General features: G+C 71.4%; 81 protein-coding genes and 1 pseudogene (1 of these 82 cut by a window edge). 33 read left to right on the plus strand and 49 right to left on the minus strand.

What is annotated here, in order from left to right; translation table 11 throughout:
- The 4 genes from H566_RS0113115 to H566_RS0113130 all read right to left on the minus strand — a co-directional run.
- Positions 1 to 517 carry the 5' end (the start) of an ABC transporter substrate-binding protein gene (locus H566_RS0113115; protein WP_245591350.1) on the minus strand. The gene continues 710 nt to the left of window position 1, outside the view, so 517 of the gene's 1227 nt are visible here — the first part of the coding sequence; the start codon lies at positions 515 to 517; the stop codon falls past the left edge of the window.
- Between the two features lie 43 nt (positions 518 to 560).
- Complete coding sequence (locus H566_RS0113120; RefSeq protein WP_028311802.1) at positions 561 to 1502, minus strand: 3-carboxyethylcatechol 2,3-dioxygenase; 942 nt, start codon at positions 1500 to 1502, stop codon at positions 561 to 563.
- Positions 1499 to 3205 (minus strand): bifunctional 3-(3-hydroxy-phenyl)propionate/3-hydroxycinnamic acid hydroxylase, encoded by a 1707-nt coding sequence (locus H566_RS24940; protein WP_084545062.1) that lies wholly within the window; start codon positions 3203 to 3205, stop codon positions 1499 to 1501. The genes H566_RS0113120 and H566_RS24940 overlap by 4 nt, the downstream gene beginning before the upstream one ends.
- Positions 3206 to 3384: 179 nt before the next feature.
- On the minus strand, positions 3385 to 4281 hold the full coding sequence (locus H566_RS0113130) for an alpha/beta fold hydrolase (RefSeq protein ID WP_028311803.1): 897 nt from the start codon (positions 4279 to 4281) through the stop codon (positions 3385 to 3387).
- Positions 4282 to 4403: 122 nt separating this feature from the next.
- Here H566_RS0113130 and H566_RS0113135 point away from each other — a divergent pair, with 122 nt between their 5' ends.
- Both H566_RS0113135 and H566_RS24945 read left to right on the plus strand, forming a co-directional pair.
- Positions 4404 to 5201: a DNA-binding transcriptional regulator gene (locus H566_RS0113135; protein WP_028311804.1), complete on the plus strand. Its 798-nt coding sequence runs from the start codon at positions 4404 to 4406 to the stop codon at positions 5199 to 5201.
- Between the two features lie 282 nt (positions 5202 to 5483).
- Positions 5484 to 7151 carry a hypothetical protein gene (locus H566_RS24945; protein ID WP_051378714.1) on the plus strand — a complete coding sequence of 556 codons (1668 nt, stop codon included), beginning with the start codon at positions 5484 to 5486 and terminating at the stop codon, positions 7149 to 7151.
- A gap of 40 nt (positions 7152 to 7191) precedes the next feature.
- Here the strand turns inward: H566_RS24945 and H566_RS0113145 are convergent, their stop codons facing one another.
- Positions 7192 to 8100, minus strand: coding sequence for a shikimate kinase (locus tag H566_RS0113145; protein WP_028311805.1), 909 nt, complete (start codon positions 8098 to 8100; stop codon positions 7192 to 7194).
- A 95-nt stretch (positions 8101 to 8195) separates the two neighbouring features.
- On the opposite strand from H566_RS0113145, the gene H566_RS0113150 reads away from it, so the two are divergent.
- The 7 genes from H566_RS0113150 (at position 8196) to H566_RS30015 (ending at position 18388) form a co-directional block, all read left to right on the plus strand.
- Positions 8196 to 9344 (plus strand): ABC transporter substrate-binding protein, encoded by a 1149-nt coding sequence (locus H566_RS0113150; protein ID WP_028311806.1) that lies wholly within the window; start codon positions 8196 to 8198, stop codon positions 9342 to 9344.
- A gap of 1 nt (position 9345) precedes the next feature.
- A complete protein-coding gene (locus H566_RS24950; protein WP_051378715.1) occupies positions 9346 to 11220 on the plus strand; it encodes a feruloyl-CoA synthase in 1875 nt (624 codons plus the stop codon).
- A gap of 50 nt (positions 11221 to 11270) precedes the next feature.
- Positions 11271 to 12296: a 3-hydroxyacyl-CoA dehydrogenase NAD-binding domain-containing protein gene (locus tag H566_RS24955; RefSeq protein WP_084545091.1), complete on the plus strand. Its 1026-nt coding sequence runs from the start codon at positions 11271 to 11273 to the stop codon at positions 12294 to 12296.
- Between the two features lie 53 nt (positions 12297 to 12349).
- Positions 12350 to 13288: a beta-keto acid cleavage family enzyme gene (locus H566_RS0113165; RefSeq protein ID WP_028311807.1), complete on the plus strand. Its 939-nt coding sequence runs from the start codon at positions 12350 to 12352 to the stop codon at positions 13286 to 13288.
- 5 nt (positions 13289 to 13293) lie between these two features.
- Positions 13294 to 14103, plus strand: a complete 810-nt coding sequence (locus H566_RS0113170) for a crotonase/enoyl-CoA hydratase family protein (protein WP_156924419.1) — start codon at positions 13294 to 13296, stop codon at positions 14101 to 14103.
- Between the two features lie 156 nt (positions 14104 to 14259).
- Positions 14260 to 17094 carry a hypothetical protein gene (locus H566_RS29650; RefSeq protein WP_051378716.1) on the plus strand — a complete coding sequence of 945 codons (2835 nt, stop codon included), beginning with the start codon at positions 14260 to 14262 and terminating at the stop codon, positions 17092 to 17094.
- 7 nt (positions 17095 to 17101) lie between these two features.
- The gene (locus H566_RS30015) at positions 17102 to 18388 is read left to right on the plus strand and encodes a hypothetical protein (RefSeq protein WP_028311809.1); all 1287 of its coding nucleotides are present in this window, start codon (positions 17102 to 17104) and stop codon (positions 18386 to 18388) included.
- Positions 18389 to 18416: 28 nt separating this feature from the next.
- On the opposite strand, the pseudogene H566_RS30020 reads toward H566_RS30015, so the two are convergent.
- Positions 18417 to 18584 (minus strand): annotated as a pseudogene (locus H566_RS30020) (IS5-like element ISDge16 family transposase); the annotation flags it as partial.
- A 3-nt stretch (positions 18585 to 18587) separates the two neighbouring features.
- On the opposite strand from H566_RS30020, the gene H566_RS30025 reads away from it, so the two are divergent.
- Genes H566_RS30025 through H566_RS0113190 form a run of 3 tightly spaced genes read left to right on the plus strand, consistent with a single transcriptional unit; the run spans position 18588 to position 22341 of the window.
- On the plus strand, positions 18588 to 18764 hold the full coding sequence (locus H566_RS30025) for a hypothetical protein (protein ID WP_169732521.1): 177 nt from the start codon (positions 18588 to 18590) through the stop codon (positions 18762 to 18764).
- A 37-nt stretch (positions 18765 to 18801) separates the two neighbouring features.
- Positions 18802 to 20943 carry a T6SS effector phospholipase Tle3 domain-containing protein gene (locus tag H566_RS24965; RefSeq protein ID WP_051378717.1) on the plus strand — a complete coding sequence of 714 codons (2142 nt, stop codon included), beginning with the start codon at positions 18802 to 18804 and terminating at the stop codon, positions 20941 to 20943.
- A gap of 6 nt (positions 20944 to 20949) precedes the next feature.
- The gene (locus H566_RS0113190) at positions 20950 to 22341 is read left to right on the plus strand and encodes a DUF2875 family protein (RefSeq protein WP_156924420.1); all 1392 of its coding nucleotides are present in this window, start codon (positions 20950 to 20952) and stop codon (positions 22339 to 22341) included.
- Between the two features lie 218 nt (positions 22342 to 22559).
- Here the strand turns inward: H566_RS0113190 and H566_RS24970 are convergent, their stop codons facing one another.
- The 6 genes from H566_RS24970 to H566_RS24980 all read right to left on the minus strand — a co-directional run bounded on the left by H566_RS24970 (position 22560) and on the right by H566_RS24980 (position 32600).
- On the minus strand, positions 22560 to 23417 hold the full coding sequence (locus H566_RS24970; RefSeq protein WP_051378718.1) for a 2,3-dihydro-2,3-dihydroxybenzoate dehydrogenase: 858 nt from the start codon (positions 23415 to 23417) through the stop codon (positions 22560 to 22562).
- 69 nt (positions 23418 to 23486) lie between these two features.
- A complete protein-coding gene (locus tag H566_RS0113200; protein WP_028311811.1) occupies positions 23487 to 24329 on the minus strand; it encodes a siderophore-interacting protein in 843 nt (280 codons plus the stop codon).
- A complete protein-coding gene (locus H566_RS0113205; protein ID WP_034411546.1) occupies positions 24330 to 28469 on the minus strand; it encodes a non-ribosomal peptide synthetase in 4140 nt (1379 codons plus the stop codon). It lies immediately after the preceding gene.
- Positions 28466 to 29386 (minus strand): isochorismatase, encoded by a 921-nt coding sequence (locus H566_RS0113210; RefSeq protein WP_028311813.1) that lies wholly within the window; start codon positions 29384 to 29386, stop codon positions 28466 to 28468. The genes H566_RS0113205 and H566_RS0113210 overlap by 4 nt, the downstream gene beginning before the upstream one ends.
- Positions 29387 to 29559: 173 nt before the next feature.
- A complete protein-coding gene (locus H566_RS24975; protein ID WP_084545065.1) occupies positions 29560 to 31395 on the minus strand; it encodes a (2,3-dihydroxybenzoyl)adenylate synthase in 1836 nt (611 codons plus the stop codon).
- Positions 31392 to 32600, minus strand: a complete 1209-nt coding sequence (locus H566_RS24980; protein WP_051378719.1) for an isochorismate synthase — start codon at positions 32598 to 32600, stop codon at positions 31392 to 31394. Before H566_RS24980 ends, H566_RS24975 begins: the two co-directional genes overlap by 4 nt.
- Positions 32601 to 32890: 290 nt before the next feature.
- On the opposite strand from H566_RS24980, the gene H566_RS0113225 reads away from it, so the two are divergent.
- A complete protein-coding gene (locus tag H566_RS0113225) occupies positions 32891 to 34849 on the plus strand; it encodes a TonB-dependent receptor domain-containing protein (protein WP_028311814.1) in 1959 nt (652 codons plus the stop codon).
- A 22-nt stretch (positions 34850 to 34871) separates the two neighbouring features.
- Entirely contained in the window at positions 34872 to 36074 is a 1203-nt protein-coding gene (locus H566_RS0113230) for an MFS transporter (RefSeq protein WP_028311815.1), read from the plus strand.
- 216 nt (positions 36075 to 36290) lie between these two features.
- Here H566_RS0113230 and H566_RS30490 read toward each other — a convergent pair whose 3' ends face one another.
- Positions 36291 to 36446, minus strand: a complete 156-nt coding sequence (locus tag H566_RS30490; protein ID WP_211238086.1) for a hypothetical protein — start codon at positions 36444 to 36446, stop codon at positions 36291 to 36293.
- Between the two features lie 75 nt (positions 36447 to 36521).
- Here H566_RS30490 and H566_RS0113240 point away from each other — a divergent pair, with 75 nt between their 5' ends.
- Positions 36522 to 36701: a type 2 periplasmic-binding domain-containing protein gene (locus H566_RS0113240; RefSeq protein WP_028311817.1), complete on the plus strand. Its 180-nt coding sequence runs from the start codon at positions 36522 to 36524 to the stop codon at positions 36699 to 36701.
- Positions 36702 to 36723: 22 nt separating this feature from the next.
- On the opposite strand, the gene H566_RS24985 is transcribed toward H566_RS0113240, so the two are convergent.
- The 3 genes from H566_RS24985 to H566_RS29060 all read right to left on the minus strand — a co-directional run bounded on the left by H566_RS24985 (position 36724) and on the right by H566_RS29060 (position 39027).
- Positions 36724 to 38112: an APC family permease gene (locus H566_RS24985; RefSeq protein ID WP_034411763.1), complete on the minus strand. Its 1389-nt coding sequence runs from the start codon at positions 38110 to 38112 to the stop codon at positions 36724 to 36726.
- A gap of 123 nt (positions 38113 to 38235) precedes the next feature.
- Positions 38236 to 38700 (minus strand): c-type cytochrome, encoded by a 465-nt coding sequence (locus tag H566_RS0113250; RefSeq protein WP_028311818.1) that lies wholly within the window; start codon positions 38698 to 38700, stop codon positions 38236 to 38238.
- 84 nt (positions 38701 to 38784) lie between these two features.
- Positions 38785 to 39027: a hypothetical protein gene (locus tag H566_RS29060; RefSeq protein ID WP_156924422.1), complete on the minus strand. Its 243-nt coding sequence runs from the start codon at positions 39025 to 39027 to the stop codon at positions 38785 to 38787.
- Between the two features lie 168 nt (positions 39028 to 39195).
- Here H566_RS29060 and H566_RS24990 point away from each other — a divergent pair, with 168 nt between their 5' ends.
- A complete protein-coding gene (locus tag H566_RS24990; RefSeq protein ID WP_051378721.1) occupies positions 39196 to 40236 on the plus strand; it encodes a helix-turn-helix domain-containing protein in 1041 nt (346 codons plus the stop codon).
- 271 nt (positions 40237 to 40507) lie between these two features.
- Positions 40508 to 41326 (plus strand): hypothetical protein, encoded by an 819-nt coding sequence (locus H566_RS0113265; RefSeq protein WP_156924423.1) that lies wholly within the window; start codon positions 40508 to 40510, stop codon positions 41324 to 41326.
- Between the two features lie 31 nt (positions 41327 to 41357).
- Here the strand turns inward: H566_RS0113265 and H566_RS0113270 are convergent, their stop codons facing one another.
- The 18 genes from H566_RS0113270 to dctP form a co-directional block, all read right to left on the minus strand.
- On the minus strand, positions 41358 to 42287 hold the full coding sequence (locus H566_RS0113270) for a WD40/YVTN/BNR-like repeat-containing protein (RefSeq protein WP_084545092.1): 930 nt from the start codon (positions 42285 to 42287) through the stop codon (positions 41358 to 41360).
- A gap of 192 nt (positions 42288 to 42479) precedes the next feature.
- Complete coding sequence (locus H566_RS0113275; protein WP_028311821.1) at positions 42480 to 44843, minus strand: efflux RND transporter permease subunit; 2364 nt, start codon at positions 44841 to 44843, stop codon at positions 42480 to 42482.
- A gap of 4 nt (positions 44844 to 44847) precedes the next feature.
- Positions 44848 to 46590 carry a DUF1302 domain-containing protein gene (locus H566_RS24995; protein ID WP_084545093.1) on the minus strand — a complete coding sequence of 581 codons (1743 nt, stop codon included), beginning with the start codon at positions 46588 to 46590 and terminating at the stop codon, positions 44848 to 44850.
- Positions 46591 to 46619: 29 nt separating this feature from the next.
- Positions 46620 to 48005 (minus strand): DUF1329 domain-containing protein, encoded by a 1386-nt coding sequence (locus H566_RS0113285; protein ID WP_028311822.1) that lies wholly within the window; start codon positions 48003 to 48005, stop codon positions 46620 to 46622.
- Positions 48006 to 48134: 129 nt separating this feature from the next.
- The gene (locus H566_RS0113290) at positions 48135 to 48587 is read right to left on the minus strand and encodes a c-type cytochrome (RefSeq protein WP_051378722.1); all 453 of its coding nucleotides are present in this window, start codon (positions 48585 to 48587) and stop codon (positions 48135 to 48137) included.
- Positions 48588 to 48589: 2 nt separating this feature from the next.
- On the minus strand, positions 48590 to 49117 hold the full coding sequence (locus H566_RS0113295) for a methylamine dehydrogenase light chain (protein ID WP_028311824.1): 528 nt from the start codon (positions 49115 to 49117) through the stop codon (positions 48590 to 48592).
- A 66-nt stretch (positions 49118 to 49183) separates the two neighbouring features.
- A complete protein-coding gene (gene mauD, locus H566_RS0113300; RefSeq protein WP_028311825.1) occupies positions 49184 to 49777 on the minus strand; it encodes a methylamine dehydrogenase accessory protein MauD in 594 nt (197 codons plus the stop codon).
- Complete coding sequence (locus H566_RS0113305; protein ID WP_034411548.1) at positions 49774 to 50328, minus strand: MauE/DoxX family redox-associated membrane protein; 555 nt, start codon at positions 50326 to 50328, stop codon at positions 49774 to 49776. Before H566_RS0113305 ends, mauD begins: the two co-directional genes overlap by 4 nt.
- Positions 50328 to 51509 carry an amine dehydrogenase large subunit gene (locus tag H566_RS25000; protein ID WP_051378723.1) on the minus strand — a complete coding sequence of 394 codons (1182 nt, stop codon included), beginning with the start codon at positions 51507 to 51509 and terminating at the stop codon, positions 50328 to 50330. Before H566_RS25000 ends, H566_RS0113305 begins: the two co-directional genes overlap by 1 nt.
- A gap of 73 nt (positions 51510 to 51582) precedes the next feature.
- Entirely contained in the window at positions 51583 to 52569 is a 987-nt protein-coding gene (locus tag H566_RS0113315; RefSeq protein ID WP_028311826.1) for an ACP S-malonyltransferase, read from the minus strand.
- Positions 52566 to 53585, minus strand: coding sequence for a triphosphoribosyl-dephospho-CoA synthase MdcB (mdcB, locus tag H566_RS25005; protein WP_084545068.1), 1020 nt, complete (start codon positions 53583 to 53585; stop codon positions 52566 to 52568). Before mdcB ends, H566_RS0113315 begins: the two co-directional genes overlap by 4 nt.
- Positions 53563 to 54330, minus strand: coding sequence for a malonate decarboxylase holo-[acyl-carrier-protein] synthase (mdcG, locus tag H566_RS25010; RefSeq protein ID WP_051378724.1), 768 nt, complete (start codon positions 54328 to 54330; stop codon positions 53563 to 53565). The genes mdcB and mdcG overlap by 23 nt, the downstream gene beginning before the upstream one ends.
- A complete protein-coding gene (locus H566_RS30495) occupies positions 54327 to 56168 on the minus strand; it encodes a biotin-independent malonate decarboxylase subunit beta (RefSeq protein WP_084545069.1) in 1842 nt (613 codons plus the stop codon). Before H566_RS30495 ends, mdcG begins: the two co-directional genes overlap by 4 nt.
- On the minus strand, positions 56165 to 56464 hold the full coding sequence (mdcC, locus tag H566_RS0113335) for a malonate decarboxylase acyl carrier protein (RefSeq protein WP_034411775.1): 300 nt from the start codon (positions 56462 to 56464) through the stop codon (positions 56165 to 56167). Before mdcC ends, H566_RS30495 begins: the two co-directional genes overlap by 4 nt.
- A 101-nt stretch (positions 56465 to 56565) precedes the next feature.
- Positions 56566 to 58230, minus strand: a complete 1665-nt coding sequence (gene mdcA, locus H566_RS0113340) for a malonate decarboxylase subunit alpha (protein WP_028311828.1) — start codon at positions 58228 to 58230, stop codon at positions 56566 to 56568.
- A gap of 1 nt (position 58231) precedes the next feature.
- Positions 58232 to 59590, minus strand: a complete 1359-nt coding sequence (locus H566_RS0113345) for a TRAP transporter large permease (protein WP_028311829.1) — start codon at positions 59588 to 59590, stop codon at positions 58232 to 58234.
- On the minus strand, positions 59587 to 60144 hold the full coding sequence (locus tag H566_RS0113350; protein WP_028311830.1) for a TRAP transporter small permease: 558 nt from the start codon (positions 60142 to 60144) through the stop codon (positions 59587 to 59589). Before H566_RS0113350 ends, H566_RS0113345 begins: the two co-directional genes overlap by 4 nt.
- On the minus strand, positions 60141 to 61160 hold the full coding sequence (gene dctP, locus H566_RS0113355; RefSeq protein ID WP_028311831.1) for a TRAP transporter substrate-binding protein DctP: 1020 nt from the start codon (positions 61158 to 61160) through the stop codon (positions 60141 to 60143). The genes H566_RS0113350 and dctP overlap by 4 nt, the downstream gene beginning before the upstream one ends.
- Positions 61161 to 61361: 201 nt before the next feature.
- Between dctP and H566_RS0113360 the strand changes: the two genes are divergently transcribed.
- Together H566_RS0113360 and H566_RS0113365 are read left to right on the plus strand one after the other, a co-directional pair.
- A complete protein-coding gene (locus H566_RS0113360) occupies positions 61362 to 62057 on the plus strand; it encodes a GntR family transcriptional regulator (protein ID WP_028311832.1) in 696 nt (231 codons plus the stop codon).
- Between the two features lie 55 nt (positions 62058 to 62112).
- Complete coding sequence (locus tag H566_RS0113365) at positions 62113 to 62361, plus strand: hypothetical protein (RefSeq protein WP_028311833.1); 249 nt, start codon at positions 62113 to 62115, stop codon at positions 62359 to 62361.
- Positions 62362 to 62388: 27 nt separating this feature from the next.
- Here H566_RS0113365 and H566_RS0113370 read toward each other — a convergent pair whose 3' ends face one another.
- A complete protein-coding gene (locus tag H566_RS0113370) occupies positions 62389 to 63360 on the minus strand; it encodes an aliphatic sulfonate ABC transporter substrate-binding protein (protein WP_028311834.1) in 972 nt (323 codons plus the stop codon).
- 364 nt (positions 63361 to 63724) lie between these two features.
- Here H566_RS0113370 and H566_RS25020 point away from each other — a divergent pair, with 364 nt between their 5' ends.
- From H566_RS25020 to H566_RS25040, 8 genes are all read left to right on the plus strand, one after another.
- Positions 63725 to 65149 (plus strand): LLM class flavin-dependent oxidoreductase, encoded by a 1425-nt coding sequence (locus H566_RS25020; RefSeq protein WP_084545070.1) that lies wholly within the window; start codon positions 63725 to 63727, stop codon positions 65147 to 65149.
- A complete protein-coding gene (locus H566_RS0113380) occupies positions 65146 to 67692 on the plus strand; it encodes a TonB-dependent receptor plug domain-containing protein (RefSeq protein WP_028311835.1) in 2547 nt (848 codons plus the stop codon). Before H566_RS25020 ends, H566_RS0113380 begins: the two co-directional genes overlap by 4 nt.
- A gap of 98 nt (positions 67693 to 67790) precedes the next feature.
- Entirely contained in the window at positions 67791 to 68630 is an 840-nt protein-coding gene (locus H566_RS0113385) for a TauD/TfdA dioxygenase family protein (protein ID WP_028311836.1), read from the plus strand.
- Between the two features lie 50 nt (positions 68631 to 68680).
- Positions 68681 to 69358 carry a peroxiredoxin-like family protein gene (locus H566_RS0113390; protein WP_034411550.1) on the plus strand — a complete coding sequence of 226 codons (678 nt, stop codon included), beginning with the start codon at positions 68681 to 68683 and terminating at the stop codon, positions 69356 to 69358.
- A gap of 68 nt (positions 69359 to 69426) precedes the next feature.
- The gene (locus H566_RS25025; protein WP_051378725.1) at positions 69427 to 70074 is read left to right on the plus strand and encodes a hypothetical protein; all 648 of its coding nucleotides are present in this window, start codon (positions 69427 to 69429) and stop codon (positions 70072 to 70074) included.
- A 357-nt stretch (positions 70075 to 70431) separates the two neighbouring features.
- Positions 70432 to 70971, plus strand: coding sequence for a GNAT family N-acetyltransferase (locus tag H566_RS25030; protein WP_245591352.1), 540 nt, complete (start codon positions 70432 to 70434; stop codon positions 70969 to 70971).
- Between the two features lie 112 nt (positions 70972 to 71083).
- On the plus strand, positions 71084 to 71509 hold the full coding sequence (locus H566_RS25035) for a GNAT family N-acetyltransferase (protein WP_156924424.1): 426 nt from the start codon (positions 71084 to 71086) through the stop codon (positions 71507 to 71509).
- A gap of 191 nt (positions 71510 to 71700) precedes the next feature.
- Positions 71701 to 72645 carry a LysR family transcriptional regulator gene (locus tag H566_RS25040; RefSeq protein ID WP_034411552.1) on the plus strand — a complete coding sequence of 315 codons (945 nt, stop codon included), beginning with the start codon at positions 71701 to 71703 and terminating at the stop codon, positions 72643 to 72645.
- 15 nt (positions 72646 to 72660) lie between these two features.
- Here the strand turns inward: H566_RS25040 and H566_RS0113415 are convergent, their stop codons facing one another.
- The 3 genes from H566_RS0113415 to betC are packed head-to-tail and all read right to left on the minus strand — an operon-like array spanning position 72661 to position 77581.
- Entirely contained in the window at positions 72661 to 73734 is a 1074-nt protein-coding gene (locus H566_RS0113415; protein WP_084545071.1) for a glycine betaine ABC transporter substrate-binding protein, read from the minus strand.
- Between the two features lie 20 nt (positions 73735 to 73754).
- Entirely contained in the window at positions 73755 to 76028 is a 2274-nt protein-coding gene (locus tag H566_RS0113420) for a TonB-dependent receptor (RefSeq protein ID WP_084545072.1), read from the minus strand.
- A 17-nt stretch (positions 76029 to 76045) separates the two neighbouring features.
- The gene (gene betC / locus H566_RS0113425; RefSeq protein WP_028311840.1) at positions 76046 to 77581 is read right to left on the minus strand and encodes a choline-sulfatase; all 1536 of its coding nucleotides are present in this window, start codon (positions 77579 to 77581) and stop codon (positions 76046 to 76048) included.
- 468 nt (positions 77582 to 78049) lie between these two features.
- Between betC and H566_RS30050 the strand changes: the two genes are divergently transcribed.
- Together H566_RS30050 and H566_RS0113435 are read left to right on the plus strand one after the other, a co-directional pair.
- Positions 78050 to 78439: a hypothetical protein gene (locus tag H566_RS30050; RefSeq protein WP_028311841.1), complete on the plus strand. Its 390-nt coding sequence runs from the start codon at positions 78050 to 78052 to the stop codon at positions 78437 to 78439.
- Positions 78415 to 79893 carry an SH3 domain-containing protein gene (locus H566_RS0113435; protein ID WP_245591357.1) on the plus strand — a complete coding sequence of 493 codons (1479 nt, stop codon included), beginning with the start codon at positions 78415 to 78417 and terminating at the stop codon, positions 79891 to 79893. The genes H566_RS30050 and H566_RS0113435 overlap by 25 nt, the downstream gene beginning before the upstream one ends.
- A gap of 23 nt (positions 79894 to 79916) precedes the next feature.
- Here the strand turns inward: H566_RS0113435 and H566_RS0113440 are convergent, their stop codons facing one another.
- The 7 genes from H566_RS0113440 to H566_RS0113470 form a co-directional block, all read right to left on the minus strand.
- Entirely contained in the window at positions 79917 to 81233 is a 1317-nt protein-coding gene (locus H566_RS0113440) for an NtaA/DmoA family FMN-dependent monooxygenase (protein ID WP_211238087.1), read from the minus strand.
- A gap of 11 nt (positions 81234 to 81244) precedes the next feature.
- The gene (locus tag H566_RS0113445) at positions 81245 to 82600 is read right to left on the minus strand and encodes an LLM class flavin-dependent oxidoreductase (protein ID WP_028311844.1); all 1356 of its coding nucleotides are present in this window, start codon (positions 82598 to 82600) and stop codon (positions 81245 to 81247) included.
- A gap of 243 nt (positions 82601 to 82843) precedes the next feature.
- Complete coding sequence (locus H566_RS0113450; RefSeq protein WP_028311845.1) at positions 82844 to 83359, minus strand: DUF2059 domain-containing protein; 516 nt, start codon at positions 83357 to 83359, stop codon at positions 82844 to 82846.
- Between the two features lie 160 nt (positions 83360 to 83519).
- A complete protein-coding gene (locus H566_RS0113455) occupies positions 83520 to 83891 on the minus strand; it encodes a 4Fe-4S dicluster domain-containing protein (protein ID WP_028311846.1) in 372 nt (123 codons plus the stop codon).
- Between the two features lie 8 nt (positions 83892 to 83899).
- Positions 83900 to 85639, minus strand: a complete 1740-nt coding sequence (locus H566_RS0113460) for an FAD-binding protein (protein WP_051378727.1) — start codon at positions 85637 to 85639, stop codon at positions 83900 to 83902.
- 10 nt (positions 85640 to 85649) lie between these two features.
- Positions 85650 to 87470 carry a rhodanese homology domain-containing protein gene (locus H566_RS0113465; protein WP_084545074.1) on the minus strand — a complete coding sequence of 607 codons (1821 nt, stop codon included), beginning with the start codon at positions 87468 to 87470 and terminating at the stop codon, positions 85650 to 85652.
- Entirely contained in the window at positions 87467 to 88066 is a 600-nt protein-coding gene (locus H566_RS0113470) for a cysteine dioxygenase family protein (RefSeq protein ID WP_028311849.1), read from the minus strand. The genes H566_RS0113465 and H566_RS0113470 overlap by 4 nt, the downstream gene beginning before the upstream one ends.
- A gap of 122 nt (positions 88067 to 88188) precedes the next feature.
- Here H566_RS0113470 and H566_RS0113475 point away from each other — a divergent pair, with 122 nt between their 5' ends.
- On the plus strand, positions 88189 to 89118 hold the full coding sequence (locus tag H566_RS0113475; RefSeq protein ID WP_028311850.1) for a LysR family transcriptional regulator: 930 nt from the start codon (positions 88189 to 88191) through the stop codon (positions 89116 to 89118).
- Positions 89119 to 89185: 67 nt separating this feature from the next.
- Here the strand turns inward: H566_RS0113475 and H566_RS0113480 are convergent, their stop codons facing one another.
- Together H566_RS0113480 and H566_RS0113485 are read right to left on the minus strand one after the other, a co-directional pair.
- The gene (locus tag H566_RS0113480) at positions 89186 to 90265 is read right to left on the minus strand and encodes an ABC transporter substrate-binding protein (RefSeq protein WP_034411557.1); all 1080 of its coding nucleotides are present in this window, start codon (positions 90263 to 90265) and stop codon (positions 89186 to 89188) included.
- A complete protein-coding gene (locus tag H566_RS0113485; RefSeq protein ID WP_028311852.1) occupies positions 90265 to 91215 on the minus strand; it encodes an ABC transporter substrate-binding protein in 951 nt (316 codons plus the stop codon). The genes H566_RS0113480 and H566_RS0113485 overlap by 1 nt, the downstream gene beginning before the upstream one ends.
- Positions 91216 to 91504: 289 nt before the next feature.
- On the opposite strand from H566_RS0113485, the gene H566_RS0113490 reads away from it, so the two are divergent.
- The 3 genes from H566_RS0113490 to H566_RS0113500 all read left to right on the plus strand — a co-directional run bounded on the left by H566_RS0113490 (position 91505) and on the right by H566_RS0113500 (position 94715).
- Entirely contained in the window at positions 91505 to 92104 is a 600-nt protein-coding gene (locus tag H566_RS0113490; protein WP_028311853.1) for a tripartite tricarboxylate transporter TctB family protein, read from the plus strand.
- On the plus strand, positions 92101 to 93603 hold the full coding sequence (locus tag H566_RS0113495) for a tripartite tricarboxylate transporter permease (protein WP_028311854.1): 1503 nt from the start codon (positions 92101 to 92103) through the stop codon (positions 93601 to 93603). Before H566_RS0113490 ends, H566_RS0113495 begins: the two co-directional genes overlap by 4 nt.
- A 131-nt stretch (positions 93604 to 93734) precedes the next feature.
- Complete coding sequence (locus tag H566_RS0113500) at positions 93735 to 94715, plus strand: Bug family tripartite tricarboxylate transporter substrate binding protein (protein WP_028311855.1); 981 nt, start codon at positions 93735 to 93737, stop codon at positions 94713 to 94715.
- A gap of 46 nt (positions 94716 to 94761) precedes the next feature.
- On the opposite strand, the gene H566_RS28370 is transcribed toward H566_RS0113500, so the two are convergent.
- Both H566_RS28370 and H566_RS27520 read right to left on the minus strand, forming a co-directional pair.
- Positions 94762 to 96138: a type VI lipase adapter Tla3 domain-containing protein gene (locus H566_RS28370; protein WP_084545075.1), complete on the minus strand. Its 1377-nt coding sequence runs from the start codon at positions 96136 to 96138 to the stop codon at positions 94762 to 94764.
- A partial coding sequence (locus H566_RS27520; RefSeq protein ID WP_156924427.1) for an effector protein Tle3 domain-containing protein occupies positions 96135 to 96636 on the minus strand: 502 nt, incomplete at its 5' end. The genes H566_RS28370 and H566_RS27520, both read right to left, overlap by 4 nt.

Raw genomic sequence — 96636 nt, forward strand, 5'->3', positions numbered from 1 at the left:
CGATGCGGCGGACCATGAGGTCGGCGCCCGGCTCGGCGCGGAAGACGTAGCGGCGCTTGTCGCCCGACACGTCGATCGGCGCGACCGACACCAGCGGCACCTTCTCCTGGTTCGCGACGTCGGCGATCGCGTTGCCGTTGCTGATGAGGTTGGGGCCGAGCACCGCGTCGACCTTGTGCTCGCCGATGAGCTTGCGGACGTCGGTGACGGCGGCGGTCGGGTCGGTCGCGTCGTCGAGCAGGATGAAGTTGAGCTTCTCGCCGCCGAGGGTCGCGGGCATGAGGCTCACGGCCTTGCGCGTCTCGGCGCCGAGCGAGGCGGCGGGGCCGGTGAGCGAGGCCACCACGCCGATGTTGATGTCGGCGAAGGCGGGCGCGGCGGCGAGCACTGCGGCCAGCGCGAGCGCGGCGCGGGCACGGCCCATCGGTGCGCTGCGGCCGGCGGATGCGTCGGCGCGATCGGCTGCAAGGGCTTGCAGCGCCGGTCGCCCGGCTGGCGGGGTTGCGCGTGGGTTCATGAATCGTCTCCTCGGGGTTGCGCCTGTCTGTTTGTGCGTGATGTCAGGGCGCGCTCGTGAGCGCGCCGAAGCCGGCCACCCATTCGGGGATGGCGCGGTAGTAGCGGCTGGCCAGCTCGCCGCGTCCGCCCGCGAGGGCGTCGAAGGCCGCGGCGGCCGCGACCCAGGTCTTCACCTCGTGAGCCGAGGCGCCACCGTCGGCGGTGATGTCGTCGTTGCGGTAGGCGTCGAGCGCGGGCCAGTCGCGGGTCTCGATGTGGCGCATGAAGCGCCGGTCCCAGTCGGGGTTGAGCGCGCGCAGCTCGTTCGAGCCGGCGGCGAAGGCGCGCGCGGCGTCGATGGTTCGCTGCTGGCGCGCGGCGCGCGCCTCGGGCGTCGGGTTGCGGCCGGCGATGATCCGTTCGGCCACCTCGGGCGCGGCCGTTCGCAGCTGCGGCACCGGCGGGTTGTGCGACAGCCCGCCCGAGCCCACGACGAGCACGCGCCGCTCCACGCCGCGCAGGAAGCGCCCGACCGCCGCGCCGAATTCGCGCGCGCGTTTGAAGTCCACCAGCGGCGGCGCGACCGAGTTGATGAACAGCGGCAGCACCGGATGGCGCGCGAGGCCGCCGGTCAGCTCCTCCAGCGGCTGGGCGAAGCCGTGATCGACCTGCATGCGCCACGACACCGCGAGGTCGATGCCGTTGGCCACGACCGCCGCCGCGCAGTCCTCGGCCAGCGCGCGCGGGATGTCGAGCGGGCCGGGCGAGGTCGAGTAGTCGCCGACCGAGGTGGCCGCGACGCCGATGCAGAACTGCGGCATCAGGTCGAGGAAGAAGCCGTTGTAGTGGTCGGGCGCGAACAGCACGATCAGCTCGGGCGCGAAGCGCTCGACCTCGGCGCGCAGCATCGCGACCGTGCCGGCCACCTCGGCCACGACGGCCGGCAGCGGATCGACATGCCCCTTGAGCGGCGTGTGCGACAGGCAGACGAGCCTTTGCCTCACCGCGCCGCTCCCGCGAGTTCGGGCGCGGCGACGGCCGCCGGGCGCGCCTCGCCGCGTGCCTGGGCACCGGCAGCGAAGCCCTCGCCGGTACGCAGCCCGGCCGCGCGCGCCACCGCCGCGAGCGTCTCGTTGATGCGCACCGGATGGCAGATCGCCGCGACGAAGCGGTCGGGCCGCAGCACCACCACGGCGCCCGGATGGCTGCCGAACCATTCCTTGAGCCGGCCCTGCTCGTCGCCCACCACGAGCGCCTCGGCGCTGATGTCCACCTCGCGCTGGAGCTGGGGCATCGGCTTGACCGTCACGAGCCGCGCGTCGAGCGTCGCGAGAATGTCGCGGCTGCGCGCGTCGAGCCAGCGCGCCGGGTCCACGCCCCAGGACAGCAGCGCGAAACCCTTGCCGAGCGCGTCGTCGAGCAGGAGCGAGCTGCCGTCGCGCAGCGTCACGCGCGGCTGGATGAACATGCGGCCCACCGGCGAGGCCGGGCGCGGCTCGGTCTCGGGCACGACCAGCCCGCGCTCGTAGCGCGGCATCGGCTTGTAGCGCATCTCCAGGAAGTAGCGCCGCGCCGCCGGGAACCAGTTGAGCACCCGCACCGCCACATCGCGCAGCCCGGCCACGAGCGGATTGCGCGGCGAGAAGATGCGGCCCGCCGTGACCGACAGGTCGATCATCGCCTTGGCGTGCGGCGGGCGTTCGTCCTGGTAGGTGTCGAGCAGGCGGTCGTCGGCGCGGCCGTTCACGACCCAGGCGAGCTTCCACGCGAGGTTGGTCGCGTCGCGCATGCCGGTGTTGTAACCCTGGCCCTGCCAGACCGGCATGATGTGCGCGGCATCGCCCGCGAGCAGCACGCGGCCCACCTTCCAGCGGTCGGCGATGCGCGCGTTGTGCGTGTAGACGCGCTTGCGGATGTAGTCGAGCGATTCGGCATCGACGCCGGCCGGCAGCACCTTGCGCATGAGTTCGGCCATGCGCTCGGGCCGGGTGATCTCCTCCTCGGTCTCGCCCTCGAAGATCATGAATTCGAAGCGCCGCACCGCGTCGGGCAGGGCGACGCTCACATAGGGCCGCGCCGGGTCGCAGTGCATGTAGATGTTGGGCACGCCGAGCGGATCGTTGCGGATGTCCACCACGAGCCATTTCGACTTGTCGGTGATGCCGCCGAACTCGACGCCGAGCGCGCCGCGCACCGCGCTGCGGCCGCCGTCGCTGCCGACGAGATAGCGGCAGCGCAGCGTGGTCTGCTTGCCGTCGCGCTTGAGGCGCACCGTGACGCCGCGCGGGTCCTGCTCGAAGCCTTCCAGCTCGGTGCCGAGCTTCACGCTCACCGCCGGAAAGCGCGCGAGGCCGGCGAGCAGCTCGCGGTCCACCGCCGGCTGGTTGAAGGCATTGCGGCGCGACCAGCCGAACTCGTCGGTGCGCGGCTCGATCGACGCGAAGCAATAGCCGCCGCGCGTCACGAAGCGCATCCAGTGATTGGGCGTGATGTGCGGCAGCACCGCGCCGGCGAGGCCGATGCCCTGGATCGTGCGCAGGCATTCGTCGTCCATGCCGACGCCGCGCGGATAGTCGATGAGTTCCTCGCCGCGCTCGACGAGCAGCGTGCGCACGTCATGCAGGCCGAGGGTGTTGGCGATGGTCAGGCCCACCGGCCCGGCGCCGACGACGATGACGTCGGCATCGAACTGCTCGTCGGGTGTCATGTGCTTCTCCTCCGTGGTCCGGCGCGTCGGGGCGAGCGCGGGCCTCCGCGCGCCGGATGTCGTTGATCGGTGATGGGTTGCCCGCGCGGGGGCGGGCGGGAGTGGCGATGCGCGCCGTGGGCGGTCGGCTTTTCAGGGCCGTCCGTCGCGTTGCCGATGCACGGCCGGCGCGCCGGGCGTCAGTTCACGCGCTCGGCCTCGGGCGGCGTGCCGCCGTTGAGGAATCGCAGATGGATGCGGTTGAAGGTGTCGGCATCCTCGAACTGCGGCCAGTGGCCGCAGCCGTCCATGACGGTGAACAGCGCGCCGGGGATCATCGTGGCCATGCGACGGCCCTCGGACACGTCGGCCGTCGGGTCGTGCGAGGTCCAGAGCACGAGGGTCGGCGCCTGGATGCGCCCGTAGTCGTCGGCGTAGAGCATGTTGCGGCGGCGCACCTCCAGCTCCTGCAGGATCATGTTGTGCGGCATCGCCTCCTTCATGCCGGGCTGGGCGTAGATCGCCTGGCGCGTCGCGATGAGGTCGTCGAACACCTTGCTCTTGTCGGCCATCAGCCATTCGAGCCGCGCCTTGATGAAGTCCCAGCTCGGATCGCTCGCGGCCTGGAGCGACAGCGTCTTGAGCCGTTCCATCACCTTCGGGTCGGCCTGCGAGCCGCCGGCGGTGTTGAGCACGAGGCGATCGACGCGGTCGGGATGGTCGATGGCCATGCGCGCCGCGACCCAGCCGCCGAGCGATTCGCCCGAGAAGTGGGCGCGGTCGATCTTGGCCGCGTCCATGAAGCGCAGCAGATGGTCGATGTAGCGCGCAATCTCCAGCGGCTCGCGCGACTTGTCGCTCCAGCCGTGGCCGATCATGTCGATGGCCCAGGCAGAGAAGCATTCGCCATGCGACTTCAGATTGCGCACATAGGCCTCGGCATGGCCGCCCACGCCGTGCAGCAGGATCAGCGGCTTCGCGTCGGTATTGCCGCTGTGCAGATAGCGCGTCGAGATGCCGCCGGCATCGATCCAGCCCTGGCTGAAACTCGTGCCGCGAAGCTCCGCCCAGAGGCTCTTGAAAGCGTTTGCGCCCATGTCGTCTCCGACCTCGTGTTGTTGGAATGGAGGCGATTCTAGGAAGAGCCCGAGTGACGGTCCGGGGAATCTCGTCTAGCGTCCGCTCCTTGCACAGCATTGATTTGCAAGGAGTTTCTGGCGTGTTTCTCGACGACAAGCAGGACTACGCAACGGTACGAGGGTTAGTCCGGGGGCTCGACCTGCTGCGGGCGCTCAACACCTTCGAGGGCGGGCGCTGCACCCTCGCCGACCTCGTGCGCGAGACCGGCCTGCATCGCACGACGGTGCGCCGGCTGCTCGAAACCCTCATCGCCGAGAACTACGTGCGGCGCAGCGAATCCGACGGCCGCTACGCGCTCGCGCTGCGCGTGCGTTCGCTCAGCGAAGGCTTCACCGATGACGACTGGATCTCGGGCGTCGCGGCGCCGGCGCTGGCCGAGCTGCTGTCGGCCGTGCTGTGGCCGTCGGACGTGTGCACGCCCCAGGGCGGGCGCATGGTGATCCGCGAATCGACGCACCGTTTCAGCCGGCTGTCCTTCCATCGCGCGATGGTCGGGCAGTCGATGCCGATGCTCACGACGGCGGCGGGGCGCGCCTACTTGGCGCACTGCCCGGAAGACATGCTCGCGAGCCTGCTCGACTTCATGGCCGAGCAGGACGACAGCCAGGCGCGGCTCGCGCGCGACCGGCGCTACGTGGCGCGGCTGCTCGAACTCACGCGCGAGCGCGGCTACGCCGCCAACGACGCCGAATGGGACGAGCAGCGCAAGATCGGCGCGATCGCACTGCCGGTGCGCCACGGCGGCCAGGTGCTCGGCGCGGTGAACGTGGTCTTCCTCGCGCGCGCCTTCGATACGGCCGAGGCGGCGCGGCGCTTTCTGCCCGCGCTCGCGAAGGCGGCGGCGCGCATCGAGGAGCAGCTCGCGGAGCGCGGCTGAAGGCGGCGGGCGGCGCTCGGCCCCTGCCGGTCTCGCGCGCGGCGCCGTTGCTCCTCGCGACTTGCATCGTCGGTCACGCCCGTCACGGGCGTCGCGCAGGCTGACCGGGCGATAGGCGGCGCGGAAGCGGGCGGTGAGCGGCGTCCGCGACCTTCGGCCCGATCGCATGCGAGCAAGGGCGTGACGTCGATCACATTTTCGAAGGTGCGGCTTTGACCAGGCATCGACAAGCCCCTTGTGGTGATCGCTATACCGGCCCGCGTCTTCAACCGACTGCGACCCATGCGCCACTTCTCCCGTCCCTCCGGCAACACCCGCGCCCTGCGCCTCATCCTCCCGGCCTTCGTCGCCATCTCCGCGCCTGTCTCGGCCCAGGTCGGTCCCGCGCTGGCGCCCGACCAGCTGCTCGGCCTCTACCCCGCCCCGCGCTTCAGTCCGCTCGCGGCGGATTGCACCGACTGCCTCGCCACGCCACAGGCGCGCTTCTACTTCAAGGGGGATCTGAGCGTCTCGCCCACGCGCGACGCGGTGGGCTTCGATCCCGCGCGCCGCGCCTTCGACGACCTCGCGCGCTGGGCGGGCGAGCGCGGCGGCCAGCCCGAAGGCCGCCTGCCGAGCCTCGTGTGGACCGGCTCGCCCGAGATCGCGCGCGGCACGCTGGCCGACGCCGCCACGCGGCTCGACCTCGGTGGCGGGCAATCGCTGGCCTTCGACCATGTGGCGAAGATCAGCACCAACCTGTCGTTCTACGACGCATCGAGCGCCGCCTTCTTCGACCGGCGCGCCGTCATCGCGCGCGGCCAGACCGCCGACGGCCGTTTCGTCGCGCGCACGCTCTGGCCGGCCGACCACGGCCTGCAAGCGCTTGCGCCGCCGCAGCCGCTGCGGCCCGGCGAGACGCTGGAATCGCTCGTGCGCGCGGGCCAGGGTGATGCGCGCGCGAGCTACTCGACGCGCGTGCTGTGGCAGCGCGATCCGGCCGCGCTCGATGTCGCGGGCAAGCCGGTGCTGGCCTTCATCCTTAACGGCGCCCAGGGCGATGACGACGAGGCGCACGGCGGGCATTTCGCGGTGGCGACCGGGCGGGTTGGGCCCGGCGGCGAGATGAACCAGTGGCTGGTCAACAACTTCTACAACCTCGGCTCGGTGAGCGAGAAGGGGATCATCGCCTCGACCGTGCCGCTCGACGCCTATCTCGGCGAGCTGAACAGCGGCCAGTCGTGGTATCGGCCGTCGTCCATCCTCGTCGCGGTGCTGCGCGATCCGCGCGTGCCCGGGCTGTATCAGGAGGGCATCGGCCGCGTGTTCCAGCACTTCTACCGCCAGGACTTCCCGTACCGCCACGCGACCGCCAACTGCACCGGCCTGAACGTGGAAACCCTGCGCACGCTGGGCTGGCGGCTGCCGAAGCTCGGCGCCGAAAGCCGGCTCAAGGCCGCGATCGCGCTGCCCTACGTGGCGATCCGCGACGGCTCGCTGCAGAACGGCAAGAGCGCCTACGACTACCTGTCGGCCGAGCGTACCGACCTCTATCCGCTGGTCGGCTTCACGAGCCTCGGTGATGACCTGCTCGGGCGCATCACGCGCGGCGGCGCGGCGGGCAGCGGCCTGGAGGCGCAGCTGGCGCAGGACATCGAGGCGGTCATCCTCGTGCAGGTGCCGCAGTTCCCGTCGTCGCGCGCGGTCGGACAGGCGCCGGTCGGGTCGATGGAGGAGTACCTCGCGCGCGCGCCGGCCAACAAGGCCGACTGGAAGATCGTGCCGGTGGCTCCGCGCCCCTTCCCGGCGGAGCTGCGCGACGCGGCGGCGCCGGCCGCCGAGGGCACTCCGGCCGACACGGCGGTGCTCGCCGAGGGCGCGATGTTCGCGGGGCTCGGCGGCCTGGGCCTGTTCGGGCTGGGGCGTGCGTTCGTCCGCCGACGCGCGGCGCGCGGCCGGCCGGCGGCCTGAAGAAGCCGGCCCCGGCCCGGGGCCGGCGGCTCGGCGGCCGTCACTTCGTCAGCCGCGCCGCGATCTCGCGTGCCACGGCCTCGGGCGATAGTCCGGTGGTATCGACGCACAGGTTGGCCATGCGGTAGAGGTCTTCGCGCGCGGTCAGGGTGCGGTTGATGTTGTTCAGCGCCTCGCGGCGCAGGCGCTGGTTGGCGATGCGCGCGTCGTTCTGCCCCGCGACCCGCGCGAAATGCGCTTCGGGCGCGGCCTTGAGCCAGACCGTCGTGCAATGGCGCAGCAGCAGCTCGTAGGTCGGGCGTTCGGCGACGATGCCCCCGGCGGTCGCGAGCACGAGCGAACGGTGCTGGGCCAGCACGCGCTCCAGGCAACGCCGCTCGAACTGCCGGAAGCCGGTCTGGCCGTACAAGGTGAAGATCTCGTGCACCTTCAGTCCGGCCTCGCGCTCGATCTCGCGGTTCAGTTCCACCACCGGCAGGTCGAGCCGCTTGGCCAGCAGCGCGCTGACCGTGGACTTGCCCGCGCCGCGCAGCCCCACGAGCGCGATGCGCCGGTCGCCGGCCTCGGGCGCCGTGGCGAATTCCTCGACCAGCCAATGCCGGATCGTGCCGAGCCGTTGCGCGGGCTGACGATGCAGGAACTCGTTGATGAGCGCGATCTCGTCGCCCGCGCGGTCGTCGGCCACCACCTCGGCGAGCGGACAGTTGAGCGCCTGCGCGAGCTTGTCGAGCAGCAGCACCGAGACGTTGCCTTCGCCGCCCTCGATGCGCGCGATGTGCGGCAGCGAGACGCCCGATTGCTCGGCGAGCTGGCGTCGCGTCATGCCGCGCTCGGCGCGCAGCTTGCGCAGGCGCCGCGCGAGGCGGGCGAGCAGCGGCTCGTCGTCGTCGTGGCCGAGCACGCGCGTGGCGGCCGGCGCGTCGGGCAATGCGGAGTTACGCGAACCCATATCAGATCTGATATCCAGCTTTTACAAAGCTCTCTTTTAGCATCGTCTCACTGACCGGCGACAGACCGGGACCACCCACCATTCGGGAGTGAGACATGAAGGCGAGCATCAAGAAGGCCGCGCTGCTGGTCGCGGCCGCCCTGGCCGGCGCGACGGCCCATGCCGAGGTGCGCATCGGCGTGACGCTGTCGGCCACGGGGCCGGCGGCGGCGCTGGGCATCCCCCAGCGCAACATGGCGGCGCTGCTGCCCGCGAGCATCGGCGGCGAGAAGGTCGAGCTGACGGTGTTCGACGACGCGACCGATCCGAGCGCGGCCAACCGCAATGCGCGCCGCCTCGCCACCGAGAACAAGGTGGACGTGATCATCGGCTCGTCCAACGTGCCGGGCTGCGCCGCGATCGCGGAGGTCGCGGCCGAACTCAAGCTCGCGCAGGTGGCGATGTGCCCGGTCGAGGTGCCGCCGGCGTCGGCGCCCTGGGTGTTCCGCGCGCCGCAGAGCAACGGCCTCATGGCCTCGGCCCTCGTCGCGCACATGAAGCAGAACGGCGTGAAGACGCTCGGCTTCATCGGCTATGCCGACGCCTATGGCGAAGGCTGGCTGCGCGACCTGCGCCGGCTGCTGGAAGGCACGGGCATCAGCCTCGTCGCGGTCGAGCGCTATGCGCGCACCGACACCGCCGTGACGGCCCAGGCGCTCAAGCTCGCGTCGGCGGCGCCCGACGCCATCCTCATCGTCGGCTCGGGCGCGCCGGCCGCGCTGCCGCACACGACGCTGGTCGAGCGCGGCTACAAGGGCCGGCTGTACCAGACCCATGCCGCCGCCAATGCCGACTTCCTGCGCGTGGGCGGCAAGGCGATCGAGGGCGCGATCCTGCCGGTCGGGCCGGTGGTGGTGGCCTCGCAGTTGCCGGCCGAGCATCCGCTGCGCAAGCCGGGCATCGACCTCGCGAAGCGCTATGAAGAGAAGTACGGCCAGGGCAGCTTCAACCCCTTTGCCGCCTACCTGAACGATGCCTTCCTGCTCGTGCAGCAGGCGGTGCCGGTGGCGCTCAAGACCGCGAAGCCGGGCACGCCCGAGTTCCGCGTGGCGCTGCGCGATGCGCTCGAAGGGCTGCGCAATGTCGAGGCCACGAACGGCGTGTTCAGCATGAGCGCCGCCGACCATTCCGGCCTTGATGAACGCGCCCGCGTCCTCGTCAAGGTCGAGGCCGGCGCCTTCCGCCTGCTGCCGGGGAGCTACTGACATGCGCGCCCCCGACCCCGTGCGCCTCGTCGAGCGCGACCCGGCGACGATGTTCGCCACGCCCGATGTCATCGTCCATCGCCGGCCCGATGGCGGGTTGATTCTCGAATCGGGCATGGACCTGCCCGAGTCCGCGCCCAGCCTCGGCGAGCGGCTTGAGCACTGGGCGCGCGTCACGCCCGAGGCGGTCTTTCTCGCCGAGCGCGCCGACGGCGGCGGCTGGCGCGAAGTGAGCTATGCCGACGCGCTGCGCCAGGTGCGCGCGATCGCCGGCTGGCTGCTGGCGCGCGGCGCGAGCGCCGACCGCCCGGTGGTCGTGCTGTCGGACAACAGCGTCGACCATGCGCTGATGATGTTCGCGGCGATGCATGTAGGCGTGCCGGTGGCGTCGATCTCGTCGGCCTATTCGCTGCTGTCGAAGGACCACGCCAAGCTGCGCCAGCAGATCGCGCTGGTGGCGCCGGGCGTCATCTACGCGAGTGACAGCGAACGCTATGGCGCGGCGCTCGCCTCGATTGCCGACCTGCATGATGCAAGCCTTGTCACCAGCGCGCGGGTGCCGGCGGGCGCCGTCGCCTTTGCCGAGCTGACAGCGTTTGCATCCGGGCCGGAGGTGGACGCGGCTTTCTCCCTCGTCGGGCCGGACACGGTGGCCAAGCTGCTGTTCACCTCGGGCTCGACGTCGATCCCGAAGGCGGTCGTGAACACCCAGCGCATGCTCTGCACGAGCCAGGCGGCGCGGCTGCGGCACTGGCCCTTCCTGCAACGCACGCCGCCGGTGGTGGCCGACTGGCTGCCGTGGAGCCATACCTTCGGCGGCAACCACAACTTCAACCTCGTGCTGTGCAACGGCGGGACGATGGTGGTGGACGCCGGCCGCCCCGCGCCGGGCCTGTTCGAGACCACGCTCGCCAACCTGCGCGAGGTGCGGCCGACGGTGTACTTCAACGTGCCGCGCGGCTTCGACATGCTGGTCGCCGCGCTCCAGCAGGATGACGAGCTGCGCTGCGCCTTCTTCTCGCGGTTGCAGGTCATCTTCTACGCGGCGGCGGCGCTGCCCCAGCACCTGTGGGCGGCGCTCGATGAGCTCGCGCACCGCACCGTGGGCTGCGCGGTGCCGATCGTGTCGGGCTGGGGCTCGACCGAGACCTCGCCGCTGTCGGCCGACGCGCATTTCGTGGCCGAGCGCGCGGGCGTGATCGGTCTGCCGGTGCCGGGCACCTCGCTGCGCCTCGTGCCGGTGGCCGACAAGTACGAGATCCGCGTCAAGGGGCCGAACGTGATGCCCGGCTATCTGCGCAATCCGGCGCTCACGGCCGAGGCCTTCGACGAGGAGGGCTACTACCGCATCGGCGACACGGTGCGCTTCGCCGATCCGGCGCGGCCCGAGCGCGGCCTGACCTTCGAGGGCCGGCTGGCCGAGGACTTCAAGCTCGCGACCGGCACCTGGGTACGCGTCGGCACGCTGAGGCTCGCGGCGATCGACGCGCTCAAGCCGGTGGCGCAGGACGTGATCGTCGCCGGCCATGACCGCGACGAGATCGGGCTGCTCGTGGTGCCGAACGTCGCGGCCTCCCGGCGCCTCGCCACCGGGCTGCCCGCCGACGCGCCGCTCGACGATGTGCTCGCGCATCCGGCGCTGCGCGCGCTCGTGGCCGACGGGCTCGCGCGCATGCGGGCGGCGGGCGGCGGCAGCTCGTCCTTCGCGACGCGCGCCCTGCTGCTCGCCGAGCCGCTGTCGATCGACGCGGGCGAGATCACCGACAAGGCCTACATCAACCAGCGCCGCACGCTGGAGACGCGCGCGGCCGAGGTCGAGCGGCTGTATGCCGAGACGGCGGACGCGGGCGTGATCGCGCTGGAGGTGGTGGCATGACGGCGCATGCAAACCCGTCGGCCCGGGGCGACGGCATGCCGCCCGCGCGCATGCCGGTGCCGGCGGAACTCCGCATCCGCCGCGTCGCGGTGGTGGGCACCGGCGTGATCGGCGCGAGTTGGGTCGCGGCCTTTCTGGCGGCCGGGCTCGACGTGGTGGCGACCGATCCGGCGCCCGGCGCCGAGGCGCGGCTGACCGAGGCGGTCGAGCGCCACTGGCCGGTGCTGACCGAGCTGGGCCTCGCGTCCGGTGCCTCCTGCAAACGCTTGCGCTTCACCGCCGACCTCGCCGAGGCGCTCGCCGACGCCGACTTCGTGCAGGAGAACGGCCCCGAGCGCGAGGACTTCAAGATCGACTTCTTCGCGCGCATGGACGCGCTCGCGCCGCCGCGCGCCATCCTCGCGTCGAGCTCGTCGGGCCTGCTCGTGAGCCGCATGCAATCGGCCTGCGCGCGGCCGGGCCGGGTGCTGCTCGGCCATCCCTTCAATCCGCCGCACCTGATCCCGCTGGTGGAAGTGATCGGCGGCGAGCGCACCGACGCCGCGAGCATCGACCGCGCGATGGCCTTCTACGCGGCGATCGGCAAGCGGCCGATCCGCATCCGCAAGGAAGTGAAGGGCCATGTGGCCAACCGGCTCCAGGCCGCGCTCTGGCGCGAGGCCTTCCATCTCGCGGCCGAGGGCGTCGCGAGCGTGGAGGACATCGACACCGCCATCGCCCACGGCCCCGGCCTGCGCTGGGCGCTGCTCGGCCCCTTCATGGCGCTGGACCTGTCGGGCGGCGAGGGCGGCATGGCCCATCTGCTCGACCACCTCGGCGGGCCGATCGAGCAATGGTGGCTCGACCTCGGCGCGCCGCGCATGACGCCCGAGGTGAAGGCCGCCGTCATCGCCGGCACCGCCGCCGCCCGGCATGCGCCGCGCGCCGACATCGAGGCCGCGCGCGACCGGCTGCTGATCGGGCTGCTCCAGGCCAAGGCGCGGCTCGGCGAGCCGAACGCGCCGGCCGGCGGCACCGGCACCGGCGCAGCCACCGCCGCGCCGGCCGGCCTTGCAAGCCCTTGCACGCCCGCCTGACCCAACCCCCTCCATCCCGACCACAGGTCCGCCAACCGGACCGGGAGCCATCCATGAGCATGAGCAACAAGGTCATCGTCACGATCGCGCCGACCGGCGGCATGGCGAGCAAGGCCCAGAACCCCCACCTGCCGACCCAGCCCGAGGAGATCGCGCGCGACGTGTACGACTGCTGGAACGCCGGCGCCAGCGTCGTCGCCGTGCATGCGCGCCGGCCCGACGACCTCGCCACCTGCAACGCCGACATCTACCGCGACATCAACCGCCGCATCCGCGACCGCTGCGACATCGTCATCAACAACTCGACCGGCGGCGGCGTCAACGGCGACATGGTGCGCAAGGCCGACAACGGCTACTGGGAAATCCTCTGGGAGGAGCGCATCAAGGGCATGGATGCCGGCGCCGAGATGTGCACCCTCGACGCCACCACCATCAACGCGAGCTTCGAGGGCCGCGAGCTGCTCATGAACACGCCGCCCTCGCGCTGCCGCGAACTCGCGCTCGGCATGAAGCAGCGCGGCATCAAGCCCGAGTGGGAGGTGTTCAGCCCCACGCACATCCTCCAGGACGTCACCTCGCTGATCGAGGCCGGCTTCGACGAGCCGCCCTATTTCATCAACCTCGTGCTCAACGTGCATCGCGGCTTCCAGAACGCCATGCCTTACAGCCCGCGCGTGCTCCAGATGATGGTGGACTGCCTGCCCAAGGGCTCGATCTTCTGCGTGAGCGGCATCGGCCCGGCTCAGCTGCCGGCGGCCGCCAACGCGCTGCTGCTCGGCGGCCATGTGCGCACCGGCCTGGAGGACAACCTCTACTACCGCCAGGGCGAGCTGGCGACCAACCAGCAGCTCACCGAGCGCGTCGTGCGCCTCGTGCGCGAGCTGGGCTTCGAGCCCGCCACGCCGGCCGAGGCGCGCCAGATCATGGGTCTGCCGCGCACGGACGCCTCGGTACTGCCCGACTTCGCGCCGGGCGCGATGGTGGAGGCATGACGGCCATGAACGACCGCAGCCACCTCATCCCCGCCGTGTACGACGGCCTCGACCTGCTCGGCATCGACGCCGGCGGCCCGGTCGCGCAACTGCGCCTGCGCCGCCCGGCCAAGCGCAATGCGATCAACGACGCGCTCATCGCCCAGATCCACACCTTCTTCGTGAACCTGCCCGAGCATGTGCGCGCGGTGGTGCTGAGCGGCGAGGGCGAGCATTTCTGCGCCGGCCTCGACCTCGGCGATCTCGACGGCGACGCCGGCGCGGCGGCGGCGATCGCGCGTTCGCGTGCCTGGCATGCCGCCTTCGACGCGATCCAGTACGGCCCGGTGCCCGTCATCGCGGTGCTGCATGGCGCCGTGATCGGCGGTGGCCTGGAGCTGGCCGCTGCCTGCCATGTGCGCGTGGCCGAGACCTCGGCCTGGTACGCGCTGCCCGAGGGCCAGCGCGGCATCTTCGTCGGCGGCGGCGGCTCGGTGCGGCTGTCGCGCCTCATCGGCATCGCGCGCATGACCGACATGATGCTGACCGGCCGCACGCTCGACGCGGAGGAAGGCGCCCGCGTCGGGCTGTCGCAGTACCTGGTGCCGGCGGGCGAGGGGCTGGCCGAGGCCGGCCGGATCGCGGCGCGCGTCGCCGCCAACGCGCCGATGTCGAACTTCGCGGTCCTGCAGGCGCTGCCGCGCATCGCCGAGCTGCCCGCGACCGGCGGACTGCTGATGGAGGCGCTGATGTCGTCGATCACCCAGGGCGAGCCCGAGGCAAGGCGCCGCGTGCGCGACTTCCTCGACGGGCGGGTGGGCAAGGTGAGCCGCTAGCCCGTGCGCGCGCCGCCCCGTCTCGCGCGATGACGGCCTGTAACCGTCGCGCGCGCCCGCGTCAGCCGCGCGGATGATGCCGCCCAGCGGCGCAACGCCGCCCGGCAGCGGCGCGGCCCCGGCGGCCCGGCGGGCCGAACCGCGCGGAGGCCAGTCATGTTCGATCTGCTCAAGGACATCGGGAAGTACCAGGGCATCCCGCCCTACGCGAGCGAGCACTACGGCGTGTACCAGCCGCTGCTCGGCTGGCAGTCGAGCCTCACGCGCAAGTGGATCCAGCGCGCCGACGTCAAGGCCGACCCGCGCCTGCGCCGCATCCTCGATGCCAACCTCGTGCCCGGCGTGGACAGCGTCAACTACAGCGCGGCGGGGGCGGGCGGTGGCTTCACCTGGCCCGATGCCTACACGGCGGCGCCGGGCGACCCGGCCCGCCTCCAGCGCGAGTGGCGCGTGCTCGTCGCGCGCGAGATGAACAGCCAGGTGCTGCTCGTCGCCGCCGACGCCGTCAAGCAATGGGTCGTCGCGCACGACGGCAAGCTGCCCGAGCCGGCCGAATGGAAGACGGTGTTCGGCGCCGAGGCGATCAAGCTCTTTCTCGGCCAGGCCAACCGGCGCCTGACCGACATCTTCATGGCCCAGCACCATGCGACGCCGACGATCCAGAACGATCTGGTCAAGGCCAGCGTGCTGGAGGCGATGAAGTACGAATCGCAGGTGGCCGGGATGATCGCGGCCTTCGCCAACGGCACCGACGGCCTCGACCCGGCCAAGCTCGCGGGCCTTTTCATCGTGCTCGCGCCGCCCTCGCTCGACGACCTGCTGCGCGCGCCCGATCCGCTCGCAAGCATCGATCCGCGCAACACGGCGGGCGCGCTGTCGCCGGTGGGCTTCGTGCACCTGTTCCGCCAGTACTTCTTCGACCTCGGCAACTTCATCGGCGAGCCGGTCGAGCACATCTGGCTCGCGCCGGGCACGACCATCGAGCTGGTGGAGGTGAGCACGCGCAAGGTGCTGATCGAGCAGACGCTCGAATCCCTCACCGAGACCTCGCAGCGCTCGGAGCGCAGCGCGCTCGTCAAGGACGAGATCAGCGACGCGGTCAAGGACAGCAACCAGAGCAGCACCAAGCTCGGCGTGTCGCAGACCAGCACCGTCAACCTCTACGTCTACCAGGGCACGGTGTCGGCCAACTTCGGCGTCGAATCGACGCGCAACACCGCGCGCGAGACCGCGCACAAGCAGAACCGCGAGCAGTCGGAGAAGCTCGCGAGCGACATCAAGCAGAGCTTCAAGTCGGTGTTCCGCACCGTGACCGAGACCACCGACACCACGAGCCGGCGCCACGTCATCACCAACCCCGGCGACAAGCTCATCAACTACGAGCTGCGCCGCAAGATGCGCCGCGTCGGCGTGCAGGTGCAGGACATCGGCACGCGGCTGTGCTGGCAGGTGTTCATCGACGATCCGGGCGCGACGCTGGGCCTCGCCGAACTCGTGCATCTGGTGGACTCGCCCGCGCTCGACAACCTCAAGGAGCCCGAGAAGATGCCGGCGCCCGTCGCGCTGACCGAGAAGGTCATCGTGCCGCTGCCCTTCCTGCCCATCCTCGACTACACGAACAACAACGCGCACTACGAGTACGCCTACGTCGATCCGCCGGGCGCGCGCTACGCGGGCAAGGCGCTGAGCAAGATCATGGGCGTCGAGGACGAGGACGACCGCGACGACCAGACCATCATGGGCCCCTTCCTGTTCGCCAAGATGCCGGCCCAGACCGGCTATGAACTCGACGAGGTGCGGCTGCTCGGCGTTCAGGGCAACAAGATCGCCGACCTGCGCGACAAGCGCGTGGTCGATCGCGTGCAGGGCAGCTACGAGCTGACGATGCAGCGCGTGCATTTCGGCGGCGAGAACGTCATCAACCTGGAGATGGAACTCGTCTACCGGCCGACCGACGCCGAGCGCGCGCGCATCGACGCGGCCAATGCCAAGGCCCAGGAGAAGTACGACGCCGACAAGCGCCGCCTGCTGCGCGAGAGCTACATGGAGCAGGTGCGCAAGCGCATCAAGGACGCCAACGCGATCGGCGCGCGCCCGTCCTGGGACCTGCGCGAGGAGGAGCGCACGGTGGTCTACCGCAAGCTCATCGAGCGGCTCATGGTCGACAGCTGGAAGCTGCCCGATACCGAGCAGAACCGGCGCCTGAGCCATGTGCGCTCGGAGATCGTGCGCTCGATCTTCGACGTGGACTCGATGCTGTACTTCGTCGCGCCCGAGTGGTGGATGCCGCGCCGGCGCAGCGGCAAGCTCGACCTGACGATCGAGCAGATGGGCCAGCCGGTGTCGCTCGCCGATGACGACGTGGTGCGCTGGGGCGGCGAACGCCGGCCCGACAACTACCGCATCACCGAGGACTCGGCGCCGGCCAAGCTCGGCAGCTCGCTCGGCTGGCTGCTCCAGCTCGACGGCGACAACCTGCGCAACGCCTTCCTCAACGCGCCCTGGGTCAAGGCCGTCATCCCGATCCGGCCGGGGCGCGAGCGCGCCGCGCTCAACTGGCTGCGCGACGGCATCGAGACCGCCGAGAACGACGGCTGGGACACGCCCTACATCGGCACCGAGGCCGAGTTCGCGGGCAAGACGCTGGGCGAGGTGCTCGAAATCGTGGCCGAGCGGCTGGAAGTGCAGAACGCCGACATCGCCAGCGTGCTCGCGAGCGACAGCGTGTTCGAGCACGGCTTCGATCCGCTCGCCGGCGGCTTCGACGCGGGCGTGGCCGCGAACGAGGTGTTCAGCCAGTGGATCTCGGTGCTGCCGACCGACCAGATCGTCGCGATGGAGTACGTGCCGCAGGACCTCACGGCCACCGCGCGTCCCGCGCCGGCTCCTGCTCCGACGCCGGCCCCGACCCCAACGCCGACGCCGACGCCAGCTCCGGCGCCGCGCCCCGCGCCCACTCCCGGCCCGACGCCGGCCCCGCCGCCGGCCTGAGCCACGCATGGACCCGCAGCGCCAGCGGCTCGCGGGGCGTCCGCGCAGCCTGTCGTCCGACGCGCATTTCACCGAGGACCGCTCGACCACGGCCGTCACGCGCACGGTCGACGTGGTGGACCTCGACGCGCACGGCAATCCGGTCAGGCCCGCGAGCGTGAGGCCGACGGGCTTTGCGGGCTTCACGCTGCGGCATGTGCTCGCGAGCATCACGGTGCCCAACCCGCTGCCGCATGCCTGCCGGCTGCCGGGCAAGGGCGCGCCGCCCGACCCGGCGGTCGCGGGCTGGCAGCACAACGTCAACTACACCTGCTTCTTCAATGCCCGCGCCCGGACGCTGGTGCCGGGCGCGGCGGCGCCGCGCCTCCAGGTGCGGCTGCTGTTCGGCACCGGCACCGAGTTCTCGCGCCATGGCGTGTGCAGCGCGGTCGAGGGCGCGGCCGATCCGGTGCTGCTCATCGTGATCCTCGGCATCGAGCCGACGCACGAGATCGAGTTCTTCAACCCGGCGCGGCCGGCCGACCGCCTGAAGCGCATGGCGAACAACCGCTGGGGCGTCGGCATCACGACCGCGTCCATCGAGCGCGCGATCACGACGCGCTACGGCCGGCTCGCGAGCTATGACGTGACGGTGGCGGCCGCCTTCAGCACCGGCTATCTCGGCCTGCAGGACTCGATCGGCAAGCGGCTGTTCGCCATCGACGCGCTCACGCGCGTGGTGCTGTACGACTGCCTGTACGGCACGCTGCGGCCGGCACTCGACCAGGTGCGCGCGCTGCGCGGCACGGCGGTGGGCATCGTGGCCTATGTCGTGACCGGCGGCGGCAACAGCTTCCGCAAGGGCATGCCCGAGACCTTCGCCAACCTCGCGCTCGGCGGCATCGCGGGCTGGCACTACATCAACCTCATGGGCAATCCGGCCTATCACGCGGTCGCGTCGGCGCGCGTCGTGGCCGAGGGGCGGGCGGCGCCGGGGCGCATCCTCGATCCGCTCGACGCGACCTACGCGGCGGCGCATGACGCGCTGGTCGCGCGCATGCCGGCGCGGCACAGCTTCATGAGCGACGCGCGCGTCGTCACGAAGCTGCGCGGCGGCACGCCGGCGGGCGCGACCGCGCTCGCCAGCTTCGCCGCCGACAAGACCAACGCGGCCGCGATCCGCGCCTTCTTCGCCCGGGTCGGCAGCACGCGTCATTGCATCTCGCGCGCGCAGCTGCTCGGCTGGGTGCCGGCCGACGGCGAGGAATGGCATGACCTGCTGCTGGTCGAGTTCGCCTGGGAGATGCTGGGCTAGGGTCTGTCTGCCGGAATCGAATCGACCCCATGAGGATGGAAGCGACGAGGACACTGGCCATGAAGTTGTGGCCGTGCTTGTCGAAGCGAGTCGCGACGGCGCGGAAGTCCTTGACGCGATTGAAGCAACGCTCGACGACGTTGCGGCCCTTGTAGGCCCCGGAGTCCAAGGCCGGCGGGCGCCCGCCGCGTCGGCCTCCATGGATCGCATCAAGGACTTCCAGCATGTGCGCCACGTCGGCGCGCGTGCTGTTTCCCTTCGCGACAGCGCCACCGGGCGGATGCCGAACGCGGCGAGCGGCCGATGTGCCGATTTCGTCAAATTTGTGGCGGACGCGAACGGCCTGACGGCAGGGCGCGACGTTTGCCGGCGTTGACCATGACGCCCTTCCCCATTGCCTCGTCCGCGCCCCGATGCCCACCCTCAGTTTCGAACCCGGCCCGCCAGTGATCGCCCGGGGCCAGTACCCCAGCCTCGCCTCCAAGAGCACCGTCGACCTCTACGCCGACATCCCGCTGCCCGGCGTGGTGATCTTCGTCCACGGCGTCAATTCCACCGGCGAATGGTTTGATGCCGCCGAACGCGGCCTGTGCGCCGGCCTCAATGAACGAACGCTGCGACGCCCGGAGGATTTGCGCTGTCCGGTGGAGAAGACGGAACTCATTCCCTGCAGCTACACGCCGGAACTCACACCCAACGGCTTTCGATCGAAAGACCTGAGCGGCTCAACCTTCCTCCCCACCACCGGCCACTACTCCCCCGTCATCCGCTTCCGCTGGGGCTTTCGTGCATCACAGAAGGAACTCGCGGCCTTCGGCGGCAACGTTTTCCTCGACGAATACCAGTCCTGGGGCGGCGGCCCCTTCGCCAACGGCTGCACCGCCCTGCCCGACCTCTGGGATGCCGGCCTCAACGACCGCGTCTTCCTCTGGTACCAGGCCAACGCGCTGAATCCGACCGACCGCCCGGTCTACGCCTGCCCGCATCGCGGCTACTTCGCCCATGCGGCATGGCGGCTGGCCGCGCTGATCGACCACCTCCGCCAACGCAATGAAGCGCGCGGCCACGGCCCCGACGTGCCGGTCACCATCGTCTGCCACAGCCAGGGCAACATGCTCAGCATCGCCTCGGCCTTCATCGGCCAGGAGCGCTTCGGCGGCAAGGGCGTGGCCGATACCTATGTGCTGTGCAATCCGCCCTACAGCCTCAAGCCAAGCAACTTCATGGAGAACCTGACCCAGTCCGACCAGGGCGGGCGAGTCACGGGCGAAGCCCGGCGCGAGGCCTTCCGGGCCTTCCTGTCGATCGTCGAGGCGCGCGGTGCGCGCTGCCAGGCTGACGCTGCGGTCAACAAGCGCACTGCCAACAGCAAGCCCACGGATGAATCGCCGATCGGCTTTTGCCGCGCCAGCGAACGCGCGAATGACCGCATCAACCAGGGCCGCGTCTTCCTGTACTGCAATCCGCATGACCAGGTGATCTCGGCCAGCACGGTGCAGGGCATTGGCTGGCGCGGGCTTGATCAGCGCGAGATCGACGGCCTTGGTGGCCCGTCCAACTTCCATCAGCGCGTCTGGGCCGACGGGCTGGCCGTGGGGCAACGCGGCCTGACCAGCTATCCGATGTGGCCAGCGGGTGGCTGCAAGACGTTCTGGTCCCCGCCCTCGCCGCAGGCGCGCTACTCGATCGAGCGTGATCTGGACGATCCACGCGCCAGCGTCTGGGGCAAGCTCGGCTCGCTGCTGCTGGCACCGCTGCTGATTCCGGCCACCACGTTGGCGCGGATGGTCGGGCTGAGCGCCATCAACGCCGAGCCGGAACGCAACCGTCGCCTGCCGATCACCGCCCCGCCCATCAGCGATGAAGGCGTGCTGCCCAAGGCCCTGCGCATGCACGCCGGGCAGGTCCTGGCCGGGCCGTTTGACGAAGGCAGCGAATCGGCCGAGGACAACCTTGCGACGCACAGCGCGATCGACGACCCGGACGACGTCTACAACCGCGCCCGCGGCACGCTCGGCCTCAAGGCTCAGGGCGATGCCGACAGCGAGGCGCAATTGCGCTACGAGCATCACGCCCGGGTGCGCATGGATGCGCGCGCCTCGCGCGAAGACACGCTGCGCGATGAAGCCGAGGAAGTGCGTGCCGATGGCCACCTGAGCGAGCGCTTCAGGCAATGGTCGGACGCGCGCCGTGCCGAGTATCTGGTGAGCGGGCGCAACCAGAACGCGACCGACCATTCGACGATCCTCACCAACCCGATGCATGCGCAGGCGGTGCTGGCCTATGACATCGCGCTGGGCTATGCGCGGTTCACCGAGTCGGACTGGATGGAATTCCGGCAGATGGCGGATTGGCGCTGGGTGGGGGCCGCAGAGACGTGGGAGCCAGCGAAAGAGTACGCCGCTTACTTCAAGAAGGGTCAGTTCTACAAGCAACCGCTCTATGAGCATCCGGACTACCAGCCCAACGTGCCGGCAACCCTGGGCATCGATTCACGCCGGGAATCCGCGATGCGCCCCCCGCGCCCGACCCAGCCCTATGACAGCTATCCCTGAGCCGACATGCGCCGCCGACATCTGCTCCTGACCTTGCCCGCACTGCTTGCAAGCGCATGCACGACCGTGGCTCCCTCCGAATCGACACCTGCCCAGACCATGCCTTCCGACTCTCCGCCTCGCTACATCGCCAATGTCATGGCCGTGCAATGGGTCAGCCCCTTGAGCTTCCAGGACTATGGTGCCGACTGGAATCTTCTGCGCCATCTCGGCATGGCAACGCCCAATGCCAATGACGATGGCCACCCCGAGCGATGGCCACTGGGGACCCCGGTGGTACCCATCGCCACCACCTACCGTTCTTCCAAGCGCTACATCTCGATTGAACAGGACATCGACACTGCAATCACTCCTTTTGGTCGAGAGTTGATCTTCAGCCCGAGCAGCTTCTACTCGCTCGGCACCCGCTATCACCGCTTCACCTTCATCGACCAGCAGAGCTTTCTCGCAACCTCGCCCAGGCTGCTCGGCGAGCCGCTCAATGACCAGTACTGGCATCGCTTCCGCATCGGTCCGACCGACACGCCGGCCAACGAAGCCCTCACCGCCGCCGACATGGCCCGCGAGCCCGTCGCCATTCCGGTCTCGATCGAACGGCTGGTCAATGAAGTCATCTCATCGACAACAGACGGCTGGGACGAGTACTTCAACCCCGAGCACCTCCAGCCCAGCACCACCATCGATTTCGGGGGACGCGCCGCCGGCTTCTACTCCCTCGCCCGCGCTCAGCAGTACATCGCCAGCCACCCGCAGAAGCCCGCCTGGCTCATCGGCCAGGACATGGTCGACTTCCCCACCTCGGCCCAGCCGACCGAAAACTGCACCGTCCTCATCCTCGCCTCGCCCGACCTCAAGCATCCCGTCCCGCGCAAGCCGCTCGCACGGCTGTACCGGCCGTTCCGGGTGAAGCTGGAATCGTCCAACGGCCGGCCGCCGGGCGTTCGGGCGCGCGTCGATGCGCTGCGCGAGGCGATGCGGCAGGCCATGACCGATGGCGAGGTCGACTTCGCCGACATCGGCAAGGTCTTCCATGACGCCGGGCTCAACTCCGACCAGGCCAGCCGCTCCATCGGCGCGCTCGGTCAGGCGCTCACCGAGATGGGGCTCGAAGGCAGCGAGTTCGCTGAGCGCACCTACAACGTCGACACCTGGCTGCGCGACGCGGGCTCGGCCGCGGCCGGGATGAATTTCGCCTTCGCGATCGCCTACTCACACTGGGCCAACAAGCCCGCGCTGGTGGTCGCGACGCGCGAGGACGACGAGGTGTTCGCCGTGCTGGTGCGGCCACCCGAAGGCCACCAGACGCCCGAGCCCGTCACCGAATGGCCGCGGGCGCGCAGCGGCGGGCTCGCCTACTGGCCGTGGTGGGGCCGGCTCGACCGGAAGAAGCCGCGATGAAGCGTCCTGGCCAGACCACGCATTGACACAGCGCCAGGGCGTCAACCACTCAGGCGCCGCAGCTCACGAGCTCGGCAAGGCGCTGACCCGAGGCGTCAATTGCGTGGCAGCAGCGGGGCGCGCCTGTCACTTCCACCCTTGTGGGGATCGATTCGGTTCCGTCAGACAGACCTTAGGCGCGGCCGCTCCGGCTCCGGCGCCGGCGCCGCCGGCGGCCGTCAGGCGTCGAGCGTCGCGCCGCCGTCGGCGCGCAGGTCGTGCAGCGTGATGTGGCGCGCGCGGTCCGAGGCGAGGAAGCAGGCGACCTCGGCGATGTCCTCCGGCTCGGCGATGCGGCCGAGCGGGATACCGAGCCGGAAGCTGGCCGCGTCGCCACCGAGGATGGCGTCGCGTGCGCCGGGATGGGTCCAGAGCTGGCGTTGCATCGCGGTGTCGGTCGAGCCGGGCGAGACGAGGTTGCAGCGCACGCCGAGCGGCGCGAGTTCGAGCCCGAGGCAGCGCAGGTACTGGCTGGCGGCGGCCTTCGATGCGCCGTAGGCCGCCATCTGCGCGCGCGGCACGCCGGCGGCGTTGGAGCCGACCGCGACGATCGCGCCGCGCCGGCGCGCGGCCAGGCGCGGCGCGACCGCGCGGCACAGCCGCATCAGGCCGCCCGCGTTGATGTCGAGCGAGCTTTCCCAGGCGTCGTCGTCGATGTCGATGGCGCGCGCGAGATGGAGCACGCCGGCGGCGTTGATGACGATGTCGAGCGGGCCGAGCCGGGCCTCGGCCGTCTCGACCGCCTGCTCGACGGCGGCGCGGTCGCGCAGGTCGGCGCCGAGCGCGAGATGGCGCGACGGGGTGGCGTCGGGCGCGGCGGCGTGCAGGCCGGTCGCGTCGAGGCCGGCGGCGGTCGCGGCGACCGCCTCGGCCTGGCGGTCGAGCAGCGCGACGCGGGCGCCGCGCGCGGCGAGCAGGCGGGCGATGGCGGCGCCGATGCCCTGGGCGGCGCCGGTGACGAGGGCGACGCGGCCGGCGAATTCGGCGCCGTCGTGGCGGGCGCGGTCGGGGGAGGCGAGCGGATCGGGGGCGTTCATGCAAGCGCTTTCATGGTCTGGGGGCGAGGCCGGCCTCGGGGCGGGCGGTCGGGGAAGTCGCGGACGTGTTCAGGCGAGCGGCGTGGCGTCGAGTTCGTCCATCACGCGGTGGCGCTCGGCGTGGTAGCCCTCCTCGTCGGCGTCGGACTTCCAGTAGGGCACGGCATAGAGCCGCTCGCGCGCCACGCCGGCGGCGAGGGCGCGCCGACGCAGGGCGACGACCTCGGCATGCTCGCCGGCGAGCGTGGCCGACAGCGTCGCGCCGGGCGGGCGCGGCAGGCCGTCCCAGGCGTCGAGCAGGCCGGCGAAGCCGTCGGCGCCGGGGCGCCCGCGCACGATCCAGCGCAGGTCGAGCGCGCCGCGCTGGGGCAGGACGCGGCAGTCGGCGGGATCATCGACGGCGATGACGGCATGGCCGCGCGCGCCGGCCGGCAGCTGGCGCAGCACGGCGGCGATGAGGGCGGCGGCGCTCAGGTCGCCGAACAGCAGGTGGAAGCCGGCGTCGGCCGCGAAGCGCGGCGGGCCGCCCGGGCCGGCGATGCCGACCTCGTCGCCGGGGCGGGCGCGGGCGGCCCAGTCGGCGGCGGGGCCGGGCGCGGCGTGCAGCACGAAGTCGATGTCCAGTTCGCCGGGCACCGGGTCGTGGCGCGCGACGGTGTAGGTGCGCACGACGGGCTTGCGCGCGGCCGATGGCCAGACGAGGCCGTCGGGGCCGGGGCGCGGCAGCTCGGGGCGGAGCTGGCCGGGGCGCGGCAGCAGCAGCTTGAGATGGGCGCCGTCGCAGCCGGGCGGGAAGCCGGCCAGCGCCGGGCCGCCGAGCGTGATGCGGCGCAGACCGGGCGTGACCGTGACGGCGCGGCGCACGACGAGCAGGCGCGGTCCGGGCGGCGCGGGGCGTTCGTCGGGAGGCATTCAGCTTTCCTTGCGGGTGGGGGCGGTTGACGCGAGCCGGCGCGCGAGTTCGGCGCCGATGCGGTCGAGCGCGGCCGGCGCGGCGAGGCCGGAATGGGTCGCGTCGATGTCGATGACCTCGATCGCGCCGGTGACATGGGGCCGCCAGCTCGCGGGTTCGGGCGCGTCGGCGGGACGGCGGGCGGCGCGGAAGAACAGCAGCGGCCCGTCGAAGACGGCCGGCGTGCTGGCGCGGAAGGCGCGCATCGTGTGCAGCGCGGTGTCGGCGAGGCGGTCGATGAGGGCGGCGTCGCAGCCGGCCAGCGGGCTGCCGGGGCGGGCCAGCAGGGCGCGCATCGCGGCGGGTGGCAGCGGCTCGCCGGCGGCGTCGAGCGGGCTGTCGCCGGTGATGTCGAGCAGGGCTTCGAGCGCGTCGGCGGCGCTCGGCTCGGGCCGGTGGGTCCAGGCGGTGGCGGGATAGGCGTCCATGAGCGCGAGCAGCTCGACCGCCTCGCCGGCGGCGCGCAGGCGGGCGGCGATCTCGTGGGCGAGCGCGCCGCCGCTCGACCAGCCGAGCAGCCGGTAGGGGCCATGTGGCTGGACGCCGCGTAGCCGGGCCAGATGGTCGGCGGCCATCGCGGCGAAGTCGGCGGGCGGCTCGGCGCTCAGGCCGCGCGCCTGGAGGCCGTGCAGCGCGAGCGCGGGCAGGTGGCGGGCGAGCCCGAGGTAGCACCAGCTCAGGCCCTCGGCCGGATGGAGGCAGAACAGGGCTGGCGCCGCGCCGTGCTGGAGCGTGAACAGCGGAGCGAAGGCGGCGGTCGGGGCGGCCCCGGCGTCGGCAGGGACGCGGTTCGCCGCGCCGCCGCTGGCGATCCCGGCGCCGGCCGGGGCGTCGGCCCCGGCCTCGATCCCGGCGTCGATCCCGGCGTCGTTCCCGGCGTGCCGGCCGGCCCCGGCGTCGAGCACGGCCGCGAGATCGGCCGCGCGCGGATGGCGGAACAGCAGCGACATCGGCAGCTCGCGCCCGAGCCGCTGGCCGAGCCGGCTCGTGACCTGGATCGCCTGGAGCGACTTGCCGCCGAGGGCGAAGAAATCGTCGTCGGCGCCGAGGCCGTCGAGGCCGAGCACCTCGCGCCAGGTGGCGAGCAGGGCATCGAGGACGCTGCCGGCCACCGGCGCCGCCGCGTCGGCGCGCGCGTCGGCCGCCGCCGCGTCCGGCGCGGCCGTGACCGCCGGCAGACGCGCGAGCAGCGCCTTGCGGTCGATCTTGCCGTTGGCGTTGCGCGGCAGTTCGGCGACGGCGAAGAAGGCGTCGGGCACGGCGGGCGCGGGCAGCCGTCGGGCCAGCCGCGCGCGCCAGCCGGCCGAGGTAGCCGGTGCCAGCGCGGCGGGCGCGGACGCCGTCGGCGGACGCTCGGGCACGACGAAGGCGACCAGCCGGCGCAGGCCGCCCGCGAGCGGCTGGGCAGCGACGGCGGCGCCGATCACGCCGTCGCAGCCGAGCAGCACCGACTCGACCTCGGCCGGGTCGATGCGGTGGCCGCTGAGCTTGATCTCGTCGTCGATGCGGCCAAGGTAGACGAGCTGGTCGCCGTCGAGCCGCACGCGGTCGCCGGTGCGGTAGGCGCGCGGCGCACCGGGCAGCGCCGGCAGACGCACGAAGCGGGCGGCGTCGCGCGCCGGCCGCTCGAAGTAGCCGTTGGCGAGCATCGGGCCGAGCACGCAAAGCTCGCCCTCGGCGCCGGCCATGACCGGATGCAGCCAGGCATCGACGACGACCATCGACAGCCCGGCGAGCGGCTGGCCGATCGGCAGGGCGGCGGGCGTGGTGCCGTCGTCGGCCGGCGCGCCGAGTTCGGCGGTGGTGCAGATCACGGTGGTCTCGGTCGGGCCGTAACTGTTGACGAGCCTCGGGCCGGTCGGCGCGGCGGCGCGCCAGCGCGCGACGCGGTCGGCCAGCACGGCCTCGCCGCCGATGATGACCAGCCGCAGCGCGGGCGGCAGGCGGCAGTCGTCGCCGAGGCGCCAGGCCAGCTCGTGCCAGAACGCGGTCGGCAGGTCGAGCACGCTGATGGCGAGCCGGCCGCAGGCGGCGAGAAAGCCGCCGAGGCTGTCGAGCATGGCGTCGTCGCGCAGCACGAGCGTCGCGCCGTGCGCGAGGCTCAGATGGATCTCCTCGACGCTGGCGTCGAAATGCAGCGGCGCGAACTGGAGCACGCGGTCGCGCGCGTCGATGCCGTAGCGCCACCCGGCCGCCGCGACGAAGTGCGCGAGCGCGCCGCGCCCGATCACCACGCCGTTCGGCCGGCCGGTGCTGCCCGAGGTGTGGATGACATAGGCCGGCGCGTCGGGCGGCACCGGGCGCGGCGGCAGAGGGCGGGCGCCGGCCGTGGCGGCGCCGGCGTCCTCGTGGACGACGATCCACGGCCAGTCGCCCGCGAGCGTGGCCGTCGCGGGCCGCACCAGCACGCGCGCCGGACGCACGTCGTCGAGCACGTCGGCGATGCGCGCGCGCGGGCCGGCGGGGTCGAGCGGCACGTAGGCGGCGCCGGTCCAGAGCGTGGCGAGCATGGCGACGACGGCTTCGGGCGCGCGCGGCAGCAGCAGCGCGACGCGGTCGCCGGGGCCGATGCCGTGGCTGGCGAGTTCGCCTGCAAGCCTTTGCACCGCGCGTTCGAGCGCGGCGTAGTCGAGCCGGCGGCCGTCGGTCGTCTCGATGGCGGTCGCGGCGGGCGTGGCGGCGACGCGGGCGCGGAAGGCGTCGAGCACGTCGGCGGCGGCGCCGGGCGGCGGGCCGCCATCGAGCCGGGCCGGCGCGGCCGGCAGCGCCCGCGCGCAGGGCAGCGTGGCGGCGAGCCGCCCGGCCACCTCGGCCGGCGTGGCGCCGGGCGCGAGCGCGAAGGCGTCGAGCATGGCCACGAGCCCGTCGGCGATGCGCGCAAGCATCGCGGCGTCGTAGGCGAGCGGATTGGCCTCGGCGTCGATGCCGAGGCCGTCCGGGCCGGGCGCGAACACGATCGACAGGTCGTCCACCGGCCCGGCGGCGATCGGCCGGCGCGTCGCGCGCAGCGGGCCGACGCGGTCGAGCCGGTCGAAGGCGAGCAGGTTGACGACGGGCGCGAACAGGCGCCGGCCGGGCGCGGCGCGGCCGAGGTCGTGGCGCAGCTTCTCGTAGCGGTAGCGCGCATGCGGCCGGCCGGCACGCAGTCGGGCGACGACCTCGCGCGCGAGCTGGTCGAGGCCGGCGTCGGGCGCGACGCGCAGGCGCAGCGGGACGATGTTCATCGTCATGCAGGGCACCGTGAGCGCGACCGAGCCGAGCCGGTTCATGACCGGCAGGCCGAGCGTGAGGTCGGTGGCGCCGGTCTCGCGCCAGAGCCAGGCGGCGGTGGCGGCGAGCAGCCAGGCATGCAGGTCGGTACCGGCGGCGCGCGCGGCGGCCTGCCAGCGCGCGAGCCGGGCGGTGTCGGGCGCGCGGCGTTCGCGCCGCACCGGGCCGCCGAGCGGCGCGGGCGGCGCGAGCGTGACCGGGTCGGGCGCGTCGGCAAGCTCGGCGCGCCAGTGCTCGCGCGCGCGGTCGGCGGCGGGCGAGGCGAGCCAGGCGGCTTCCTCGGCCACCACGTCCGCAAGCGTGTGCAGGGCGCCGGGCGGGGCGGGGTAGCGGTCGAGCGCGGCCGAGTGCAGGGCGGCGACGCGGCGCGCGACGAGCGCATGGCCGTAGCCGTCGAGCGCGAGGTGATGGGCGCGCAGCAGCCAGCGGTGGCGCGCGGGCCCGAGCCGCAGCAGCGCGCAGCGGAACAGCGGATCGCGCGCGAGATCGACGGGCGCGGCGAGGTCGGCGGCGATCCAGGCGTCGGCGGCGGCGTCGGGATCGGCGGCGGTGGAGCAGTCGATCCATTCGGGCTGCCAGTCGCGGCCGGCGGGCCATTGCAGCAGGCGGCCGTCGACGAGGCCGGCGCGCAGATGCAGCGCCTCGGCTTCGTCGAGCGCGTGCCGCACGGCGGCGAGGAAGACATCGCGGTCGAGCGGGCCGTCGAGGTCGAGCGCCTCGGCGGTCTGGTAGATCGGGCTGTCCGCCACGAGTTGCTGGCCGAACCAGATGCCGGCCTGGGCCTCGGTGAGCGGCAGCGCGGCGGCGGCGGGCGTGTCGCGCGGGCTCATGCGGCTTCGCCCAGCGGCGCGCCGAGCCGGTCGAGCCAGCGCGCGAGCGTGGGCGCGGCGGCGAGGTGGACGAACTCCAGTCCGGCGGCGCCGGCCGCGCGCCAGCGCTCGACCAGGGCCATGAGGCGGATCGAGTCGAGGCCGGCGTCGAGCAGGTTGTCGTCGGCGCCGAGTTCGTCGGACGGCAGGTCGAGCAGCGCGGCGACCTCGGCGCGCAGGGCGTCGAGGCTGGCGGGCAGCGGGGTGACGGGCGGCGGCTCGATGGTCACGCCTGCGGCCGGCGCGCCGAGCGCCGCGCACACCGCGTCGGTGCCCGCGACCATGCCGCAGCGCCCGGCGATCCAGCCGAGCGCCGTCGCATGCTCGGCGGCGGAGAAGTCGGCGAGCGCGTCGCCCACGGCGAACACGCGCAGGTCGCGCATGAAGCCGTCGGCGGCGGTCACGAGGCAGCCGATGTGGGCATAGACGCCGCAGACGATGAGCTGGTCGCGGCCGGCGGCGCGCAGGCGCTCGGCGAGGTCGCTGCGCGTGAAGGCGCTGTAGCGCCACTTGTCGATCACGACATGGCCGGCGCGCGGCGCGAGCGCCGGCTCGATCGCGGCGCGTTCGGGCCGTGCCGTCAGGCCCGGCCCCCAGAACTCGTTGAGCAGGGCGCGATCGCCGGCCGGCTGCACGCCGGGCTGGGCCGTGTAGAACACGGGCAGGCCGGCGGCGTCGCTGGCGTCGCGCAGGCGCGCGATGTTGGCGAGCAGCGCGGGCAGCGGCTCGGCCGCGCGGTCGTAGAAGTCGAGGAAGTGCTGCTGCATGTCGTGGATGAGCAGCGCGGCGCGGGCCGGGTCGGGTCGCCAGTCGACGCGGTTGGCCGGGAAGTCGGCGGGCGCGGGCATGGGGTAGGTGGCGATGCGGGGGATGCTCATGGGTCGTGTCCTGCGGGAGCCGGGCGCGGTCGATGGCCGAGCGCGCCGTGGCGAAGAAAAAGGGCGCGCGTCGCGCTGGCGGAGGGGACGCCGCCGGCGGGAGCCCGTCGCGCGCCAAGAGGAATCGGAGGCTGCCGTCGCCCCGGGCGTTGGCGAGCGCGGGGCGGGGGGCGTCAGGCGGCGGTGGTCTCGGTCGGCGGCGCGTTTGCGGCTGCGGTCGATGGCGCGCTCGTGGGCGGAGCCGAAGCCGCGCTCGCGGACGGAGCCGAAGCCGCGCTCGCGGACGGCGTCGGCGCCGCGCTCGCGGGCGTGCCCGGCGGCGTGCCGAAGCGGGCACGCAGCGCGCGCTTGTCCACCTTGCCGATGGCGGTCTTGGGCAGGGCGTCCACCACCTCGACGCGGTCGGGCAGCTTGTAGTCGGCCAGCCCGCGTTCGCGCAGGAAGGCGACGAGCGCGGCGCGCTTCGGCGCCGGGCCGCGCGCGACGATCACGGCGCAGCTGCGCTCGCCGAGCCAGGCGTCGGGCAGGCCGACGAGCGCGGCGTCGAACACGGCCGGATGCGCGAGCAGATGGCCCTCGACCTCCTCGGCCGCGATCTTGTCGCCGCCCCGGTTGATCTGGTCCTTGGCGCGGCCCTCGACGACGAGATGGCCGCCGGGCAGCCGCCGCACGATGTCGCCGGTGCGGTAGTAGCCGTCGGCGGTGAAGGCGCGCGCGTTGTGCTGCTCGGCGCGGTAGTAGCCGCGGATGGTGTACGGCCCGCGCGCGAGCAGATGGCCGGGCGTGCCGTCGGGCAGGTCGCGGTCGTCGTCATCGACCACGCGCACCTCGTCGAAGGGCGACATCGGCCGGCCCTGGGTCGAGACCACGAGCTCGGGCGGGTCGTCGGCGCGCGTGTAGTTGACGAGGCCCTCGGCCATGCCGAACACCTGCTGCACCGGGCAGCCGAGTTCGGCGCCGATGCGCCGCGCGATGTCGTCGGCGAGGCGGGCGCCGCCCACCTGGAGCCAGCGCAGGCTCGACAGGTCGGGCCGGCGCGTGCGCGCGGCGTCGAGCCAGGCCTGGGCCAGCGGCGGCACGACGGCGGTGATCGTCACGCGGTGCGCGGCGATGAGGCGGAAGCAGGTGTCGGCATCGGGGCGCGGCGCGAGCACCACGCAGCCGCCCGCCATCAGCACGCCGAGCGTGCCCGGCGAGCTGAGCGGGAAGTTGTGCGCGACCGGCAGCGCGCAGAGATAGACGGCGTCCTCGCCGATGCCGCAGACCTCGTTGCTGCGCCGGATGCTGTAGGCGTAGTCGTCATGCGTGCGCGCGATGAGCTTGGGCAGGCCGGTGCTGCCGCCGGAAAGCTGGAGGAAGGCGACTTCGTCGGCGGTCGGGCCGGGCGGCAGGGCCGGGGCGGCGCGGCCGGTCTCGCGCGCGGCGCCGGGGGACGCGCCGGCGGCGGTGCCCGCGCCATCGGCCTCCAGCGCCGCGAGCGAGGTGAACTCCTGTGCCTCGCCCGCGACGATCACGCGCGGCGGTGCGCCGTCGAGCCCGGCAAGTACCTGACGCGCGAGCGCGCGGTGGTCGAAGGCGAGCGGATCGGCCGCGTCCGGCGCGGCGATGACCCAGGCCTTCGCCTCGGCATGGCGCAGGAAGTGGCTGATCTCGGCCTGGCGGTGCGCCGGCTGGGCAAACACCGGCAGCGCGCCGAGCCGGAACAGCGCGAACACGACCACGAAGAACTCGCCGACGTTGGGCAGCTGCACCACGACCCGGTCGCGCGCGCCGATGCCCGCGCGGTGCAGGCCGGCGGCGAGCCGGTCGGCGGCGGCGTCCAGCTCGGTATAGCGCCAGCGCCGTTCGCCGCACACGAGCGCGAGCCGGTCGGGATGGGCGGCGGCGCGGCGGCGCAGCAGCTCGCCGAAGGTTTCGCCGGTCCAGCAGCCGAGGGCGCGGTAGCGCGCGGCGACGTCGTCGGGCCAGGGCACGAAGCCCGGCAGCGGGGCGCGGACGGCGGCGCTCATGCGGCCTCCGCCTGCGCTGCCGTGCGCAGGACGGCGTCGAGCATGGTCTGCATCTTGGCCGTGGTCTCGGCCAGCTCGCGCTCGGGCTGCGAGGCGGCGACGATGCCGGCGCCCGCGTAGAGCGTCACTTCGTCGTCGCGCAGCGCGGCGCAGCGGATCGTCACCGCCCATTCGCCGTCGCCGCTCGCGTCGCACCAGCCGACCAGGCCGGTGAACAGGTCGCGGTCATAGCCTTCGGCGCGGGCGATGAAGTCGCGCGCGGGCGCCGGCGGCTGGCCGCAGACGGCGGGCGTCGGATGCAGCGCGAGCGCGAGGTCGAGCGATGACGTGGCCGGATCGGCCAGCTCGCCGCGCAGCTCGGTGCCGAGATGCCACATGGTGGGCGTGGCGACGAGGCTGGGCATGGGCGGCACGTCGAGCTTCGGGCAATGGTCGCGCAGCGTGCGCGCGACCGAGCGCACCACCAGCGCGTGCTCGTGCAGGTCCTTGTCGGAGCGCAGCAGCAGGCGGGCGCGCAGGGCGTCCTCGGCCGGATCGGTGCTGCGCGGAATCGAACCCGCGAGCGGATGCGACACCACGGTGCGGCCTTCGCGGCGCAGCAGCAGCTCCGGGCTGGCGCCGAGCCACAGGCCGCGTGCGCCGGCGTCGATCGAGAAGCTGTAGCCCTGGGTGTTGCCCTCGCAGAGCAGGTCGAACAGCGCGGCCGGAGCGGGACGGGCGCGTAGCGTCATCGAGCGCGACAGCACCACCTTCTCGAAGGCGCCGGCGCGGATCGCGGCGGTCGCGGCCTCGACCTCGCGGCAGAACAGGTCGGGCTCGGGCACGAGCCGCAGCGGGCGTGGCGGCGCGACCGGACGGCGGCTGGCGGCACGCGGCGGCGTCGCGGGCGGGGCGGCATGCATGTCGAGCCGCGCGGTTTCGGGCAGCACGAGATGGGCCGGACCGTCGGCGCGGAAGGGCAGGGCGCCGACGAGCAGCGCGTTGTGCTCGCCGGCGCGGCGGCGCTCCGCGAGGCAGGCGCGTGCCAGCTCGGCCACACCGGCGTCGGTGGCGAGCGTGAGCAGTTCGCGCCGGCCGGAGGCGCGCAGCCGGTAGCGCGGCGAGACGAAGGCGTATTCGCCACGGTGGCGGGCGCAGGGGCGGACCTCGGGGAGGTCGGCCGCCACCTCGCCGAGCGCGGCGAGGGCAAAGCCGGAGATCTGCATGGGGGCTCCTCAGCGGACGTGGCCCGTCTGCTCGACGGGCCGGGGCATGAGCAGCTGGCTAGTCGAGGCCGACCGCGCGGCGCGGTGGCGACATTGCTGGCGGAGGCGGCGCCGCCGACGGGCGCAAACGCCACGACGGTGCCGGGAAAGTGAAATCGGTCAGGACTTTATTGAGAACAATTCTTGTTCGCAAGATGAGAAACATTATTATCCGTGACCCATTACCGCTTCTTCCGGTCAGCCAGACGCCAGCCGGGCGGATTTCCGCTTTCCCCCAACTGGAGTCGATCGTGTCGCCGCATCTTTCCTGTCCTGCCCAATTTCCCGCGCTGCTGCCGCGCGTGCTCGCGCTGTCGGTCGCGCTGGCCTGCGCCGCCGCCAATGCCGAGACCGCCACCGACGAGGTGCGGCTCGATCCGGTGACCGTCACCGCCGAGCGCGGCAGCGACACCAACACCGTCGTGCGCGCCAAGCGCATCGAGCTGGAGCAGGCCACCAGCATCCAGGAGCTGTTCAAGCAGATGCCCGAGGTGAGCGTGGGCGGCGGCGGTGGCCTGCCGGTAGCGCAGAAGGTGTATGTGCGAGGCATCAATGAACGCATGCTCGCCACCACCATCGACGGCGCGACCCAGCCCGAGGCGCCCTATCACCACACCGGCCAGCTGCTGCTCGACCCCGATCTCATCAAGCGGCTGGAGGTCGAGGCCGGCACCGGCGCGGCCACCGCCGGCCCGGGCGCGCTTGCCGGCGCGCTGCGCGTGACGACCAAGTCGGCCGCCGACCTGCTGCGCCCGGGCGAACGGGCCGGCGCCATCCTCAAGGCCGGCTGGCAGAGCGTGAACGACGGCCGCAAGTTCGCGGCCACGGTGTTCGGCGCGCCGGTGGACGGGCTCGACGTGGTCGCCAACCTGTCGAAGCTCAAGACCTCCGAATACAAGGACGGCAATGGCAGCGAGGTGCCCAACACCGCGAGCGATGTCGAGCACGAGTTCGTCAAGTTCGGCCTCGGCGGCAAGGGCGAGCATCGCGCCGCCCTGTCCTATGAGCATTACGAGGACGAGGGCATCCGCAGCCAGCGCACCAACATGCTGCCGATCCCGATCAACCCCGCGCAGCGCCAGCGCGCGAAGCGCGAATCGGTCGTCGCCAACTACGACTGGGTGCCCGGCAACGACCTGCTGCGCGTGCATGCGACGGCCTATTTCAACGACAACAGCGTCGCCATCGCCCAGGACAAGCCGACGCCCGAGACCATGGGCGTGCGCAGCACCGGCTTCAACCTCGACAACGTGTCGAAGTTCGGCATGCACAAGCTCACCACCGGCCTCAACTGGCGCCGCGACACCGGCTATCTCTACGCCACCGACGAGAACTGGAAGGACGAGTCGGCCAGCGTCGCGGGCCTGTTCGCGCAGGACGACATCGCGCTCGCCGACGCCTGGCAGGCCCAGATCGGCCTGCGCTGGGACCGCTACCGCTACACCGACATCGAGTCGCGCGACTTCGGCTCGTCGGGCTTCTCGCCCTCGGGCAGCCTGGTGTGGAGCCCGCTCGATTCGCTCGACCTGCGGCTGAGCCATGCGCGCGCGCTGCGCGGCGTGGGCGTGATCGAGCCCTATCTCAAGGCCTTCCAGACCAACGCCGCCAACCTCGAGGCCGAGAAGGCGCGCAACACCGAACTCAGCGCGCGCTGGCATGACGCCGGCTGGGCCGCGACGGCGGGCGTGTTCCGCCAGCGCATCGACAACTACATCGGCTATGACGACGCGCGCCAGAACCTCGGCGACGTGCGCGTGACCGGCGCCAACGCGAGCCTCGGCTACACCGCCGCCGACTGGTCGGCCAGCGCCGGCGTGTCGCAGGCGCGGCCCACGCTCAACGGCACGCCGCTGTCCGACGGCGACGCCTTCCTGCTCGGCAGCGCGACCGGCCGCACCTGGGTCGCGCAGTTCGACCAGAACCTGCCGCGCTGGAACGCGCGCGCCGGCCTCACGGGCCGCGCCGTGGGCCGGCTCACGCGCGTGCCCGACGGCAATCCGCAGAAGGCCGGCTACGTGCTGCTTGATGCCTATGCGCAATGGCTGCCGACCGGGCGCGACGACTGGAGCATCACGCTCACGGTCAAGAACCTGCTCGACCACTTCCACTACGACCAGACGACCTACGGCTACAACCCGCGCTGGGGCAGCATCGCCGGCCTGCCCGAGCCGGGCCGCGATGTGCGCGTGACCTTGGCCTGGCGTCTCTGAGGCCGGGAGCGCGATCGTGACGATGCGGCTTCCGATGACGGTGGGCGAGGGTGCGACGCGGCCGGGGCCGGGCGTCGCCGGCCTCGCGCTGGCGGTGCAGTTCGTCTGCCTGCTCGACTTCATGGCGGTGCTGCCGCTCGGCGCCGATCTGGCGCGGGCGCTCGGTTTTCCGGCCGCGCGGGCGGGCGCGCTGTCGCTCGCCTACACGGCGGGATCGGTGCTGGCCGGGCTGGTCGCGCTGGGCCGGCTCGACCGGCATGCGCGCCGGCCGGCGCTGGTCGCCTGCCTGGCCGGCTTCGCGCTCGCCACCTTCGCAAGCGCTTGCAGCAATGGCTTCGGCGGCCTGCTCGCGGCCCGGGCGCTGACCGGCCTGTGCGCCGGTCCGTCGATGGCGCTGGCGATGGCGGTGCTCATCGACCACACGCCGCCGCAGGCGCGTGGCCGCGCGATCGGGCGGGCGATGACGGCCTTCCCGCTCGCGGTGGTGCTGGGCGTGCCGGCCTCGCTCGAAGCCGCGCGCTGGGGCGACTGGCGCACGCCGCTGCTGGTGCTCACGGCGCTGGCGGCGACGGTGACGCTGCTGGCCTGGCGGGTGACGCCGCCGGGCGCGGCGCCGGCGGATACCGCCGTGTCGGCGCGGACGCTGATGGCGCGGCCGGCGGTGCGGCTTGCCTGCGCGCTGCAAGGCGCGGCGGCGTTCTCGACCTTTCTGGTGGTGCCGCAGTACTCGGCCTGGCTGCTGCTCAATCTCGGCTTTCCGCGCGACCGGCTCGGGCTGCTCTACACGGCGGGCGGCGTCGGCGCGCTGCTCGCCGTGCGCGGCCTCGGGGCGCTGGCCGATCGCATCGGCGCCGCCCGCGCGGCGCTGATCGGCAGCGGCGGCTTCGTCGCGGGCCTCGTGGTGTTCGGCGCCCAGGCCGCGGGCTGGCCGGCCTGGGCGGTGCTGCCGCCCTTCGTCGCGCTGATGGCCGGCAACGCGGCGCGCAACGTCTGCCTCGGCGCGGCCACCAGCCATGTGCCGTCGCCGCGCGAGCGGGCCGGCTTCATGAGCCTGCAAGGGCTTGCGCAGGACGCCGGCATGGGGCTCGCCGCCGGCGCGGGCTGCCTGCTGCTCGGCGAGGACGCGGCCGGCCGGCTCACCGGCGCGCTGCCGCTCGCGGCGCTGGCGGGCGCGATCGCGCTGCTGCTGCCGTGGTGGATGACGCGGCTGCCGCGCCCCGCGTGATCGCCAGCGCCAGTGCCGCCAGGCCCGCCGCCACGCCGAAGCTCGCATGCAGCCCGGCCGCGATGGCGCCGGGCGGCGCGGCCGCGATGTCGGCGCCGCCCGCGCCGAGCGCGAACACCGCGCCGATGGCCGACGCGCCGGTGACAAGGCCGAGATTGCGCGCAAGCGTCAGCAGCCCCGACACGAGACCGCGCCGCTTGGCCGCGACGCCCGTCATCACGGCGGTGTTGTTGGCCGCCTGGAACAGCGCATGGCCGGCACGCCCGCGAGCGCCGCGACCACCGGGCCGCAGGCCATCGTCAGCCCGGCGCTGGCGGCATCGAGGCCGAGCGCGCCCCGGAGGTAGAACGGCCCGACCACGAGCGTCGCCATCAACCCGCGGCGATCGCCAGCCGCTGGCTGCGGAATTTGGTCGCGCAGTCATGACGGCGACGTGGTGGCCATGGCGTGGCGCTCGGCTGGGGGCTGCTGGTGCAGGGCTATCTGGATGACGGCTCGCTCGTGCGGCTGGGCGATACCGAGGTGACGGCCGAGGGTCGCTACAACGTGGTGGTCCCGCTGCGGCGCAAGCCGAACGCGCTGCGCGACCTGTTCGTCGAATGGCTGGCGGAGCGCCCGAGCCGGTGAACGGGCGCGCGACGCCGTGCCGTCAGCTCGCGCGCATGCGCCGGTGCGCATGCCAGGCGCCGGCCAGCGCCGCCGCCGGCAGCAGCCAGGGCAGGCGCGCACCCCAGCCATCCACCTCGCCCGCGAGCACGTCGAAGTGCAGTGCCGCGAGCAGCGTCACCGCCGCGAAGGCCGCCGCCGACAGCGCGGCACAGACCGTCGTGCCCGGCCGCCCGCCGCCGCGCGCCACATGGCGCAGCGCCGCGAGCGCCGCCAGCGCCATGAGCGCGAGGATGCCGAGCGTGCCCAGCGCCGACAGCAGCGTGAACATGCCCAGCACCGGATCGGCACCGGCGAGCGCGAAGCCGCCGATCACCACCAGCGCGCTCAGGCTCTGCGCGAGCGAACCCGCATGCGGGCTGCCGTGGCGCGGATGCGCGCGCCCGAGCGCCGCCGGCAGCAGCCGCGCCCGCCCGAGCGCGAACAGGTAGCGCGCCACCGCGTTGTGGAAGGCCAGCAGGCTGGCCCAGATGCTCGTGAGATAGAGCCCGCGCAGCAGCATGGGCAGCGCGCCGCCCGCGTACTCGGCCGCGAGCGTGAACAGCAGCTCGGTCGGATCGCCGAGCGCGCCGAGCCGCGCGGCCACCCTGCCGGCGCCGAGGCCCGCCACCACGGCCCAGGACGTGAAGCCGTAGAAGCCGCCGATCAGCAGCACCGAGCCCCAGGTGGCGAGCGGCACGCCGCGCGCCGGATCGCGCGCCTCCTCGGCATAGAGCGCCGCGCCCTCGAAGCCGATGAAGCAGGCGAAGCACAGCATCAGCGCGATCGCGGGCGAGCCGCCGAGCGCCAGTGCCGGCGTGAAAGCGCTCGCATCCAGCCCGTCGGCGCCGCCGGCCCGCACGATGGCGAGGTCGAGCGCGATCACCGCGAGGTATTCGGCGCCGACCAGCAGGCCGAGCACGCGCGCCGACAGATCGGCGCGGCGCCAGCCGAACAGCGCCACGCCGGCCCAGGCGCCGAGCGCCGGCAGCCACCACGGCAGGTCGTGGCGGGGCAGCAGCAGCGCGCGCACCGCCGCGCCGAACAGCCCGTAGAGGCTGGCCTGCATCGCGTCATAGGCGAGCAGCGCGAGCGCGCCGGCCGCGCCGGCCCAGCGCCGGCCGAGGCCGCGCTCGGCAAACGCATAGAAGCCGCCGGCACCCGGCAGGTCGAGCGCCATCGCGGTGTAGGCCGTCGCGAACACGAGCAGCACGGCGGTTGCCAGCACGAACATCGCGGGCAGGCCCGCGCCGTTGCCGAACAGCATCGCGACCGGCACGCCGCCGGCCGTGGCCACGAGCGGACCCGAGGCCGAGATGACGAAGAAGGCGATCGCGCAGGCGCCGAGATTGCCGCGTCGCGGCGGCGGGCTGGGAGGAGAGGTGGCGGGCATCGGCGGCGAAGAGGCGGTGGACGCCTGCGTTTGCCATGAAGCGGCGCGGCTGTCATCCGCGCGCCGCCGCGCGGGCCGGGGTGGGCGCCGGCCCGGGTCGAGCTTCGTCGTCGTCGCGCGTGTTCAGCGCGGCGCGGCCTTGAGCAGCACCGCGCGCAGGGCGCGGTTGTCGGCGGGCGTGGGCTTGCGGGCACGGGCGGCGTCGATGTCGGCGGCACCGAGGTCGAAGCCGGCGGGTGCGTCGTTCAGGCCGGTGGTCACGTAGCGCAGGATGGCCGCGAGCTCCTCGCTCGCATGCGTGCCGAACACCGGCATCACGCCGTTGTAGGTCTCGCCGTCGGCGGCGCGGATCGGACCGTTGAGGCCGCCCGCGACGATCTGCGCGAAGTAGGTCGCGGCCTGGGGCGAGGCGAGATGGCGGTCGAGCGCGCGGGCGAGCGGCGGCGCGACGCCGGGCACGCCGGCGCCGCCCGCGCCGTGGCAGGCGATGCAGTTGGCCTCGAATGCGGCCTTGCCGTCGAGGTCGGCATGGGCGGGCAGGGTGGCGAGCGCGAGACTGGCGAGGACGAGGGCGCGGCGGAAGGTCATGGCGTGCGGGCGGAGATCGGGCGAGTTGACGGGGACCGGGCGGTGCTCGGCCGGCCGAGTGTCGGCAGCCGCGCCGGCCGCGCGTTAGCCGCGATTGGCAGCGCGCAAGCCGTCGCGCCGCACCGCGCGCCGATTGCCGATTTCGGCTAACGAGGGCGCGCGCGATTGCGGCAGGCTCGCCGCTGCGGCAATTGCCGGATTGGCAAGACGCGAAATGAATTGCGCCGAATGCATTTGCCATCGATGAATAACGGGCGACGTCGAGCGCCGAATCAATTCGCTTGCCGGGCCGGTCAGCCGATTGCCGGCGTGAATGTCGCGGGCCATGCCTTCCCGCGGTGCGCCTTGCTTCAAGCCTGGGCGCGGCGGGTTTCGCGTGGCGGAATCAGGCGTAATTGAATCTGAAATTGAAAGCCGTCCGATAGCGGAATGGCCGATTTGTCAATTGGTGCGGCAATTGCATTGACGGGGCAATCCGATTGTTCCCGCACCGCAATGAACGCCACTTCCGCCATTCATGCCAATTCGCTTCGCGCGACGCCGATTCCGGCGCTCGCGCCCGATTGCCTGATCCGTTCGGGCGAGTTCTTCGAGGCCAACAGCTCCTGTGCCTTCGACGGCTGGGAACTGGAATACGACCAGCTCACCGCCGGCCGCTTCGTGAGCCAGTCGCGCGAGCTGCGCGTCGGGTCGGTGCAGATCTTCACCGAATCGACCAACGCGGTGCTCGGCGAGCGCGGCTGCGGACCGGCCGGCGACATCGTGTTCGGCTTTCCGCTCGGCTTCGCCGGCAGCGACGAGAGCCTGCTGAACGGCCGGCGCTGGGGGCGCGGGACGCTGCCGATCTTTCGCGGCGGGGTCGAGATCGAAGGCGTGCTGCCGCCGATGGATCTGCTGGTCGTGAGCGTGCGCGGCGAGGCGCTGGCCGATTACGCCTGGGTCATGAGCCGGCTCAGCACCACGCACTGGCTCGGCGGCAGCCGCATCGCGCTGGTCGAGGACGAGACGCTGGTGCGCACGGCGGGCGAGAGCATCGCGGCGGCGGCGCAGGCGCTGTTCGACCAGCCGGGGCGGCTGCGCAACGCGCATGCGCGCGTGGAAGTGGAGCAGGCGGTGCTCGGCGCGCTGATGCCGATCGTCGAGCAGTCGGTCGGGCTGCCGGAGTTCGCGCCGGCCGACATCAACCGCACCCAGGTCGTGAAGCGGGCGCGCGATTTCGCGCTCGGGCACCTCGACGAGCCGGTGCAGATCATCGACGTGTGCCGGGCGCTGGGCGTGTCGCGGCGCACGCTCCAGTACTGCTTCGAGCAGGTGCTGGGGATGAATCCGCTCGCCTATCTGCGCACGCTGAGGCTCAACGGCGCGCGGCGCGATCTGCTCGCGGGCGCGCACCGCGACGTGAAGGTGAGGGATGTGGTCGAGCGCTGGGGCTTCTGGCATCTGAGCCGCTTCAGCGCGGAGTACCGCGAGCTGTTCCACGAACTGCCGTCGGAGACGATCGCGGCGGCGCGCGGGGGGCTGGGGCTAGCGGCGTGAGTTGATGTTCGGGTGATGCGCGGCACGATCCGCCGGCTCGCGGCGCTGCTGCCCATCTGCGCGTCGTCGGTCGTCGTGAGCTGCGACACGGCCAAGTGGGGCGCATGCCGCGATCAGGCGTGCCGTTCCGGATCGGCGACATCCCGAGGCGCGGGCGCCACGACTATGCTGGCTGCGCGGGGTGGCACGGATTCGGGTCGCTCCGGTTCGCCGGAGGCGCCGCGTGGGCTGTCCGGCACCTATCGTTCCATTCGCGATTCGCCACTTCACCATGACGCCATTTCTCCGTCCCTCCAATGTCTTGCTGCCTCTTGCCGTGGCCACGCTGCTCGTCGGGTGCGCCACACAGCCGCCGCGGGCGGTCGCGCCCGATGCCATGGCCAGCATCAAGCGCCTCGGCGTCGTGTCGGTCGTGGCCGACCGGCTGGCGCGCAGCTATACGGGCCTGACCGTGTTCGGCAACGAGTACGACGACATCGACATCGCCTCCTGGCAACTCGATGAACAGTACGAAGAGCAGCTCGGTACCGCATTGGCGGACAAGCGATCCATCACCTACGTGAAAGCGGTGCCGCCGAGAGACCGGTTCGCGCCGGCCAACAAGCTCGAGCGTGCCTTCGCCAGCCATAACCAGGACTGGGAGGCGGTCGCACCGGCGGTGCTCGACTACTGTCGCGCCAATTCGCTCGACGCGGTGATGGTGCTGACCAAGGGGGAAACCCCGCAGCAGATGGCAAGTTCCACCAGCCAGCAGATGATGGGCCTGGGTGTGTACGCGCGTTCCGCGCCGCCCGTGCCATGGAACACCAACAGCTCCATCGTCTACATGGTCGGCAAGCTGGGGCTGGTCGATTGCAAGAGCGGCAAGGCGCTCGCGGAGCGACGTGTCGTGATTGACGACAGCGACATGAGCGCCTTCCTCGATCACCTCAGCACATTGCCGATTCGCCCGATCTCCACCGAGATCTCGCGCACGCCGAGCGGCAGCTGGTCCGAGGCGACACGCGCGCAGTTGCGGGCCGAACTGCTCACCCTGCCCAAGCCGGCCTGGCCCACGACCATCAACGCGCTGTTCGCGGCCAAGCCCTGATCGCGGGCGGACGGCGGCGATGCCGGTGTCCTCAGCGCCCGCCCGCCGGCCCGCCCCGCCCGAACACCACCGCCCCATCCCTGCCCGCGACCAGCGTCGTGAGCGCCATCCGGTCGTCGCGCTGGGCATGCGTGAAGCTCGCGCCGCCGTCGTTGCTGTCGAGCGTGATGCCGTCGAGCGCGGTGGCCTGCAAGCGCTTGCCGTCGGCGACGAGGTCGGTGATCGAACTGCGCACGCCGGTCTCGACCGCCTGCCAGCTGCGGCCGCCGTCGGTGCTGCGGCGCAGGTTGCCGCGCAGGCCGGCGACGACGAGCGTGCCGTCGTCCAGCGCGGCGCCGGCCCAGAGGCTGCCGCGATAGCCGGTGTCGAGATAGCGCCAGCTCGCGCCCGCGTCGGCCGAGGTCAGCACGGTGCCGCGCTCGGCGGCGATGTGCAGGCCGCCCTTCGCGTCGGCGAACAGCCGGTAGAGATTGCGGTCGGCGCGCTTCGCGCCTTCGGGGACGGGCAGGTTCACGGTCCGCCAGGTCTTCCCGCCGTCGGTCGTGCGCAGCAGCAGCGACCACAGGCCGCAGGCCCAGCCGGTGTTCGCGTCGGTGAACAGCACCGAGAACAGCGGTTGATCGACCGTCGTGTCGCGGCGCTGGAGCGTCCAGGTCTCGCCGCCGTCGGCGGTGGCGACGATCACGCCGTCATGGCCGACGGCCCAGCCGTGACGGCCGTCGGCGAAGCTCACGGCCGTGAGCGTCGCGCGCACCGGCACCGCGCGCGCCTGACGGAAGCTCGCGCCCTCGTCGTCCGACAGCAGCACCACGCCGCGTTCGCCCACGGCCACGATGCGCGCGCCGGCACGGGCGCTGCCGAGCAGCATCGAACGCAGCGCGTCGGGGCCGCGGCGGGCGGGCAGGTCGGCGCCGGCGCCGGTGTTGGCCGGCTCGGCGGTGGCGCCGTCGGTGCCGGGCATCGCGCTCGCGGCCGAGACCGGCGCGGCGACGGACGGCGCCGCCAGCGGGCCGCCGAGCCAGATCAGCGCGGCGAGCAGCGCCGGCAGCAGGCGGGCGGGCTGCGTGGCCGCCACGCGCCCGGCGCCGTCATCGCGCGCGGGCGCGCCGATCGGGCGTGTGGCACTCGTGTCTTGCTTCATGTCCATCTCCGTTCAGTGCGCCATCAGGCTGCTGGCGCGCACCGGCCTGCGGCGCGGGAACAGCCGCTCCAGCCACACCGCGAGCGCGGGCAGCGCGGTCATCGCCATCACGAGGTTCACGACGAACATGAACGCGAGCAGCTTGCCCATGTCGGCCTGGAACTTGAGCGACGAGAAGCTCCACGTGGCCACGCCGATCGCGAGCGTGATCGCGGTGAAGATCGTCGCCATGCCGACCTCGCGGATCGCATGCTCGAGCGCGCCCGCGATGTCCTCGCCGGCCGCGAGATGCATCTGGAGCCGGTTGTAGATGTAGAACGCGTAGTCCACGCCGATGCCGACCGCCAGCACCATCACCGGCAGCGTCGCCACCGTCAGCCCGATGTCGAGCGACTTCATGAACCAGTAGCCGATGAAGGTGCCGACCGTCAGCGGCAGGCAGCAGGCGAGCACCGCGCGCAGGTCGCGGTAGGCCGCGAGCACCAGCACGACGATCGCGCCGTACACCCACAGCATCATCGGCAGCTCCGACTTCTCGACCTCGTCGTTGATCGCGGCGAGCACGCCCGCGTTGCCGGCCGCGAGCCTCACGGTCACGCCGTCGAGCCGGTCGTCGGCGCGGAAGGCTTCGGTCGCGGCGATCACGCGCCGGATCGTCGTCGCCTTGTGGTCGGTGAGGAACAGGTGGGCCGCGCTCATCGAGCAGTCCTTGCGCGTGTAGCCGCGGATGCGCGCGATCTCGGTGCTGAGCGCCGCGTGGTTGCCGGGGTCGGACGGCACGACGTTCATCTTCGGGTTGCCTTCGTTGTAGCCCTCGTTGTAGTCGCGTAGCAGGCCCGAGTACGAGGCCACCGACAGCACGCCGGGCAGGTGCTCCATGCGTGCGACGAAGCGGTCCTGGTAGGCGCCGATCGCGCTGTTCTCGCAGGACTCGGGCGGCGCCTCGAACACGACCGTGAGCCAGTCGAGGCCGGTGTCGTAGGCCGAGGCGATCGCCAGCGCGTCGCGGTTGAAGCGCGCGTCGGCGCGCAGCTCGGGCGCGCCCGGCTCCAGGCTGCCGATCACGCGGTCGCGGCTCTGCCACACGGCCACGCCGAACACCACGGCCGTGATCGCCAGCACCACCGCCGCCGGACGTGGCCGGCCGAGATGTGACAGCGCTTGCAGCCATTGCGCGCGCTGCTCGCGCTTGAGCATGGCCTTGTCGGCGTAGTCGCGCGTGAAGTGCATGAGCGAGGCCGCGAGCGGCAGCATCACGAGGTTGGTCACGATCTTGAAGCCGACGCCGAGCGAGGCAGTGATGGCCAGCTCGCGCACCATCGGGATCGGGATCATCAGCAGCGTGATGAAGGAGACGAGGGCCGTCACGAGCGCGAGCGTGCCCGGGATGAGCAGGCCGCTGAAGCTCGCGCGCGCCGCCGCGTCTGTGGTCTTGCCGGCCGCGATCTCGCGCACGATGAAGTTGATCTGCTGCACGCCGTGGCTCACGCCGATCGCGAACACCAGGAAGGGCACGAGCACGCCGAGCGGATCGAGCCCGTAGCCGATCAGCCGCAGCGCGCCGAACTGCCACACCAGCGACGCGAGCGAGCAGGCTATCGGCAGCAGCGTGAAGCGCAGCGAATGGCAGTACCAGTACACGGCGCCGGCCGTCAGCAGCAGCGCCACGCCGCAGAACAGCAGCACCGACTTCGCGCCGTCGGCGATGTCGCCGATCTGCTTGGCGAAGCCGATGATCTGCACCTCGTAGTCGGCGTCCTCGAACTTCGCGCGGATCTCGTTTTCGAGGATGTGGTTGTAGGCGATGTAGTCGAGCTTGTTGCCGGCGGCGTCGTACTCGTTGAGCTCGGCGGTGATCATCGCGCTGGTCTGGTCGCGGGCGACCAGCTTGCCGACGTAGCCGCCGGCGGCGGTCGAGCGCTGGATGTCGGCGATCGTGGCCTCGTCGAGCTGCTCGGGCGTGACCGTGCCCGGAATCACCGGCTCGGCGCGGAAGCCTTCCTCGGTGATCTCGTTGACGAAGCTGTTGGGCGTCCACAGCGACTGCACGCCCAGCCGCTCGACGTTGGGCAGGAAGGTGACGGCCTGGGTCACGTCGTAGAGGCGGCGCAGCGCGGCCGGCGTCCAGATGCTGCCGTGACGGGCCTTGACGACGATGTTGATGCGGTTGGCGCCGAGCACGTCGTCGCGGTAGGTGTGGAAGGTCTCGATGTATTCGTGACCGAGCGGCATCTGCTTCTCGAAGCCGGCATCCATGCGCAGTTGCAGCGCGAAGCAGCCCATGACGGCCGTGAGCAGCGCGAGCACGGCCAGGATCGGGCGCCGCCAGCCGAAGGCGGCGGTCTCGACCCGGGCGAGGAGGGAAGGTGTGGACATGGCGTCAGAAGTTGCGCGACACGAAGGCGCCGATGAAGTCGCGGTCGGCATAGGGCTGGTCGGTCGAGTACCTGCCGCCCCAGTAGGCGGTGTAGTTGATGCCGGCCTGCCAGATCGCGGGGTTCTGGTTGAACAGCAGATAGACGTTGGCCGACTGCGCGCCCTCCATCCACGTGGCCATGAAGGTCGGCGTGCGGCCCTTGACGGCGCGCGAGTAGGTCACGCCCGGCGTGAGCTGCCAGCCCGGGATCACCGTGCCGTCCCAGGTCAGGTTGACGTCCGCGACGAAGCCCCACGAGGTCCTGGTGCCGACGCCGAAGGTCGTGGCGCCGCCGTCGGCGGAGTAGCCCCACAGTCCGGCCGCCGGCAGCTGGGTGACGGTCACGCCGTCGGGCGCGCTGCGCGTGTAGCTCGACTTGAGCCCCGGCACGCTGATGCCGACCGCCTCGAGCGACACCGCGCCCGTGCTCGCGCCCACCGCGTCGAGCAGCCAGCCGTGGTCGGCCGGGTTCAACGCGAGCAGGCCCGTCACGTGGAGCTGGTAGCGCTTCTGGTCGATCCACTGCTGGCAGTTGCCGGTGGCGGCGAGGGTCACGCCGGCCGCGCCCGGCTCGTAGCAGCTGCCGAGCGCGATCGCGTCCTTGGGCCGGTACGACAGTTCGGTGCCGACGGCCCAGTTGCCCACGGGAAGGTTGGCGCTGACGCCGTAGAGCTTGCGGTCCTCGAGGAAGGTCCACTGCGCCTGGCTCTGGCCGTTGACGAAGGCGAGGTTGGGCGTCTTGTCGTGATAGTTGAGCGCGTAGATGCCGAGGTTGAGCTGGGTCGATTCGGGCTGCCAGCGCAGCGAGGCGCCGTACTGGCCGTTGTTGCGCGCGCGGCGGTCGGCGGCATAGCCCACGGCCGCGCCGGGCTCGGCGCCGATCGCGGCGGCGGTCTGCGGGTCGAGGCCGAGGTAGATCGGCACGCGGCCCTTGTTGTAGTTGTCGGCGAAGGACCAGTAGCTGCCCACGGGCGCGAAGCGGCTGCGGTTCCAGCCGAATTGCCAGTAGGCCTCGGCGTTCAGGCCGTTGCCGAGGCTCGTGGCCACGCTGGCCATCGGCGCGGGCAGCGTCACTTCCTTGAGCTGCACGCCGGGCGTGGACAGGCGCTGGAAGTCCATCGCGTTGGTGGCGTTGATGCCGCCCGGCACGAACAGGCTCTCGCCCCAGCTCACGACCTGGTTGCCGACGCGCACGCGCTGGCGCTCGTCGGCGAGGTTGAAGGTCTGCGATACCCACAGGTCGAGCAGGCGCGCGTCGTTCACGACCGAGCGCCGCGTCTCCTTCGACAGCGCCGTGCGCTCGGTGCCGTCGGCCGTGAAGTCGTGCAGCCAGGTGCCGCGCGCCATCACCGTGGTGCCGGTGGCGAACTTCAGCAGCAGCTCGTGGTTGCCCTTGAGGTAGGTGGTGAAGAAGTCGCCCTTGCGGTAGTTGAGGTTGCCGTCGTCGCCGTTGCTCCAGACGAAGGGGGCGGCGCCACCGCAGAACGACAGGTCGCCGACGCGGTCGCAGGACGGATCGGCCAGCCGCATGCCGGTGCCGAGCGTGAGGGTCGAGTCGAAGCTGCCCTTCCAGCCGTCGCCGTCGAAGGTGAAGGCCTGGGCGGGCGGGGCGAAGGCGGCGGCGAGCGCGAGGGCGGCGGCCGCGAGGCGCGGCGTGGTGACGAGGCCTGCAAGCGCTTGCGGCGCCGCGACGAGATTCCGGGTCATGGTCATGCTCCTGGAGGTCGTGACGAGGCTCAGCGGTCGCTGATCGCGCGCAGGTTGTCGGAGGTGTAGAAGCCGGGCTTGTAGCGCTCGCCCCTGGGTTCGGTCACCCATTGCATGTCGCTGCCGGTGCCGGCGGCGTGCATGTCGAACACGTAGCGGCCTTCGGCCAGGTTGTATTGCGCGAACGCCGACACGTCGCAGGAGCCGGTCTCGTACACGGGCAGCAGGAAGCCCTCGCGTACCTTCCAGAGCTTGCCCTGGGCGTCGTAGTCGTCGGCCAGCACCATGTTCCAGCTGTCCTCGTCGAGGTAGAAGGTGCGCTTCGGCGCGAGGTGGCGCGTGCCGCCCTTGACCGTCGCTTCCACTACCCAGACGCGGTGCAGCTCGTAGCGGCGATGGTCGTTGGCGATGTGGTCGGGGCCGGCCACGTCCTCGAACTTCGCGCCGAAGTCGTTGGCGCCGAAGCTGTCGTAGGGCACGTACAGCTCCTTCTTGCCCGCGAGCTTCCAGTCGAAGCGGTCGAGCGCGCCGTTGAACACCATCGGCTCGTCGAGCGTGTACTGGTTCTCCATGCCGAGCTGGGGCGAGTCGTAGGCATAGCTCGGCATGCGGCGCACGCGGCGCTGGCCGGGGAAGTAGTAGAAGGTCTCGTTCGCGGGCTGGTCGAGCCAGGTGGTGATGGCGAGCGCCTGGCCGGCGAGCGCGGCCGGCGTGGTGTAGGCGAAGTAGGTGTAGTACTCGACGCTGCCGAGCTTCGCGAGCGTGTTGCTGCCCTTCACGCCCCAGGGCATGTAGTTGGTCTGCTCCGACCCGGCCTTGATCCATTCGCTGCCGCCCTTGCGCGGCGACACGGCGGTGATGTTGGCTTTGTATTCCACCGCCACGCCGCGATAGCGCAGCTTGGCGTTGAGCATCGCCTCGACGCCGTTCTGCGGGATCGGGAACGGAAAGCCGGGCACGACCGCGTCCTTGAGGCTCCAGCCGTCGGGGCCGAGCTTCGCGGCGCCCGCCGCGTTCTTCGCGGTGTTGGCCTCGACGAAGTCGGGCACGCCGCAGGTCCGGTGCGACGGGTACACGTCCATCCTGTAGTTGGCGAGCTGCTTCACCAGCGCGACCTGGCCCGGCGAGAGCCTGTCGGCGTACTTGTCGACGTTGCCCGCGTCGATCGTGAACAGCGGCTTCTCGGCCTTGTGCCGGAAGAAGTCCGCGCGCTTCTTGCCGTAGCTCCAGCCGGCCGACGGGCCTTCCCAGCCGGCGAAGGCGGGAATGCTGCCGTCCTTGTTGCCGGCCTTCTCGGCGCCGGTGGCGGTGAGGTCCTTGCCGAGGCGGTCGGCATCGGCGGCGCCGGCGGGGGCGGCGAGCGCGGTGAGGGCCGCGGTGACGGCTGCGGCGACGAGCTTGCGGGCTGGCTTCATGAAGCGCCTCTGTGATGGTTGTGTTGATGCGATGGACGGCACGACGCGCGCCGCGCCGTGGAGGACGGACTGCTTGCCGAGGAATGACGGTTGGCGGCGGCTCGGCGGCGGGCCTCGCGGGGCGGGCGGCTAGCGCACGGCCAGCCCGATCGCGTTGAGCCGCGCGATCACGCGCGCGCGCTCGGCCGGGATGTCGGCCGGCACGCTCGCGCGCAGCGCCGCGACCTCGGCCTCGGTGTAGGGCGGGCTGGCGGCCGGCGCCTCGGCGCGGCTGAAGGTCGGGACCATCCAGGTGAGCACGTCGGCGATCTCGCGGTTGCTGAGCGCCGAGTTGGCGACGCCGGGCACCTGGGCGAGATAGGCGCGGCCGTCGGGCGTGCGCAGGTAGTGGCCGATCTGGCCGCGCATGTCCGGAATGCCGCGGTCGGGCTTGCCGGCGCCGTCGGCCAGATGGCAGCCGGCGCAATGCAGCAGGTAGTTGACGCGCGGGCTGTTGCCGTGCCCGGCCGCCGGGTCGGCCAGGGCGGGCGCCGCGCCGGTGGCGGCTGCAAGCGCTGTCACGAAGGCGGCGAGGGCGCGCACGGTCAGGCGCCGTCCGCGATGCCGACGGCCGCGACCACCGTGCAGTGGTACATCGAATTGCCGTGGGCCATGCACCAGTTGACGTCGTTGTGCGAGCCGAGCCGGTAGCCCGGGCGGTCGCCGACGTTGTTGTTGCAGGCGCACTTGCCGCAGGCGGTCACGCCGCAGCAGTCGTTGTAGCTGATGAGGTAGTCCTTGCCGTCGTTGGGATTGCGGCAGGTGCCGATCCAGGCCACGGCCGAGGGTTCGGTGCCCGGCGGGCAGGTGTTGATGCCGCCGCCGCAGCAGGTGCACAGAAAGCCGTCGATGGCGCAGTAGCGCCAGTAGTCGCAGCTCGTGTCGTCGTTGTGCGCGGCCTTCTTCGCGGCCTCGCGTTCGGCGGCTTTGGCCGAGCGGTCGAAGGGCAGCACGGGCAGCACGAAGGCGCTGCCGACGAGGAGCTTCGCGACGCCGGTGATGGCGCTGCGGCGCGAGCTGTTGTGGGCCACGCTGCGCGTGCCCCGGTCGAAGAGCTTGTCGAACCAGTTCATGTGTTGGTGTCCTGCGGGAAGGGCGCGCGGCCGGCGCGGGCCGCGCGTGCTCGTGAAGGGCGGCGGTCAGGCGCGGGCGAGGTAGTCCTGCACCGAGCCGACGCCGAGCTCGCGCGCGGTGAACAGGCTTTCGAGCTGCTCGCGCGAGTTGACGAGGCCCTTGGCCTCGATGCGGCCGTCGGCGCCGATCAGCACCGCGTAGGGCAGCTTGCTCACGTGGAAGCCCATGCCCAGCGCGGTCGAGAGCACATACGGAAAGGACTGGAGCCCGGCACGCTGCACGAACTCGAGGTGCTCGGGCTGCTCGCCGTCGGAGGCGAGCACGACGCGCGTGCCGATCGCCTCGCGGCTCGCCACCGACTTGATGATCGGCAGCAGCTTCTTGCAGACCGGGCAGGTCGGCGAGAGGAAGAACAGCAGCGTCGCGCGGCCGGTGGCGGCCTCGTCGCCGATGACGAGATCGCGGCCGTCGAGCGTGCGCAATTCGTGGCGCGGCGCGGCGTCGCCCACCTTGGGGCCGGCGTCGAGCATGAGCGCGCCCATCGGCGCGATGCGCTCGTGGAGGATGCCGATCTGCCGCGCCAGCGCGAGGCAGACGACGACGACCGCGACCAGGGCGATCCAGAGAATGAGGTTCGAGATGATCAGGGCGTCGGTCATGACGGTCTCCGCAGTGCCGCGAGGCGCGGCTGGTTGACGAGAAGCTGGTGGGCGGTGAGATGGAGCGCGAGCAGCAGGCCGCCGCCGGCGACGACGGTGAGGCTGTCGATCCACACGGTGTCGCGCGCGGCGACCGGCAGCGCGGCGACGCCCGCGAGCGCGAGCAGCGCGAAGTTGCGCAGCGGCAGCGCCCAGGTGAGGCGGGCGCCGCGCCCGGCGTGCCGGCCCCAGCCGCAGCCGCAGTCGATCTCGACATGGCCGCGCAGCAGGTTGAGCACGAGCGCGCCGGTGTAGAGCGCGAGCAGCGCGACGGCGGCGAGCAGGCCGGCCGGGCGCGCGCCGTCGAGGCAGAGCGCGGCGCCGGCGGCGATTTCGGCGGCGGGCAGCGCGAGCGCGGCCGGCGCGACGAGCGCATCGGGCAGGAGCTGGTGCTCGGCCACCGTGCGCGCGAAGGCGTCGCGGTCGACAAGCTTGTGCACCGCGCCCGTGAGCAGCACGAGCGCGAGGCCGGTGGCCGCGCAGCCCGCGACGACGGGATCGAGGGCGGGCATCAGTTCACCCCCACCACGGCCGGGGCCTCGACGGCGGCCTTGAGCCGGCCGGTCTCGCGTGGCTTGCCGTCGAGCGAGACGCGCACGAGATCGGTCGTCGCGCCGTCGAGCACGTAGAGCGTCGGCTGCGGCGTGCGCGTCACGCCCAGCGCCGTCGCGTTGAAGCCGGGCAGGCGCTGCAAGCGCTTGCGGGTGGCGAGGTCGAACACCCAGATCTCCTTCGCCGGGTTCTTGTGCGTGCCGTCGGCGCCCTTCGGATGCATGCCGATGTAGAGCCGGTTGCTCTGCGCGTGCACGGCGTAGAACTGGTAGCCGCCGGGCCGCCAGCCCTGCTTCGCGTCGCGCGCGTCGAGCAGGCTCCACGGCGCCTCGACGGGCCTGGCCGTCTCGCCGGCGACGTTGATGCGCTGTGCCTTGCCGTGGAAGGACACGAACAGGTAGTCGTCGCCGAGCTGTTCGGCGCCGGTGTAGAGCGGGTCGGTGTCGGGGTCGAACACCTTGTCGCCGCGCGCCTGACGCACCGGCTTGCCGGCCTCGTCGAAATCGACCGTGAGCAGGCGGCCATCGCCGCACAGCGTCGCGAAGCGGCGCTCGACCGACTGCGCCGGGAACAGCGCCCAGCAGCCGGGCGTCGGGATCTCGCCGAGCACGGCGCGCGCGGGCAGATCGACGATCGTGACCGAGGTCGCGGGCGTCGCGTTGTAGACGAGCGCGTAGCGGCCCGAGGCGGTGGTGCGCAGCAGGCCGCGCACGGCGATGGCCTGGGCATGCTTGGGCGGCAGCACCACCTCGCCCTTGTAGCGCAGCGTGCTCGCGTCGAGGATCGACAGCACGTCGCTGCGCTCGCCGTGATCGACGCGCGAGTGATAGGTGGTGGCGACGTACAGCTCGCCGCGGTCGGGCGACAGCGTGTACTGGCCTGACATGCCGGCGCCGACGGTGGCGGCGACCTTCATCGACGCGCCGTCCACGACCAGCAGGCGGCCGTCGGCGATGTGGCTGAGTACCGCGTCGGGCAGCCAGAGGCGCTGGCTCGCGTCGCCGGACAGCGTGGCGATGTCGATGGTCTCGGGCTCGAAGGCCCGGCCGCTCAGGGCCGCGCCGGCAAGGCCGGCGGCGAGAAGGAAGCGGACGAGGCGCGCGAGCGCGGGCCTGCCGCCCCGGCGTGGGGTGTTGGGCATGGGTTCCGGTCGAGTGGGAAGTGGCGCATTGCCACGGGACGACCGGAGAGTAAGAAGGCGTAACGCGCCGGCGTTAGCCGAAATCGGCAGTGGTGGCCGGCCCGTCGCACCAGCCGATCAGCGCGGTCCGATCGCGGAATTCGTCCACCGAGCGCGCGGCTTCCGCGCCGACGGGTTCGGCCGCGAGGCGCGCGAGATCGCTGCCGGGACCGAGTTCGAGCGCGCGCGTGATGCCGGCCTCGCCGAGCGCATCGTTGCAGGCATCCCAGCGCAGCGGCGCGGCGATCTGGCGCGCCAGAGCGTCGATGGCCTCGGCGCGCGTGCGCAGGCGCCGACCGTCGGTACCGCGCAGCACCGGGCAGCGGGCGTCGGCGAGCGGCGCGGCTTCGAGCGCGGCGCGGAAGGCGTCGGCGGCGCGCGCGAGCCAGCGCGTGTGCGAGGGCACGGTCACGCGCAGCGGCGCGAGATGCTTGCGCGGCAGCGTGGCGTCGGCGCGCAGCGCGGCGAGGGCGCCGGGCAGACCGCCGATCACGAGGTCGCCGCCGGGGCGCTCGATGGCGACGGCGCAGCCCGCGCGTTCGGCGGCGGCGCGCAGGGCGCGCTCGTGGCGGCGGGCCTGGGGGCCGCGCCAGAGCAGCATGTGGCTGGCGTCGGCATCGGGCGTGGCGCCGGCCGCGAGCGTGGCGTCGGCCAGCGCCTCGTCCATGAGCCGGGCGCGGTCGCGCACGAGGGCGAGCGTGGCCGCGAGGTCGAGCGCGCCGGCCACATGCCAGGCGATCAGCTCGCCGAGCGAATAGCCGGCCACGAGCGCCGGCGGCGGCAGCGCCGGCCCGAGCCGCGACCAGTGCGCGAGCTGCCGGACCGCGATCGAGAACTGGGCCGCGCGGTTGCGGAACAGCGCCGCCTCGTCGAGCCCGCGCCACCAGCGGCCGAGGTCGATGCCGAGCGCGCTGCCGGCCGCCGCCCGCAGCGGCGCGAGATCGGGCGCGTCGATGATCGCGTCGAGCATGCCGGCGTGCTGGCCGGCCTGGCCGGAGCAGAGGATGGCGAGCCGGTTCATGACCGTCGCGGGGCGTCGGGCAGCCGGTCGAGCGCGTCGGCGACGACGCTGGCGGCGACGAGGTCGGCGCTGCCGCCGGGGCTCAGGCGCCGGGCGACGAAGTCGTCATGCAGGGCGCACAGCCGCGCCTGCCAGTCGGGCGCGAGCACGCCGCCGCCAGCGAGGAAGCCGCGCGCGGCGGCGCGGGCATGGGCCAGTCCGTCGGTGCCGCCGCGCCAGAGCAGGTTGGTGTCGTCGAGCTCGGCCATCAGCGCCATCAGGCAGCCGACCAGGGCGCGCTCGCCGTCGATGCCGGCCGCGCGCAACCGGCGCAGCGCGGGCAGGCCGACGTCCGTCACCGAGGGAAAGCCGGCCGCCGCCTCGGCGCGCGCGCCGCCGGCCGCGTGAGCGCGGAACACCGCGTTGCCGTGCGTGCCCGGCGCCTCGGCGCGCGCGGCGAGGATGGCGTCGCCCCAGCGCTCGCGGACGATCGCGCACACGGCGCGCCCGCCCCAGCACGCGGGCCGCGCGGCGCGCAGGCCGACGGCGGCGGCGAGCAGGCCGAGGTTGAAGATGGCGCCGCGATGCGTGTTCACGCCGGCGGTCGCGGCGCGCATGCGCAGTTCGGCCTCGATGCCGATGCGCTGGAGCACGGCGAGCGGCGCGTCGGCGGCGCCGGCCTCGGCCATCGCGGCGAAGCAGCCGTCGAGCGCGCCGACGCTTGCGATGAAGGTGGCGATGTTCATGTCGCGGTGGCTGCCGCTGTCGCGGGGCGTGACGAGGCCGGGCTTGGGCCAGGCCATCGCCTCGTCGAGCAGGGCGGCGCGGCAGAGCGCGTCGATGCGGGCGGCGAGGCTGGCCGGAGCGGCGTCGGTGCGGGCGACGGAGCGCGGCTTGCGGGCGGCGACGGTGCCGTCGCGCGCGATCGCGCGGCTGCCGGCCGAGGCAGAGACGCCGGCAAGCGCGAGTCCGCCGCCGTCGGCCGGCGCGCCCGTGGCGCCGCAGAGGTGGGCGTCAGGCGGCGCGGCGGGTGTCATCGGCAGCCTCGGGCGGATGGAGCCAGTCCTGCGCGCCGGTCAGGGCGACGGCGGTGTCGGTCTTGACCAGCACGGTCGGGCCGGCGGGCGCTGGCGCGTCGGCTCGGGCGTCAGGCGGTGGGCTGCGGGGCAGCTTGCGTGCCGAGTCGGTCGCAGCGAAGGACTCTGCAAGCGCTTGCGCCGCCTCGCGCCAGGCGACGGCGCGGCCGTCGATGCGGACCTCGCCGTCGAGTCGCGGCGCGCCGGGCAGGGCGGTGGCGTCGAGCGCCGCGAGCCAGGCGAGGGCGCGGCGCAGCGCGTCGGCATCGGCGCAATCGACGATGAGGTCGAGGTCGCTCGACGGGCGCACGCAGGCTTCGCCGCTTACGGCCTGGGTCGAGAGCGAGCCGTACACGCCCACGCTCGCGCCGGCCGGCGGGCTCGCGCCGAGCCGCGCGAGCGTCGCGCGCCAGCCGGGCGGCGCGGCGTCGATCACCTCGCCCGGCGCGAGCGCGGCGCGGTGGCGCAGCACCGCATCGGGCGCGAAGGCGAGGGCGACGCGACGGCGCGTGGCGATGTCCGGCAGCGTGAAGCCGGCCGCGATGCCGGCGGCCGGATCGGCGTCGGGCATGTGGCGCGTGACCACCACCGGCCGCCCCGCCGCGATCCAGCCGGCGACGGCCTCGCGGTCGGCGAGGGCGGCGCGGAAGGCGTCGGCGCGCGTGGCATCGAGCCAGACGAGGTCGTGCCGGCGCCAGCGCGTCATGCGGCGGCTCCGACTGGCACGGCGCCCGGCCCGGCAGGCAGGCGCGCCGCCGGACCGCTGCCCGCGACCCGCGCCGCGACCTCGGCCGCGAGCCGGCGTCCGCCGCGTTCGGCGCCAAGCCGGGCGCGCTCGTCGCTCGCATGGCCGTCGTCGGCCGCGAGCGCTTCGGCGAGCCGCGCGGGCCAGCCGTCCTCGGGCCAGACCTCGCGGATCGCGCCCATGCGCTCGTAGTTGTCGGCGCCGGGCGCGAACACCGGCGACGACCGAGCAAACGCTTGCAGATCGTCGAGCGGGATCTTGGTGACGCGCGACATCGCGCGCAGGTCCATCACGCGCACCTGGGCGCCGGGCAGCGCGACCGTGCGGTCGGCCAGCAGGCCGAAGGCGAGAAAGCCGCCGCTCACCGCCTCGCCATGCACGAGCGCGAGCGTGCGATGGCCGCGCCGGCGCGCGAGATCGACGCAGCGCGCGATGTGCGCGAAGAAGCCGTTTACGCCGAGCAGCTCGTCGCGCCGCGACAGCGCCTGGCCCGAGGTGCTGGCGATGAAGACGATGGGCGGGGGCGGGTCGGCCCTGGCCGCGTCGGCGCCGCCAGCATCCGCCGCGACCGCGTCGAGCACCGCGCCCGCGATGCGCAGCGCGAGCGACACATCCACCGCCACGCGGTTCCAGCTGCCGATCACGCGCACGCGCCGGCCGTCCAGTTCGGCCTCGCCGGCGACGAAATCGCCATCGACGGCGATGCGGTGGCGACCCGCGCCGAACAGGCGGTCGCACAGCGCGCGGGCGTCGTCGGGCGCCGTTGCGCCGCCGCCTACGAACGCTTGCGCGCCTGCGGCGGGCGCGCCCGGCGAGCCGGACGCAACGGCCGCGCCCGCCGCGAGCCAGTCCGCCGCCCGCTCGTCGATCACCCGGTTGAACTCCGCCGCCGACAGCATCGGCACGCGCGCCGGCTCGTCGAAGCCGCTCGCGCGCCACACCTCCAGCCCGTCGCGCGCGGCGCCGAAACGCGCGAGCCGCGCCGCGAGCGCGGTCTGGGCCGCGCGCAGTTCCGCGAGTCCGGCCGGCGTCTCGCCCGCGCCAGTGCCGCTCCGGCCGAGCGCGCCGTCGCCTGTCGAACCGACCGCGCCCGCGTCATCGCCCAGCAAGCCAAGCACCCCCGCCCGGAACGCCGCCGCGTCATCCTCGACCAGCAGCGTCGCCTCGCCGAGCGCGCGCCTCAGCTTGCCGCCCGTCACGCGCCACACCAGCGCCCGGTCGCGCGCGTCGAATTCCTCCACGCCCTTGACCGTCTCGATCACCTCCGGCCCCGACAAACTCAGCCGCCCTTCCTCCGACATCACGACCGCGCTGCACAGCCGCGTCACGATGCCCATGCCGCCGAAGGCGCCGCAGCTCCCGCCCACGAGCGCGATCACCGGCACACCGGCTGCGCGCGCCGCGAGCAGCGCCCGCATCACCTCCGAAATCGCGATCAGCCCCGCGTTCGCCTCGTGCAGCCGCACGCCGCCCGAGTCCACGAGCAGCAGCACGGCGGCCGGCCGCTCGACCACGGCGCGGTCGAGCAGGCCACGCAGCTTGGCGCCATGCACCTCGCCCACCGCGCCGCCGTTGAACTGCCCTTCCTGCGCCGCGACGAGCACGGGCCGCCCGCCCAGCGTGGCCGCGCCGACCGCGATGCCGTCGTCGAAGCTCACCGGCGCCCCGAGCGCCGCGAGATGCGGACTCGTGAGCCGCGCACCCGGCCCGCAGGCCTCGCGAAAACTGCCCGCATCGACGAGCGCGGCGATGCGCGCGCGCGCCGTCGCCTCGTACCAGCTGATCCGGCGCGGATTCATGCGGCGCTCCTGAAGGATTCGAAGGCCTGGCCGAGGCGCAGGCTCACCACGGCGGGCGTCGCGCCCGCATCGTTGATCGACAGCGCGAGGCCGCCCACCGCATGCCGCGCCGCGAAATCGGCCAGCACCGCGCGCCAGATCTCGCCGAAGCCCTCGGCCGAGGTCGCCACCGCGATGCGGCAGACCGAAGCGTCGTCGCCCGGCTCGACCAGCACTTCGAGGTTGCCGGACGACACCACGCCGCACAGCACCGCGTCGGCGCGCGCCTTCCCGAAAGTCATCACGTCGGGCGTCATGGTGCCGGTGTCGCAAGGGTTTGCAGCGTCACCGTCGGTCACAGCCGCCGCCGCGCGCCAGTGCCGCGCGGGAAATTCCATCGTCATCTCTTCCATCGCGCTCACCAGTTGCGGAACTTCTTCGGCGGGTCGTACAGCCCGCCCGAGGCATGGACCAGATCCTTGATGCTGCGTGCCGCGAGCAGGTCGCGCGTCGCGCGGCGCACGTCGATGCCGAGGTCTTCGGGCCGGCGGATCACGCCCCGGTCGCGCAGGTTCTCGACCGCCTGCCGGTCGCGCGCGAGGCCCACGGGCGTGTAGCCCGCCACGCCGCGTATCGCCTGCTCGCGCTCTTCGGCCGAGCGGCAGAGCAGCAGGTTGGCGATGCCGTCCTCGGTAATCACGTGGGTGAGGTCGTCGCCGTAGATCATCACCGGCGGCAGGTCCATGCCGGACGCCTCGGCCAGCGCCCAGGCGTCGAGCGTCTCGACGAACGTCGGCTGCATCTGCTCGCGGAAGGTTTCCACGGTCTGGATCACGAGCTTCTGGCCGCGCGGCATCGCGCCCGGCGCGCGGGCCTCGGCGCCGGCCTTGAGCCAGGTCGGGCTCGCATGGCGGCGGCCGCGCGCGTCGGCGCCCATGTTGGGCGCGCCGCCGAAGCCCGCGATGCGGCCCTTCGTCGCGGTCGAGCTGTTGCCTTGCAGGTCGATCTGGAGCGTCGAGCCGATGAAGCAGTCGCAGGCGTAATGGCCGGCCGCCTGGCTCATCGCGCGGTTGCTGCGCAGGTTGCCGTCGGCGCCGACGAAGAACACGTCGGGCCGAGCCGCCACATAGCGCTCCATGCCCACTTCCGAGCCGAAGCAGTGCACCGACTCGACCCAGCCCGCCTCGATCGCCGGAATCAGCGTGGGGTGAGGATTGAGCGCCCAGTGCGTGCAGACCTTGCCGCGCAGGCCCAGCTCCTCGCCATAGGTCGGCAGCAGCAGCTCGATCGCGGCGGTGTCGAAGCCGATGCCGTGGTTGAGCCGCCTGATGCCGTATTCGGCGTACAGCTTTATCGCCATCATCGCCGTGAGCACCTGGGTCTCGGTGATGATGGCCGGGTCGCGCGTGAACAGCGGCTCGACGTAATGCGGCGTTGGCGCCCGCACATGAAAGTTCACCCAGTCGGCCGGGATGTCCACGCGCGGCAGCACGTCCACGATCTCGTTGACCTGCGCGATCACGATGCCGCCCTTGAAGGCGGTCGCCTCGACGATCACGGGCGTGTCCTCGGTGTTCGGCCCGGTGTAGAGGTTGCCGTGCCGGTCGGCCGCCTGCGCCGCGACCAGCGCCACATTGGGCGTGAGGTCGACGAAGTAGCGCGCGAACAGCTCCAGATAGGTGTGGATCGCGCCGATCGCGATCTGCCCGCCCTCCACCAGCCGCGCGAGCCGCCCGGCCTGCGGGCCGCTGAAGCTGAAGTCGATGCGCTCGACCTGGCCGCGCTCGATGATGTCCACATGCTCGGGCAGCGCCAGCACCGATTGCACGAGATGCAGGCCGCGCACGCGCCGCGGGTCGGTCTGCACCAGGGCACGGGCGAGGAAGTCGGCCTGCTTCTGGTTGTTGCCCTCGATGCAGAGCCGGTCGCCCGGCTCGATCACGGCTTCGAGCAGCTCGACGATGCGCTCGGGCGGGATCTCGCGCGTCGGGCTCACCGCGCGGGCGCGGGCGAGCGCCGCGTCGCGTTTCGCGCCGAGCCGGTTCCAACGCGGCGCGGCGAGGTCGGGGGTGAAGGCGTTCATCTCAATGCCCCGTCGTCGGGCCCATGACCATGTCGGGCAGGGCGGTGGCGATGCCCGGGAACAGGCAGAGCAGGATCACCGCGACGAACATCAGCGCGACGAAGGGCATCACGCCCCAGATCACATCCTTGAGCGGAATGTCGGGCGCGACGTTCTTGATGACGAAGATGTTGAGGCCGACCGGCGGATGGATGAGGCCCATCTCCATGACGATGGTCATGAGCACGCCGAACCAGATCAGGTCGAAGCCGGCGGCCTTGAGCGGCGGCAGGATGATCGGCGCCGTCATCAGGATGATGCTCACGGGCGGCAGGAAGAAGCCGAGCACGATCACGAAGGTAAGGATGGCCGCGAGCAGTACCCAGCGCGACAGTTGCAGGCCCACGATCCATTCCGCCGCGCCCTGGCTGATGTGCAGATAGCTCATCACGTAGGAGTACAGCAGCGACATGCCGATGATGAACATCAGCATCGTCGATTCCTTGAGCGTGCTGGCGAGGATGGGCTTGACCTGGGCCGGCTTCCACACCTTGTAGATGACCGCGATCAGCGCCAGCGCCAGCAGGCCGCCGAGGCCCGCCGTTTCCGACGGCGTGGCGAAGCCGCCGTAGAGCGCAACCATCACGCCGATCAGCAGCACGATGAAGGGCAGCACGCGCGGCAGCATGCGGGTCTTGTCGGCGAGGGTGAAGTGCTCCTCGTTCAGACAGGCCGACTTGACGCCGCCGGCCTCGTACACGCGCAGCGCCTCGGCGTAGTCGCGCTTGAACTTCCAGGCCGCGTAGCCCGCGAACAGCAGCACCAGCATCAGCCCCGGCCCGATGCCCGCGAGAAACAGCCGCCCGAGCGACTGCTCGGCCGCGACCGCGAACAGGATCATCACGATCGACGGCGGCAGCAGGATGCCCAGCGTGCCGCCCGCCGCGATGATCCCGGCCGCGAAGCCCGGCTGGTAGCCGCGCGCCCGCATCTCCGGAATGCCGGCGCTGCCGATGGCCGAGCAGGTGGCCGGCGACGAGCCCGCCATCGCCGCGAACAGCGCGCAGGCGAAGACGTTTGCAATGCCGAGGCCGCCCGGCACCTTGTGCATCCACGCATGGATGGCCGAATACAGGTCGGCGCCTGCGCGGCTCTTGCCGATGGCCGCGCCCTTGAGGATGAACAGCGGGATCGACAGCAGCGTGATGCTCGCCATCTCCTCGTACACGTTCTGGGTCACGGTATCGAGCGCGGCGCCGGGCATGAAGGCCCACATGAACAGCACCGCGATGGCGCCGAGCGCGAACGCGATCGGCATGCCGGAAAACATGAGCACGAGCGTGCCCGCGCCGTAGAGGGCGCCGATGGTGGTCGCGTTCATCGCTTGTCCTCCCGCACGAAATGCAGCGCCACCTGGAGCAGCAGTTGCAGCACCAGCAGCGTCATGCCGACCGACATCAGGCCGTAGGGAATCGCGAGCGGCGGCGCCCACGATGACGAGGTGGTCTGACCGTCCACATAGGCCTCGTGGAACAGCGTCCACGACTTCCAGCAGAAGAAGGCGCAGAACGCGGCCGAGGCCAGGTCGCAGAACAGCCGGCGCACCCGGTCGAGCACCGGCGGCAGCAGGCCGGCGAGCGCCTCGATGCCGATGTGGCCGCGCTGGCCCTGCACATGCGCGCCGCACAGGAAGGTCGCGCCCACGAGCAGGAAGACGGCGGCCTCGTCCTGCCAGTCGGTCGGCTCGTGCAGGAAGTAGCGCAGGAAGACGCTGCTGGTGAGGATGCCGCAGGCGCCCAGCAGCGCCAGCATCGACACGCCGAGCACCGAGCGGTTGAGGAAGCCGAGCGCCCGCCCGGCCAGCGCGACGGCGCCGCGCGCCGGCAGCACCGGCGCGGCGGGCGTGTGCCCTTCGAGTTCGAAGCCGTGGCTCATAGCGTCTTCTCCACGAGCTTGAGGATGCGGGCGCAGTTGTCGTTCTTTGCCGCGTAGTCCTTCCACGCGGTGTCGCGCGCGATCGCCTGCCACTTGGCGACCGTGGCGGCGCTCATGTCGTTCGCCTTGCCGCCGGCCTTTTCGTACACCTTGGCCACGGCCTCGTCGTCGCCCTTGGCGGCGTCGAGCGCGAACTTCTCCATCTCGGCGCCGACCGTCATCACAAGCTGCTGCTGGTCCTTGGGCAGCGCCTCGAAGATGCTGCGCGAGATCATCAGCGGCTCGAACATGAACCAGTAGGTCTTGCCGCGTCCGGTGGTGAGCTGCTTGGCCACCTCCTCCAGCCGGAAGGAGATGAGGCTGGTGGACGAGGTCATCGCGGCGTCGAGCGCGCCGGTCTGCATCGCGGCATAGATCTCGTTGGACGGCAGCGAGAGCACGGCGGCGCCGGCCTGCTTGAGCACCATGTCCATCTCGCGGCTGCCGCCGCGAACCTTCATTCCCTTGGCATCTTCGGGTTCGATGAGGGCCTTGCCCCGGCTCGCGGTGCCGCCGGCCTGCCAGATCCAGCTCACGAGGATCACGCCCTTGTCGGCCAGGATGTCCGACAGCGCCTTGCCGACCTCGGCCGTCTTCCAGCTCGTGCCCTGCTCGTAGCTCGTGACGACGCCGGGCATGAGGCCGATGTTGACCTCTGGCACCTCGCCGCCGGCGTAGGACAGCGGCACGAGCGACATGTCGAGCGCGCCCTTGCGCATCGCGCTGAACTGGGCGTTGGTCTTCATGAGGGACGAGCCGGGATAGACCGTGGCGCCGAGCGCGCCGCCGGAGCGTTTTTCGAGTTCGGTGGCGAACCTGCGGCACAGGCGGTCGCGGAAGTCGCCCTCGGTGGCGGTGCCGCCCGGGAACTGGTGCGAGATCTTCAGATTGGTGGCGGCGGCAGCCTCGAAGCCCACGAAGGGCAATGCGGCGGCGGCCGTCAGGCCCTGCAACAGGGCGCGGCGGTGGCGATTCATGGAGCGTCTCCTCTCCGGGTGGGCGGCGCCGTCCGGCCTCGCGGAACGGTCGCCAATCAGGGTCTTCGGCGGGTCAGGACTGAAGAAGGACGGCAGCGATATGTATTCGCAAGCTCTTGTCTTGTATGCACGTTAGTTCTGATTGAATGCATACGTCAACGCATCCGTATAATCGTTAACCAGAACCAGAGGGGGAGCGCCATGAGCAGCCAGCCGCCGCGCCGGTCGGAACAACTGAGCGATGCCATCGAGGAATTGATCGTCACGGGCAGCGTCACGCCCGGCATGCGGCTCGACGAGCAGGAGCTGGCCGACCGCTTCGAGGTGTCGCGCACGCCGGTGCGCGAGGCGCTGATCCAGCTCGCGGCGGTCGGCATGGTCGAGATCCGGCCGAGGCGCGGCGCGGTCGTGGCCGAGATTTCATCCGACCGGCTGTGCGAGATGTTCGAGGTGATGGCCGAGCTGGAGGCGATGTGCGGCCGGCTCGCGGCGCGGCGCATCACGCCGGCCGAACAGCTGCGGCTGCGCGAGGCCCATCTGGCCTGCCAGGCCGCGCGCGACGCGGCCGACGCCGACCGCTACTACGGACTGAACGAAGACTTCCACGCCGCGATCTACGCGGCGAGCCACAACAGCTTTCTGGAAGAGCAGGCAACGACGCTGCATCGCCGGCTGCGGCCCTATCGCCGGCTGCAACTGCGCGTGCGCAACCGCATGCAGACCTCGTTCGACGAGCACGGCGCGGTGGTGGACGCCATCCTCGCCGGCGACAGCGAGGCCGCCGCGAGCCGGCTGCGCGGCCATGTGATCGTGCAGGGCGAGCGCTTCGCCGATCTGGTGGCGTCGCTCGCGATGCTCGACCGCGAGCGCGAGGCGGCGGCGGGCGGGCGGCGCTGACACGGGCGCGGCTGCCGCAGAATCGCGGCCTCCGTCATTCCCCGGTTGCCCTCCCATGAGCGAAATCCCGCCCGATCAGCCCCTCCAGCCCGAACGCCGGCCCGTCACCACCGCCGCCGGTGAAACCTTCGACGTGCCCGAGTTCATCCTGCGCATCGACGAACCGGGCCGTGCCGGCTGGCAATTGCGCTACGGCGAATGGACCGACTATCCCGACGCCGGCCCCGGCGGCGCCGACGCGCGCCGCGCGCTCGACAAGGCCATCGCCGAGATGCAGTTCCGCATCGAGACGCGCGGCAAGTAGGCCGCGCCGATCGGCGCGCCGTCCGCCTCAGCCGCGCGGCGGCACGAACAGCGCCACCGCCTGCGCGTCGACGCGCTTCGGCAGCAGCTTCTCGCCGAGGAAGGCGTCGGCGATGCGCTGCTGCTCGTCGAGCGAACCGGCCTTCACCAGCTGCACGTCATAGCTGCGGCGCGCGTTAGCGGCCTCGACCGTGTCGGCGTCCAGGCCCCACACCGGCGCCAGCAGCGCGGCCGCGTCCTTCGGCGACTGCTTCACCCACTGGCCGGCGCGGCGCAGCTCGTCCACCAGCACCGCGAGCACGTCCGGGTGCGCCTTCGCGAACGGCGTCGCGGCGAGGTAGTAGCGCTGATAGCTCGCCAGCCCCTTGCCGTCGGCCAGCACGCGCGCGCCGGCCTGGCGCTGGGCGGCGGCGAGAAACGGGTCCCACACGACCCAGGCGTCGATCGCGCCGCGCTCGAAGGCGGCGCGGCCATCGGCCGGCGCGAGATAGGCCGGCGTGATGTCGGCAAAGCGCAGGCCCGCGCTCTCCAGCGCCGCGAGCAGCAGGTAATGCGCGCCGGCCGCCTTCGCGAAGCCCACTCGCTTGCCCTTGAGATCGCCCAGCGTGCGCAGCGGCGAATCGGCCTTCACGAGGATGGCCTGGGCCGACGGCGACGCCGTCTCGCGCGCGACGAAGGTGAGATCGGCGCCGGCCGCCTGCGCGAACACGGGCACGGTGTCGGCCACGTCGGCCGAGAAATCGACATTGCCGAGGTTGAGCGCCTCCAGCAGCGGCAGGCCGCTCGCGAACTCGTGCCAGCTCAGGCTCACGCCGAGCGGCGCGAGCGCGGCGTCGAGCGAACCGCGCGCCTTGAGCACCGTGATGAGCGTGGACGACTTCTGGTAGCCGATGCGCAGCGGCGTGGCGGCGCGGGCGGTGCCAGCCGGCAGCAGCGCGGAAGCGGCGGCGAGTGCGCCGAGCGACGCAAGCGCCCGACGGCGCGGGAGGGAGGAGGGCATGTGGCTTTCCTTGCGGCTTGTGTGTTTGGGTGGCCGAAAGGTAGGCGGGGGCTGCTGGCTTCCCAACAGCATGGAAGTGGGTTGGATGTGACCGGGAGTTGGTTGGGGATGGTGCTTGCGTGGGAGTGCTTGAGGAGGAAGGTCTGATCAAGGTCCCGCGCGGACGCCTTCCCCCATCGATCACCGCAAGCAGGCTCGGCCACGCTGCCCGACCTTTCCGCACCACGTCCGTCGCATGCCAACCGCCCATCCCTGCTGCATGCCGTACATGCATGACAGCAGCCAATAAACATATTCATTTCGCATCGTCACGCCGTCGCTTCCCGCCGCTTACCGTCATTGCCGGACCAGACAGGAGCGACACATGACGGCAAGACAACTCAAGCTCGGCGCGGTGCTGATCGGGGTGGGCACGGCGCCCGACGCCTGGCGCGATCCGGACGTGCCCGGCGACGCGAGCATCGACATCGACTGGTACCGCGCCAAGGCGCGCCTGGCCGAGGACGCGAAGTTCGACTTCGTGTTCATCGTCGACAGCCCCTACATCACGCCCGACTCGGCGCCGCACTTCCTCAACCGGCTGGAGCCGCTGACGCTGCTGTCCGCGCTCGCGGGCGGCACCTCGCGCATCGGCCTCGTGGGCACGCTCACCACCTCGTACAGCGAGCCCTTCAACGTCGCGCGCCAGTTCGGCTCGCTCGACCTCATCAGCCACGGCCGCGCGGGCTGGAACGTCGTCACCACCGGCCTCGAAGGCGCGGCCGGCAACTACGGCCGCGAGCGGCACTACGACCACGGCGAGCGCTACCGCCGCGCGGCCGAGCATCTGGGCGTGGTGCGCGGCCTGTGGGACAGCTACGAGGACGACGCCTTCCCGCGCGACAAGGCCGCCGGCCGCTTCCTCGACCCGAGCCGCCAGCACGCGCTCGGCCATCGCGGCGAGTTCTATTCGGTGGCCGGGCCGCTCAACATCTCGCGCTCGGCCCAGGGCCAGCCGGTGATCTTCCAGGCCGGCAGCTCCGACGCCGGCCGCGACCTCGCCGCGCGCACCGCCGACGCGATCTTCTCGATGCCCGAGAGCTTCGACGAGGCGGTCGCCTTCCGCGCCGATATCCGTCGTCGCGCCGAGGCCGCCGGCCGCGATCCCGACTCGATCCTCGTCTTCCCCGGCCTGCAACCGATCCTGCGCGCGACCGACGCCGAGGCCGAGGCCGAATGGCGCCGCCGCGCTGAGAGCGTCGATCTGCACGCGGCACTGGTGCAGCTCGGCCGGCCCTTCGGCTACCACGACTTCACCCGGTACGACCCCGACGCGCCCTTCCCCGACCTGGGCGACGCGGGCAGCAACGCCTACCGCAGCCACAGCGAGCGCATCCGCCTCGTCGCGCGCGCCGAGGGGCTGACGCTGCGCGAGACCGCGCTGCGCCTGGCCACGCCGCGCAGCGACTTCATCGGCTCGGCCAGCACCGTGGCCGATCAGGTCGAGCGCTGGTTCCGGGGCGGGGCGGCCGACGGCTTCAACGTCGGCGTCGGCCGGGCGCGCGATCTGGACGAGTTCGCGGCCCAGGTCGTGCCGCTGCTCCAGGCGCGCGGCCTGTTCCGGCACGAGTACGAGGACACGACGCTGCGCGGCAATCTCGGCCTCGCGGTGCCGGTCAACCGCCACACGGCGGCACGGCGGGCCGAGGCGGAGCGGCAGTCGGCCGGGCAGGGCGCCTCGGCCGGCGTTGCCGGCGCCGATCGCACGGAGGCCGGCGCGGTCGGCAGCGCGCGCGAGGTCAGCGCATGAGTCGTCTGCAAACGCTTGCGCGCCGCCCGCGCCTGCGGCCGGTGGCGCGGGCACTCGCGGCGCTGCCGCTGTCGCTCGCGCTGCCGGCGCTAGCCCATGCCGCCACCGCCCAGGTGCAGGACGTGGTCGTCACCACCGGCAGCCGGGGCGGCCAGATCGCCATTACCGACAGTCCGTCGCCGATCGACGTCATCGACGGCGAGCAGCTTGCGCAGACTGGCAAGGCCAGCCTGCGCGAGATTCTCGGCACGCTCATCCCGTCCTTCACCGCCGCCGCGCAGCCGGGCGGTGGCACCTCGGCCAGCATCCGGCCGACGCGCATCCGCGGCCTGAGCGGCGACGCGCTGCTCGTGCTCATCAACGGCAAGCGCCGCCACGGCACGGCCGTGTACAACAACTTCGGCACCGGCAGCACGCCGGTCGATCTCGACCTCATCCCGATCTCGGCCATTGAGCGCATCGAGCTGCTGCGCGACGGCGCTGCCGCGCAATACGGCTCCGACGCCATCGCCGGCGTGCTCAACATCATCCTCAAGCGCAACGACAGCGGCGGCACGGCCTCCGTCACCGCCGGCCGCCAGGAAGACTCGCCCGGCGACCTGTTCCAGACCGCGATCAACCACGGCTTCGCGCTCGGCGAGGACGGCGGCTTCGCGAGCCTGTCCTTCGACACCCGCTCGCAAGGCCCGTCCTACGCGGCCGGCGATGCCCAGGGCAGCTTCTACTACCCGCTGCTCAACGGCCAGCCCGTACCCTACGGCACGCCCGGCGCCACGCCCGACCCGCGCGACGCCACGGTGGACCGCCTGCTGCAGAAGGGCTACGGCCGCTCCAACCGCGACCGCGTGCTCAACTTCGCGTGGAACGCCGAGCTGCCCGTCGCCACCGACCTCGCGCTCTACAGCTTCGGCACCTACAGCCACCGCAGCATCGTCGATACGCGCGGCACCTTCCGGCCCAACAGCGTCAGCTCGCTGCCCGAGGTGTTTCCGGACGGCTTCGCGGCCCAGCGCCTCATCAGCGAGCCCGACTACCAGCTCACTCTCGGCGGCAAGGGCCTGCTCGCCGGCTGGAACTGGGATCTGGGCAGCACCTACGGCCGCGACGCCGTGCGCCTCGGCGCGCAGAACACGCTCAACGCCTCGCTCGGGCCCGACAGCAAGACGCGCTTCTACCTCGGCTCGATGCGCTTCCAGCAATGGACCAACAACCTCGATGTCACGCGCGGCTTCGACCTCGGCCTGCCCAATCCGGTGCAACTGTCGTGGGGCGCCGAGCACCGCTGGGAACTCTGGGCCGAGGGCGCCGGCGAGCCGGATTCGTGGCGTGACGGCGGCTACGTGATCCCGTCCGGCCCGCGCGCCGGCCAGCGTCCGCCGGCCGGGCTGCAATCCTTCGTCGGCAACCGGCCGGGCGATGCAAGCGTTGTCACGCGCAACGTGTTCGCGGCCTACATCGACCTCGGCACGAAGTTCACCGAGCGCTGGTCGGGCAGCGTCGCCGGCCGCGCCGAGCATTACGACGACAGCTCGGGCAACACCGTCGCCGGCAAGCTCGCCACGCGCTACGAAGTGGCGCCGGGCTTCGCGCTGCGCGGCACGGTCAACAACGGCTTCCGGGCGCCGTCGCTCGCGCAGCAGGCCTTCTCGGTCACGCAGCAGACCTCGATCCGCCTGCCCGACGGCAGCACCCAGAACCTGCTCGCGCAATACCTGCCCGCGTCGAGCGATCTCGCGCGCGCCCTCGGCGCCCGGCCGCTCAAGCCCGAGAAGTCGCTCAACTTCAGCGTCGGCGCGACCTGGGAGCCGACGAAGCAGGCGCGCGTCACGCTCGACGCCTACCAGATCCTCGTCGACGACCTCATCGTCAAGGGCGAGAACCTCGTGGACGGCCCCGGCTCCACCCTCGTGCGCGACCGGCTCGCCTCGCTCGGTTACAGCAACCTTTACGCCGCGCAATACAACACCAACGCCGCCGACGTGAAGGTGCATGGCATCGACCTCGCGTCGGAGCTGACGACCGACCACGGCGCGTTCGGCCTCGTGCGCTGGTCGGCGCTCTACAGCTTCAACAAGCTCGCGGTGCGGCGCGTCAAGGAGAACCCGGCCGAACTGGACTTTCTCGGCTCGGGCTACGTGGTGTTCGGCCGCCAGGCGCGGCTCACGCTCACCGACGCCACGCCGCGCGACAAGCTCGTGCTCGGCGCCAACTGGCTGGTCGGCGACTGGAGCGCAAACCTCAGGCTCACGCGCTTCGGCAAGTACACCGAGCCGGGCACGACGGCCGCGCTCGACCGCTTCTTCGCGGCGCGCTGGATCACCGACGCCGAGGCGAGCTGGCGCTTCGCCAGGCAGCTCACCGCCACGCTCGGCGCCAGCAACCTGTTCGGCATCCGGCCCACGCGGCAACCCGTGTCGCCGACCCAGACCGGCCTCGGCAGCGCGCTGCCCACGCTCGTGGACGCGACCTACAACTACGGCAGCTACAGCCCCTTCGGGCTGAACGGCGGCTTTTATTACGCGCGCCTCGCCTACGACTTCTGAAGCCAGCGACGGCGCGGATCGCGCCCGTCATCCGGGGCCACGGCCCCGTTCCCGGTCGCGCCGCGTCGGCCGTCCGGCATCCCCAAGGAGGAGCCTTCATGTCCAGCGTCATCGACACTCCCAACGCCGTCGAGAACCTCGTCGTGCGCCCGCTCGAACCCACGATCGGCGCCGAGGTCTCGGGCCTCGACCTGCGCCAGCCGCTCGGCACCGCGCTGCGCGACGAGATCAAGCGCCTGCTGCTGAAGCACCGCGTGCTGTTCTTCCGCGACCAGCCGATCACGAGCGACCAGCAGATCGCCTTCGCGCGCCAGTTCGGCAAGATCTACGAGCACCCGACCACCAGCCGCGTGCGCAAGGACGTGGGCGAGTCGCACCGCATCTCGGCCGAGGAGAACCGCAAGCTCTACACGCCCACCGCCGGCCGCTGGCACACCGACACGAGCTGGCTCGCGCGCCCGACCTGGGGCGCGGTGCTGCGCGACATCGACATCCCGCCGGCCGGCGGCGACACGATCTGGGCCGACGGCCATGCCGTGTACGAGGCGCTGCCCGCCGAGCTGAAGGTGAAGATCGAAGGCCTCCACGTCACGCACGACTTCCAGAGTTCGCTCAGGCGCGTCGGCTATGACTACCCGATCGTGGCCCATCCGCTCGTGCGCCTTCATCCCGAGACGGGCGAGAAGGTGGTCTGGGCCAACTGGTCGATGTCGCCGTGGGTCGTGGGCTGGGACCGCGCCGACAGCAAGGCGCTGCTCGACGAGCTGCTGGCCTACTACGCGCGGCCCGAGTTCCAGGTGCGCTTCAAGTGGACGCCGCATTCGGTGGTGTTCTGGGACAACCGCGCCGGCCTGCACTACCCGGTGACGAACTACGGCGACTACCCCCGCGAGCTGGAGCGGGTGCTGATCGAGGACCACGAGGCGCTGCCGCACTGAGGCCGCCGGTCGTCCGCGCCCGCCCGACCCGTTCATCCCTGAGGAACCGCATGCCCGAATCGCTGCACCAGATCTTCCGCGAGCTGCACGCCCATCGTGAAAGGACGATGGACCCGGCCGCGCTCGCCATCAACATCAACCAGCGCGCGACGCTCGTGCGCGAGGCCGACCCGGCGCGCTGGGTCAAGGCCGGCGACGTGCTCGACGACTTCACGTTGCACGAGGTGGACGGCGAGCCGCTCACCGCCGACGCGCTGCTTCGCCACGGGCCGGTGGTGCTGATCTTCTTCCGCTTCGAGGGCTGCCCGGCCTGCAACCTCGCGCTGCCCTATTACCAGCGCAATCTGCTCGGGCCGGCGCGGGCGCTGGGCGCGACGCTGGTGGCGGTGAGCCCGCAGCTGCCGGAACGGCTCGGCGCGATCAAGCGGCGGCATGAGCTGGGCTTTCTCGTCGCGAGCGACCCGGGCAATGCGCTCGCGACCCGGCTGGGCATCACCTATGAATTCGACGAGCCATCCAAGCAGGCCTCGCTCGCGCGCGGCGCGCCGATCGGCGAGGTGACGGGTACGGGGACGTGGGAGCTGCCGATGCCGACGGTGGTGGTGATCGGGCCGGGCCGGCGCGTTGCATTCGCGGATGTGCATCCGGACTGGCTGTTGCGCACGGAAGCGGCGCCGGTGATCGAGGCGCTGGAGCGGCTCGGTGCTATATCGCAGGCGAGCGCATGAAGCCCGGCGCCCTGTCCTGATCCCGCCGCCGCCGCGCCGCGGGCCGATCTCCCGTCCCGCGCGCTCCGATGCCCGAATCGACCCCTCGCCGTTCCGTTGCCGTCATTGCGGTCCTCGCCTTCGCGCTGGCCTGCGCCGCGCATGAACTGCTCGGGCATGGCGCCGCCTGTGCGGCGAGCGGCGGAACCATCGTCGAGCTGAATTCCGTCCGCTTCCGTTGCGCGGGAGGCGGCCTCGCGGCCGACCTCGGCGGGCCGCTGGCCAATGCCTGGGTCGGGCTCGGCGGCCTCGGATTGCTGCGCGTCAGGCGCTGGTCGCCGGCAGCGACGCTGGCGCTCGAACTCGGGGTCGCCTTCAACCTGCTGTGGATCGCGGGCTGCCTGCTCTGGTCGGCGATCGCGGGGCGCAGCGATTTCGCGTTCGCGATCCGCATGGCGGCCGACGGCGCCCCCGGCGCGCGCGGGCTGCTGGCGCTGGCCGGCGTGATGCTGGGCCGGTTCACCTTGCGCCGGCTGACGCTGTCGCGGGCCATGGCGCGGCTCGCTTGGCTCGCGGCGGGCACGGCCTGCTGCGTCTCGGTCCTGCTCTGCGCCGGACCGCTCCTGCCTCTGTTGCGCGAAGCCGCGCTAGAAGGCTTTGGCGCGATGGCCTGGCTGCTGTTCGTGCCCGCCCGCGGCGGGCCGGCCGCGCCGGGCCGGCATGCCGTGCCGTCGTGAAGCGATGGGTGCGCCGCACCCGCCCGATGTGGTCGTCGACGCGCGCAGCCACGCCAGGTCGGCATGGCGCGGCCCCTTGCTTGAATCGGGCCACCGCCGATTTCAGCGTTTCAGCTCCGGACGGCAAAAGGCGACGGCTTTTTCCCGCAAGCGGCCGTCCGGAATCCGATAACCGCAATCGATGGATTCGCAGGACTTGTGCGGGAATTGCAGCAGCCTTCATTGCCCGAGCCTGTTGTGCGCGCGGCCGGATCAATGAAATCGGCAATCGATCGGGAGTAAGGTGGCGATCGGGTGTCGTGCCTTGAAGTGACGTTATCAGGCATGGCGTGCGTAATGAAACCAGCCGGACAAGACGTGCTTTACGATTCCTTGCCAATATCCGATCACGAACTCGTCGAGCTTCGTCCGATTGTCAGATCCGATATCGACCGCTGGTATGCGTATCTGTCACAGCCTTGTGTTTTCGAGCATACGAGCTGGGATCTGAATTCACCCGAGGATCTGGCCAGTCATGTGCTGCCTCTGGACGGCACCTCGCCGGAAGCCATGTTTCGCCTCGCGGTTTCGGAGCGCGCGTCGGGATTGCTTGTGGGAACAATAGGATTTCATTCGGTGTGGCCGCCCGATCGGCGCGCCGAACTCGCCTATGACCTGGCGCCGGAGATATGGGGCAAAGGCATCGGGACTCATCTTGTGCGGCTCATGGTGAAGTGGGCGCATGAGCATGCCGGCATTGCCCGGGTGCAGGCAACGGTAATGCCCTCCAATGCCCGCTCGATCGCGGTATTGCGGAACTGCGGATTCGAATACGAAGGGCTGCTGCGCAGTTACCGCGTGGTCCGGGGCCGGCCGGGGGACTTCGGCATGTATTCGCATATCGCGGGCGAGCCATGACGGCCATCCACATCCGCCGCACGCAAAAGGACGACGGCGCGCTGATACGTCGATTGCGCATCGCATCGCTCACCGAGGCTCCCCATGCATTCGGCGCCAGACTCGAGACGTATTGGCGCAACCGGAGGCGTCATTCGCCGAGATGGCGGAGCGCCACAGCCGGTCCGATGTTTCCACGTCCTTCGTGCTTTTCAATGAGGCCGATGCCGCCGGAACCATCGGCGCCTTTTTTGAAAATTCCGGTTCGGGTCGCGCCTTCATCTGCGCGCTCTGGGTGGATCCGGAACTTCGCGGAAGCTCGGCCGCGCGGGATTTGCTGGGCGCGGCAGTCGACTGGTTTGCCGCCCGGAAGGCCGCCGAATGTTTTGCCTGGGTTGCCGATTCGAATGCGCGAGCCATTGCCTTCTATCGCAAATCCGGCTTTGTTCCGACCGGCGAAACGCAGGCATTGCCGTCGCAGGTTTCGCAACAGGAAACCCTGTGGCGTTTGCGCGTGACCGGGCCAGAGCTGGCCGAATTCAGGCGCCCGCAGGACTAGCCGCCGGATCACGGCATTCGGCCAATTGCCCGATTCCCGCAATCGACGCTCCGCCAACTCGCCCGCAACACCACGGCATATCGGTATCCGCGAAAGTTGGTTCGCCCTCCGCGCCGCCTCGGCTACACACGCCGCTGGCCGCGCGGGCGTTTCCGCCGGCATTACCCAACTCCAGGACGCGCGAGGCAGGCATGAACCGGACGGAACCGCGGCTGCCGCCGCTCCAGTCCTTCGTCTATTTCGAATCGGCGGCGCGGCATCTCAATTTCACGGCCGCGGCCGAGGAACTCGGCACGACCCAGCCGGCCGTCAGCCATCGCATCCGCGCGATGGAGGCTGATCTGGGCGTGCCGCTGTTCGTGCGCGAGCATCGCGGCGTGCGGCTGACGGGCGAGGGCGAGCAGCTGTTCGCCACCGTGCGCGACAGCCTGCGCGCCCTGCATGCGACGACGCGGCAGGTGCGCGAGTCGGCCGGGCGGCGGCCGGTCACGCTCTCGACCGATTTCGGCTTCGCCAAGCTCTGGCTGCTGCCGCGCATCCATGCGCTGCGCGCCGCGATTCCCGACCTGCAACTGCGCGTCGTCACGTCGCAGGAAGATGCCGACGCGGCGCGCCGCGAGATCGACCTGTCGATCCATTTCGCCACCCGCCGCCCCGAGGGCCAGGCCGAGTTGCTGTTTCCCGAACTGGTGGTGCCGGTGTGCAGCCCGGCGCTGCTGACGGCGCACGGCGGCCCGTTCCGTGACGCGGCCGCGCTGTGCGCGGCGCCGATCCTGCATCTTCAGGCGCGCGAGCCGGGCCGATGGATGAACTGGAGCGAATGGTTCGCGGCGCGCGGTCTGCCCGACGCCGCGCCGCCGTCGAGCCTGAGCTTCAACGACTACTCGATGGTCATCCAAGCGGCGGTGGCCGGCCATGGCGTCGCGCTCGGCTGGGCACCGCTGGTGGATGACCTCGTCGCGCGCGGCGAACTGGCGGTGGCGCATGCCGAGCCGCTGCTCACGCCGCGCGGCTGCTTCCTCGTCGCGTCCGGCGGCGGGCCGCTGGCCGGCGCGCTGGCCGACCTGCGCGACTGGATCGTCGCGGCGTGCCGGGGGCCGTCGGTGCTGGAGCGCAGCGCCTTCGCGGCCGGCTGAGCGGCGGCCCGCCGCTCAGTTCGCGAGCGCCGCCGCCAGCTTCGCCTTCGCATCGCCGCCGTCGCGGGCGCTCACGCCCGCGAGCCAGCCGCCCGCCAGCGCGCCCTCGCGCGCCAGTACGCGCCGCGCGGCTTCCTCCGGCGGCAGGCGCTTGTCGATCACCTGACCGATCAGCTCGTTTTCCAGCGCGACGCTGAAGCGCAGCTGGCCCAGCAGCCGCCCGACATTCGGGCATTGCGTGCGGTAGCCGCGCCGCGTGACGGTATGCACCTCGGCCAGACCGCCGCCGGGGCCGAACCAGGCGTCGCCGCCCTTGAGATAGCTGATGGGGTAGCGCGTGTTCATCACATGCGGCTCCCAGGCGAGAAAGACCATCGGCCGCCGCGCGCGGAACTCATGCCCCATCTGCGCCAGCAGCCCTGCGTCGCTCGACTCGACCAGCCGCCAGCCCGCGAGGCCGCGCGCCGGATCGGCCAGCATCCGCTTGATGCTCTCGTTGGCCGGCGCGCCGGCCTCGATGCCGTAGATGCGCCGGCCGAAATCGTCGGCATGCGCGGCGAGGTCGTCGAAGCCGCGCACGCCGGCGCTGGCGCTGTAGTCGAACACCGCGAGCGTGAAGCGCGCCTGCTCAAGATTGCGCGCGATGCGCTCGATGCCGCCGTCGGCCAGCAGCGGCTCGATCAGCTCGCGCTGGGCCGGCATCCAGTTGCCGAGGAAGGCATCGAGCCGCGCGCCGCGCAGGCCCTGGTAGGTCATCGGCACCGACAGGATCTGCACCGTCGGCCGGTAGCCGAGCGCCTTGAGCACCACGGTGAGCAGCGCGTTGGTGGCGTCGATGTCGGCCCAGCCGGGCGAGGCGAGACGCACCGTCGCGCAGCTTTCGGGCTCGGCGGCGGGGGTGGCGGGCGGCGCGGCCGTGCCCGCGGCGCCTGTTGCCTTCGCCACGCCCGTCGGGCCTGTTGCCTTCGCCGCGCTCGCCGGGCCTGTCGCGCTCGCCGCGCCGGCCGGGCCGGGCAGACCGGCCCCCACCGCGAGGCCGATCCATGCCAGCGCCGCCGCGCCGCGTCGAAGGCGTGGGAAGCATTTCATGCCGATCCTCCCGCGCGCCTTCAGAAGCGCGCTCCGAGCGTGAGACTGAGGCTGCGCGGCGCGCCCGGCAGCAGCGTCTGCGCCGTGCCGGCCGGATCGCTTGTCACGAAGCCGTTGGTGCCCAGCGCCGCGATGTAGCGGCGGTCGAGCAAATTGGTGACCGCGAGCAGCGCCGATACCTCGCGCAGGCCGCCCACCGCGCGCTTGCGCGCGCCAAGCGCCAGATTGAACAGCGCATGGCCGGCGACCGGATTGTCATTGAGATAGGTGTATTGCCGCTGACCGACCCAGGTCGCGCCCAGGTTGCCGAATTGCCCGCCATTGTCATAACCGAGCACCGAATTGGCCGAGAAACGCGGCGAATCCACCACCTGCTTGCCCGATACCGCGACGACACTGCCGTTATCGACGAAATCGTTCTTGTATTTCGAATCGTTGAAACTGGCCGAATTGAACCAGTTGAGATGCCGCACCACTTCGACGCTCACGCCGGCTTCCACGCCGCGCGAGGCCACGCGGCCGACATTCGACAGCACGACCGGATTGCCCTGGATGGCCGAACCCTGCTGGATGCCGAGCAGGCGATTGCGGAAATCGACGTGATACGCGACCAGCGAGGCTTCGGTGTGGCCTTCGCGATAACGCCAGCCGCCTTCGATCGTGGTGGAGGTTTCGGGCTTGAGGCCGTCCCTGATGGCATTGAATCCGGCCGCCGAGGTGGCGAATGGCGAATCTTCCATGGCCGACCCCTTGAAGGCGCGCATGTTGCGCGCGACCGCGCCGAACACCTCGCTGCGCTCATCGAGCCGGTAATTGAAGCCGGCCTGCGGCAGCAATGCCTTGCCGGCGCGGATGGAGCCCGTCTTGGTATCGCCTTCGAGCGTCGAAACCGAGCTTTGGGTATGCGGCGACTTGACGCCAGCCGTGAGTGTCAATTCCGGCGACACGCGGTATTCATCTCGCAGATGGAATTGCGCCGTATGCGTGCCGAAACGATAGTGCCAGCGCGTCGCGACAGGATCGGACGGCACTTCATAGAGCGAGGACGGACCGTTTTCCTGCGAATAGAAGCGCATTGCCTGATCGAAATCGATATGCTCGAACCAGACGCCCGCATTGATCTGATGCGCGCCGGCCTCGATATTGACCGATGACAGCAGGCCCGCCCGGTCGATCGCATATTCGACCGTGCGCAGCGATACCGGCACGGTCGCCGATGAGGCCCGATACGGCGTCCACCACAAGCTCGGGCCGCGATCGTTGTGGTAATAGGCCGTCGTCTTGACAACGACAGCGTCATTTACCGGCGCCTCGATCGTCACGCCGGCAAGCCAGTCGCGCCGGATGCCGGCGCCGGCGTAATAGGCATCGTCCACCGAGGTTTCGCCGCGCGACCAGTTGCCGCGGGCGGAAGCGAGCGCGGCATTCCAGTCGGGCAGATAGTTGTCCCAGTTCCAGCCGAGGCGGCCGATCATCTGCTTCGACATGTCCTGGTAATCGACTTCCTTGCGCGCCGAATGATTGACGAAGGCCGACACGCGCGCGCCGGCAACTTCGCCGACGAGCTTGGTATTCACCTGCTGCTGCTTCTGGCTGCCCGAGCCTTTCCATTTTTCAGCGCTCTGGTTCGAATAGCTGAGCGACGCACGCCAGTCGGGCCCGAATTCGCCGGTATCAAGCCGGAGGAAACTGCGGCGCAGATTGTCGCTGCCGAAACCCTGATCGACGCGCACACCGCGTTCGCGCGACGGATCGAGCGAATGAAATTGCACCGTGCCGCCCAGATTGCTGGTGGAGGCGGTATCGAGCGCGCCCGTACCTTGCGACAGCGTGACCCGGCCGAGATTCTCGGTGGAAATGGCGCGGCTCACGTGCAGGCCATTGTGATTGCGATAGCTCATGTCGCCGAGCGGAACATCGTCGAGCGTGAAACCGAGCTGATTCTGGTTGAAGCCGCGAATCGTCAATTTGGTTGACCATTCATAGGCGCCGGCCGGATCGGCGGAACTGAAATTCACGCCCGGCAGGCGTTCGAGCAGCTTGAGCGGGCTGGTGCCGGGCGCGGCGGTGGCGAAATCGGCAGCGCCGAGCTGCTGCACCTGACGCGTCTGGCCACGCGCGAAGATCGTCACCGTCTCGATCTCGACAACGGACGGTTCGTCGGCCGCGCGGGCCGGCGGCGAAAACAGCAGCGCAATGGCGATGCCAAGCGGCAGCTGGCGGAATTGCGGATTCATGATGGCGGAAAGTCCCTGGTCTGGATGGTCAGATCGCGTGGCCGCTGGCGCAGCCATTGACGAATGCGGTCGTTTCAGTTGCCGCCGGATTGCCAGGCTGGAAAGCGGGCCATTGCCTCGATCGCATCGAGTTCCATGTGGCTGCGCACGTATTGGCGGCTGGCGTCGTCGGGCGGCTGGTAATCCCAGGCGCTGCGCTGGCCGCGCGATTCGGCCGCATGCACGAAACGGCGACGTTGCTGACTGGCGAGCACCGCCGATTCGAGCTCTGCGAAATCCCAGCGCGATCCGGCCTCGGCGCGGAATTGCGCGACGAGTGCCGAGAAATGCGCATCGCCGGCGAGATTGCGGGTTTCGAGCGGATCGGCCGCGAGATCGAACAGCAGATCGGGATCGGCGGGCGAATGGATGAACTTGAAATTGTCGCGGCGGATCATCGCCATCGGCGCGATCGCGCCTTCGCCCAGATACTCGGCAAAGGTTTCGGCCGGAGGCGTGGCGCCGAGGAGGGCAGGGAGAAGCGAGCGGCCGTCGATACCGGCCGGAAGCGGAGCGCCGGCAATGTCCGTCAAGGTCGGCAGCAGGTCGAGCGTCGAAACAGCGCCGCCAATGCGCCGGGCTGCAAATCTTGCCGGCGCGTGAAACAGCATCGGCACGCGAATCGCCGGCTCGAAGAAATGCATCTTGTACCAGAGGCCGCGCTCGCCCAGCATGTCGCCATGGTCGCTGAGCAGAACAATCACCGTATTGTCGGCAGCTCCGGTCGCTTCGAGTGTCGAAAGCAATTCGCCGATCTTGTCATCGACATAGGAAATGGCACCGTAATAGGCGCGGCGTGCGCGGCGGATCTGCTCGCGCGTGAGCGGCGTGATGTCGAATTGGCAGGCCCGGCGCAGCCGCGCCGAATGGGCATCGTCGGCAATGTCGTTGGCGCCGAGTTTCGGATCGTCGATGTCGGCATCGGCATGCCGATCCCAGTATTCGCGCGCGATCACGTACGGATCGTGCGGATGCGTCATCGACACCGTGAGCAGGAAAGGCCGGCGGTCGTTTCCGCGCGCGAGGTCGAAAAGCTTGCGCCGCGCCTTGAATACGACCTCGTCATCGAAATCGAGCTGATTGGTGCGCACCGCCGGACCGGCCTGAATCACCGATGACGGATTGTGATACCACTCAGGCCGGCCATCAGGATCGCGCCAATCGGGCGTCCAGCCGAAATCGGCGGGATAGATGTCGGTGGTAAGCCTTTCCTCGAAGCCGTGCAATTGATTCGGCCCGGCAAAATGCATCTTGCCCGACAGAATGGTGCGATAACCGGCCGAGCGCAGATGATGCGCGACGGTGGGAATTTCGGACGGCATTTCACAGGCATTGTCGAAACCGCCGAAACGCGACGGCAGCAGCCCCGATAGCAGACCGAAACGCGAAGGCGCGCACAGCGGGCTCGGGCAATACGCCGATTCGAACACGGCGCCGCTGGTCGCCAGTCGGTCGATATTGGGCGTGCGCACCACGCGATTCCCCCAGGGCCGCAGCGCAAAAGGCGTGAGCTGATCGGCGATGAGGACGAGGAAATTGGGCGAAGCGGCACGGGCAGGATCGGCGGACATCGGATTCTTGATTGCTGCGGGATTGCGGCGAATCTTCCGTGGCCATCCGGCGGCCGTGAAGAGGGTGTTTGGTTATCGAGGCATGAAGGCTGTTTATGGCAAGGTCAGGCATGCGGAGCCGGTGCCGCGAGGGGCTGAAGCACGTCGATGCATGCGATCGGGCTTCTTGGTCCGGAACGGATCAGCGAGCCGGCTGAAGGAATTCGAATCCCGTGCCGGGAAACTCGAAGCTGCTTATTGCGGCCAGCGCCAGGCAAGGAAGATCCGAGTGACTCCGGGCACCGCACCGCATCAGGAAAGTTCGTCAAAACAACAACAGAGGCAATTCTGGCCGTCGCCCTCCCTGATTGACGCGACCTGCCTGAGCATCGATGGTGCTCGGATCAAGATTTGTCAGATTCGGCGCATTGAACATCGGCGCCTTGGCATCCGGTGCTCCCCGATCTTTCTTTTCTCCAGGAAAATCACATGAGTGTTGCCTATTACATCGTCCTCGATACCGAAGAGCCGGCATTCGACACCTTCGTCAACGGAAAGCACCTCGCTCATGAGGAGGGCATCGACGAACTCTGTCGGCGACTCGAAATCAGGACTTTTGACGATTACCTGTCGATGTCCGCCGACGAAATCGCCGACCTGCTGGACGACGACATCGAGCTTCCCGAAGGCGAAGACGAGCGATGGTTCTCGCCCGAAGAAGGATTGACCTGGGCGACGACGCTCGCCGCTCATATCAGGGCCAATCCGGATTCGGTGACGGAGCCCGAGGGCTGTCTCGAGGATCTGGCCGAATACATCGAGGTGCTCGAAAAGACCAGGAGCATCGGTGCCCAATGGCATCTGAATATCGATATCTGATTCGCGGCGCCGTTTTCACTCATTCATCGAGGTCCGTATTGCTTTCCTCTGCCTGGCGCATTTCGCTGTTCGGCTTCGCGATTGCCGTCCTTGCCGGTCCCGCCCGGGCGATCGACACCGGGGCGCCCCAGCACTACATCACCGGCTCCTGGGTCAACGTGCGCTCGGCCCCCGCTCCCGACGCCCCCGTGCTCGGCCGGCTGGTGGTGAACACGCCGGTGCGTCTGCTCGGCAGTCGCGGCGACAACGGTTTCTGCGAGGTGAATTACGCGCCGGACAAGACCGGCCATGTCGCCTGCCGATTCATCGGCGACGAGCCGGTGTGGCTGACCATCGTCGGCGCGCAATTCGATCAGGGCGGCCAGCCTAATCCGGCCTATTCGGCGCCCAAGGCATTCTGGTTGCAGCCGAATGTCGATCGCCTGCTCGCGGCGGGGAAGCATTTCGAGACGACGATGCTCAAGCCCGGTGAAGCCGCGACCGAACAGAAGACTGCACAGGAAGCCGGCCGGCTCGGCAAGATCCGGCGCTTTGCGATTCCCGAATTCGAGGCGATGAAGGATCGGCTGAAGAACGGCGTCACGGGCAGCCGCGCCGATGATCCGGACGGCCGCTTCCGGCCGCTGGCGTCGTGGAAGTCGATCAAGCAGATCGCCATGCGCAATCCGTCGGCGTCCGATCTTTCGCCCGAGGGTGGAAGCATCACCGAATTGCATTCCTACTGGGGCTGGCGCGAGGTGCCGGTGGCGCTGATTCGGGCGCTCGAATTGCCCACCGTCGGAAACTCGCATTTCCGCGATGCCGGCCAATTGCTTCCGCCTTCGGTCACGACCGAAGTGGCAAGCTGGAAATTCGGCATTCCCTATCGGGCAGTGGTGAAAGGCGGGCCGAAATGGATTCAGCCCGGTCATTACAACGACGGCTATCTGTTCGGCGCCTGGGATGTCGGCGCGGTCGAAACCACGCTCGTGTCGGACGTGCGCGACCACGATCTGAATCGTGATGGCAGTCTCAGGTCGAAGCCGAGCAGGGTGCCGGGCGGCCGCTTTCCCGACACCGATGCCGATGGCGAGGATTGCAAGCTCGGCTTTGCCTGGGGCGATGCCGGCGCGGAAGTCAATCGCGCGGTGTTCGGTCCGGCGGCGCGTCCGCCGACGGGCAACCGGCTGTTCCATTTCTTCTCGCGCGACGACCTGCCGCGCGACAAGGCAAGCGTCGTGCGCGGCCGGTCGAAATTCACGGCGGCGGGTTTCGTCAGCGCCGAGACCCTGAGTTTCGATCTCGATGGCGACGGCGTGGCTGACTTTCTGGTCTGGGAAGGCACCGGCATTTCGCAGCAGGACATCCACGATCCCGGCTCGGCCCAGGCCAATTACCGGATCGTGTTCGTGAACATCGCCGGCGAATGGCGGCTGTTTCTCGTGGACGAGTTCCTGTACGGCTGCGGCTGCTGAGCATGCGGCGGCCGGCCGGGGCTTCAGCCGCGGGCGGCCAGCCGCTCGCGCAGGGTCGGCGCGTCCGCATAGCCCTCCCGGAACGCCCCGCGCGCCCGCAATTCCGGCACCACGCCCGCCAGAAAGTCCCGCGCGCCATCCGGCATGAAGGCCGGCAGCACCACGAAGCCATCCGCCACGCCGTCGCGGAACCAGCGCGCCATCAGCTCGGCCACCTGTGCCGCCGTGCCGACCGGCGCCAGGAAGGACAGGCTCTCGCCATACCACTTGCCCAGTTCGGCAAACGTCAGCCCCTCGGCCGCGGCGCGGCGCACGACCGGCTCGAAGCGCCCCTTGCTGCCGGTGATGCGGTCGGTGAAATCGAACACCTTCGCCTGCGGGTCGTAGGCGGCGAGGTCGTGATTCATGCTCGCCGACATGAAGCTCAGGCCCGCGCGCGGCAGCACGAGTTCGCGCAGTTCGCGGTCGAGGTCGCGGGCGTCGCGCTCGGTCTCGCCGACGATCGGGACGATGCCGGGCAGCACGCGCACGGCCGCCGGATCGCGCCCGGCGGCGGCGACCTCGGCCTTGAATTCGGCATAGGCCGCGCGCGCCTTGCCCTCGTCGGCCGCGACGGTGAAGACGATCTCCGCATGCCGCGCCGCCACGCGCCGGAAGTCGCCCGACACGCCGGCCTGTACCAGCACCGGCCGGCCCTGCGGCGGGCGCGGCAGGTTGAGCGGCCCCTTCACGCGGAAGAACTCGCCCGCGTGGTCGATCGCGCGCAGCCGGCTCGCGTCGCCGTGGCGGCCGGCGGCCTTGTCGATCACTTCCCAGCCCGACTGCCAGCTGTCCCAGAGCTTGTGCACGACCTCGATGAACTCGGCCGCGCGCCGGTAGCGCTCGGCGTGCTCGTAATGCCGATCGCGGCCGTGGTTGCGCGCCTCGCCGTCGCTGACCGAGGTCACGACATTCCAGGCCGCGCGCCCGCCGCTCAGATGGTCGAGGCTCGCGAGCTGGCGCGCGACCGTGTAGGGCTGGGCGTAGCTCGCCGACACCGTGCCCGCGAGGCCGATGCGTTCGGTCGCGCCCGCGAGCGCCGACAGCATCGTGATCGGCTCGGGATGGCCGCCGACCGCGCGGGTCTCGACGGTGGAGGTGAAGTCGCCGCCGTGGATGTCGTCGAGGCCGAGCTTGTCGGCGATGAACAGCAGGTCGAGGCAGGCGTGCTCGGCGGCCTGGGCGAGCCGCCGGTACCAGCCGAGGTCGAGCGGCGGCACGCGCTCGGCGCGCGGATGGCGCCAGCCGCCCAGATGGATGCCCGCATCGGTGAGGTAGAGCGCGAGATGCATCGACGGCATGGCGCGCCTGCTCAGGCCGTGGCTTCGGCCGCCTGCCTGCCTTCGGCCCCCGCGACGAAGCGGTTGGCCGGGCGCGGCAGGCCCAGATGCCCGCGCAGCGTGTCGGCCGCGTAGTCGGTCTTGAACAGCCCGCGCTCGCGCAGCACCGGCAGCACCAGCTCGACGAAGCTTTCCAGCTCACCGGGCAGCGACGCGAAGTACACGAAGCCGTCCGCCGCGCGGCCGTCGAACCAGCGCTGGATCGCGTCGGCCACCTTCTGCGGCGTGCCGACGAATTCGCGGCTCGGCGCGAGCACGCGCAACGCGGCTTCGCGCAGCGTGAGCTTTTCCTCCTCGACCCAGCGCAGCACGCGGTTCGACGCGCTCTGGTTGCTCTCATGGCCGAGCTTCCTCACTGCCTCGACGGGGAAGGGCGCGTCGAGCGGGTACTGGCTGAAGTCGTGGTCGTCGAAGGAGCGCGCGAGCGCGGGCAGCGCGTCCTCGATGCGGATGAGGGCAAGCACCTCGTCGAACTTGCGCTCCACCTCGGCCTCGTCGCGGCCGACGATCACGCGCAGCGCGGGCAGCACCGCCACCTGGTCCGGATCGCGGCCGAAGCCGGCGGCGCGCCGCTTGACGTCGGCGTAGTAGGCGACCTGCTCGTCATAGCCGCCGTGGCCCGCGAAGATCGCGTCGGCTTCCTTCGACGCGAAGTTGCGTCCGTCCTCCGACGCGCCGGCCTGGAAGATGACCGGATGGCCCTGCGGCGGGCGGCGGATGTTGAGTGGTCCGCGCACCGAGAAGTTCGGGCCCTTGTGGTCGAGCGTGTGCAGCTTGGCCGGGTCGAAGAAGCGGCCGGTCTGGCGGTCGGCGACGACGGCGTCGTCCTCCCACGAGTCCCAGAGGCCGCGCACGGTGTCGAGATGCTCGGATGCGATGCCGTAGCGCACGTCATGCGCCGGATGCTCGGGCTTGCCGTAGTTGGCCGCGCTGCCCGACAGCCAGGAGGTGACGACGTTCCAGCCCGCGCGGCCCTTGCTGATGTGGTCGAGGCTCGCGAACTGGCGCGCGACCGTGTAGGGCTCGCTGTAGCTCGTGGTGACGGTGGCCACCAGCCCGATCCGCTGCGTGGCCACGGCGAGCGCCGACAGGATCGTGAGCGGCTCGAAGCGCGTGAGGTAGTGCGGGCTGGAGCGCTCGTTGATGCTCACGCTGTCGGCCACGAACAGGAAGTCGAACTTCGCCTGCTCGGCGAGGCGCGCCTGGTAGAGATAGAAGTCGATGTCGGTGCTGGCGAGCGGGTTGGCCTGGGGATGGCGCCAGTCGCTCCAGCCGGCGCCGACGCCGTGGAGGATGAAGCCGAGCTTGAGTTGGCGGGGTGCGGTCATGGATGGCTCTCGCGGTCGGGTGGGCCTTGCCGGCGCGGCGCGATGGCCGGGCCGGCAGGGCGGAAACGGGTTGACGCGAGAATTCTCGGGGCCGCAATTGATGCTCGTTATAGATGTTATGAAATTGCAAATATGCAATTTCAGCATCTTGCTGTGCGCGGGGCCTGCGCTGCGTGCTTGACGCGCGGCGCGATGTGACGGTGCGGCGGCGCCGGGGAGAGGAGCGGCGTCCGCCGCGCGCGCTCAGGAACGGGCGTTGCGAAGCTCAAGCACGAAGCGCGAGACCTCGTCGCGCAGGCGCTGCTGGATGCGGATCTGCACGGGGGCCAGCTGCTCCTCGGTCTTCATCATGGTCTGCGGCATCTTCGCGAGCATGGCTTTGCCCACCGGCGACTGGTAGAAGGCGCTCATGCCGTCGATTTCCTCCTGCTCGAAGCTCTCCTGATAGATGCGCACGAAGATGGGCCTGAGCGTGGCCCAGTTCATTTCCGAGAACACGATTTCGTTGAGGCGCTCGGGCAGTTTGTCGAGTGTGGCGCGCTGCTCGGCGGTGAGCTTGGTGCGATCGACGCTGATCTGCTGGAAGGTCGCCGCCATCGTCTGCATGCTCTGCTGTCGGGTCTGGGCCTGCAGCTTGCCGAACATCTCTTCGATCTGGCTGTCGATCAGCAGTTGCTCGATCGATTCGGTCGAGGGCGGGGCAGCGAAGGTGAGCGTGCAGGCCGAGGCCAGTGCGAGGGCAAGCGCGAATTGCTTCATCACGGTTCCAGGGTGGATTGGGGGAACGGAAGTTTCGGCATCGCGGGCATTCGCGTGACTGCTTCGGACAACTTGGAGACAGGGCGGTCGTGACGCAAGCGGCATCCAGGCGGGTTGCGCCGCCGGACCAGACCCGCGACGGCGGCTGGCGTGTCCGCCGTCAGGACAGGCCGGCCCGCGCCTCGGCCGCCAGCCGCGCCGCGATCCCGAACATCTCCCCCATGCGCCAGTGCTCGTTGGCGTGGCGCGGATCGCCGGCGTGCTCGTCCCAGCCGGATTCGCGGCGGTAGCGGCCGACGGTGCCGGTGGCGAGCGCGGCCTCGGGCGTGATCGGGTGGGCGGTGTTCACGTCGGGATCGACGTAGAGCGCGTCGGCCTTGCAGTACAGCTCGCAGAGGAAGCAGGTCTGGCAGTCGGACTGGCGCGCGATGACGGGCGGGCCGCCGGGCACGGCGTCGAGCACGTTGGTGGGGCAGGCCGCGACGCAGGCGTCGCAGCCGGTGCAGCGGTCGGCGAGGATGAGTTCGAGCATGGGTCTTCTCAGGCGGCGAGCCGGGTCCAGCGTCGGTCGAGGCCGCCGGTGTGCAGGCGCGCGGCGAGCGCGGTGTCGGCGGCGGGCAGGTCGTCGCGCACGAGCAGGCCGCGCGATTCGCGCCGCGCGAGCGCCGCGCCCTGGCACCAGCGCGCCGAGGCGACAAGGGCGGCGGCTTCGCGCCAGCGCAGGCGGTCGAGGCTGGCGGCCGGGTCGTGGCGGTTGCGGTCGGCGCCGGCGTGCTCGCGCAGCTCCTGCCAGAGCGCGTCGAGCCGGGCGAGCGCGCCGGCCAGGCGGGCGCCGTCGCGGTAGAGGCTCTGGTTGAAGGGCAGGATTTCGCGGCGCACGAGTTCGATCGCCTCGGCGGCGGACAGGCCGCTGCGGGCGTCGGTGCGCGTGCGCAGGCCGGCTTCGCCGAGGGCGGTGAGCGGGGCGTCGGCTTGCGGTCCGTGGCCCGGCGTCGCGGCGCGGACCGGCGCGGCTGCCGAGCCCGCCGTGCCGCCGGCCGACGGCCGGTCGCCGGCTTCGCGCCCCGGATCGAGCGCCCGCCGCGCCGCCGCCGCGCCCGCGCGCACGCCGGTGCTCAGCGCCCACGACGAGTTCTGCGCGCCGCCGCCGGAGATGGCGCCCGCGATCGGTTCGCGCGAGCTGGCGTCGCCGGCCGCGTACAGGCCGGGCACGGTGGTCTCGGCGTCGGCGCTGATGTGGCGCAGGCCGCCCACGCCGCGCACCGTGCCTTCGCCACGCAGCGTGATCTCGAAGCGCTGGCGGAAGGGATCGACGCCGGCGCGGTCGAAGCTGAGCAGCACATTGGGCGAGATGCGCGGCAGCGCCTCGCGCACCGACTCGGGCATGCGGTCGAGCGAGCAGGTCACGGGGCCGGCATCGAGCGCGCGGGCGAGCGCGACCATGCCGTCGTGGCTGAACGGGATGTCCAGCTCGTGGCCGTCGGCGTCGAAGTAGCGCGCGAAGGCATAGGACATGGCGCGCGTCATCGACGACCAGGTGGGCGTGACCGTGTGGTAGCTGCTGAATTCCATGCCCGACAGCTCGGCGCCGGCCTCGGCGGCCATGAGATAGCCGTCGCCGGTGTTGGTGTCGGCGCCGAGCAGGCGGGCGCGGAAGGCGCAGCCGCCGGTGGCGATGACGACGGCGCCCGCGCGCACCTGCCAGTCGCTGCCGGCGGGCAGGCCGGGGCGGGGCTGGCGCAGCAGGCCGCGCGCGCCGGCGATGGCGCCGTCGGCGTCGCGCAGCAGTTCGAGCGCGGGCGCGTGGTCGATGACCGTCGCGCCGGCCGCGAGCACGCGGGCGCGCATCGCGCGCAGGTATTCGGGGCCGCGCAGCGCCTTGTAGTGCGGCTGGCCGCCGGCGTCGCGCGGGAAGTCGTACCAGGGCGCGAGCGTGGGCAGGCGCCGCCAGGTGTCGTCGAGGGCGCGGTGCATCGCGTCGGCGTCGGCGAGGCCGAGGCCGGCGTCATGCCGGCGCGCGACGGCGTCGGCGCGCAGCGCGGGATCGGGCGGCAGCCACCAGTGGCCGGGGCCGGCGGGCGCGGTCACGCCGCTGGTGCCGCAGAAGCCCTTGTCCACCAGCACGACGCGCGCGCCGGCCTCGCGCGCGGCCACGGCGGCCCAGGTGCCGGCGAGGCCGCCGCCGATGACGAGCACATCGGTGGCGAGGTTGAGCCGGTCGGGCGCGCCGGCCAGGGCAGAAGCCGTCGGGCCGCTGCCGCCGTCATGGGCGAAGCTCATCGCGCGCCCCTCAGTCGCGCACGCGCAGCGGCCGGAAGCCGTGCGTGCCGTCGCGGCCGAGCTGCTCGACGAGGCCGAACTCCCAGTCGAGATAGCCCTGCATCGCCTCGCGCGGGTTGTCCGTGCCCTCGTAGGGCCGGCGGTAGCGGTCGATGCGCGGCGAGGCGAGGCGGGCGTCGCCGGATTCGGCGGGCAGGCCGGCGGCGAACCACGCCGCGTTGCCGCCTTCGAGCAGGAACACCGGCTGATCGACCCGCGCCTTCACCTCGGCCACCACATGGCGCGCGAGCGCGCTGCTGCCGCAGGTGAGCACATAGCGCGTGCCCGCCGGAATCGTTGCAAGCGCTTGCGCGAGTTGCGAGCGCAGCGCCCACCAGGCGCCGGGAATGTGGCGCGCGACATGGTTGGCGCTGGTCGTGAAGTCGATGACGCGGGTGCCGGCGTCGCCCGCGAGCCAGTCGGCGAGGATCGCGGGCGTGATGCTGGCGTCGGCGGCGAGCGGCGGCGCGACCGGCGCGGCGAAGTTGTCGCCGGGGCCGTGTTCGCTGAAGGCCTCGGCCGGCACGCCGTCGAGCACGTGCACTTCCCAGTTCATCTGCGCGAGCCAGGAGGCGGTCATGTCGGCGCGCGCGCTCTGCGGGTCGGCGAGCACGAGGCGGGCACCGCGTACCGGCGCGTGCATCTCGGTTTCCTGCACGAGCTGGCCGCCCTGCACGTTGCGGAAACCGGGCAGGTGGCCGGCCTCGTAGGCTTCGGGCAGGCGCACGTCGAAGCGGTAGGTGGTGCGGCCCGGCTCGGCCAGCCAGCGGTCGAGGTCGGCGAGGCTGGCGCGGCGCACGCCGGCGCGATCGGCCACGGCGCGCGCGGCGGCGCGGGCCTCGGGGCTGACGGCGTGGGCGGTGTGCGCGGGCGGCGTGGCGGTGGCCGGGCCGTCGGCGGCGCCGCGCGGCTGGGCGGCGGGCGCCTCGCCGTCGATGTCGAGCGGCGCGCGGCGCAGCCGGCCGGTGTCGAGCTGCTGGCCCGCGAGCGTCCAGCCGATGGTGCCGTTGCGCAGCGCGCTCACCGGATTGGGCAGGCCGGCGTTGACCAGCGATTGCGTGCCGATGATCGAGCGCGTGCGGCCGGCGCAGTTGACGATGACGCGCGTGGCCGGATCGGGTGCCAGCTCGCGCACGCGGGCGACGAGTTCGGCGCCGGGCAGGCTGGTGGCGGTCGGGATGCTCATGGTGCGGAACTCGTCGAAGCGCCGCGCATCGACGATGACCACATCGGCCTTGGCGTCGATGAGCGCCTGCACCTCCTCGGCGGCGAGCGAGGGTGTGTGCAGCTCGGCCTCGACCAGTTCGCCGAAGGCCTTGCTCGGCGCGTTCACGTCGCGGAACAGCTCGTAGCCGGCGGCGCGCCAGCCGTCGAGGTCGCCGTCGAGCAGGGCGACGTCGGCGTAGCCGAGCCGCGCGAAGGTGGCGGCGGCGCGCGCCGCGAGGCCGGCGCCGTCATCGAACAGCACGATCGGCGCGGCGCGGTTGGGCAGCTTGTTCCACGCATCCAGCTCGATGCGCGCGAACGGCAGGTTGGCCGCGAACAGCGGATGCGCCTGGGCATGCGGGTCTTCCTCGCGCAGGTCGAGCAGGGCGACTTCGAGGCCGGCGATCAGGCGCTCGCGCACCCAGTGCGGGCTGCGGCGCGGGAGGTCGGCGGCCGGAGCGGCCTCCGGCACGGAAGCGGCGCCGGTGGCGGCGTCACCGGCCGGCCGCGCGGCGGCATCGGCCGGATCGTTGGCGGCCGGCACGGGGGAGAGGGCGGAATCGGCGGGATCGAGCAGCAGGCTCATGCGGTCACCTCGCGGGAAAGGTCCCAGATGTTGGGGAGAGTGTTGTTGGAATAGCCCGAGATGAAGGGCTTGCGCGTGCCGTCGTCGAGCAGCACCGAGCGCCGCACGGCGCCGATGTTGTCGCCATAGACGTGGATGCTGACGGAAGGCCGGTCGGCGAGGGCGTTGCTCACGCGGTGGATGTCGCCGATGCGCGGCGACACGGCCTCGACCGTGCCGCGCTCCAGCCGGTGCGCCGGGCCGTCGGCCACGAGCGCGCCGCCGTCGATGCGGTAGGGCTGGGAGATCTCGGCGCCGCGCAGCACGCCGATCAGGCCCCACACGGTGTGGTCGTGGATCGGCGTCTGCTGGCCCGGCCCCCAGACGAAGCTCACGACCGAGAAGCGCGCGCGCGAATCGGCGTGCAGCAGGTACTGGCGATAGCGCTCGGGGTCGGGCGCGGCGAAGTCGTCGGGCAGCCAGTCGTCATGCGCGACGAGGTCGCGCAGCAGGGCGCCGCCCGCGTCGAGGATGCGGGCTTCATCGGGCTGCTCGTCGAGCAGGGCGGCCAGCGCGGTCACGAAATCGCGCAGGCGGCGGGGGCTGGTGTGGCTCATCTGGGGTTCCCGGGCAGAAGCTCATGCCTGCCTAAGCTGTTTGAAATCAAGCAAGTCGCTGGCGCGACAACATGCGGGATGCGCATAATCTGGCGCGTTGCCGTCCGCCTCGCCTTCCCGTCATGAATCTCAAGATCGAAGACATCGCCTCGTTCGTCGCCACCGTGCGGCATGCCTCGCTGTCGCGCGCCGCCGAGGCGCTCGGCCTCACCCAGCCGGCGGTCACGCGCCGCATTCAGAGCCTGGAGGAGGCGCTCGGCGTGCAGCTGCTCGACCGCGAGACCAAGCCGCTCAAGCCCACGGTCATGGGCTGGCGCGCCTACGAGCAGTGCCAGAGCCTGCTGGCCGAGGTCGATTCGCTGCGCAGCCTGGTCGAGACCGACGCCGTGCCCGAGGGCAGCATCCGGCTCGGCGTGACGCAGGCCATCGCCGAACTCGGCATGACCGCGCTGCTCGACCTGTTCCGGCGCGACTTCCCGGCGCTGCGCCTGCACATCTGCACGCGCTGGAGCGCCGAGCTGCTCGGCCTGCTGGAGCGCGGCGAGATCGACGCGGCGACGGTCATGTTCCCGCCCGACCAGAACTTCCCGCCCACGGTCGCGGCGCAGCGCCTGCTGCCCTTCGAGATGGCGGTGGTGGCCGCCGCAGGCAGCCTGCCGAAGAAGCGCGGCGCGCGTCAGCTGCGCGACATCGCCGATCGCGGCTGGGTGCTCAACCCCGACGGCTGCGGCTTTCGGGCGCGGCTGCAACGGCGCCTCGCCGACCTCGGCCTGCCGCTCGACGTGGCCTTCGACGCCTTCGGCGCCGAGCTTCAGCTCAAGGTCGTGGCCGAGGGCGGCGGGCTCGGCCTCGCGCCGCGCGCGCTGGTGGCCGTGAGCCAGTACCGCGACAAGGTCGAGGTGGTGGACGTGGCCGACTTCAATCCGAGCATCGACCTGTGGCTGGTGCGCAGCCTCGTGCCGGGCAACCTGGCGCGCGCGATCGAGGGCTTCGGCCAGTCGGTGGTGGCGGCGATCGAGGGCAATCTCGGCACGGTCGCGCAGGCGGCCTGAGCGCGGACGGCCGGCGCGCGCGGACTGCGCGCCGCCGGCCGCGCCGCGCGGACACGCGCGCCGCCGCTCACACCGCACCGAGCGCTCCCGCGAAGGCGCGGTCCCACAGCGGCGCCACGTCCACCTTCGCGTCGAGCACGCGCGCCTTGGCGAAGGTGTCGGCCACGAGCTGCTGGCTGCGGATCTCGGCATCGGCCGGCGCGACGAGGCGGCGCGGCTGGCTGCGGTTGCGGTACAGCTCCAGGATCGCGTCCTCGGACACGCGGATCTCCTTCGCGTACAGCCGCGCATAGGCGTCGGCATTGGCCTCGAACCATTTCGCGGCGCGTGCAAGCCTTTGCAGATAGTCGGCGACGGCGGCGCGCCGGCCCGCGTCGGCGATGGCGTCGGGGTGGGCGTAGTACAGGTAGTTGCCCGACAGATAGCCGCCCGCGTTGCGCAGCACGCGCGCGCCGGCCTGGGTCTTCGCGAGCGGCACGTTGTAGCCGTAGATCGCCCACGCATCGAGCTTGCCCGAGCGGAAGGCGGCGAAGCCGTCGGCCGGGCTGAGGTTGACCGGATCGATGTCGGCAAAGCCGAGGCCGGCGTCCTCCAGCATGCGCAGCAGGTAGTAGTGCGTGGTGGTCGCGCGCACATAGCCGACGCGCTTGCCGCGCAGGTCGGCGATGGTCTTGGCGGTCGAGTCCTTCGGCACCAGCACGACCTGGCTGTTCACGTCGTCCTTGAGCACGGCCACCACGCGCAGGTTGATGCGGGTGTTGGACTGCGCCGCGAAGATCGGCGGGATCTCGCTGCCCGAGCCGAGGTCGAGCGAGCCGGCGTTGAGCGCCTCGACGATGAGGTTGCCGCCGCTGAACTCGGCGAAATCCACGGTGTAGGGGAAGTCGTCCTGGCCGGCGGCCCTGAGCGCAAGCCTGTCGCCGCCCTTGTAGGTGCCGATGCGGATGCGCTGCTTCGACAGGTCGATGCCGGCGGCATGCGCGTCGGGCGCGAGCGCGGCGAGGCCCGTGCCGGCGACGGTGGTGGCGGCACCGGGCGCGGCCAGCCCGCCGAGGGCGCGCGCGCCCGCGCCGAGCAGGCCGGCGCCGGGCAGGGCCGCGCCGAGCGCGAGCAGGCGGCGGCGGGCGAGGAGAGGGTGGTCGTTCATCAGGCGGTTCCCAGTCGGGCGAAGCCGGCGGCGGCGTCAAGGCGCGCGCCGATCAGTCCGGCGTCGAGGTAGAGATCGGCCGTGCGCTGCTGTTCGGCGATCACGGTCGGGTCGATGGCGGCCCATTGCGGGCGCGAGCGGGTGAAGGTGAGGCGCGCGGCGTCGAGCGGAATACCGAGCGCCTGCGCGAACACGGCCGAGTACTCGTCCGGATGCGCGACGGCCCAGCCGGTGGCGGTGCGCACGCGGCGCGCCAGCTCGGCGAGCGCGGCGGGCTTGTCGCGCAACGCCGGCTCGGTGCCGATGAGGTAGGTGAGGCCCGACGACAGCCCGCGTCCGGTGACGATGACCTTGGCGTGGTCGACCGTCTCGGCCAGCGCCGTGTAGGGGTCCCAGGTGGACCACGCATCGACCGAGCCGGCGTGCAGCGCGAGCTTGGCGTCGCTCGGCAGCATGAAGCGGAAGGTCACGTCGTCGAAGCGCAGCCCGGCCTGCCTGAGCGCGGCCAGCGCGATGAAATGCCCGATCGAGCCGCGCCCGGTGGCGATGCTGCGGCCCTTGAGGCTCGCGGCGTCGGTGAGCGGACTGCCCGCCTTCGCGACGACCGCGACGCCGACCGGATCGGTACGCCGCGCCGAGAAGGCGCGCAGCTTCGCGCCCGAGGCCTGGGCAAAGATCAGCGGCGCGTCACCCGCGACGCCGACCTCGATCGCGCCGGCGTTGAGCGCTTCCAGCAGCGGCGCGGCGGCCGGGAACTCGTACCACCTGATGTCGAAGGGCAGGTCGCGCAGCGCGCCGGCCGCTTCGAGGATGGAACGCAGGCCGCCTTTCTGGTCGCCGACGCGCAGCTCGACGCGGCCATCGGCCCGCGCGGCGCGGCAGGCGAGCGCGGCCGGCAGCAGGCCGAGACCGGCCAGCAGGCGACGGCGGTGAGGGAGCGTGTGGGGCATGGCGGAACCTCGCTTGAACATGGCGACCCGGTACCGATCGGCGCCGGGCAGCCGGAGCTTCCCTGCCGGAACATGCCTTTCATAAATAGTCGTTGAACATATTCATATGAGATTCGCATAGTCCGCTGCTGCGCCCGCCTGACTAGGCTGCGTCCCCATCCGACCGGCATCCAGGCCGTCCGGGGCGCACCGCAGGGCCTGCGGCGGCGGGGCTCGCGGGTCTCGCCGCCGTCAGCCGGAGGCGGGCGCCACCGGCGGCGGACCGGTCATCGCAGCAGGGGAATCGCTCATGACCATCGAACTCACCTCCGGCCCGCCGTTGGCGCGGGACGCCGGCGAGGCGCCGGCGCGCCCCGCCGAACACCGGGCGCCGCGCGGCGTCATCCCGCGCCTGCGCGCGATTGCCGACGGCGCCTCGGCGCGCGGACTCTGGCTCGCGCTCGCCTGCGGCGGCCTCGGGCTCGGCGCGATCGCGCTGGCCGGCGACTACGCGATGGGCCGCGCCGGCCGCATGGGGCCGGGCTACTTCCCGACCCTGCTCGGCTGGCTGCTGGTCGCGGCGGCCTTCGCGGTGCTCGTGGCCGGACGCGACGACGACGCCAGCGAGCCGGACGGCGCGGATGGCGACGCGGCCGAGGCGCGCCCCGCCCGCGCCGCCACCGAACTGCGCGCCGTCGCCGGCGTGATCGGCGCGATCGTCCTGTTCGGCCTCGCGCTGCCGGCACTCGGCCTTGCCGGCTCGACGCTGGTGCTGGTGTTCGTCGCCGGCTTCGCCAGCCGCGAGGCCAGCGCGCGCGAACTGGCGCTGCTCGGCATCGCGCTCGCGCTGCTCGCGAGCCTGCTGTTCGTCGGCCTGCTCGGCGTGAACCTGCCGGTCCTGCCCGCATGAACGCGCTGCTCGACCACCTCGCGCTCGGCTTCGGCGAGGCGCTCACCTGGATGAACCTCGGCTTCTGCCTCGCGGGTTGCCTCATCGGCACGCTCGTCGGCGTGCTGCCGGGGCTCGGGCCGGTCGCCACCATCGCCATGCTGCTGCCCGCCACCTACGCGCTGCCGCCCGTGACGGCGCTGATCATGCTCGCGGGCATCTACTACGGCGCGCAGTACGGCGGCTCGACCACCGCGATCCTGCTGCGCCTGCCCGGCGAATCGTCGTCGGTCATCACCTGCCTCGACGGCAACGCGATGGCCCGCAACGGCCGCGCCGGCTCGGCGCTGACGGTGGCCGCGCTCGGCTCCTTCTTCGCGGGCACTGTGGCGACGCTGCTGCTCGCGGCGCTGTCGTCGCCGCTCGCGTCGGTGGCGCAGCGCTTCGGGCCGGCCGAGCTGTTCCTGCTCATGGTGCTCGGGCTGATCGCGGCGGTCGTGCTGGCCCAGGGCAGCTTCGTGCGCTCGCTCGCGATGATTCTCGCGGGCCTGCTCCTCGGCACCGTGGGCGGCGACGTCAACAGCGGCGTGCAGCGCTTCACCTTCGGCCTCGGCGTGCTGAGCGACGGGCTCGGCTTCGTGCCGGTGGCGATGGGCCTGTTCGGCGTGGCCGAGATCATCGCCAACCTCGTGCGCGGCGACGGCGGCGGCGGCAAGGTCGAGCGCATCGGCAGCCTCTGGCCCACGAAGGCCGAGGCGCGCGAGGCCGCGCCCGCCGTGCTGCGCGGCACTGTCGTCGGCTCGCTGCTCGGCATCCTGCCCGGCGGCGGCGCGACGCTCGCGAGCTTCGTCGCCTACACGGTCGAGAAGAAGCTCGCGCGCGAGCCCTGGCGCTTCGGCCGCGGCGCCGTCGCGGGCGTGGCCGCGCCCGAGTCGGCCAACAACGCGGGCGCCCAGACCTCCTTCGTGCCGCTGCTCACGCTCGGCCTGCCGGCCAACGCGGTGATGGCGATGATGGTGGGCGCGATGATGATGCACGGCATCGCGCCCGGCCCCGGCGTCATCGACAGCCAGCCGGCGCTCGTGTGGGGCATGGTCGCGAGCATGTGGGTCGGCAACCTGATGCTCGTGGTCATCAACCTGCCCCTCATCGGCTGGTGGGTGAAGCTCGTGAGCGTGCCCTACCGGCTGCTCTATCCGGCGGTGCTCGTGTTCTGTCTCGTGGGCGTGTACAGCGTCAACAACAGCACGGCCGAGGTGCTGCTGACGGCGCTGTTCGGTGTGGTCGGCTGGCTGCTGCAACGCTGGCGCTGCGATGCCGCGCCGCTGCTGCTCGCCTTCGTGCTCGGCCCGATGCTCGAAGAGAACCTGCGCCGCGCGCTGCTGCTGTCGCGCGGCAATCCGGCGGTGTTCATCGACAGCCCGATCGCCGTCGCGCTGCTCGCGCTCGCGGTGGTGCTGGTGATCGCGGTCGCGCTGCCGCGCGTGCGCCGGCTGCGCGGCGTGGCCTTCGCCGAGTGATGCCGGCGGCCGGCCCGCCCCGGCCTTCGAACCCCCATGCGGAATGCCGCTTCGCCGGCTTCCGCGCCCTCGCGCGCCGGGTCACGAGTCCGGCGCGCCTCCCCTGATCCCGCAACCTCCTGGAGTTCCGGATGAACGCACCTTCGCGTCTTCGTCGCCGTCTGCTGTCCGTCGCCGGTGGTGCCGGCGTGCTCGCCGCGCTGCCGCGCCTCGCGCGGGCCGCCAGCTATCCCGACCATCCCGTCAGCTATGTCGTGCCGTATCCGCCCGGCGCGACCAGCGACAACACCGCGCGCATCGTGTCGCAGAAGCTCGCCGAGAAGCTCGGCCAGCCCTTCGTCATCGACAACCGCCCCGGCGCGGGCGGCGGCCTCGGCACCGAATACGCCGCAAAGGCCAGGCCCGACGGCTACACCCTGCTCAACGCCACGAGCGCGATGTTTGCCGTCGTGCCCCAGCTCATCAAGGCCGGCTACGACTCGTTCAAGGACTTCACGCCGCTCGGCCTGATCGGCAATTCGGTCACGGTGCTCGCGGTGCGCAACGACCTGCCGGTCAACAGCGTGGCCGAGCTGATCGCCTACTCGAAGAAGCATCCGGGCACGCTCAACTACGCCACCTCGGGCAACGGCTCGGGCGGCCACCTGAGCGTCGAATACCTCAAGCTCAAGACCGGCCTCGACGCCGAGCACGTCCCCTACAAGGGCAGCGCGGCGGCGGCCAACGACCTCGTCGCGGGCCGGGTGGACATGTTCTTCGACCCGCTCGCGGCCCAGTTCGCGAGGGCCGGCAAGATCAAGGCGCTCGCGATCGCGGGCGCGAAGCAGTCCGAACTGTTGCCCGGCGTGCCGCCGATCCAGACCGCCGTGCCCGACTGGGAGTTCGACAACTACTTCTTCGTCGCCGCGCCGGCCGGCATCCCCGACGACATCCGTCGCACGCTCGTGCGCGCGGTCGGCGAGGTGATAGCCGATCCCGGCGTGGTCGAGAAACTCAAGGCGCTGAGCCTCGTGCCGGTGGCGCAGACGCCGGAGCAGATCGCGGCGCGCATCAGGCGGGACTTCGTGGTTGCCGGGGACATCATCCGGCGGGGGAAGGTGGTGGCGGATTGAGAAAGATCGGAGGCCGACGCCTCTTTCCCTGAGGCGGTCTCGCCGCTCAGCGCAGTTGGGTTCCGAACGGATCCCAGCCATCGAACATCGACGGCTCGGCGGGCTTGACGGCGGGAGGCTCGATGACGGTGATGACGGCGTGATCGTCGTCGCGCAGGTTGAGCACGACGCTGGTGTTGCGCTCGATGGAGGTGGCCATGGCGGCGATGCTCCAGCCGAGCATGGGCATGTTGGCGCCCGGGTCGCCGAGGGCGGTCCAGAGATTGATGCCGAAGGCGGGATCGGCGAGCGGCAGTTCGGGGAAGGCCGGGTTGTGCATGAGCGCGAGGGTGGCGGGCACGAAGTTGTAGGCCTTGGGCCCGGCGCCGTAGTCGTAGAACACGCGTTGCGGCAGGGCGACCGGCGGGATCTCGCCGCGCTCGTCATGGGGCAGCAGCGCGAGCGCGCGGGCCCAGCCCTCGGCGAAGGCGGCCTGGCGCTCGCGTTCCTTCATGAGCACCGGCGGCGACTGCGGCGCACCGTCGTCCTTGCGGTAGGAGACGAGGATCGGGCGATGGACGATGGCGAGGTCGGGCAACTGGTCGAACATCGCGAGCTGCTCGGTGGTCCAGGGTTCGGGGAAAAAGCGGGTGGGAGTGAATGGCTTGGGAGGCGTGGAGCGCCATTTCCAGAATTGCGGATAAGCCGTGCCGTCCGGCTTCCGGGTATAGGGAGCGAAATACCGCAACCACTCGACGCGATCGCGGCGGGCAAAGGCGAGGACGGCGACGGATTGGGTGGTGTCCGAGAACTTGCGCTGTCCGTTGCCGAGATTGCCATAATGGTCGCTATAGACCAGTAAGAGCGGGACATCCGGATTTTTATCGAAGAACTGGAAGGCCAAATGCAAGGCGCGATCGGGATAATTGTTCAGTATATGGCCTATTTTTATGAATCTATGCCAATGCAAGCCAGCGCTGGCTCGATACTCGTCAAGCTTGTCGTAATTTAAGCGTCTTTTTCTTCCTTCTGTGGTGGTGGGCTCCCGTGAGACTTCCAGATCGGGGATGGTCCACCCCTCGACTAATGTGCGTGCTGCCCATTCAATTCCGGCACCTATCCTCCATTCAAGTCCCTGCCTTTTTTCCGACTCTGTCGAGTAATAATAGCTTGGGTCGTCGGGCAAGATCCGTTGCCCAGGGAGTTTCTTGATTTCCAGCCATAGATTCCTTTGGGAGAAGCGCTCTGCAATGATCGCCAGGCTGATGACTGCGAGAGAATTTATTTGTTGCTCTGAAGCGGGGCTGTCATTCATGATCCGGTCCTGTATCTGGAGTTCATTGGCTATTTCTCTTTGTTCAGTCTCTTCGGGCTTGACGTAGGATGGATGGGTTGCGGTCGCAATTATCAGCAGCCAGATTGCGGGTTTTAATAGCTTATTCATTGTTTTCCGTTTGACTGACTCTTGCGCTGTCCGATGTTGGCGCTGTTGACTAGCTTGAGTGAGGAAATTTCCGGGAGATCATCGGGGAGCAAGCCGTGCTTGTGGTACGTGAATGTCTTGTCGATCCAGGCCTTGCATTGATGGTCGGTTTCCATGTTTCGCCAATAAATTGCCAGTTCGTTCTTTTGTTTGTTGTCGGGTGAGGGTATTGCGTCTGCGTCAGTATCAGAATCATTCTCATCGCTTTGCCATTTTGTCCGCCAATCCGCCACGGCCCGCAAATACTCCAGCCATCCGAAATACTCCATCTCGAAGGGCACGGGCTCGCCGAGGCTGAGGTCATAGGCGGTGACGAATTCGTGGTGCCTGGCATTGGCCGGCACGCCCGAGTGGTAGCTGTTCTCGTTGGCGTTCCGCAGGTCGGTGTCCTCCATCAGGCGGCGCTTCATCTCGTTGGGCGTTTCCTCGCGGGTGATCACGAGCTGGCCGGTGGCGTCG

Source organism: Derxia gummosa DSM 723 (genome assembly GCF_000482785.1).
Taxonomy (GTDB): domain Bacteria; phylum Pseudomonadota; class Gammaproteobacteria; order Burkholderiales; family Burkholderiaceae_E; genus Derxia; species Derxia gummosa.

Bases quoted from the DNA above. Each gene is read 5' to 3' on its own strand.
- H566_RS24940 (WP_084545062.1), bottom strand. From the start codon at position 3,205: ATGACACCCGACGAGCAGTTCGATGCCGACGTCATCGTCGTCGGCGCC.
- H566_RS0113130 (WP_028311803.1), bottom strand. From the start codon at position 4,281: ATGGGCGCAAACGCTTTCAAGAGCCTCTGGGCGGAGCTTCGCGGCACG.
- H566_RS24945 (WP_051378714.1), top strand. From the start codon at position 5,484: ATGCGCCACTTCTCCCGTCCCTCCGGCAACACCCGCGCCCTGCGCCTC.
- H566_RS0113145 (WP_028311805.1), bottom strand. From the start codon at position 8,100: ATGGGTTCGCGTAACTCCGCATTGCCCGACGCGCCGGCCGCCACGCGC.
- H566_RS0113150 (WP_028311806.1), top strand. From the start codon at position 8,196: ATGAAGGCGAGCATCAAGAAGGCCGCGCTGCTGGTCGCGGCCGCCCTG.
- H566_RS24950 (WP_051378715.1), top strand. From the start codon at position 9,346: ATGCGCGCCCCCGACCCCGTGCGCCTCGTCGAGCGCGACCCGGCGACG.
- H566_RS24955 (WP_084545091.1), top strand. From the start codon at position 11,271: ATGCCGGTGCCGGCGGAACTCCGCATCCGCCGCGTCGCGGTGGTGGGC.
- H566_RS0113165 (WP_028311807.1), top strand. From the start codon at position 12,350: ATGAGCATGAGCAACAAGGTCATCGTCACGATCGCGCCGACCGGCGGC.
- H566_RS0113170 (WP_156924419.1), top strand. From the start codon at position 13,294: ATGAACGACCGCAGCCACCTCATCCCCGCCGTGTACGACGGCCTCGAC.
- H566_RS29650 (WP_051378716.1), top strand. From the start codon at position 14,260: ATGTTCGATCTGCTCAAGGACATCGGGAAGTACCAGGGCATCCCGCCC.
- H566_RS30015 (WP_028311809.1), top strand. From the start codon at position 17,102: ATGGACCCGCAGCGCCAGCGGCTCGCGGGGCGTCCGCGCAGCCTGTCG.
- H566_RS30025 (WP_169732521.1), top strand. From the start codon at position 18,588: ATGGATCGCATCAAGGACTTCCAGCATGTGCGCCACGTCGGCGCGCGT.
- H566_RS24965 (WP_051378717.1), top strand. From the start codon at position 18,802: ATGCCCACCCTCAGTTTCGAACCCGGCCCGCCAGTGATCGCCCGGGGC.
- H566_RS0113190 (WP_156924420.1), top strand. From the start codon at position 20,950: ATGCGCCGCCGACATCTGCTCCTGACCTTGCCCGCACTGCTTGCAAGC.
- H566_RS24970 (WP_051378718.1), bottom strand. From the start codon at position 23,417: ATGAACGCCCCCGATCCGCTCGCCTCCCCCGACCGCGCCCGCCACGAC.
- H566_RS0113200 (WP_028311811.1), bottom strand. From the start codon at position 24,329: ATGCCTCCCGACGAACGCCCCGCGCCGCCCGGACCGCGCCTGCTCGTC.
- H566_RS0113205 (WP_034411546.1), bottom strand. From the start codon at position 28,469: ATGAGCCCGCGCGACACGCCCGCCGCCGCCGCGCTGCCGCTCACCGAG.
- H566_RS0113210 (WP_028311813.1), bottom strand. From the start codon at position 29,386: ATGAGCATCCCCCGCATCGCCACCTACCCCATGCCCGCGCCCGCCGAC.
- H566_RS24975 (WP_084545065.1), bottom strand. From the start codon at position 31,395: ATGAGCGCCGCCGTCCGCGCCCCGCTGCCGGGCTTCGTGCCCTGGCCC.
- H566_RS24980 (WP_051378719.1), bottom strand. From the start codon at position 32,600: ATGCAGATCTCCGGCTTTGCCCTCGCCGCGCTCGGCGAGGTGGCGGCC.
- H566_RS0113230 (WP_028311815.1), top strand. From the start codon at position 34,872: ATGCGGCTTCCGATGACGGTGGGCGAGGGTGCGACGCGGCCGGGGCCG.
- H566_RS30490 (WP_211238086.1), bottom strand. From the start codon at position 36,446: ATGGCGACGCTCGTGGTCGGGCCGTTCTACCTCCGGGGCGCGCTCGGC.
- H566_RS24985 (WP_034411763.1), bottom strand. From the start codon at position 38,112: ATGCCCGCCACCTCTCCTCCCAGCCCGCCGCCGCGACGCGGCAATCTC.
- H566_RS0113250 (WP_028311818.1), bottom strand. From the start codon at position 38,700: ATGACCTTCCGCCGCGCCCTCGTCCTCGCCAGTCTCGCGCTCGCCACC.
- H566_RS29060 (WP_156924422.1), bottom strand. From the start codon at position 39,027: ATGGCCCGCGACATTCACGCCGGCAATCGGCTGACCGGCCCGGCAAGC.
- H566_RS24990 (WP_051378721.1), top strand. From the start codon at position 39,196: ATGAACGCCACTTCCGCCATTCATGCCAATTCGCTTCGCGCGACGCCG.
- H566_RS0113265 (WP_156924423.1), top strand. From the start codon at position 40,508: ATGACGCCATTTCTCCGTCCCTCCAATGTCTTGCTGCCTCTTGCCGTG.
- H566_RS0113270 (WP_084545092.1), bottom strand. From the start codon at position 42,287: ATGCCCGGCACCGACGGCGCCACCGCCGAGCCGGCCAACACCGGCGCC.
- H566_RS0113275 (WP_028311821.1), bottom strand. From the start codon at position 44,843: ATGTCCACACCTTCCCTCCTCGCCCGGGTCGAGACCGCCGCCTTCGGC.
- H566_RS24995 (WP_084545093.1), bottom strand. From the start codon at position 46,590: ATGACCCGGAATCTCGTCGCGGCGCCGCAAGCGCTTGCAGGCCTCGTC.
- H566_RS0113285 (WP_028311822.1), bottom strand. From the start codon at position 48,005: ATGAAGCCAGCCCGCAAGCTCGTCGCCGCAGCCGTCACCGCGGCCCTC.
- H566_RS0113295 (WP_028311824.1), bottom strand. From the start codon at position 49,117: ATGAACTGGTTCGACAAGCTCTTCGACCGGGGCACGCGCAGCGTGGCC.
- mauD (WP_028311825.1), bottom strand. From the start codon at position 49,777: ATGACCGACGCCCTGATCATCTCGAACCTCATTCTCTGGATCGCCCTG.
- H566_RS0113305 (WP_034411548.1), bottom strand. From the start codon at position 50,328: ATGCCCGCCCTCGATCCCGTCGTCGCGGGCTGCGCGGCCACCGGCCTC.
- H566_RS25000 (WP_051378723.1), bottom strand. From the start codon at position 51,509: ATGCCCAACACCCCACGCCGGGGCGGCAGGCCCGCGCTCGCGCGCCTC.
- H566_RS0113315 (WP_028311826.1), bottom strand. From the start codon at position 52,569: ATGAACCGGCTCGCCATCCTCTGCTCCGGCCAGGCCGGCCAGCACGCC.
- mdcB (WP_084545068.1), bottom strand. From the start codon at position 53,585: ATGACACCCGCCGCGCCGCCTGACGCCCACCTCTGCGGCGCCACGGGC.
- mdcG (WP_051378724.1), bottom strand. From the start codon at position 54,330: ATGACGCGCTGGCGCCGGCACGACCTCGTCTGGCTCGATGCCACGCGC.
- H566_RS30495 (WP_084545069.1), bottom strand. From the start codon at position 56,168: ATGAATCCGCGCCGGATCAGCTGGTACGAGGCGACGGCGCGCGCGCGC.
- mdcC (WP_034411775.1), bottom strand. From the start codon at position 56,464: ATGACGCCCGACGTGATGACTTTCGGGAAGGCGCGCGCCGACGCGGTG.
- mdcA (WP_028311828.1), bottom strand. From the start codon at position 58,230: ATGAACGCCTTCACCCCCGACCTCGCCGCGCCGCGTTGGAACCGGCTC.
- H566_RS0113345 (WP_028311829.1), bottom strand. From the start codon at position 59,590: ATGAACGCGACCACCATCGGCGCCCTCTACGGCGCGGGCACGCTCGTG.
- H566_RS0113350 (WP_028311830.1), bottom strand. From the start codon at position 60,144: ATGAGCCACGGCTTCGAACTCGAAGGGCACACGCCCGCCGCGCCGGTG.
- dctP (WP_028311831.1), bottom strand. From the start codon at position 61,160: ATGAATCGCCACCGCCGCGCCCTGTTGCAGGGCCTGACGGCCGCCGCC.
- H566_RS0113360 (WP_028311832.1), top strand. From the start codon at position 61,362: ATGAGCAGCCAGCCGCCGCGCCGGTCGGAACAACTGAGCGATGCCATC.
- H566_RS0113365 (WP_028311833.1), top strand. From the start codon at position 62,113: ATGAGCGAAATCCCGCCCGATCAGCCCCTCCAGCCCGAACGCCGGCCC.
- H566_RS0113370 (WP_028311834.1), bottom strand. From the start codon at position 63,360: ATGCCCTCCTCCCTCCCGCGCCGTCGGGCGCTTGCGTCGCTCGGCGCA.
- H566_RS25020 (WP_084545070.1), top strand. From the start codon at position 63,725: ATGACGGCAAGACAACTCAAGCTCGGCGCGGTGCTGATCGGGGTGGGC.
- H566_RS0113380 (WP_028311835.1), top strand. From the start codon at position 65,146: ATGAGTCGTCTGCAAACGCTTGCGCGCCGCCCGCGCCTGCGGCCGGTG.
- H566_RS0113385 (WP_028311836.1), top strand. From the start codon at position 67,791: ATGTCCAGCGTCATCGACACTCCCAACGCCGTCGAGAACCTCGTCGTG.
- H566_RS0113390 (WP_034411550.1), top strand. From the start codon at position 68,681: ATGCCCGAATCGCTGCACCAGATCTTCCGCGAGCTGCACGCCCATCGT.
- H566_RS25025 (WP_051378725.1), top strand. From the start codon at position 69,427: ATGCCCGAATCGACCCCTCGCCGTTCCGTTGCCGTCATTGCGGTCCTC.
- H566_RS25040 (WP_034411552.1), top strand. From the start codon at position 71,701: ATGAACCGGACGGAACCGCGGCTGCCGCCGCTCCAGTCCTTCGTCTAT.
- H566_RS0113415 (WP_084545071.1), bottom strand. From the start codon at position 73,734: ATGAAATGCTTCCCACGCCTTCGACGCGGCGCGGCGGCGCTGGCATGG.
- H566_RS0113420 (WP_084545072.1), bottom strand. From the start codon at position 76,028: ATGGCTGCGCCAGCGGCCACGCGATCTGACCATCCAGACCAGGGACTT.
- betC (WP_028311840.1), bottom strand. From the start codon at position 77,581: ATGTCCGCCGATCCTGCCCGTGCCGCTTCGCCCAATTTCCTCGTCCTC.
- H566_RS30050 (WP_028311841.1), top strand. From the start codon at position 78,050: ATGAGTGTTGCCTATTACATCGTCCTCGATACCGAAGAGCCGGCATTC.
- H566_RS0113435 (WP_245591357.1), top strand. From the start codon at position 78,415: ATGGCATCTGAATATCGATATCTGATTCGCGGCGCCGTTTTCACTCAT.
- H566_RS0113440 (WP_211238087.1), bottom strand. From the start codon at position 81,233: ATGCCGTCGATGCATCTCGCGCTCTACCTCACCGATGCGGGCATCCAT.
- H566_RS0113445 (WP_028311844.1), bottom strand. From the start codon at position 82,600: ATGACCGCACCCCGCCAACTCAAGCTCGGCTTCATCCTCCACGGCGTC.
- H566_RS0113450 (WP_028311845.1), bottom strand. From the start codon at position 83,359: ATGAAGCAATTCGCGCTTGCCCTCGCACTGGCCTCGGCCTGCACGCTC.
- H566_RS0113455 (WP_028311846.1), bottom strand. From the start codon at position 83,891: ATGCTCGAACTCATCCTCGCCGACCGCTGCACCGGCTGCGACGCCTGC.
- H566_RS0113460 (WP_051378727.1), bottom strand. From the start codon at position 85,639: ATGAGCTTCGCCCATGACGGCGGCAGCGGCCCGACGGCTTCTGCCCTG.
- H566_RS0113465 (WP_084545074.1), bottom strand. From the start codon at position 87,470: ATGAGCCTGCTGCTCGATCCCGCCGATTCCGCCCTCTCCCCCGTGCCG.
- H566_RS0113470 (WP_028311849.1), bottom strand. From the start codon at position 88,066: ATGAGCCACACCAGCCCCCGCCGCCTGCGCGATTTCGTGACCGCGCTG.
- H566_RS0113475 (WP_028311850.1), top strand. From the start codon at position 88,189: ATGAATCTCAAGATCGAAGACATCGCCTCGTTCGTCGCCACCGTGCGG.
- H566_RS0113480 (WP_034411557.1), bottom strand. From the start codon at position 90,265: ATGAACGACCACCCTCTCCTCGCCCGCCGCCGCCTGCTCGCGCTCGGC.
- H566_RS0113485 (WP_028311852.1), bottom strand. From the start codon at position 91,215: ATGCCCCACACGCTCCCTCACCGCCGTCGCCTGCTGGCCGGTCTCGGC.
- H566_RS0113490 (WP_028311853.1), top strand. From the start codon at position 91,505: ATGACCATCGAACTCACCTCCGGCCCGCCGTTGGCGCGGGACGCCGGC.
- H566_RS0113495 (WP_028311854.1), top strand. From the start codon at position 92,101: ATGAACGCGCTGCTCGACCACCTCGCGCTCGGCTTCGGCGAGGCGCTC.
- H566_RS0113500 (WP_028311855.1), top strand. From the start codon at position 93,735: ATGAACGCACCTTCGCGTCTTCGTCGCCGTCTGCTGTCCGTCGCCGGT.
- H566_RS28370 (WP_084545075.1), bottom strand. From the start codon at position 96,138: ATGAATAAGCTATTAAAACCCGCAATCTGGCTGCTGATAATTGCGACC.